We start from the raw sequence: 115,343 nt of genomic DNA on the forward strand, positions 1-115,343 counted from the left end.
TACTGTTCAGTTATATCATTCTGGGAATATCATTGTCCGCTCCGATCGGTCCGATTAACGCCGCTCAACTCGACCGTGGAGCCCGACATGGATTCATGCATGCCTGGATTTTGGGGCTCGGCGCCATGTTTGCGGATTTGGTCTATATGCTGCTGATTTATTTTGGGGTTGCCCATTTTCTGGACACGCCGTTCATGCGCTCTTTTCTGTGGTCATTTGGCAGTTTTATTCTGATTTATACGGGAGTGGAAACGCTATCGAAGTTGAAACAGGGAATTCAAGGCACATCTAGTGCGGAAGCAAGTGTTCGAAAATCATTTATATCCGGCTTTTTGATGGCCCTGTCCAATCCACTGAATATTCTGTTTTGGCTTGGAATCTATGGCTCCATTCTTGCGACGACAGTGAAACATACGGACACGGCACATTTACTGCTATACAGTTCAGGCATATTCATTGGCATCCTGGTGTGGGATGTCATCATGGCTGGAATGGCCAGTCGATTCCATAAACATAGCAACGAAAACGTCTTACGTTGGATCTCGGTTATTTCGGGAATCTGTCTAATTGGATTTGGTTTGTATTTCGGGTACGAAGCTGTGCGTTCCATTTTTTTCTAACAATAAAATCAGTCGGGACAGTCACCCAACTCCCCCCATATTAATACTGTAACGGTATCATGTGGAATGGAGTTGGGAATCCATGGCGGAGCTGTATAGTGCCGATGAAATTAATAGTATATATGAGCGTCTTCCATTTTGGCAGCAGGACGCTTATTCGCAATTTGCCAAAATGATCGCAGATGAACATAATACGTATCCATGTGTACCTGGACGAATGGGATTTCTGTCAGGACATTTGAGGTACGGCTTTACGTGTGACCCCCGTTCAGAACAGTCTGCTGTCGAGATGGCCGATCTGCTCAGACAATATGGTCCTGTCTCCAGGGACACCGGTCAGTACGCTTCGATGGTGGTCATCTGTGAGACACCAAGCGATCTTAAAGATCACACGACGGTGGAGCAATATCAGACCTTATTCTGGGAAATGCTTAATCGGGTAAGTACACATGATACCGAGTCTTGGCCAGAACATATTTCAACCGATCCTCATGATTCATCATGGGAGTTTTGCTTTGGTGGAGAGCCATATTTTTGTTTCTGTGCGACTCCAGCACATGAACTCCGAGCCAGCCGACATTTTCCTTATCTCATGTTTGCTTTTCAACCACGATGGGTATTTGAATCCATTAACGACAACACCCCTCTTGGCCGTAAAATGAAAACCTTGATTCGTAAACGTCTCGCCGCGTATGATGCTGTACCTGCTCACCCTTCGCTGATGTGGTATGGTCAACAGGATAATCTGGAATGGAAACAATATTTCCTGCCTGATGATGAGCAGACCCCTTCCAAATGTCCCTTCATGCGTATGAAGCAAGCTTTAGGCAAGTTGACGAAATAAATTTAAGCACTTATTACGTACTCTTAATAGGTTGGGTAACCTCCGCGAAACTTGCCTATCATCTGGTTGGTGCAGACTGCGACGGTTTGGAACCACGTGCTTTGTGAACGATATACGTGATGATCCCAAGGAACACCAGAAGTGCCACACTTGCCAGCAGACCCGTTCTGCTGGCTTTTTCCATCGCTGTTCCGGCCACAGCAGCCACAATGAATACGATGGCAATCCATACTTTGATGCGATTCCACTTCACAGGCTTCATTTTCTTCATGTATGTAATGCAGATAAGCAGCCACGTATACATCAATACCAGGCTACCTGCTGTCGTCACATATTCAAAAAGGCTCTTGGGCATCCATAAAGCCATCAATGTAGAGAGGAGTAATCCGGCCGCTGTACAACATAACGCCTGAAGCGGAATGTCTTTTTTTCCCCACGTTTTCGTAAATAGCTTCGGCGCATCTCCATCTTCTGCGAGTTTTACCAACATGGAGGTAATCGCATATAGTGAAGCCACCATCGTTGAGAATCCGGCAATGATCAGAATTCCGTTGAGAATGTGGACCACTATGGTTAATCCGATGGTTGACATGGCTTTGACAAGCGGACTTTCATCTGGAGTCAACTGAGTTGATGGCACGAGAAACAAGATCAATGCTATCGCAATGACATAGAGTGTACTCACCGATAATAACATTACGCGACCTGATTTCACGGCATCTTTCGGTTCTTTCAGGTTAGCTGCCATCAAACCCATAACCTCAATCCCGGCAAAGGCAAAGAATGCATAGATGAAACCGCTCCATACCCCCTTGCCTCCATGCGGGAACCATTCATTCTTCAATTGTTCTGGTGTCACTTTTACTGGTAACCAACCCAGACAGGCTGCTGCCGCTATCGCTATAAAGGCAACCGTTGCAGCAAGTTTGATAACAGCAAGGATATTCTCGGTTTTGGTTAATCCCTTCGCTCCCAGTGCAGCAATGAACAGACCGATAGCCGCATAGACCGCAACAAATGCCCATAGCGGAAACTTAGGAAACCAGAATTGAGAAAAGAGCCCCAGTGCTGTCAAAGAGCTACCCATGATGAGCATTTCAGAAAACCAGTACATCCACCCGCTACCGAAACCCGCCCAAGAGCCAAATGCTTCGCCTGCATAAGTTCGAAAAGCGCCTTCCTTCGGATCATCTGCCGTCATCTGCGCCAGCGCACCAAATACAAAGTAAGTACCCGCCGCAGCGAGCACCAACAATATGAGTACGGAGATGCCAGCCCAATGAATCGCAAGACTGGTTCCCAGGAAAAATCCCGTTCCGAGCGTACAACCCGCGCCAAATAAAGACAGACTGACCCAACTTAGTTTTTCGTCATCCTTCTTAGTGTGTACCTGACTCTTCATGAAGCTCCTCCTTCTGCCTTATCTCCTTACGGTTTACAGGTCATGGAGGTTTTATGTCTGTGTTTCCAAAAAGAATTTATTTTAGTTTACATAATATATAATATGTATTCACCTTTTTTCTGTTTGTTATGCGGAAACTTTATCAGCTCAAAAAAAAAAGAAAACCTGCCACAATGAACATTGTGAGAGGTTTTTCCATTGGATATATCTAATCAAAATTCGATCAATACTTATTTTTGTGTTGCTTCGTACAGGCGATGTAAAATTGGTTGCTGCTTCAGCACGTGTCACAAAATCTTTTGGACGAAGGTACCCATTATTTGCAGTAATAATACCCATATTAGTCAGAGTATATAACGCTTCTGCCTTAAAATCTTGAGAATCACCATCATAATAGTATTCTCCTCCATCCTGATCAATGTAAATCACCGGATAATTAACGGAGAAATTATCGTAGTAACTTGCAGGACGAACCTTAATATCCTTATAGTTTGTAGTTGCAGAGAGTACATCTTCAATTTCAGGGTGCAGGGTCTGATCAGTGAAATTAGTTCTAATAGAAGAAATCATCATAATATCCCAGCGAGTTAAAGGTTTATCAGGTTTAATAGAAAATTTATAATCTGGGTACTGCCCATCTAAACTTTCAAAAAAACTCCACACGTAATTTCCATTAAATATAGCTGCAAAATCTTTGTTTGCCCAATGTTTACGTGCATCTACAAACTTTGAAGATTTTCCATCTGAATAATTAATCTCTGGGAAAAGCTTATGAAACATATGTACAAACTCTGCTTTGGTTATGGTCTTTCCTGGCTTGAAACTTCCATCCTTATAACCGCTAATAACGCCTTTTTTGACCATCAATTCAATAGATTCAGCAGCCCATTCATATTTTTTGCCCTGCACATCAGAAAATGTATTTGCTGCATATGAGGATTGGGCAAAAAACAATGACACAACGATCAGTGGCATTATCAGCCACTTCTTTTTAAACATTAATCTTCACTCCTCTGTCTTATCTAGATCACTCTACTCATATTAATATCGGCCTTTTAAGAGGACGTTATTAGAGTACAATAAGATTATTCCTGTCATCCATTGCACCCTTGTATATTTCCTTAAAAATAGTTATTGACTTCCATTCTTAAGAATGGTTCTCCTTTTAAACACGGTGGTGCGTCAAAGTGGATATATGTAAAATGGTAACTAAGGTGAAAAAATGTCTTTCTATTGTGAATTTTTCATATGTTGAAATAGTATAAAAGAATTTCTTTCATATTGAACGCAGAATTCCTATTTATTCATATGATCTTAGTAGCTTCTTCGTTTTTTTTGGTCACCTGTGTAAAAGGAAGGCTACATTCTGGTTGGGTTCCTCTTTCATCCCTTTTTCCCGATTTCGGCCTAAGCTGACGTATAAACATAATTCTCTAAAAGTTTCCGCAACTCTATTCTAACTTCTATTCTGAATTTTTCATATGTTGTATTTTTTTAATATTGTTCATAAAAAAGCCGCCATCATGGCGGCTTCATTCAAATTCCTATTTCTAAATAATTTAAGTCCGGCCCCTCCAATCTGCTCCGGCAATTTCCTTCCATCGTGCTCGAATCTCATCATATAGCTTCTGTGGCAGTGGCCCTTTGGCAACAAGGTCAGCATTTTGCTGCCAGCGATTGGGCTTGGCTGTTCCAACAATAGCCGTATCTACGCCTTCGGTACTCAGTGTAAAACGCAAAGCCGTTTCAACCGTTGCCTGGGCATCTTCGCTCAGAAAGCCATATTCAAGTTCACTTAAACGCTTCCAATATACATATGGGTATGCATCTTCGGAGAGCGTTTCAAACGTCCAGGCCACATTAGCTATGGGCCTTTTGGCGATCACTCCCATATTTCTCTTTCTCGCCTCAGGCAAAGTCAGCTCAATCGCTTCCTGATCTGCTATATTTAATGAAGTCTCCAGGCTATCAAATACTCCGGTCTGAATCGCATATAGCGCATCTGTTGTATCCCCACTATATCCGAGGAACCTGGTCTTTCCTGCTTCCTTGGCACGTTGCAGTACATCGATTACTGCTCCTTGTCGAAGCACTTCTTCAGAACAGCTATGCAAATGGATAACATCCACATAGTCCGTTTTCAACCGCTTCAGACTACGATCAATCGTCTGCTCCAGTACTTTGGCATCCCAATCCGGACCATCCATCCCGGCTGCATGTCCACATTTGGTAAACAAATAGTAGTCATCGCGCCGATGTGACAACACCTCGCCAATTAACTCCTCGCTGTCACCATAACATTCAGCCGTATCAATCACGTTTAATCCCGCATCCAAGGCACTATTCAGCAATTTTTCAACATCGCCTCTGGAAGAATCCCGGATCTCCGATCCACCGAATCCGAGTGTGCTTACTTTCATACCCGTGTTTCCGTAATTACGCGTTTCCATAGTTATCTTCCTCCAAGTTCAGTGAATTGGGTACAGATACATAGAAATACAGATAACTTCCCTTAAGTTATTACCCATGTGTTGGTTGTGCCACCCACTTTTTCAGACTGCTACCAACTTATCTCATTTAGAATCCGTAAATGGACATGCCACCGTCAACCAATAACGTCTGACCTGTGATGTATCCCGCTGCATCTGATGCCAGGAATACAACCGGTCCTACCACTTCTTCCAGTTCTCCCACACGCTGTAGCGGTGTACGACTTACAATTTCCTGCAAATACTGGGGATCATCCAACAGCTTTTCGGTCAGAGGTGTTCGGAAATACCATGGTCCTACTGAATTGACACGGATACCATATTTCCCCCATTCCAGTGCGAGAACCTTGGTCATATGAATTAGTGCAGCTTTGGTCGCGCCATATACGACCCCAGTTCGAAGAGCCGTGTGGCCGCCTACCGAAGAGATGTTGATAATTTTCCCACCCTTTCGCTCTTTCATATGCTGACCAGCCAATTGCGAAGCGAAGAAAGCCGATTTTAAGTTTGTCTGCATGATCGTCTCCCACTGCTCGTCCGTTACTTCTAGTGCCGGTGTCCGTATGTTCATACCTGCATTATTCACCAGAATGTCCAGACGACCCATCTCCGAGATCGCCTCTTGAAACGTCTCCTCCATTTGTTCTTTTGATGTCACATCCGCGGTTAGAGCGAGCGCTTTACGCCCTGTCTGTTCATATATGTATCCCGCTGTCTCCTCAATTTCTTTCATTGTTCGGGATACAAGTACAACGTCACTCCCTGACTGGGCAAGTCCGATCGCAATTGCTTTTCCGATCCCTCTCCCTGCACCTGTCACCAATGCTGTCTGTCCATCGAGATGGAATGTGGGTACGTTCATGTCACTCACTCCTTCATTAGATTCTTAATTTCAGCATTCAAGCAGAATGCTTCATATGTAGGTAATCCCGAATCGAATCAGGTTACAAAATACTGGCTTGGATTGCCCAGTTCCGGATGGAACTTCTCTCGAAAACGCCCACCCGTATAATCTCCTATAATTTTTCGCCAGAACGCCTGCGCAATGACATTGTTACGAACCTGAGTTACTTTCCATCTTCCTGGGAAACGTTTGAATAGCTCATATGCCGCCCGAGTGCCTACGCCACTGCGCCGATATTTTTGCATCACAAAAAACTCAGTCAAATAATAGTCGTTATCCTTACTTCCAGGCTCCAATTTCTCCACCAGGGCAAATCCAGCAGGTGCCCCATCACTTGTAATCAAAAAAGGAAACTTTCGGTCTTCTTCTGTCCAGAATGCCTCCAGACCGGGATATTCCGGAAAAATACCGTTGCTGTCCACATCAATATTCAGATATTTGGTAAAATCATATAAGTAAAATTGCATTAAATGTCGGATCACCTGACTGCGTTCCCGGGGAACCAGCTCAATTTTCATATTCATCCGGTTCACCTCCTCTGTTCTGCGTATACTGAATACTTTAAAGGTTTACGCGCCGAAGGGCAAGGAAGCATCCCTACATACTAACTACTTTGGTGAACAAGCTGTGAGCATGTAAATTATGGTACACTAGAGCATAGAATAATATTAACTTGAATATTAATTTTATATGTTTTTTCACATGGAGGTGTCGAACTTGACCAACGTGCAAAAAGAGATTGATCGACGCAAGCTGGATGACAAACTACCTTCCATGCCTTGGTTCGTTCAGCAATTCATGGACTACAAGCTGCCAGACCTATCCCCCTCTACCCTGCTCGAATATCTGAGAGATTACGAAGCTTTCTTCGGTTGGTTGCGTGCAGAAGGGCTGTCCGAGGCAAGCTCTAATAAAGAGGTAACGTTGAATGAACTGGAAGTCCTTCGCATGGATTCGGTTACCGCCTATCGGTTATTTCTCACAACCAAGCGGGAAGGAAGCAATTCCAGAATTACCGTCTCTCGCAAACTCTCTTCCCTTCGCTCCCTTTTTCATTACCTGAGCCAGATTGCGGAAGATGAAGACTTTTATCCTTTGCTGAAACGGAACATTATGGCCAAAATCGAGATCAAACGTACCCATAAACCCAAGGACACCGCTGCCAAACTCAAAGGTAAAATTCTCGAGGAAGAGGAACTGCTTGAATTTATCGGATATATTCTTGAAGGTTACGCTGTCGATATGGAGAAGAACAAGCAGGCACTGTATTCCCATGAACTCAACAAAGAACGGGATGCCTGCATCGCCAGCCTGATACTCAATTCAGGTTTACGGGTGTCGGAAGTGGTGAACCTGAACGTTGATGACCTCGATCTTAATAACAAACTCCTGTATGTCTATCGCAAAGGTAATAATGATGAGACGTACAAAACACCCGTTTATTTCAGAGAACAGGCCAAGGACGAACTCGCAACCTATATGAACTTGCGGCAATCACGTTACCGTACGCCCAAGCGGGAGAAGGGTCTGTTCATTGCTTTGCGCAACGGAGATTCGGAAGGAAGCCGAATGACCAAAAGAGCGATTCAGGCCATGATTATGAAATACGCCAAACGTTTTGGCAAACCATACTTGACCGTGCATAAATTACGACATTCATTCGCTACCGACTATTATCTGCAAAATGACATTTACAAAACGAAAGAGCAGCTTGGACACGCTTCTACGGAAACGACTGAGATCTATGCTCACCTTACTGATAAAACGATGTCCGAAGCCATCGAGCGCCGTACTGACGATGGGATGTAACATCCTTAACGAAAAAAGCAGCAAACCGTATCAAGGATTTCAATCCGAGAAAGGTCTACTGCTTTTTTTCGTTTGTTTCGGATCATTCGAAGGCAAAAACATAAACAGAATGATTTTAGTTTACATAATAATTATTACGTTATTCATCACTCACACTTATCGTACTTCAATTAATCATATGCAGCGGACCATCATGTCACACTTCTTAATGTTTTACCAATTCGACTTCATTCATCAGCCTTGCTTCCGACCATTTCTAACATCGCTATGGCTATCTCCTTCGTTTCATGAACTGAGTACCAAGTTATATCCCTGCTTACAATGCTCGGCTCCATGCACTGCTCTGAAGATAACCATGAAATCATACCCACTACCCCTTCAAGCTTGTTAACCATGGTCAGGTCTTTCTTTTCTCGAACCATTACCAATTTGGGATAAGAAGCATTCTTGAATCCTTCAATAACAATCCAATCATAACCGGACAGATGACTTATCATATCCTCCAACCTGGTTGCTTTTCGTTCCATAATCGCAGTACGCTTCTCCGACATGACTACTACCGCCGATGCCCCTGCCTCCCCAAATTGAAACGAATCCGTTCCTTCTCGATCCATCTCGAAATGGTCATGTCCATCATGCTTAATCGCCGCTACCTTAAGTCCCATGGAAGAAAAGTGCTCAATCAACGCAGCTGTCAACGTTGTCTTGCCCGTGTTTTTGTATCCAACAATTTGTATAATATGTGGTTTTGTATTACTCATTGTAGTCATCTATCAACTACCTCATATGACCTGTGGGCAGTTTGAGAATACGGACCTGTTCACCCGCAGGAATACCTTTCTTCTCAGGTGGAATCACAATCAGGCAATCACTGTCCTTAATGGTGATCATCACACTGGATTCATCTACACGGGCAGCAGCCGGGATCGCGTACACCATTCCGTTGCGGATCTCTGTGCGTCCACGTACGAATCGTGTGAAATTGTTCACTTTTGTGTATTCTTCCTCCAAGATTGCAGTCCATTCTTCCAAATAAGGATGAGCATCCGCCTGCATGGAACGAATGGTTGGACGAACAAACAGACCAAAACCTACAAAACAAGCCCCCGGGTTACCCGAAAGTGCAAAAAGTAATTTATCTTTATATACAGCAGCTGTGGTTACACTGCCTGGTCGCATCGTCACCTTGTTAAATAACATCTCCACATGTTCTTCCAGCACAAGTTCGCCCATAATATCATAATCCCCGACAGATACGCCACCTGTAGTCACTACAATATCATTATCTTGAATAGCTTCTTCCAGTTTGGCCCTTGCCGTATTCACATCGTCTGCAATAGAACCATACATCACAGGCTCTCCGCCTGCTTCAACGACCAGAGAACGCAGCATGTAGCTGTTGCTGTTTCTAATCCGACCTGGTTGTAATGGCTCGTCCACATCAAGCAATTCCGTGCCTGTTGCGAATATCGCCACCTTGGGACGTTGAAATACGGGAACTTCTGCTATGCCAAAAGTAGCTAACACGGACTGCTCTCCTGCTCTGATGATCGTTCCTGCTTCGAGAAGTTGCTGTCCCTCATGGACTTCCAGTCCGATTGGTGTGATGTTAGCACCCGACAATATGCGTCGTTTCAATGCAATCCACTGTTCTCCGTTCTCTATCTTGCTCTCTGTCATCTCCATCATGACTACCGCATCTGCACCTTCCGGAACCTGAGCACCCGTCATAATACGAGCCGTCGTACCTGACACGATGGTGTGGTTCGGTGTGTAGCCGCAAGGAACTTCATCAATTACACGAAACCAAACTTGATGATCACTCGATGCATCTATGGTATCTGTACTTATTATCGCGAATCCATCCATACCCGATCTCCTGAAGAATGGATACGGATGAGGTGCCTGAATCGTCTCTGCAAGTGTACGGCCATGGGCGGACTCAAGGTGAACTTTCTCTATGTAGCCTAAAGTAACTCTTGCAGCTATTTGGGCTTGGGCATCCGGTACCTGTACAGCTGTACGATTGAATTTGGCGGTTGTCATATCATGTGAATGTGAGTTTAGTTTCAAAAGTGTTCATACCTCCTAGAGACTATCATCTTTTAAGAAAGTGTAGCCCGAATACTGTAAGATAACAAGTACATCACGTATTGAATCCTGTGACAACATCTTATTTCATACAGGTGTAACATTCCTTGATCTATATTCAACATGAAAGGCTCCTTGTCTGCCCATAATATAATGGACTAAAGGAGGCGATGATCATGAGTGAACAATGCGAATTATGTGGAAGAGAGCCTGTAACCACGACCGTTCATCATCTGACTCCCAAAGAAATGGGAGGAACATTTCTGCCAACGGCCAACCTGTGCATCCCCTGTCACAAACAGATTCATTCTCTATTCACCAATCAAGACATCATAACGCTTGGTCTTACGGACCTGCAGTCCTTGAGACAAGCTGAACGAATGGTTCCCTTTATCCGATGGATTCGCAAACAGCCTGCTTCAACCATTCCCCGTGTACGCAAATCCAATCATGTTCGCAAATCTTAGACCAAAAAGAACAGCTCCAAGGTACATGTGACGGCAGAGATGAATCCGCCTTACCTTTTCACTGTTCTTATTCATTGGACTATTGGATGGTTGGCGAACACGCTTAGAATTAGAACATTATCTACGCCTCATAATGCGGCCGCCGCCCACTCTGGTTTTCGGTTTTTTGTAGGATTTTTTAGGTGAATCAAACAATCCGCCCAGACCACCACTGCTTTTGTTACGATCAATGGTTCCCTTGCTCTGATCCTTGTTGCGGTTGAATAATCCTCCGCCCGATCCCACGCTTGTATCTTTATCGCTTCCGCGCCTTGTAATCGTACCTTTCCGATCAACAGTAATGGGTGGAGCAAGCTTCTTGTCATAACTTGTTGGTGCTCGATAAGATCCTGCACTCGGTTTATACGTATCTTTATTGGTATATCCTCGATAGTTGCCATAACCTCGCCCGCCAAAAGAATCGAACAGATTACCAATTAATGTAGCGGTGAGGTAACCTTGTAAAAAAGATGAATCGTAATTCTGCCGAACATATTCCTTCGAGTCCACCTCAACCAAGGTATCCTCCGGCTTGTTCGGGTCTTGTTGCAGGTGATAATACTCGTCCTGATACACGAGGAACATACGCTCTGTGTTCTCTGCCGAGATCTGATCCGGTTGCCTTTGGTCAGACAATTCCCGAGCCACTTCCGGAACGGTGCGGTCCGAAGCCCGGTATATATAGGACGTTGAGTTACCACTGCCGTTAACCGATTCAAGCGGATATGTGTCCTGAACAGAAGGTGCTCCGCACGCGGACAACAGAGACATCACAAGGCTGAGGACCAGCATTAATTTTAATCCATGTGCCAAGCGTTTTTTCATTGGGAACCTCTCCTAGCTCGAACGAATCACTTTGATATCCGCAGAAAGAATGGACTCACCCTCATACAGTGTAAATCTTCTGTCTTGCCACTCCACGCGAAGAAGCATATTATCATCCGACTGATACTGCCATACCAATTGTTCTCCAGCCTGACCATACGGAGTTCTGCCAGCCGTTGATACCATGCCTCCATACTCTTCCTCCAGATGATATGCGCGTCCATCGAGGTCCAGCAAGGTGGGCACCTCATCAGGTGCATCAAGCCTGCCATCAATGGGTGTATATAGGGCGTAACGTGTGAGTTCCCGTTCTTCGATATGCAAATATCGAAATGCGGTACCATCCTGCAGCGTGAGCACAACTGCATTTCGAGCGCGATTTTGTACCCGACCAACGACTTCATAAGTGACCAGAGAAACCTCACAGATATCACCAGGTGCAAGCTGAAGCATGGTTTTCTCTGCCTGCGGTGGTTCGGGTTTCGTTAGTATTCCTTTAATTCGCTTCCATACACTCATGAGAATTACTCCTGTTCCTTATCTTATAAACAAGCTGCAATAATCAGTGCGCCCACGATATGTAAAGCGCCAGAGAATAACCCGTATCCGGTCTTCCCTTGCTGTATTCCGGTATCCAGATCCAGATTGGCCCATCTGCGAATCATAAAGTGTACAACACTCTCCAGAATCAACAAAATGATAAAGGATACAACGGAGACCAATAATGCTTCACCAAGGTGACCAGCCGTAGAAATGGACGTAGCCAGTACATACCCTTGTGCAAATAATTTCATCACCATACGTGTAGTAACGGCCATATTGCCAGCCTTAACTTCAGCAAAATCCTTATATTTCGTGAACAGTGAGTCGACATACATCAAAACAAACAGCAAAACCGAACCAGATACTGTCCAGACCAGCATCGCCAAAATATTTAAATCCATTTACACAGCCCCCACATATCAACATGAACCGCATTTAAAAGCGAAGGAGAAATGCTCTTCTCCTCCGCTGGTCAACCCTGCTGACTTACAAGGTATTAATTCTTATTATCGTACTGTTTCATCAATGCTGCGAGTTCATCTTCAACAGCCTGATCTTTACCCAACTTCTCGAACTCTTCATCCAAAGACTTGCCTTTGGATGACATTTCATTGCTTGCTTCCGCCTGTGCTTCCATCTGCATCATTTTCTCTTCCATACGCTTCATTCCAGCACTTGCAGTATCAGAGCCAAACCCATTTAACGCTTTGTTGATTTCCGTTTGAGCTTTTGCTGCATTGTAGCGGGCTACCAGTGTTTCGCGTTTGTTCTTCATTTGAGTCAATTGCTTACGCATCTCGTCGAGCTTGCCGCGCAGGTTATCTGCTGAAGCCTTGTTTTGATCATAGCTGGTTTTGTACTCAGCCATCTTCTCTTCAGCTGTTTTTTTCTCTTCCAAAGCCCTGCGGGCCAAATCCAGATTCTGAGCTCGTGCCGCTGTATGCGCCTGTTCTTCACGTTTCTTCACAAGAGCTTCCTGCTCTTCGAATAGCTGCTTAAATTTCTTCTCAATCGCGATCTGTTGAGCTACTGCTTTCTCCGCATCTTCCAGATCCTCTTGCATGTCACGGATATATTGGTCCGTCATCTTGATTGGATCTTCCGCCTTGTCAATAATGGCGTTGATGTTAGACATGGTTAAATCACGCAAACGTTTAAAAATGGACATTATGTTATTCCTCCTAGTCAATATTACATCGTATATAAACATACATACGTAACAATCTGCAACTCGTTTCAATTTTAGCAAATAAAATCAAAACTTGCGATTGCTCTTTATATTAAGAAGATCATTTCCCCTTGCTCAGATGATCCTCCATCAGCCTCTCTGCAGTCTGCACGATTTCATCAATCTGCATCCGCGTGATCGAATCAAAATGGATACCCATGATTACCGTGACTGTTACTTTCAGCTGTAAAGCCGCCTTTCGGGCTAGCCGCTCACACAACTCCTGTTCCTTATGACCCGGAATATGTACCGTCGTTCCGCTTACGCGCTCATGATCTACATAGAACGTGGCCACAGCACCAATATGCGCCTTCCCTCCGGTAACAAGAAAAACCTTATCCTCGCCTGCTTCAATCACCTGTAAACGTATGGACTTCAAATCATATGTACTCATATCCTATCCACCTACCCTTTTCTATATGATATATATGGAGGAATTATGGCCTTCATGGGATGAATCAACAATGAAACTTCTCACACTACGCATATTTATTGGAGACCTCGGGCATACCAAGGAGAACGTTATTTTGGAAAAGGAGGCTGATATTATGCGCATACGCCTCATCATGCTGATGGTTATCGTTATTTTCTTCGGAGGATATCATGCACCGGTTTCATCTCGGGATTCTTCAAGCCCTCCAGGTGAATCGGTATCCGGTTCAGATTCCGGGGAAGAAGAACAACTGACATTGGGACAATTACGTCAAAAATATGCCGATACGTTCAAAACCAATGGTCCTTCAACAAAGAAAGTTGCACTGACTTTTGATGATGTACCTGATCCACGGTTTACTCCACAGGTACTTGATGTATTGAAGAAATACAATGTCAGAGCTACATTCTTTATCGTAGGTAGTCGTGCTGAGAAGCATCCCGATCTGGTGAAACGCATCGTTAAGGAAGGGCATATGGTCGGCAATCACAGCTACAATCATCCGGAATTCAGTAAGCTGTCGATGAATGCCTTTCGCAAACAAATTTTACATACCGGGGATATAATTCGACGTCTGGCGGGATATACTCCCAAGATGATTCGTCCGCCTTATGGAGACATTAATGAGGAACAGCTGCGTTGGGCTGCCAGACAACACTATAGCATTGTGAACTGGAACGTAGACTCACTGGACTGGAAAGGCCTTTCTAAGACAGAGGTGAAAGATAACATCCTGTCTGCCGTCAAACCTGGCTCCATCGTTCTGCAACATGCAGGAGGCGGTGTAGGATCTAATCTAAACGGCACGATTGAGGCTTTGCCAGAGATTATTGAGGAATTGCGTAATCGGGGGTATGAACTGGTCACCTTGGACGAAATGCTGGGATTGCCAAAGGCCAAAGATTAGGCTGACCGTATTATAAATAAGAATATAAAAGGGTGCTGTTCAATCGCAAGTTAGCGACTGGCAGACACCCTGTTTGAATTCTTTTAATTATAATTTACTTTCTATTTCAGAATGTACAGCTCAATATCCTGAAAACCGAATGTGCTTACAGATTGCTTGCTACCCGGGATGAAGATATCAATCCGGTGCCCCTTGATTGCACCGCCCACATCACGTGCCGTGGCTACAAAAGCCTGTTTTGGCAATCCTGGATGGCTGTGACCAGTTACCAGTACTTTGGTTCCAAGTGGAATCACACTTGGATCAACTGCAATCGTACCCAGTTCAAGGTCATTCCCGAAATAATCGACAGCACCCCATCCTCCATTTTCAGACGGATCTGCAGAGTATGCCGTTGCTTTCACGTTCACAGCTTTGCTGTAATCAAATGTTTTACCCCAGGCTTGAACCACTTTGTTATCTGTGTTCACGTCCAAGCTTGCTGTCGTAACCGTTTTGGCTTGGGCCTTGCTTTCCGCCGCCGCGGCAGCTACATGGTTTGCCTTACCGGGAATTGTAATTTTCAAACCACCATAAATATTGTAAGGCGAGATGTCATTGTTTGCTTTAACTAACGTGTTGATTGCTACTCCGTATTGTTTCGATAAGGTGTAGAAGGTATCCCCCTCTTTGGCCACATGAACTGAATCGGCGTGAGCCGGAACGGCTTGAATGAGCATTGCTGTTGTCATTAATGCTACTGCTGTTTTGGCTATACGTTTCTTGTTAATCATGGTCTTCCTCCCTCATTGTGCCTGCGAAGTTAGTTGTCGGATTCGGATGAGGAGCCCACCCTATAGGTTCATCATTACAGTTGAAACGATATGTACCCCTAATTCACCCCAAGCAGTGTGCTGTAGATCTTCCCCCTGCACATTCTGCATCGTTACATCCCCCGCACTCCCTGTCCGGAAGTTTCGGCAGTGTTCAATATATCACAATTTTGTAACCTGAACTTGTAGTAATTCTTACCAAATGGTTCTAGCATGTAAGCTTATGTAAGAATACAGCAACCTTTAGAAAAGTTGGGCATTATGATTCCTTTATAATTGGTAACAGAATAGTTACTTTTTCGAATCCTGTATGTTATTATTTCATAAAAAAATAGCGCCACCGACTCGAAGTCAGTAACGCTATCGATCATTTCATTTAGAGTACTTTTGCAAGAAAATCACGTGTACGTGAATTTTTCGGTGCTCCAAACACCTCATCAGGTGTTCCCTCTTCCACAATAACCCCGCCATCCATGAACAGGATACGGTCTCCCACTTCACGTGCAAAGCCCATCTCATGTGTTACGATGACCATGGTCATCCCGCCTTCTGCAAGACGCTTCATGACATCCAGTACTTCGCCGACCATCTCAGGGTCCAGCGCCGAGGTAGGCTCGTCAAACAGCATCACATGCGGTTGCATGGCCAATGCTCTGGCAATGGCGATCCGTTGCTTCTGTCCGCCGGACAGCTGATTCGGGAATGCATCTTTTTTATCGTACAAGCCCACAGTGTTAAGCAGATCAGCAGCAATTTTCTCCGCTTCCTGAGTGGATTGTTTCTTCACTTTAATTGGAGCAATTGTAATGTTTTGCTCTACCGTTTTGTGTGGGAACAGGTTGAAATGCTGAAACACCATGCCCATTTTCTCACGAGTTGCGTTGATGTTGTGCTTCGGATCGGTGATTGACACGCCTTCAAAATCAATCTCACCCGAGGTAGGCTGTTCCAACAGGTTCAGACAACGCAAGAATGTACTTTTTCCCGAACCGGAAGGACCAATAACTACGACAACCTCACCTTTGCCAATCGTCACGTTAATGCCCTTAAGCACATTGTTATTTCCATAAGATTTGTGTAATTGTCTAACGTCTATCACTTGCACTCAACTTCCTTTCCAGTCGTCCCAGCAGCTTGGACAAAATGAATGTCATTACAAAATAAATGGCCGCTGCAATCAAAAATGGACTCAAGCCTTGGTACGTAATGTTTTTGACAACACTGGCCTGATACATAATGTCCACCATACCGATTACGGAGATAATGGAGGATTCTTTGATGATGGTTATGAATTCATTACCGATCGCTGGTAAGACAGCTTTGAAGGCTTGTGGCAAGATGATATAACGCATCGCCGCGCCTCTTCCCATACCCAATGAACGTGCTGCCTCCAACTGACCACGATCCACACCTTGAATACCTGCACGGAAAATCTCTGCCAGATAGGCACCACTATTGATTGAGAGTGTAATGATACCTGCCTGAAGAGCAGTGAAGTTAATACCAAAGCTCAGGGAAAAACCGTAGTAAATAATCATCAGTTGCACCAACATCGGTGTGCCACGGATGACTTCAACATAAGCTGTACCGATCCAACGCAGAATCGCAACATCATGCAGTCGGAACAAACAGATGATCAACCCGATAATAACCCCGAAGATAACCCCAAGTGCAGACAATAAAAGGGTGTAGCCTACACCTGTTGCATAGAAACTTTTGTACTCCCAGAATACTTGGAAAATATTTTGTGATTTGTTCGCTTTATCCGCCATCAGGAGACTGGCATCCGTCACCATCTGGTTGATTTTATCTTCACTTTTCAAGCGCTCAAGCGTTCCATTTACTGCAGCTAGCAGCTCGGTATTACCTTTACGAATCCCGATTGCAGCTTCTGCTTGCTCTTCGTCCGGGACAGCAGCAGCAAGTCCAATGATATCATCCAAATAACCGGCTGCTACGGTATCCTCAACGATTGCCGCGTCAATACGTTTCGTTTGCAGTTGAAGCACGATATCCGAGATTTTATCAAGCGCAGTAAGTTTCGCTCCCGGAATCTTCTGGCCGATCGTTTCCTGAATTGAACCTTTCTGCACGCCAATCTTTGCATTTTCGAGTTCTGCCATGGTTGGATACTTGTCTTTATCCACATTGCGAACCATAATGACTTGTTTTGATTTATAATAGGTGTCAGAAAAGTCGATACTTTTCTTCCGATCATCCGTCGGCGTCATGCCTGAAACGACCAGATCGACACGCCCGCTCTGCAATGCAGGCAGCAGGCCGTCGAAGCCCATATCCTCAATTACAAGCTCAGCGCCAAGATCTTTGGCAATCTCTTTGGCAATCTCAATATCAAAACCAACGATTTCATCTTTGCCATTAATTACTTTATGGAATTCATAGGGTGCAAAATCGGCACTTGTACCGAGCACCAGCTTTTTACTGCTTGAATTATCTGTAGATCCACTTGCAAGTGCCACAGGAACGGCAGTCGTCAGCAGAACGACAAAGGTCAACAGCATCATGGTGTAACGACTTATCAATTTCAACCTTGTTCTCTCCCCTTACAATACGTTGTATGCTTCTCATGTTGATGACTGAGTCATTATAAAGTACAATGCATGATTATGCAATGCATTTTGACATTACAAATGTTGACTTGTTTCTGAAAAAATAAAGCAAACATGATATAATTAATGAATTATTTTCATTTTTGCATAAGGAGTTCACTAATGACATCTAACAAATCACAAATTCTGACGGTTATTGATCAATATGCTTCCCGTTTTAAAGCCATTTCATCATATATCGGTGCCAACCCCGAACTGGGAAATGAAGAGTATCTCGCTTCTGCCCGTTTGAAAGAAGAACTGGTCTACCACGGTTTCACTGTAGAGGCTCCAATCCTTGGACTGGAGACAGCCTTTATCGGCACGTATTCCGCTGCCAAACCCGGCCCTACTGTTGCATTATTGTGCGAATATGATGCCTTGCTGGAGATCGGTCACGCTTGTGGTCACCATCTGATCTGCATGATGAGTCTCGGAGCTGCTGTTGGGCTGAAATCCATTCTGGATGAAGTAGGTGGAACGATTAAAGTATTTGGTACACCCGCAGAAGAGACACGTGGTGCCAAAGTACCAATGGCAGAAGCAGGCCTGTTCGATGACTGTGATATTGCCCTTATGGCACATCCGTATTATGCCTACGAAAAGTCAGGCAGCTCGCTGGCTATCGATGCTGTGCAATTTGAATTCCATGGCCGCTCTTCACATGCTGCTGCAAGCCCGCATGAAGGCATCAACGCACTTGATGCAGTCATTCAAACCTTCAACGGAATTAATGCTTTCCGGCAACAAGTGAAAAGCACCGTTCGGATCCATGGGGTAATCAACAACGGCGGTCAGGCAGCAAACATCATTCCTGACTATGCTTCTGCTCAATTTTATGTACGTGCAGCAACCCGCAAAGAACTAAATATCCTCACAGAACGTGTGATTCAAATCGCTGAGGGCTCTGCTCTGCAGACAGGTTGCAAGCTTGTGACATCCAATTATGAAACGTCGTATGACGAGATGGTTACCAATGAAGCATTCTCAGCCGCATTCAGTCAAAATCTCATGGAACTCGGCATCCCGCAGGAAGAGATTGTAAGTGGTAACGATCATGGCTCCATGGACATCGGTAACGTTTCCCTGAAATGCCCTGCAATTCACCCTTATATTCGTGTTGTGGATGAGGTTCATACCCTGCACTCCATAGGTTTCCGTGATCTTGCGCTTCAGGAACGCGCGCTGGATGGCATGATTTTGGGAGCAAAAGCACTTGCTGCAACAGCTTATGACGTCCTGAGTCGGCCAGAGTTGCAACAAACCATCCGTACCGAGTTTGAGCAAGCGATTCGCTAAGATCCACTTCAACTTGTTATATAGCGGTACCCTGACAGACTTCGATTTCAAGCTGTTCAGGGTACCTTTTTCTTTATTGACATGTGCGTATATTCAGCAAGAAGCTGGAGATGCTGTGAAAGAAACCTTGTGAAAACAATGAAAATTATTCATTTTCATTACAGGAATGTGGTTCATTTGCTGGCTAACTTGGTAAATATAACTATAAGTTCGACCAGTTTTCAGTAAAAGTGGGCTTATGAACAACCTCTATAACTTATCCTATATTCAGGAGGTGCTGTCATGCTACTCGAAGCCATGTATCATGTTCCTCGTGACAAGTGGGCTTATGCCTATAATTCGTCTACCATACATCTGCGCGTACGAACCAAACGTAATGATGTGCAATACGTGACTGCACTGACCGGAGATAAGTATAATTGGAACGGAACGTACAAGGAAATTCAACTCGAGAAGGCTGCTTCGGATAACATGTTTGATTACTGGGAGGCCGCCGTCAAGCCACGGTTCAAACGTCTCACCTACATATTTCGGATAACTGCCGGTTCGGAAGATGTTTTTCTTGCGGATAACGGAATTCATTATGAGACCCCCTATCCAACCGGAGGATATTATGAGTTCTCGTATATTCATGAAATCGATGTCTTTAAGGTACCCGAGTGGGCCAAAGAGGCTGTCTTTTATCAGATCATGACAGAACGATTTGCGAATGGAGATCCCCAGCTGAATCCACAAGCAACCCATGACTGGGGTGGCACACCGGAGTTGGACAATTATTTTGGCGGAGATCTGCAAGGTGTGCTGGATCATTTGCATGACTTGACTGAACTTGGCGTGAACGCCATCTACTTTACCCCGTTATTCCAGGCCAATTCCTACCACAAATACGACACCATTGACTATAAAAAAGTCGACCCTCATTTCGGTACGAATGCCCTGCTCAAACAACTGACAGAAGAATGCCATCGCTTGGGTATTCGTGTCATGCTTGACGCTGTGTTTAACCATTGCAGTGAAGACTTCCCTCCTTTTCAAGACGTTCTCCAGAATGGAAAAAACTCAATGTATGCCGATTGGTTCCACATCAATGAATATCCGGTTCAGATCAAGGACGGTATTCCTACGTACGATACGTTTGGTTTCTATGGCAACATGCCCAAGTTCAACACAGCCAACCCTGAGGTTAAGGCCTATCTACTGGATGTAGCAGAATACTGGATTAAGGAAATCAAGCTGGATGGCTGGCGTCTGGATGTTGCGAATGAAGTAGACAACTATTTCTGGCGTGATTTTCGCAAGGTTGTGAAGGCAGCGAATCCTGAAGCCTATATTGTTGGTGAAGTATGGAGCGACTCGTTAACCTGGCTTATGGGAGATCAATTCGATTCCGTCATGAATTATCCTTTTGCCGACAAAGTGCTTCAGTTCTTCTGTGGTTCAATGGATGGTTATCACTTTGCCAACGAGATGGGTTCACTGATTATGCGATATCCGCAACAAACCAATGAAGTGATCTTTAATATGCTGTGCAGCCATGATACCCCTCGACTGCTCACCCGGTTGGGGGAAGACAAACGCCGATTAAAATTGTCGGTTGTATTTCTTTTCACCTATATCGGTACACCTTGTATTTTCTACGGCGATGAGGTGGGAATTAGTGGTCATGCTGACCCGGATTGTCGAAAATGTATGGAATGGGACCCTGCCAAGCAAGACAGAGAACTGTATGATTTCTATCGTCTGATGATCGATTTACGCAAAAGCAATGAAGCCCTGCGCAAAGGACGCTTCCGATTCCTTAAGGCTGATCACAATGATCCCTGTATCGTGTACGAGCGTGTTGATGATAACCTTCATTTCACCGTATGGATGAACAATACTCCTCAAGGTCGAACGCTTTCTCATCCAATGGAAACGAAAGACTGGAAGGATGCATTAACGGAAGAGCCTGTGTCTCCAACCGATGGAATGATGAATATTAAGCTTGACCCCTATGGGTACCGTATTTTGTATAGACAGCTTGATTCGGTTACCATCCAACAAGCCTAAAGTATACATTCAGACAGTCATATAAAAAAAGAAAACACTTCCACCGTCTCAGCTGATGACTTTCTTGCTGAACTTTGGAAGTGTTTTTGTATAATGGATTAAAAAAGCCACAGCATGATATGCTGCGACTCATTCAGGATTGCATCAGTTTACAGGCTCAAGTGTGATTCTGCGATAAATGTCCATATATTCTTCAGCCGAGACGTTCCAGCTGTATTCCCCGCTCATTGCATTTTTCACAATCTTCTTCCAGTGTTCTGGCTGTTTGTAGATCTCCTCAGCACGCCGAATAGTATTCATCATGTCATGTGCATTAAAGCTTGTGAAGGAGAAGCCATTCCCTTCCCCGGTAAACTCATTGTATGCCTGCACAGTATCGTTCAGACCGCCAGTTTCCCTTACGAGAGGCACACTACCGTATCGAAGAGCTAGTAGCTGACTAATACCACATGGTTCAAACCTCGAAGGCATCAGGAAGATATCACTGCCTGCATAGAACCGGCGGGATAACCCATCGTTAAACGTAATCTGGGCAGACATTTTGAGTGGATAACGATTAGCGGCTTCACGGAACCAGTGTTCATACATCGGCTCTCCTGTTCCCAGTACCGCGAATTGAATGTCATCATAATACAGCAATTCATCGAGGATACGGCAGACCAGATCGAGCCCCTTAGAGTCCACGAGCCTTGTCACCATCACCATGAGAGGTGCATCGGGACGAACAGGAAGTCCAAGTTCCTTTTGCAGCTCAATTTTGTTCTCCGTTTTCTTGGACAGACTTGTTCTATATTTCACTGGGATTTTGTTGTCGGTTGCCGGGTTGTAACTCTTGGTATCAATCCCGTTCACAATCCCGCTGAAACGATCCCCAAGTGAACTTAACAATCCGTCCAAGCCGTATCCATAATAGGATGTCTTCACTTCTTCTGCATACGTTGGACTCACGGTTGTCACATGGTCAGCATATACGATTCCTGCTTTCAGGAAATTGACATTACCGTAATATTCGGCTCCATCCACGGTGAAATATCGATCGTCCAGTTCAAGGATTTCACTGAATAACTCATGCGGGAATACCCCTTGGTACAACAAGTTATGTATGGTGAATACCGTTCGCATCTCACTATAGAATGAATCGTGTCTGTAGTGGGCTTCAAGCAGCAAAGGAATCATCCCTGCATGCCAGTCATGACTGTGCAGCACGTCAGGCTTGAACTTAATCTGTGGTAACACTTCGAGCACTGCACGGTTGAAGTAGGCGAAACGCTCGCCGTCGTCCATATATCCGTATACCCCGTCACGTCCAAAATAATACTCGTTATCTACAAAATATACCGGGATCCCATCATGAACCAGCATCTCAATTCCACAATAGGGTCTGCGCCACCCAAGAGGTACATCCGTTGTAATTACGGGCTGTAACGCATCTTTATATTCGTCGGGAATTCCCTTGTATTTAGGCATAATCACCCGCACATCTGCCCCGCTCTTCTTCAATGCAAACGGAAGAGCACCGATTACGTCAGCAAGACCTCCTGTTTTGATAAATGGATGTACTTCAGCAGCAGCAAATAAAATATTCATGCCTTTGTCCTCCTCTTCGGTTTCAGCGTGTCGTTGTCATTTTGTTTCTTCGTTTTTGAACTGACGGAAGTTATACTCACAGGTGATTCATCCGTTTTCCGACGCGTGTTCTTTTTTAGGATCACGATGCTCAGCGGAGGCAAAACTAATTCGAGACTATGCGGATGCCCATGAAAAGGAATCTTTTCGGTAGGCAGTTGCATATCATTAGTAATGCCTGAACCGCCGTAAACGGAATGGTCACTGTTCAGAACTTCGGTATACATACCGGGACGCATGACACCAATCCGGTAACGCTCCCGCTTGACCGGCTGAAAGTTAATGAGCACAAGGAGTGTATCCGCAGGTTTTTTTCCTTTGCGTACATATGAAATGACACTCTGGTCCTGATCATCCGGAGTGATCCATTCATAACCGTCCAAGGAATGATCAAGCTCCCACAAAGCTTTTTCGCTCAAGTACAGGTTAGACAGTTCACGCTCAAACTTATGCAAGTTGCGGTGACTGTCATAATCCAGCAAGAACCAGTCCAGTTGATCCTCATCTTTCCATTCGATGAACTGGCCAAAGTCTCCACCCATAAACAACAGCTTTTTCCCTGGGAAAGTCATAAAATAGCCCAGAAAAGCACGCATGCCGGCAAATTTCTGTTCATAAGTTCCTGGCATCTTGTCGAGGAGCGACTTTTTGCCATGAACAACCTCGTCATGAGACAGAGGTAGCACATAATTTTCAGCAAAGGAGTATACGACCGGGAATGTCAGCAAATGATGTTTGGAAGGACGCTCATGAAAATCAGCTTCCATGTAATCAAGCGTATCATTCATCCAGCCCATGTTCCATTTGTAGTTGAAACCCAGACCACCTTCATGTACTGGTAAAGTCACCATTGGCCATGCACTTGATTCTTCAGCCATCATCAATGCATAAGGGAAATACTTGAACACCGTCTCATTTAGCTGCTGCAAAAAAGCTACAGCTTCCTTGTTCTCAAGACCACCTTCATCATTGGTGCGATATTGACCTGGCTGCTTCTCAAAATCAAGCCGAAGCATACTCGTAACCGCATCAACACGGAGTCCGTCAAAATGATACATCTCCATCCAATATAATGCATTGGAGATCAGGAATGAACGAATCTCAGGTTTCGAGTAGTCAAAACTGAGTGTGCCCCAACCCGGCTTCTCTGCTAACATCGGATCTGCATACTCATACAAAGGCGTACCATCAAACATACGCAACCCGTGAGCGTCTTTGGCAAAATGTGCAGGAACCCAATCCAGCAATACACCAATCCCAGCCTGATGTAATGTATCCACCAGGTACATCAGATCTTTTGGATGTCCGTAACGACTGGTAGGTGCGTAAAAACCTGTGTTTTGGTATCCCCACGAAAGGTCATATGGATGCTCACTGAGGGGCATCATTTCGACATGTGTATATTTCATTTCTAATAAGTAAGGAACAAGCAAGTCAGCCATTTCGCGATAACTATAGAGGCTTCCGTCTTCTTTGCGCTTCCAGGTTCCCATGTGCATTTCGTAAATATGTAGAGGTTTGTTATACATGGCGCGTTGTTTGCGTCTCCAGGCACCATCTTTCCATTTATACCCTTCGATTGAACTGGTGACAGAAGCTGTCTGAGGTCGAACCTCTGCTTGAAACGCATATGGGTCCGCTTTGAGCAATTCTGTGCCATCTTCCGTTAGTATACGGAACTTGTATAAAGTTCCTTCGCTGATTTCCGGAAAAAAACGACTCCAAAATCCTGATTCGGGTATCTTATATAAAGGTTCCTTTTCACCTTTCCATTCATTGCGGTCCAGGGCCAGTCCTACTTCTGCGGCATTTGGTGCCCATACGGTAAAGCGATACCCTTGACGGCCATCGCAAGTCTCAGGCTGCGCGCCCAACATTCGATAACTGTGATGAAGGTTACCTTCATGAAATAAATAAATATGCTCCGGCAACATATCCGAGTGTGCTAACGGTTGAATGGCCAAGAGATCACCTTCTTCTCAAAAAAATAGATATAACAGTTACCATTACCCCATTCTAGCCAAGTTGAAAAGAAAAATGCGGTGGTTTAGAAAATGTTGTCTTTTTTCTGAATTTTTACAGCAACAATAGTTTCATCTGCTCTACTTTGCGTTAATGATGTACTACAATGCACAATATTTTGGGAGGGAAACGATTATGTTTAATAAAGATTGCATCGCTATGCTGTTGGCGGGAGGAGAAGGGAAACGATTAGCCCCTTTAACCTCGAGTATCGCAAAACCCGCTGTACCGTTTGGCGGGCACTACCGGATCATCGATTTTCCTCTCAGTAACTGCGTAAACTCAGGGATCGATACTGTAGGAGTATTGACGCAGTACCAAGCGGAATCGTTACACGATCACATTGGTGGAGGAGAACCATGGGGACATGGCGACTCAATTGAGGCAGGAATTTCCTTGCTTCCATCTTATCATACAGGAAATGACGAATACTTGGGAACGGCGGACGCTATTTATAAAAATATTGACTATATTGATCAACAAAACCCCGAAAATGTTCTAATTTTGTCGGGTGACCATATTTATCATATGAATTATCGTGATATGTTGGAGGCTCATCAGGCCAATAATGCCGCAGCAACGATTTCAGTTATGGAAGTTCCATGGGACGAAGCACATCGCTTTGGGATTATGGCTGCCGATGCTGATCTTCGAGTAACGGAGTTTGCCGAGAAACCGGCTGAACCGAAAAGTAATCTGGCTTCAATGGGCATTTACATGTTCAAATGGGAGTACCTGAAGCGCCATCTCTTGGAAGATGCTGCTAATCCTGAGTCCAGCCATGACTTCGGTAAAGATGTTATTCCTCAAATGTTGAATGAAAACAATCCCCTCTTTGTCTATAACTTTAATGGTTATTGGAAAGATGTAGGTACAGTTAAAAGCCTTTGGGATGCTCATATGGATCTGTTGCATAATGATGAAGACTGGAGTCTGCAAAAAGAGAACTGGCCGATGTTTACCCGCGAATGGCGCTCCAAGCCAAGTGCCTATAAGGTTAGACAAACGAAGATTGAACATGTAGCTTCCATGATTCACGACTCTTGTGCCATCGAAGGGCACGCAGAACGTTCCGTTATCTTCTGCGGTGCTGAAGTAGGTAAAGGTTCAGAGGTAAAAGACAGTGTTGTTATGCCTAATGCCCGTATCGGCCGTGGAGTTCACATTGAACGTGCCATCATCGGTGAAGGTGCGATTATCAAAGACGGAGCAATTGTGAAGGGTACAGCGGATGAAATTGTTGTTGTTGGACCTAACGAGATCGTCTCTGCCAAACCGGCTGTACGTACGCAACCTGTTCGCATGTTGAAAGAAGTATATGAGAAAAGTGGGCGCTTGCGCGCTGGTGAACTTTCTTCGTAATAAAAATAGACATTATAGCAAAAAGGCGAGCCTTAGATGGCTCGCCTTTTTACGTGTTGATATTTTTTGTAATGAAGCGTATCATTCGATCGATATCGCAGACATGGTTATGCAACCTTAAGATTTTTCATGATCCAATTTCACATCACTTGCTGTTCGTTCATCAGGAGCTGCTGCAACGCCAGACTGCGTTATCGCTTGTTCTGTACCTGGCTCCTCTGCCACAGCTGGTAACGTAACCGTAACGGTTGTACCCGATCCAAGTTCGCTCTGCATCGTAATCGTTCCCTCATGCAGTTCTACCAGTTCTTGTGTAATCGCAAGTCCCAGTCCGGTTCCCCCATTTTGATGGTTTACCTGGAAGAAGCGGTCCCGCACTTTGATGAGGTGTTCTTCACTAATTCCGATGCCAGTATCCTGAACAGCTGCGATAATCTGACCATTCTCCTCTTTGACCGACAAGAAGATCCAGGAATTCTCATGTGAAAATTTGATCGCATTATCCACAATATTTAAGAAGACTTGTTTCAGTCGATTGCCGTCTCCATGGACATTATAAGCACGAGTCTCGTCCGTTTCCAACTTGAGATGAACCTGTTTTTGTTCCGCTTTGGCCCAGACGTTCAACATGGTTTCCTGCACAATTTCACGAATGTTGACCGTTCCTTTAACCAACTTCATCTGATTCTGCTGCAATTTGGAGAAATCCAGCATCTCTTCGACAAGTCCAATTAATCGTTCGGTTTCCTTGGAAATGATGCCCATGCCAATACGGGTTTCTTCCGGATCATAACCGCCTGAGTCCAGTGTCTCGCTCCAGCCCTTGATACTGGTCAGAGGTGTTCTTAATTCATGTGAGATTGAAGAGATAAAATCATCCTTGATCTGATTACTGCGCACAATCTCATGTGCCATGAAGTTAAGCGTAGATGCCAATTCGCCCAGTTCGTGCTTATAATTTCCTTTTACCCTGACATCCAGCCGTCCTCTGGCCATTTGAGCAGATACTGCGGTGATATTGTTGATTGGACGTACAATGGAATTCGCCATACCAATACTAATGATTAAGACTATGGCAAGCACGCCAACACCGACCGCAATGGCAAGCATTCCCATATTCAGTAATTTGGAATTCACATTTTCAAGTGATGTGAGGTATCGGATAACATACGTATTTTCGCCGCCAAGATCAAACTTGTGTGAAACGGCCATGACGGATTCGCCAGTACCTGGTTGTCTTCCAATCCAGCGTCCCATATCCCCGTTCAAGGCCTGCATAATATCACTGGTTTGCAGCACAGCACGGTCAGATTCAAAAGCAGTTGAACTTGCCAATACGCGCCCGTTCAAATCCAAAATTTCCAATTCCGTATTGGACAATGCCAAATTCACAATCAATCTGGACAGATTATTTCCATCTTCCGTGTTGTTCTCACGAGCAATCGGCTCAAAAAAGTCTTTTGAATTGGAAATGTGCGTACTAATCGTATTGTAGATACTTTCATAATAATACCTTTGTACTGCCAACATAAATACGAATTCGACCAACAGCAGAGCAAGAAAAACTACAAAGAAATAATGTAGTACGATCTGCCGTGTAATGCCTTTTTTAATCATTGCTCCCGGCCCTTCCATTTGTACCCGTGACCCCATACAGTCTGCAGGTATTCGGGCTCGGAAGGATTGTTCTCAATTTTTTGACGCAGACGACGAATGTTAACATCCACAATTTTTGGATCGCCCATGTACTCTTTTCCCCATACGTGATCTAACAATACGTCGCGGCTGAGCGGTGTATTTTCTTTTTCCAGGAAAAACTGAATCAAGGAAAACTCCGTTGGAGTCAATTCAATAGCTTCATTCTGTTTCTTAAATTGCTTCGAGATCAGGTCCAGCGAAAATGGTCCGGACTGGAACGTAACCTTTGCCGCAGTTTCCCGATGCACGTTCACACGGCGTAACAATGACTGAATACGTGCAATCAACTCTGTTGGGCTGAAAGGCTTGCTTACGTGATCATCTGCACCTACGGAAAGTGCATATACTTTATCCTGTTCCTGAACTTTCGCGGTCAAAAAGATGATGCCCAGACGTTCATTGGTTTCACGGATCCGTCGACACACCTCAAATCCATCAATACCTGGTACCATGACATCCAGCAGAGCCAGATCAATATCCGGCACCGTCTGGAGTATACGAAGCGCTTCATGACCGTCACCCGCTTCAAGCACTTCGAATCCGTTTCTCTTTAAATTAATTACTATAAAACTGCGGATGGATTCTTCATCCTCAAGAATAAGTACTTTACTCATTAAGTTCTCCCTTTCTGTTCAGCTGAGAAATATTGCTCAGTGCATCTTTACCCGCCTCTGATTGTGCTACTCGTGAAGCAATAACCCGATCTTTGGTACGCGTAATTTCCTTCCAGCTTTTACCCTTCTCCTGCTCCCACTTGGAAAGGGTAAAATATTTGATCTCTGCCACGGTTTCGTCCGTATCAATCATTTTAAATCGAATATATTTTTCCTTTTCCGATTTGGTGTCAATAGTAATCTTACCGTACCACTCTGGCTTGAGATTTAGATGAAATAAATCAGCGTCATCCCGGAATTGGAACGAGACAAATTTCTTGCCTTCTTTGCCATCCCATTGATAATAGGAATAGAACCACAACCTGGAGTCAAAAACGTAATGCTCCCAACCTTTTGGAGTCTCTTTAAGTCCAAACTCAATAATACCATCATTATCGACATCACCGCTTAAAATTTTGTCATCTCTATACGTTTGATCCGGTGATTTAAAAGCATTGACCAACTTGTTATCCTTAACATACATAATTTGTGAGAAGGAACTCCGATCATCCAGCTCAGCATCCAGTACAATGCCCGTTTGTCCTTTGGAGATCTCTCCACCCAGAGCATTATAAACTTCTTTAACCGTATAGTCGGTTTGCACCCGATCAACTTCCTTGAAACTGCCGTCTTCGTACTGATATAACGCAATGGTTGCGAAACCGCTGTTGTTCAGCGAAATGATAACAAAATCACTTTTGCCATCCCCACTCAAATCCAGCGTATTTCCCTGCGCATCATCAATGATATACTGGTTATATGGCACTCCACCCAGAACCTGTTCCAGTGCCCCGCCTTTGTAAGAATAGGCTGTCAGGGCCTTCTGTTCCTGTAAACTTACTCCAAGAATAATATCCGGATTTCCGTCATTTGTGATATCTAATACTTTAAACGATTGCAGCTCATTTCCCGGTACATCAAATGTAAGCTTTTTAACCCATGTGCCACCCTGCTCTTCCAAAATCATGCCATGGATTCGCACATTCTCATTCGGTGTCTCATAAAAAACAATCGCTTCACGAGTTCCATCCCCATTCAGGTCTTCCACTCGAATCATACTGGTATTATTCATGTCCTTGGGACGAATCAACGTGCTCTCTGGCGGCAGTTTAACCTGAACCACGTTGTACAGTTTTTCCTTATCTGTGGACATCATTGGTTTTCTCATCAAACCCTTGGGGTCACTTATGACTGTACATCCGCTTAGAACAGAACCAAGCATAATGGCCATAGTTCCTGCTGCAATGAGGCGTCCCCACCGTGAATTAAACAATCTCATCACTCTTTTCAATAGTTAAATCTGGTTTTTTTCTTGCTGTGTCAATCTTCGTCCACGAATATCAAAAGCGATCTTGCCGTCTGCCAGTCCCCAGATTCGCGTGGCATGTTTCTCAGCAAGTTCAATTGGCAATACTGCAATAACCGTTGCACGTTCTTCTTCACATAATTTACGCAGCGTTTCCAGCACCGAATCTGCTGTATGTGGATCAAGACCAATTACAGGTTCGTCAGCCAAAACCACTTTGGCACCATGAGCAAGTGCTCTTGCAATAGCAACACGCTGCTTCTCGCCACCACTGAGTTTCTCTGCGATTTGATGTGCTTTATCGAGTAATCCCAATCCTTCGAGATAATCCATAGCACCCATATAATCATCGGAACGCACCATACCGGTTACCATTCTCCACACGGGAGTTTGACCTGATCGTCCGATTAATACATTTTTAAGAGCCGTACGTCTGGGAAATAATTCTGGGTTTTGTTCCAAGTATGCCCATTCCCGTTTGATTTTCCGTTTTCCAGACCAGCCTTCTTTCAAAATCTCGGCACCATCCACCGTAAACCGGCCGGAATCCCATTTTTCCATCATGGCCAGACATTTGAGCAGCATGCTTTTACCGCTACCGCTTGAGCCAACTACAGCTATCATCTCACCTTGTTGCATATCAAATCGAATATCCCTTAGAACGGGAACGCGGTCCACGCCAACGGATTTACTCAAATTCTCTACTCTGATCATCGCGATGTCTCCTCTTGTCCATGTTTTTCCCTACCACTAGTGTACTCGGAAATGGACATCAATTTCCATGCGAACACCAGCTTCTATTTTAACACAGATTCGAACTCAGGTTTACGACGAAATAATATACCTGCCACGCCAAAAAGAAGGTACATGATTCCGAGCAAGGTGAACATGCTTCCGGGTGAAATCCAGTTGATCATCTGACCACCCAGATTTGGACCAATAGTGCTTCCAATCGTGAAATGAAAGGATGCCACCACATTGGCAGCAGGCAGCAACACTTTAGGTAAAATGTCCGCGGCATACGCCAATCCCAGTGAGAAAAAGGAACCGACCAGACCACCTGCGATTGTTAACAATACAAGTGTCCACCAGAAATTCTCACCTGCAACGGGTACCAACATAAAGATAATTCCCCCGCTGATGCCCGCAAACATCAATATCTTCTTACGCCCGTATCGGTCACTCAACATTCCGAGGGGTAATTGAAGGAACAAACCTCCAATTCCGATAAAAGGAAGTAACGACGAAATCTGATTGGTGTCGAATCCGATACGCAGGCCATACACAGGGAAGTTACTATTCATACCAGCCTCCATGTATCCGTAGAGAAGTGCAGGTAACAGTGCATACCAAGCCCATGCCAGACTCCGACGGAACCGCCGTTCCGGCAACTGGCCATGCTCTGCTTTTTCCGGTTTCGTATCCGGGAGCTTCGTTAATACCAGAATAAGAACTGCTGCGATACATACGAACAATACCCAAAAAGGTACTGCATCACCGAAGCCGAGCAACTTGATTCCCAGTGGACCAATGCTAAAGCCCAAGCCGTAGGACATGCCGTATAATGATATGTACCGTCCACGCTTTTCAGGTGCAGTAACAAGCAGCACCCAGAGCTGGGCCGCATAATGTAGTGCGCTGTCTCCTATTCCAACGATCAAACGCAAAATAAACCATATTTTAATGTCCGGTAAATAAGGAAACAGGATTAAAGGAACCATGACCAATAACAGGCCGCCTACAATCAACTTTTTGAACCCGAATGCACCCAGTAGTCGCTCCGCAACTAGCGTCATCGCAAATGAGCCAATGTACAACGCTGCGGCATTTAATCCGTTTAAACCTGGTGAGACCCCTTTTTGCTCCAAAAAAATCGAAAGCACAGGAAGCAAAAGCCCCTGACTTATGCCCGCCACCACAATAACCGTAATCAGAATAAGATAGTTGGCTGTCGAGTGTGATAGTCTGGGACGAGTAATCAATGACACGAATTCATTCCTCCTGCGAGCACACAAAGAAAAATCGCCATCGCTGACGACTTTTGTATGTTATACATATTGTTTTGAACTGCTATTGATAGATCGGGGCTTGCCCCGGACTTGAACATTATAGTGGACAACGCCCTGCAAAACAAGCCATAATAGTAGTTAAGTCGCTGCGTACATTTAGATGTGACGGGAGGATTCTGCAACATTATGGCTTATCATGTGAAAATTGATGTTTCACCGATATATGAAATGCTTAACAGCTTTCTGGTTTATGTCACGAAAAAATGGATTCAGCATCTGGATATTGGTCCTGAATGGATTCAGGAAGTGGAAGGCAAACTAAGTTCCAATGTACGAGCTGCGCTCGCACCTGCGGCCACTTGGCCTTTTGATGATTTTGATGTTTTGTTTGCATGGGCAGCATATCAAAATGATACATCGGAGAATCGTGATTTCCTGGACATGCTTGCCGGAATGTCAGCGGAAGACCTATATGCACGTGTGTCTCCTCTTCTGCCCGCTCTTACAATAGAAGAATCTACGCGCATTCGGAACAGTTATGTCCCATTATTGCGACTATGGGATGAACACTACTGTCAGAACATGAGTGAAGATCAGCGTGTATGGCTGGAAGAAGATGCCGATGAAAAACGCATATTGCTTGATAAAATGGGATCTGAATTACTTATTGAATATGCTACAGCAGGCGTTCTCGTTGAACCAATGCCTGGACTGAACGAAGTCATTCTGTTTCCAACGGTACACAATCGTCCTATCAATATGTACTGCTTCTATGAGGGTATGATGATTATGCAGTATCCCGTAGATGCACCTGAGGAGAACGAAGACCAGCCGCCAACATGCCTTTTACGTTTCACCCATGCACTGGCTGATCCCGAAAGACTTCGTCTGCTTCGTTACGTATCGGATGAACCCAAGTCTCTCGCTGAGATGTGTGAAGAATTGGATAAAGACGAAGATACCGTCAAAGATCAGGTAATGGCACTACGCATCGCAGGTCTGCTGAGAACCCATCTGCTCGGAAGTAACCGTAAAGAGAAATACAGCATTCGTCCAGATGGCGTATCTGAATTGAATATGTTTCTGGAATCCTACATTCGCATATAATTTGGTTGCACCATTGCAGAGTTGCTGGCTACAAGGAGTGAGTTAGATCATGAAATTAATGAAACAACATATTTTGTTTGACCTTGATGATACACTCGTATATTGCAACAAGTATTTCAACCTGATTTTGGGAGAATTCTTTGAGAATATGCAGGAGTGGTTTGATGGACATGCTCTGACAACGCAAGAGATTCGCGAAAAACAACTCGAGATTGACGTAACCGGAGTGAACAAGCTTGGCTTTGCGAGTCATCATTTTCCGCAATCCCTGATTGATACCTATCGTTACTTTTCCAAAAAATTCGCCAGATCAACTTCTTCGAGAGAAGAGTCCTATCTGAGCAAGTTGGGCATGAGTGTCTACGATCAGGAGGTTGAACCATATCCCCATATGGTTGAAACACTTGAGAACCTCAAAGGTGCTGGACACTCCCTGTATTTATATACCGGCGGCGAAACCGTGATCCAGCAGCGGAAGATTGATCAGATGAAGCTCTCGGCTTATTTTGATGATCGGATCTATATTCGGCAACACAAAAACATTGAGGCACTGGAAGGCATTCTGTCTAATGGTCCTTTTGATCGTCGTGCAACCTGGATGATCGGCAACTCACTGCGGACAGATATTATGCCCGCGGTAAAAGCCGGAATACACAGTATATACATCAAACAGCCGAATGAATGGCAATACAACATCGTAGAACTTCAACCTAATCCGGAAACATCGATGTATACCATCACTGCACTGGAAGAGGTACCCAAAGTCATACACGAAAACATACAACAGCAGCAACAGAAAAGGACCCTTGGATAAGGGTCCTTTTCCTTTATGATGCCCACAATCAAGCATCCTGTTTCTCGCCAGATAACTTGCCAGTTACGACGTCTTGTAAAATAATACGTGCTTTCACCGTACTCCCGTCTTTTCGTTTGAAAGACAGTACTTGAGTACTCCCCTTCTCAATCAGCGACTTTAACATCGTACTGGTGATTTTTTTGCCCGCATACTCTTTCCAGACCACAAACGAACAGCCTTCCTTGAAACGTGAGCAGCCATAGCCCTTCTTGCCCTCTATAATTTGACCTGTACAGCCGGGAGAAGGACAAGGTGCCAGTAACTCTCTCACTCCCGTTGGGCTCCCACTTGACGATGGTGCCTTGATGGTCGTACTTTTCCCACTACCAGCTCTGGATGAAGATGCCGTATTCTGACGAATCGATTTTACAGTTGAACCACCACTAGCTGTCTTGGCAGATGTCCTCGTATTGCCGACTTGAGTTCTGGCTCCCTTGCCTTTCCCTCTGCCTGCACGAGAATCTTCTCCAAAAGCATCTGCCGGCGCAGGAGCTTGCACACGCACTTTCTCAATGATGGACAACGTAAATTTCTTGACGTTCTCCATGAACTTGTCCTGCCCCGCCTCACCTTTGGAAATCTGATATAACCTTCTTTCCCACTGCCCGGTCATCTCAGGTGACGTTAACAGATCCACGCCAGCCCGGCGAATCAATTCGATAGCCGTTCTGCCTTTGAGCGTTAACTGCATTTTTTTCCCTTGGAGCGTAATGTAACCTACATTTTTGAGGCGCTCAATTGTAGCTGCACGTGTAGCTGGAGTACCCAAACCACTGTCTTTCATCGCATCTCGCAGTTCTTCATTCTCGATCTGCTTGCCTGCACTTTCCATCGCCTTCAACAATGTTCCCTCGGTATAACTTTTGGGAGGCTGGGTTGCCTTTTCCTTGAACTCACTCTTCGTACATTGAACAGGCAGTTCAGGTTGTACACTAAAAGCCTTGTCCGTCCACTCTTCGGCTTCCTCTTCTTCATTGCCGTTTTTCTTGGTCTTCTTCTTGCCTGCACCACCCTGTTCCTGATCTCCGGAACCAAGTACCACTTTCCATCCAAGGGACAGCAGTTCTTTGACAGATGTCTTAAACTGATGTTTCTCCACTTCGGTGAGCACGGTATGTTGTTTATACTCCGCTGGAGGATAAAAGTGAGACAAGAAACGCCTAACAATCAAATCATAGATGTTCTGTTCATCCTTGGATAAGGTACCTGGTCGCTTTAAAGTAGGTAAAATTGCATGGTGATCTTCAACTCTGCTCGGATTACATACCCCTTTATTATTTTTATGAACAAGCTCTGGCTTAGCCCCTTGCGCAAGCTCACTATAGGTACCATTTTTAAGCAGGTTTAACGTTTTGTGCATTCCTTCGATATTCTGTTCTGTAACATAGTTGGAGTTCGTCCGCGGATACGAAATCACCTTGTGTTTTTCATACAAGGCCTGCGCGATATCCAGTGTTTTTTTTGCACCATACCCGAACTTGGCATTGGCTTCACGCTGTAAAAGGGTTAGATCATACAAACGATAAGGATACTCCTTCGTCTGCTTCGCTTCGTATTTGGTAATCTGTCCTGTCTTGCCCTTCACACTGGCTGCAATAGCCTCTGCCGCTTCCGCATCGGTCAACTTATCTCCCTGACGCAGTCCCCGGTACTCGACACCCTCCTGCCGAAACCAGGCGGCCACTTCGTAAAAGGTCTGTGACTGGAACGCTTCAATCTCTATTTCCCGATCATAGATTAGCGCGAGTACCGGTGTTTGCACACGGCCTACAGACAACAATGCATTATGGCGGGTTGTAAATGCCCGTGAGGCGTTCATGCCGATCAGCCAATCGGCTTCACTTCTGGCGCGGGCAGCATGGGTCAAATTTTCAAATTCAGAGGCATCCTTCAGACCATCAAAACCGCGTCTAATGCTCTCTGCCGTCAAATCCGATATCCACAAACGTTTTACAGGCTGCCGCAACTTCAATTGCTGTTGTATAAGGGCGAAGATGTACTGCCCCTCTCTCCCTGCATCGCAGGCATTAACGATCGCTGAAGCTCGTTTCGCCAGTTCTCCAATCATTTTGAGCTGATCTTTCGTCCTCGGATTGGGTACAATCTTGAACTGATCGGGTATGATCGGCAGGTCCGCTATGTTCCAGCGCTTGTACTTTGTATCATAGGCATCCGGTTCAGCCAGTCCAAGCAAATGCCCTATCGCCCAGGTGATAATGTAATGCTCACCTTCCAGATACGTGCGATTGTTCTTGGCCTTTGGTTCTATGACGGCGGCAATGGTTCGTCCCATATCGGGTTTTTCCGCTATAACCAGTGTCTTCATCCGTCCATCTCTCCTCCTTCACCGTCCGCATGACGGCAAAAAGGGGCATTCCGCCGACGGAAGCCCCTTGCTTCTGAAACTCATTATATCAGATTTTGGATTCGGGAGCACCTTCCCGAAATGAATTATCCTGCAGCCTGTTCTTTTAGTACATGCTTTTGTCTGCACTCTTTGCATACCCCTTGGAAATCCAAGCGATGATCCGTAACAGCAAAGCCATACTGGCGCTCGATCTGCTGTTCCAAACGAAGCAGTCCATCTTCCATAATCTCTTCCACTTTACCACATTCTGTACAGATCAAATGATGGTGATGATGAGAACCATCTGTACTTCGCAGATCAAAGCGCGCAGCACCATCGCCAAAGTTAATCTTTTCAACGACTTGAAGATCACTCAGCAATTCCAGAGTTCGGTATACGGTAGCCAATCCAATCTCAGGGAACTGCTCCTTCACAAGGAGAAAAACTTCCTCTGCGCTAAAATGATCCTTTTCATGTTCAAGCAATACACGTACAGTAACTTCCCGTTGTTGTGTTAACTTATATCCTTTATCAACCAATTGATTTTTAATGTGAAAGATCTGTTCTGAAATGGACTTGTCCCGGTTACTTGCCATAGCAGGTCGCACCTCCGGTTTATATTCATTGAATTTTACATCTATCGTACGGATTCATGGCTTCAGTTAATCCTTATTTATAATCATTATAATATAATAATAAATCTTTATCACTTAAAAAGCAATGCTATTGCTCACACTTGCATGAAATATGTAGTCATATTGGTTAAAATAACAGCAAACAACCCTCGCTAGTCGCGAGGGTTGTCATTTATATCTTGCTCTATAATTTACACCAGAACCGAAGCACCCATCAAGTATTTGTCCACTTCACGAGCAGCCTCACGGCCTTCATTAATCGCCCATACAACCAAGCTTTGACCACGACGCATGTCACCTGCAGCAAATACTTTATCCACATTGGTATTGTATTTGCCGTAACGTGCCTTAACGTTGGTACGACGATCTGTTGCGAGACCCAGTTGCTCTACCAACGTTTGTTCCGGTCCATCAAAACCAATCGCAATCATGGCCATCTGAGCCGGGAATACACGTTCTGTACCTGGAATCGGCTGATAAATCTTGCGGCCCGTCTCATCCACAATACGTTCGATCTGCACTGTATGCAGTTCTTTGAGGTTACCCTCATCGTCTCCGACAAATTTCGTTGTCATGATGGAGAATTCACGCGGATCTTGACCAAACAACGCTTTGGCTTCCTCTTGTGCATAATCAAGTGTATATACGTTCGGGAATTGTGGCCAAGGGTTGTTAATGCGATCACGTTCCATAGGTGCTTGTGTATGCGTACCGAATTGAGTGATCGTACGACATCCATGACGCAGCGATGTAGCTACACAGTCAGATCCGGTATCACCGCCGCCAATGACGATAATATCTTTATCCTTAGCGGACAGGTATTGACCATCTTCCAGATTGGAGTCCAGATAGCTCTTAATACTGCCATTCAGGAAATCCATGGCGTAATGAACACCTTTTAAGTCACTGCCTTCAATATTGAATTCACGCGGCTTCGTAGCACCACCGCACAATACAACAGCATCATACTCATCTACGAGTTGTTGTGCTGCGATATCTTTACCGATTTCGGTGTTTGTGATGAATTGGATACCTTCTGCTTCAAGCAGATCGACACGACGTTGAACGACCTTTTTATCCAATTTCATTGTCGGGATACCGTACATCAGCAATCCGCCAACACGGTCCGAACGCTCATACACGGTTACCGAATGTCCTGCTTTATTCAACTGAGCCGCAGTAGCTAATCCAGCTGGACCAGAGCCTACCACAGCTACACGTTTACCCGTACGTTTTTCAGGAGGCTCCGGAACGACCCATCCTTCTTCGAAACCTTTTTCAATAATGGCTTCTTCAATCGTTTTGATGGTTACAGGCTGACCGATTAAGCCAACTGTACATGATCCTTCGCAAGGAGCTGGACAGACGCGACCTGTAAATTCCGGGAAATTATTTGTTTTGTGAAGACGCTCAAGTGCTTCTCTCCACAGTCCACGATATACAAGATTATTCCATTCCGGAATCAAGTTATGCACGGGGCAACCTGACGTGCCGCCAATCATATCTATACCTGTATGGCAATATGGGGTACCACAATCCATGCATCGTGCACCTTGTGTTCTGAGTTCTTCTTCTGCCATATGTTTATGAAACTCTTCCCAATCCTTGATCCGTTCCGCTGGCTCACGATCTGCTGGCAGTTGACGTTTGTATTCCATAAATCCAGTAGGTGTAGACATCTTACGTTTTCCCCCATCCGTTCTTGTCTTAATCCCTTCATGTGCATGGTTCTATATGAAATGGATTACTCGTTTCTTGAGTTTTTGTCTATTGTATCACAAAATCTTCTCGAAGATATTTCAATTATAGTAGCATTTACTGTGGTGAATATTAAATGGATTATCCGCATAATTATTTGTATTTTATACATCATATCTTTCAAGTCTACCGACGGTCAATACCCTTATTTTGGCGTTAAATGTGTTTATGGGCTGCAAAATCCGCTGTGTGTTTAAAGAGATATAGATCGAAACGTTATATAAATGTCAGATAATTTGTCATTAAATTCAACGTATTCTGTTACAAAACGTTCAAATTTCTGAATATTAGACTTGTTTTAGGGCTTCACAACGTTAAAACCACAAGTTATTTACACTTTTTTACTATTTAATGAAAGGTTTATATGTATATTATACATAAACGTCGTTTTTTTATGTTACATTTATGTGATATGCATTCCGATCTAAACCAGTGACTCTTTTTTATAAAAGAAAGAAAAGACGCTGTTCACGAATACTCGCAATCAGCGCCTCTCATCACCCATATACTACCGAAGTCAGGATTTTCGCATACCATTTTTAACGTTTACGTTCATAAAATTCAAATGTATATGCGTAGACATTTTTTTCATCCTGTTCGCCTTCAATCTGTTCAATCAGTTCCCATTCGGACCAATTCACTTCAGGGAAAAATGTATCTCCCTCAAAATTCTCATGAATCTTGGTCACCACAAGACGATCTGCAATTGGCAAGAACTCGCGATACACTTGTGAACCCCCAATTACGCACAGTTCCTCACCTTTGGTTGCGCTCAGCCCTTCTTCAATCGTATGTACGATTTCAGCCTGTTCCACCTTGTAGTTCAGATCTCTTGTCACTACGATATTACGCCGCTGAGGAAGTGGCTTACCACCAAAAGATTCCCATGTGTTACGCCCCATAATAATCGTTTTGTTTATCGTGCGTTGTTTGAAAAAGGCCATATCCTTGGGTAAACGCCATGGAATCGAATTATTCAACCCGATCACACCGTTCTCCCCCATTGCCCATACCAGTTCAATACTCAAGGGTAATACACTCCTTCAATCCAAATCTCTTATCGAGATTGAACACATAATTAGACTGCAATTGGAGCTTTAATGCCCGGATGATGCTGATAGTTCTCGAATTCGAAATCTTCAAACTTATAATCAAAAATAGAATCCGGCTTACGCTTGATTACCAGCTTAGGTAAAGCATAAGGTTCACGTTCCAGCTGAGTTTTAACCTGATCAACATGGTTGGAGTAGATATGAACATCCCCTCCAGACCAGATGAAATCACCCACCTCGAGATCACATTGCTGGGCGATCATATGAGTCAAGAGCGCATAACTCGCGATGTTGAACGGCAACCCGAGGAACGTATCCACGGAACGCATTGTAAGCATACAAGATAATTTACCCTCTGCAACGTAAAACTGAAACGCAAAATGACAAGGTGGAAGCTTCATATTGTTGATCTCAGCCACATTCCATGCGCTGACAAGGTGACGTCGTGAATCCGGATTATTTTTGATTGAATCAATGACTGCAGCGATCTGATCAATTTTTTCTCCGTTTGGTGCTTCCCATGTACGCCACTGCGAGCCATACACCGGTCCCAGATCTCCATTTTCGTCCGCCCAGTCGTCCCAGATCTTCACACCGTTTTCTTTCAAATAAGATATATTGGTATCGCCACTCAAAAACCATAACAGTTCATGAATAACCGATTTGAGATGAATTCGTTTGGTTGTTACCAACGGGAATCCTTCGGAGAGATCATAGCGGAGCTGTCTGCCGAATACAGATTGTGTTCCTGTTCCGGTACGGTCTCCTTTATGCAAGCCGTTGTCCAGAACATCCTGTAATAAATCGAGATAGTTTTTCATGTTGTTATCTCCTCGCACTCTTATTCATAAGTATAAATTTTAATTTTAATACTAAATATCTAGACCATGATTAGCCTGGAGCCACATCATGACTGATCATTACTACAGTGTACCACAATTAAGTTAGTGGATGAAATCAATTCACTGAAACTTTTGAATGTTTAACTTTCCACCATAATCATATACACTGTATCTTAAATTTCTAGGCGTTTGCTCAAAAAAAGAGACGAATAACGCGTTAGCGTCATTCGTCTCTTCTGATATACGTATAATGCCGGACGGATCCGAAGCTTAGATGATCTTAACGGGAGATGATGTGGATCGGGTGACCCATAACCAATTCCGCAGCTTCCATCACGATTTCGCCCAAAGTTGGGTGAGCGTGAATTGTGAGAGCCAGATCTTCCAAAGTAGCGCCCATTTCAATTGCCAAACCAAGCTCAGCAATCAAGTTGGAAGCTTCCAGACCTACGATTTGGCAACCCAATACAAGGCCGCTTTCTTCGTCAGCTACGATTTTCACGAAGCCTTCAGCGTGGTTCAAAGATACAGCACGGCCGTTACCCGCATAAGGGAATTTGCCTGCTTTTACTTTGTAACCTTTTTCTTTAGCTTCTTTTTCAGTGTAACCTACGCTGGAACACTCTGGATCTGTGAACACAACAGCTGGCATACATTTGTAGTCAACTACAGATGGTTGTCCTGCGATTGCTTCGGCAGCCACTTTACCTTCATATGAAGCTTTGTGTGCCAGAGCCAAACCAGATACGATATCACCAATTGCAAAGATGTGTGGAATGCTAGTACGGCCTTGGTGGTCAACTTTAACGAATCCACGCTCGTCAACGTCTACACCGATCAGATCCAGACCAAGCTCACCATCTGTGTTTGGACGACGTCCAACCGTTACCAGCAGGTAATCTGCAGTAACTTCTTTGGATTCACCATTTACAGAATATTTAACAGTTACATCTTTGTCCGTTTGCTCAGCACTTTCTGCTTTTGCACCCGTTACGATTTCGATGCCTGTTTTCTTCATGTTTTTAGCTACGAGACTAGTCATGTCTTTATCGAAACCTGGCAGTACTGTATCCAAACCTTCGATGATAGTTACTTTCGCACCGAATTTGGAGTACATTTGACCAAGCTCGGCACCGATATATCCGCCACCGATAACGATCATGCTTTTTGGTACTTCAGGCAAGTTCAGAGCTTCTGTCGAAGACAGAATGCGTCCGCCAAACGGGAAAGGCTTCAGTTCGATTGGACGGGAACCTGTTGCAATAATTGCATTTTTAAATTTGTAACGTGGAGACTCGTGGTCATTGAATACACGAGCTTCGTTTTCGTTGATGAACATGCACTCACCGTTGAAAACTTCAACTTTGTTGCCTTTGAGCAAACCAGCTACGCCGCCAGTCATTTTCTTAACAACGCCGTTTTTGAATTCTTGAGTTTTGCTGAAGTCCACTTTTACGTTCTCAGCAGAGATACCAAAAGCTTCACCGTGAAGTGCAGACTCATATTGGTGTGCAGCAGAGATCAAGGCTTTGGATGGAATACATCCACGGTTCAAACAAACTCCGCCCAGTTCGGATTTGTCAACGATCAATACGCTTTGGCCCAGTTGAGCAGCGCGGATGGCAGCTACATAGCCGCCAGGACCCGCACCAATTACCAATGTGTCGATATTTAGAGAAGCGTCGCCTACTACCATATCTTACACCTCCATAACAAGCAGCTCAGGGTTAGCGAGCAGCTGTTTAATGTAATTCATAAAGTTTTGTGCTGTTGCGCCATCGATGATACGGTGGTCAAAGCTCAAGGAAAGAGCCATTACAGGTGCTGCAACTACTTCACCGTTTTTGATTACTGCTTTTTCGCTGATGCGTCCTGTTCCGAGAATAGCAACTTCAGGGAAGTTGATGATTGGAGTGAAGAACATACCGCCAGCAGAACCGATGTTACTGATGGAAATTGTGCTTCCTCTCATTTCGTTTGCGCTCAATTTGCCGTCGCGGCCACGAGCTGCCAGATCACGAATGGAATCAGCGATCATCCAGATGGATTTACGATCAGCATCTTTGATAACAGGAACGATCAAGCCGTTGTCTGTATCTGTTGCGATACCGATGTTGTAGTATTTTTTGTAAACAATTTCGTTAGCTTCTTCATCAATCATAGCGTTCAGAGCCGGGAATTGGCGGGAAGCCGCAACCAGTGCTTTAACGATGAATGGCAGATACGTAACTTTTGTTCCTTTTTTCTCAGCGATTGGTTTCATGCGAGTACGGAAAGCAACCAATTCAGTTACGTCCACTTCGTCCATGATTGTAACGTGAGGTGCTGTGTAAGCCGATTTAACCATTGCATTAGAGATCGCTTTACGGATACCTTTGAATGGTACGCGCTCTTCTTCAAGGTATTGATCAGCTGCAGCCGCTGCTGGTGCTGCGGATTTTTTCTCTTCTTGAGCCGGAGCTTCGGAAGATGCCGATGCGGAAGAACCGCCACCGTTTTTGAAAGATTCAACATCTTCTTTGGTTACTTTACCGTTGTTGCCAGTACCGTTAACCTGAGCGATGTCTACTCCTTGTTCGCGAGCAAATTTGCGCACGCTTGGTGTTGCCAAAACGTCTTTGGCAGGTACTGCTGGAACGCTGTTGTTGCCGCCTTCTTTAGCTGCGTCCGAGCTGGAAGCTGCTGCAGAAGAACCGCTAGTATCAGCTCCACCTTGAGCTGCATCTTTCTCTTGCTCGCCTTGATCACCAGCAGGAGCGTCGTCTTGCTCAGGAATTTCACCTTCTGCATCAATTATCGCTACAACTTCACCAACGTGGCAGATTTGACCATCTTTAGCGAATACTTCTGTAACTGTTCCGTTAACCGGACAAGGTACTTCAACTACCGCTTTGTCGTTTTGTACTTCCATGATGATGTCATCGTCAGTTACTTTGTCACCGACTTTGATGTGCATCTTGATGATTTCACCTTCGTGTAGACCTTCGCCTAGTTCAGGGAATTTATATTCAAATTTAGCCAACTGAAAAACCTCCTTGATTATGTGCTCAATCCTGAAAACAACCCTTAACTCCAAGAACCAACTGTTACTGCTAATGCAAATAACTGTTACTCAAGGGGCTAATGGCTGTTTACAGTGCAGCCTGCGCTGCGGTGTGAATCACCATACTGCGCCTTGCGGCATGTCAGATGATTAAATTAGAAATTTACGACTTTATTAACCGCAGCAACGATACGTGCCGGGTTAGGCAGCCATGTATCTTCGATTTGTGCAAAAGGATATACAGTATCCGGACCAGCTACACGCAGAACCGGTGCTTCCAAGTGCAGGATTGCTTTTTCATTGATTTGGGCAATGACTTCAGCTGCAACACCTGCGCTCTTTTGAGCTTCCTGTACAACAATTGCACGGTTTGTTTTCTTGATGGAAGCAACGATGGTATCGATGTCGATCGGGCTAACCGTACGAAGGTCGATAACTTCAACTTTGATTCCTTGTTTTTCGAGTTCCTCTGCTGCTTTCACAGAAGTGTGAACCATCATACCGTAAGTAATGATTGTTACATCGGAACCTTCACGAACAACGTTCGCTTTACCCAATTCAACAACGTAATCTTCTTCAGGCACTTCTGCACGGAAAGCATGATACAGATTCAAGTGCTCCATGAAGAATACAGGATCGTTATCGCGAATGGAAGCGATCATCAGACCTTTTGCATCGTATGGGTTAGAAGGAACAACTACTTTGATACCCGGAGTTTGCGTGAGCAGACCTTCCAGGGAATCTGTATGCAATTCTGCCGCTTTTACGCCGCCACCGAATGGTGTACGGAATACGATCGGAGAATTGTATTTTCCACCGGAGCGGAAACGCATACGAGCAGCTTGAACTACCATTTGGTCAAGGGCTTCGAAGATAAAACCAACGAATTGGATCTCAGCAACCGGACGGAAGCCTTGTACACCCAGACCTACAGCCAGACCACCAATAGCGGACTCAGCCAGTGGTGTATCAAATACACGCTCTTCGCCAAACTCTTTTTGCAGACCTTCCGTTACACGGAAAACGCCGCCTACATTACCTACGTCTTCACCGAAAAGCAGAACGTTAGGATCACGTTTCAACTCCACGCGAAGCGCATCACGGATTGCTTCTTTCATGTTCATTTGTGCCATTTGCTTCATTTCCTCCTTAAACATTGACAGTTCACATTTGAGTTCGTACATGTATACCGGGACATTAAAGTCGCGGATGTTTATGCTTTATCGGAAAAAACTTATTGGAAATCAGCTTTTTGCTCTTCCAAGTGCTTAGGCGTTTGTTCGAACATGCTGTCGATCAAGCCTGAAATCGTCATTTTCTCGGTTTTTTCCGCTTTTTTGATCTCTTCGTTCACTTTAGCTTTTGCTTCTTCTTTCACACGTGCTGTATCTTCTTCAGTCCAAAGACCTTTTTTCTCCAGATATTTAGCAAAACGTGCGATAGGATCTTTAGCAGACCATTCTGCCTCTTCTTCTTTTGTACGATACTTGGAAGCATCATCCGAAAGGGAGTGAGGACGGAAACGGTATGTTACTGCTTCGATCAATGTTGCGCCTTCTCCGTTACGTCCACGCTCAGCAGCTTCCTGAACAGCTTTGATAACAGCGAAGATGTCCATACCGTCAACTTTAACACCTTTGATACCTGCCGCTACCGCTTTGTGAGCGATGGACAGAGCTGCTGTTTGTTTAGCAAAAGGAGTTGTGATGGCATAACCATTGTTTTGTACGAAGAAGATAACAGGCAGTTTGTATACACCAGCGTAGTTCAGACCTTCATAGAAGTCACCTTCGGAAGAACCGCCATCACCTGTGTACGTGATAACAACTTGTTTTTGTTTCTTCAGTTTGTAACCCATAGCGATACCCATTGCATGCAGAATTTGTGCACCAATGATGATTTGTGGCATCAATACATTAACGCCATCTGGAATTTGTCCACCATGTTGGTGTCCACGGGAGTACAAGAATGCTTGATAAAGAGGAAGTCCATGCCATACGAGTTGCGGAATGTCACGATAGCCAGGACATACAAAGTCTTCTTTTTCAATTGCAAATTCACTACCAACCATTGTAGCTTCTTGACCAGATACTGGAGCATAGAAACCAAGACGACCTTGACGGCCCAGGTTTACTGCACGGTCATCCCAAGTACGGGTAAATACCATGCGGTACATAATTTCTTTTAATTGATCATCGGAAAGTGTAGGCATCATGTCTTTGTTAACAATTTCGCCGTCAGGAGACAGCACGGACAGAGCTTCTACATCCTCTGTATACACTTCATAAGGAACCTTGCTCATTTTTTTCTTCACCTCAACAAAAAATTTGAATATCAAGTTCCGCTGTTATAATATTATTATACACCTGTTTCACTCCATACGTCAAAGAAATCCGTAATTTTTTTATGTTTCCTGTCGGATTGTATGTATAACAGGGGCTTAATATTGGTATAACAGCATAATACATGATTGCGTGTTTGACCTAACCCCGCACAAGGGTAATCTTACCGTATTGCGCGGTCGAATGCAAAAAATTAACCGAGAAAGGTGACGTTTTATGACGGATTCCCGCTATTTGAAACGCACGATTGTGAAGGAAGAGATTGAAAGTCGCTATCTCGGAGAGAAACGAACACTCCGTATTTACCTTCCTCCGGGCTATAACGAATTACTTAGCTACCCTGTCGTATACTGTCAGGATGGCGAAGAGTTTTTCAATTTCGGGCGAATAGCCACAACAGCTAACCGAATTATCTTGGACGAAGGAGCCGAACCTTTCATTATTGTAGGTGTTCAGGTCGATGTGTCTGTGAGAACACAGGAATATGCTCCATTCGGAGATCGGTTCAAGGCATATACCGCTTGCTTCGCTGAAGAGATTATTCCCTATATAGAAGAGAAATATCCTGTACGTCGTTCTCCGCAGGAACGTGTTCTTGCCGGAGACTCGCTCGGTGGCAGTGTTTCGCTTCATCTTGCTCTGTTATATCCGGATCTATTCACACGTGTCATCAGCATGTCCGGGGCCTTCTACTCCGCTTCGCAGGAAATCTATGCAGCAGCCGAAGATTTGTCCTGGCTCTCGATTTGGATGATCGTTGGTTTACAGGAGACTGCCTTCCAAGCAGACACTGGAACGTATGATTTTGTACAATTGAACCGGGATACCCGTGATTTGCTGGAAAAACGAGGCGCTATCGTCTCCTATCAGGAGAAAGACGGGAACCACCAGTGGGGTTTTTGGCAAAATGAATTGCCAGAAGCATTGCTTTATTTTCTCCAAGAAGGATAAATAGACCCCATCAACAGGCGGCTGAAATGCCGCTTTTGTTTCACCCCATAATGATAACGCTTACAATTATAACCTGAAAAAGAAGCAGGATACCTGCCAAATTGATTGCTCACTCCTGCTTCTTTGTCCGATTACAAGTTAAATATCATATCAGGCTTATTTACTAGGTTATGGAATGTTCCTCTTCAATCTTCCTCAACAGAACATCACAACCTGCGTTAACCAATTCGTATACCTCTTCAAAGTTGCCTGTGTAATACGGGTCAGGTACTTCCCTGAGTTTTTCCTCCGGAAGCATGTCCATAAACTTGATGATATCTGCCTCAGCTCCGCCTGAAACATTGCGTACATTATCTGCATTCGAATTATCCATACACACAATGTAATCAAAATGAGTAAAGTCTTCGCTGGCAAATTGTCTCGCTGCCATGTCCGCATAAGATATTTGGTACGAATCCAGCAATCTTCGAGTCCCTTCATGCGGAGGTTTACCAACATGCCAGTCACCTGTACCCGCAGAGTCCACTCTAATCTGGTGTTCAAGCCCCTTCTCTAGGACTTTGTGACGCAGAACGGCTTCAGCCATTGGTGATCTACATATATTGCCCAGACATACAAACAAAACGTTAATCATATTAATCCCCCTTGCTTAACGTACCTTGAAGTACCGACGATTTGGGCTGTGTTGCAATACTCTCCGGTTGAGGACTGACGCTCCCCGTCTCGGATGGCACCAACGAACGACGTGGCAGTTTCCATTTATAATGTACAGAACACATCCGGAAGAACACAACGGCCGCGAAACATAGTAATAATCCAACATTGGTTGTTAACCAGCCCATACCTATAACAAACCCGGCTGTCATCGCCCATACAGCATAGATTTCGTCACGCAATACAAGCGGTTTGCGTCCAGCAAGCACATCACGAATAACGCCTCCACCAATACCGGTCATTACTGCTGCTACGATAACTGCGCTAATAGGATGTCCCATGTTCGCCGCATACAGAGCCCCTTGGATTGCAAATGCTGCAAGTCCGATTGCATCAAATAACGCCTCTGTTCGCTTCCAGTGACTAATCCACTTGAGAGGCAATATAAAGGCGACGGCTACAGATACTAAGGCTAACATAATAAGTGATCCCTGGCTCCATAGTGTCGTTACAGGTATACCTATAAGTACATTCCGGATAATCCCGCCTCCGAATGCCGTGACAAGTCCTAGCACCAGTACACCCAAAATGTCATACTCCTCTTCCATTGCCACGAAGGCGCCGGACATCGCAAATGCGATGGTTCCTATAATACTGAATACTTCAAAAATGTGTAAGTCCAACCTGTTCAAACCTCACTTTTCAAGTCATCTCCATGTCGCTCTACCCATTGTATCCGCGAGCACTGAAATTGTGCAACCACATTTTGTGGATTATACTGGTTTAATGAATATATTTGCACAGGTTTCAACACCATATTTGAACAATGAACTATTTTTCTCTGAATTAGGAAGGATGTAATCAAATGACGGTGAAACGGATTGTTATATTTACAGGCGGAAATCTATCTCCGGAATTACTTCAGGAAATGCGGGAAGATGACATGATCATCGCGGCCGATCGCGGCGCATTATTTTTGATTGAACACGGCATTCAGCCTCATGTTGCAGTTGGAGATTTCGATTCTATCTCCGAAGAGGAACGTATAATTGTTAGTAACAACAGCACAACATTCATTACATGCGACCCTGTTCATAAGGATCTTACTGATACGGAAATGGCTTTTGAAACAGCGTTGGATCACGAACCTACTCATATTCTCATGTTAGGTGCCACAGGTACTCGGATGGATCATACACTCGCTAATGTACATATTATGGTTCGCGCAATGCAGCATCATATCTCCTGTGCCATTCAGGACAAGCATAACTACATGACACTCACAACAACCAAAGCTGTGGTTGAGCACCGTGACTATAAATATGTTTCTTTACTCCCCTTGACCCATGAAGTTACAGGAATAACGCTGGAGGGTTTTATGTATCCGCTGGATCAAGCCACCATTCGCATGGGACAATCCTTGGGTGTAAGCAACCAACTCCTAGGCACTTCCGGCACAGTCACGATTGATAGTGGCTTACTACTAATCATTCAAAGCAAAGACTAAAGGTATCCACATGTCATCTTAATTATTACGTTTTTGTAACCAGTGATTTCGATCAGAAAACAGGTTCATACACAACAAAGACCCTTGAGATTCAAGGGCCTTTTCTATTTCATCTTTATATATCATTCGTCAATGATTAATTTTTTGACATTTTTAATTGTATTTTAATAAACATACCCAAACCACTGTGGCACAAGGGATTACACATTCCTATCCAATTTCTAGGCTGTTACAAAGCTGTTATACTCGCTCTAGCAACTTAACGAAAACGAATTTTGGAGGTACTAACTAACATGAAAACAAACATCTTTGTCCAAAAGGCCGTAACCGTCGGGTTGTGCGCTACACTAGGTTTTGGAGCTGTATTAATGACTAACGCCCCTGTTGCACAGGCAGCAACTGCTTCTGTGTCCACAGGTCAACAGATTGTTAACTATGGTAAACAATTTACTGGAACTCCATATAAATTTGGTGCTTCAACATCAACAACCAAAGTTTTTGACTGCTCTTCTTTTATGAAATATATTTTCAAAAAGTATGGTGTAGACTTGCCGCGCACTTCCGTAAAACAATCCAAAGAAGGTAAAGCTGTGTCTAAAGCTAATCTGCGTGTCGGAGACCTGGTGTTCTTCTCCAGTGGTAGCCGTTCTACCGGTTCCAATGTCACTCACGTAGGCGTGTACGCTGGAAATGGTAAGATTCTGCATACGTACGGATCTCCAGGCGTTACCCTCTCGGATCTGGACTCTGGTACTTGGAAGAGAACTTATGTTAAAGCTCGTCGTGTACTTTAGAAATATATATCACTAAGATGAAAGGCCGGAGAAACTGTTCCGGTCTTTTTAATTACCCTTTTTTCGCCACATGCTAAACTGGAGTTTCATGGAATTGGATGATTATTTAATTTTTATCATGAAGCATGTAGCCGATCCCACGCACAGTATGAATCAGTTTCACACTTCTTCCCTTATCCACCTTAACCCTCAGATGTTTGATATACACGTCCACAACATTGGTATCCATGGCATACTCATATCCCCATACTTCCCGCAAAATATCACTCCGTGTACATGCTTCATTCACATGCAAGGCCAGAAATTCCAGCAATTCATACTCTTTTGGCGTTAATGTTAAGTACTCACCCGCACGATTCACCCGCCTTGAACGCAAATTCACTTTAAGATCATGAACTACAATTACTTCTTCACCCTCTTGTGTTGCATTCGTAAAAACACGCAATAAATTTCGTATTCTGGCGAGCAGCACTGTCAAGTGGAAGGGCTCCTCCATCACGTCATTAGCTCCGTAATCCAGCCATTCCACGATGAACTGAGGAGATGCATTTGAAGTGATAACCAGTAGAGGGATAACTTGACCTTTATCTATCCATCTTTTCAACTCTACTATCTGGTCCGGATCACGATGCGTACTCCCCTCTTCCCGGTCTACCAGGATGATCAGGTTAATATGCAGCAACGAAGGCTCGACGGATTGTTTTAGTTCAGACCAATCTACTCGTTGTACCTCATATCCTTCAGCACATAAAACGTCGTGAATAATACTGATCTGCTCTCCTGCTCCAATCAGCAAAATGACTGTTTTCACTGTTTCTCACCCGGCCTGTCTCTATCCCCGTTGCTCATAGCAATGGTTGGTACAGTTAGCATGCCGTAAAATGAAAAAGTCCATTCCCTCGAGGGAACAGACTTGGCTTCTTTCTTGCTTTAGCCAAAGTAGCGATGAACGAGCGTACGCGCTTCAGCTGTATCTTTTGTTCCGTGTACGAGGACACGTCCATCCTGGAAAACGACCATTCTATGGACTCCCGTTGTAAACGAAACCAGAAACGGATTGGATTCCACCTTTCCTTCCTGAAGTCTGTTCAAGCGATCAGCGGTATGTTGGAGATTCAGATTCATGCGCCGAGCAGGTCGGATCTGCACGGTATCCCTTCCACACAACACATCGGTTTTCTCCAGATTGGACGCAGAAAGATATGGATACGTTGCGGAAGTGCCGCAGGAAGGACAGTCTTGCTTTTTCGCACCATCCACATTGATGGATATGTATTCATTCCTCCACACGTCAAATGACAATAACTTGCGTCTCAATGCATTGGCATTGCCACTAAGTAACTTCATCGCTTCTGCAGTCTGATTAGCTGTTACCATCTGTACCGCTTGTGGTATGATACCAGACGTATCACAGGTATCTCCGCCCAGCGGGACTTCACCCAGCAAACAATTTAAACATGGCGTATCTCCTGGCATAAACGTATAGGTGATGCCGTAACTACCCACGCATCCACCATAAATCCAGGGAATACGGTGCTTCTGTGCCATATCATTAATAAGTAGTCGGGTATCAAAATTATCTGTTGCATCCATGATCAAGTCTGTACGCTGAACGAGTTCTTCCAATTCATCTACTCTGACATCCAATACCTTTCCTTCCACATGAACCGTGGAATTAATGGCAGATAGACGTTTTTCCGCCGCCATTGCCTTCGGTATACGTTCAATGGCATCCTGCTCTACATATAATTGCTGTCGTTGCAGGTTACTCCACTCCACATAATCACGATCCACAATCGTTAAGTGTCCTACCCCTGAACGTACTAACGTCTCTGCGATCCCTGTTCCGAGTGCGCCAGCGCCTACAATTAAAACTCTGCTGCCCTTTAATCTGGCCTGGCCTTCCTTGCCAAGTGGCGCGTAGCGTTCCTGTCTGGAATAACGATCGGCCTGTTCTGAGGATGTTAAATGATCTGTCATGTATGAACCATTCCTTCCACCGGACTACTGGCTGCTGCATAACGCTTCACGGGAATCATGCCTGCCTCATAAGCCATTCTACCTGCCTCTACCCCCAATCGCATCGCTTTAGCCATGCTCACTGGATCTCCTGATCCGGATACAGCTGTATTCAATAATACACCATCTGCACCAAGTTCCATTGCATACGCAACATCCTTTGGGGATCTCAATCCTGCATCCACAATCACAGGCACAACGGCCTGCTCAATGATGATCTCAAGATTATAGGGATTAATAATACCTCTGCCAGCTCCAATCGGGGAGGCACCAGGCATTACAGCATGTACGCCAAGCAATTGCAACCTTTTGGCAAGAATGACATCATCCGAAATATAAGGCAACACAGTAAAACCCTTTTCAAGCAAAATTTCGCAAGCCTTGTACGTTTCAATCGGATCTGGAAGCAATGTTATTCCATCTCCGATGACTTCCACTTTTATCATATCACAAAGTCCTGAAGCTCGCGCAAGCTCGGCAATCCTCACCGCCTCTGCCGCAGTGGAGGCTCCAGCCGTATTTGGAAGAAGTGTGTATTGGTCCAGATCCAATGTATCCAGGAAATGCTTCTGGTTACGTTCCTCCAGATTCAGACGACGAACAGCAAAGGTTAAAACTTCCGTTTCAGATGCTTTCACAGCCTGACTTTGCACTTCCAGATCCGAAAATTTGCCAGTTCCGAGTAACAATCTGGACTCAAATGTATACTTTCCAATGTTCAACATCATCAACCGCCTCCTACAAAATGTACAATCTCGATTCGATCGCCTTCTCTTAACGCCGTTGTCTCATGATACTCACGCGTTAAGATATGCCTGTTTAACTCTACAACTATAGTCTTAACTTGCAGGTCAAATGATCGGAGCAATTTATCCACTCGATTCAAGCTGTCTTCAATCTCCATCCGTTGACCGTTAACGATGATATTCACTGCACCACTCCCTCTCTGTTCAATCGCTCAGGGCTCAGCGCCTCAATTCCGAGTTCTTCTGAGCTTTTGCCAGCGATTAACTCCGCGATAAGCCTGCCTGTTATCGCACTAAGCAAGATACCGTTGCGATAATGCCCACAGGCGGCGAACAACCCGGGTATACTCTTGCATGTACCAATATAGGGCAAACCATCTGGAGTTGCCGGTCTAACACCTGCCCACGCTCGCATGAATCGCGCTTCTTTCATCCCGGGTACCCAGTGGGTTGCCGCTGTTAGCAACTTCTGAACACTCTGTACAGAAACGTTCAGGTCCGTTCTGCCTGGCAGACTAGTTGCTCCGAGCCAAACTTCGCCATTGGCTTTGGGAACAATATAGATATCCTCTGCATACACCGTTCTGTCAGGTCTGTACGCTGCATGTTCATCCGAGAACTGAACGGCGGCTATTTCACCTTTTACCGACCACACAGGCAAGCTCAGATTCACCTGTCTCATCAATGCTTCACTCTGTAATCCAGCCGCTATAATGACATGATTGCATTTCATCTCGCCGATTGATGTAGTGATCCCCTGCACGCCGTGTTCGTTTGCTTGCACACGTATATCCTGTATCTCCTCCATAATCCGCGCTCCCATTGATTGAGCGGATTCGGCGTAGGCCTTCGTTAAATGGATTGGAAGAATCTCACTCTCGTAAGGTCTGTAGTAGGCTCCATACGTATCTCTGTTAAGCCATGATGCCTCCTGTTGCACGACGGACCGATCCCACCACACCTCATCAGCAGACACACCAGAATTCCGATTGTTCTTATAGCGGCTTAATTCGCTGTAAGATCGAAAAGGAGTGAGAAATCCATGGCGTTGCAGTCCAACCTCTACCTCGCTGAGGGTAGCCATAAGCACTTGTTGCTCCATAAGTAACTGCCTACTTTGCCTGGCAAGCTTAGCCATCAAGGGATGAACAAAATCCTCACTATCTGCCGCCAGCATTCCAGCCGCTGCACAAGAAGTGCCTCCTGCAATCGCCGAACGCTCCAGCAACAGTACGTCCTGTCCACGGGAAGCAAGCTCGTATGCAATGGCACACCCAACAACGCCTCCGCCTACAATAATTGTTTCTGCACGAATCTTATCCGGTCTATCAGCAACACTTTTGCTTCTTAATTCCGGTTCAGGTTTCAGTCGATGACTGAATTGATTCCTATTCTGACACGTTACGATATCTTTCACCCTCTCATCTCCTTTCAGCGCTTCAGACTTCCTGTGGCATTGATAGCCTGCCTTAGTGATGCCGCAGCCCGATCCGGTAAATCGCTCGACCATACATTCGAGATCACAGCGACTCCCTGTGCACCTGTAGCGCGGATCGCATGAATATTTCCCGGCTCTATGCCCCCGATAGCCATGACTGGAATGGAGACACTTCTGCATACTTCATCAAGAGCATATATCCCTCTTGGTTCCAGATCAGGCTTACTGTTGGTTAAGTAGACATGCCCGAAGAAAAGATAATCGGCTCCTCGTTCTTCAGCGATTTTTGCCTCCTCGATGGAATGAACAGATACACCCATTCGAATTCGCCGCACATTGCTTATGACATTATTGTAGGAGTTGTACTTGCGCAAAGCCTCTTGCCCCCAATGTACACCTCCATAGATGGCATTTTGTGACGGCAATTCTGAACCATTGATAACGATGCGACAAGATGGAACGCCAACGCTACACAGACTTTCAGCCCAACCGATCTTGTCTTGCCATGGGAGTTGTTTCTCTCGTATGTGAATATAATCTACCCATGGCCAAACGTCCTTTGCAGCATTTACAAAAGATGCTTGATCCCCTGCACCCGTAGATACAACATGCAATTCAAAAGAGTCGTGAACATGTTCATGAGAAAATGCCGTTATCATCCCTCTCCTTCCAGGTGTGAGTTCTAATAAAACACAAAAAAAGCCACTCCCGTAGGGGAGTGGCTGCGTATTAATGATAGGATCAGATGACTGACTGATGCATACAGTTCAATTCGTGTAAAAAAGCTACAGAACTTATAGCCATACTGTTAAACACGGAACTGCATGTTTCAATTCGCTAAGCAGACGGTTGAAATCCTCTCGAGTTGCCGTTTGCTCACGTCATTCACTGAAACGCGCTTGCCACTTCCCTACGCTGGTATGATCCAGATCAGGTGCAAAGGGTCCGGAATCGCTTTCTTCCATCTCAGCCGCATCGTGCGGCCCCCCTAGTGTTCATATGAAGTTGTAGCCTATGTTACCATAGACGGATTTTTTTGTCACCGTCATTTCTGCTAAACATGGTCTTGTATCGTCTAGTTTTTCTCAGACCACTCTTCAACATTCCATGTTTTCGTGACCCAACCCTCGTAAAAATCAGGTTCGTGAGAAACCAGCAGTACCGTTCCCTTGAATTCTTTCAAGGCCCGTTGCAGCTCGGCTTTGGCTGTAACATCCAGATGGTTGGTTGGCTCATCAAATAGAATCCAGTTGCTCTCACGCATCAAGAGCTTGCATAAACGAACCTTGGCTTGCTCTCCACCACTCAGCATGTTGAGCGGACGGGTAATGTGTTCATTTTTCAACCCGCAGCGCGCGAGATGACCCCGAACCTCATTCTGAGTCAAATGTGAAAACTCATTCCACACATCCTCAATCGGCGTAATGTTGCCAGCGCGAACTTCCTGTTCAAAATAGGCCGTTTCGAGATAATCTCCCAAAAAGGTCTTTCCACTCAGTGGAGAAATCTTCCCCAGGATGGTCTTCAGCAGTGTCGATTTACCTACACCATTACAGCCTACGATGGCAATTTTCTCACCACGTTCAATCGTCATCGTCATTTTGGGCAGCAAAGGATACGTATATCCAATTTCAAAATCAATACCCTCAAAGACCGTTTTACTGCTCGCGCGAGCATCCTTGAATTTGAACGTTGGTTTAGCCGCTTCATCTGGACGATCAATACGTTCAATCTTGTCCAGCTGTTTCTCCCGGCTCTTCGCTCGACCTGAAGTTGAAGCACGCGCCTTGTTCCGCTGAATGAAATCTTCCTGCTTCTTGATGTACTCTTGCTGCTTCTCGTACGCATCAATATGCTGGGCTTTGTTCATATCAGCCATCTCCAGGAACTTGTTATAGTTCGCTGCATATCTGGTTAATTTGGCAAATTCCAAATGATAAATAACATTCACCACTTCATTCATGAATTCCGTGTCATGGGAGATCAAGAGGAACGCATGCGGGTAGTCCTTCAGGTAACGTGACAGCCACTCAATGTGCTCTACATCCAAATAGTTGGTCGGCTCATCCAGTAGCAGAGCTGTAGGTTTCTCAAGCAGAAGCTTGGCAAGCAACACCTTGGTACGTTGTCCACCACTTAGAGCTGCAACATCTCGATCAAGACCAATTGCAGACAAACCAAGACCATTGGCCATCTCTTCGACTTTGACGTCAATCAGATAAAAGTCGCCCTGCTCCAGTTGTTCCTGAATATCGCCCATCTCTTCAAGCAACTGCTCCAGCTTATCTGGATCTGCATCTGCCATCTGGTCTGTAATATTCATCATTTCTTTTTCCAATTCGAGCAACGGAAGGAAAGCATCCTTAAGCACATCACGAATCGTTTTGCCTGGTGTAAGCTTCGTGTGCTGATCCAGGTATCCATAACGGACCTTAGGTGTCCATTCCACTTTTCCACTGTCTTTAAGCAATTTACCGGTAAGGATGTTCATTAATGTGGATTTACCAACACCATTGGCACCAACAAGTCCTACGCGCTCTCCGGCGAGTAAACGAAACGATACATTTTTAAATAACGTACGATCTCCAAAATTGTGACTCACGTTCTCTACTGACAATAAACTCATAAGATGAGGTTGCTCCTATCTATTAGACATTACTTTTATTATGGTTCCGAAACCCTATTCTAGCACAGGTCTCGTCTTTTCTGAAAGTAATGTAAAGAGTTCAGGAACCTCTTCCATGATATGTCATGCAGGCTACTCTAACGATTAGAGCAGTTATATTCGAAATAACCTTGTGAAGCCGCTTGTCTTGCATCTGTGAACACCTCTTCGGCGCGGTAACCATTACCACATGTGGGGCGAGAGTAGTACTTGATACCCGTTAAAGGATCTACCCCACCAACGATTGCTGCTTTCTTTACAAGTCTGCCTCCACCGATTGCGTAGTTGTTGATCTTCTGGTCACCCACACCTATCCCCTGGATAAAGGCCATAATCCCTGTATCGTTTATGGAATTGTACCAATCTTCTTGCGCAATCAGAGGCATCGTGAATGTATAGGAAATACCATTCTTTCTGGCAAACTCATTATGACGGTTAATCACATCAGCCAGATCATCCTGCACACTAGTCACTATTCGGCTTCGTCTAATTTGCTCAAATACGTCGGCATTTTGAAGTAAAGGAATCTGAGAACTAGCAGCGAGTTCTTTTTGGAACCCCTCAATCCATTTTCCTGCGTTTGCGTCGTAAGCATATACGTAGTCATCCAGTGTAAAGTTAATACTGCTACCATTTGAATCTGAATATGTATAAGGTCTCTTGGGGCTCCACACTTGCCTGAAAGAATCATCACGGTTACCCGTCAACTCTGTTTCTGTGGACAGCATATAATAACCATCGTAATCCAGAATAACCACGGCAGGAATATAATTAAACATGTTTCTAATAGCTGCGGGATCATCCTGAATCCCCATATTCAAAGCCATTGTCTGAGTAAATGTCAACAAGGCAAGCTCCTTGTCTGCTTTAACAAATTTGGTTGAATCATAACCTGCTTCATCAAGTTGTTTCTCATTCTGATGCATGACTGCGCCTGCATCCATGACTGCGGTTTGAAGTGCAGATCTGTAACGATGCGCAAGAGAATTAGCCTCTTCAGCATCTTGGGTATGAAGTGAGATAATCCAGAAGAGCGGAAAGAAGATCAGCACAAATACAATGGATAGCTCAGTAATCTTCATTAAGAACCATTCCTCCGTATGTGACAAATACCGCTGAAGCCTGAGCCGTACCACTGAGCCATTCACGAATGAGCATGGACGGCGTACGGTTTGTATTTTGGAGAGTCACGGTGAAAAAATCCCCAGTCGTCAACGTATATCTTCGACCAGGATTATCAGACGAGATCACACCTGAGGGCGGGAATAGTCTCTCTCGAATCTGAGCTGCATAATATCCATCCTGTACTACCTCGTAGGTCCCGGTAAAACTGTTAATGTCCATCGGGTCCGTATAATGAGGTACATATTTCTTATGTAAATGTTCCATCGACAGCTCATACACATTGCCCGACTGGGCCAGTTGCTCCTCAAACTCAGCCAACATACGAGGGGAAATATAGCCTTTCGTTCGAACAGCATCGACAAAACGTGTTACATTCTGAACAGCCGTCATACGTGCTATATCATCCTGCCGATCGGCTGTTTCCGCAGCCGGATACACATATAGCAGAAGGACTGCGAGCAGTACGGCGAGTAACTTGGATGCGACATTAATCATCAATTCACACTGGCCTCCTTCCAAAAAACAATCTTGAGCAGTTCTCCAGTTTCATTTCGTATAAAATCAGGCATGTAGATGGCATCGAGCTGAACAGGAATCGTCGCAGTTTGGCTGACAAGTGGATCGATGACATAGGAAGTCCCATCTACTTCCACTGGTATGCCTGTGCCTGTCATCTGCCTCACGGTATGCAATACTTCCGCACCCTTGTACTGATTAGGCTTAGTGGTATGCAGTGTTGTTGTCAGCCGACCTTCCATACCTGCTGTTGTCTGTACTCTGTCGTTCAAGGCTGCCGATAAGATCTTAAGATTATGTTGCCCGTACAGGCAGGCTGTCACAAACAGGACAACCGCCGTACAAAACAACATAAGATGCTGGGTATTCTGGGACATGCTAAACCAACTCCTGTCAGGATTGCTGGAAGATCAGCCCTCTTACCACGTTGGAACGGTCTTTTACAATAATGGCTTTGAATTTACCACTTGGATTGACATATTGATTGTCTTTTTCACTCATCGTCTGGTTAATAATTCCCACTTTATCGTCAGGAGCAATAACCGAGCCGTAGTCGGCATTATTGAGATCCTGTGAAATGTTTAATTGGTTGCCATACCATTGACCTGCTTTATTCTTACCAGTAATAACCTGAATACCGAACTGATCCTTGTCCGCGTATTTACGAAGCGCATTGGTTACCTGTGATCCACTGATGGTTGTTCCGTCATACACCGTAAATGCAGCCTGAGACAGCTCGGTCTGGATATCAGCAAAATTGTTCTGTGCGGTCTTGGTAGCCTCTTGAGCCGAAATAAATAACAGAACTACAATTGTGATCAGAGCGATCGTCAGGAATATCCCTGCTGCCACCTTTAAAGCGCTTGATGCATTGTTCATGATAAATCCTCCCAATTATAAATTATTAATCTATTTCAGACTTTCACACAGACGAACTGTGCTACAGTTTCTGAATTTGCTCATAATAAATGTTCATCTGCAAGAAGCTCATGCCGACCAATGGAATGACCAGATACAAAAAGATAAGTGCATACATGGGTGTAAATCCAATCGTCCTTCCCCATGATGCTTTGACATCTATCATTTTGCTGTACTCTTGCTTGCGTTGTTCAAAATAAAATGCCATCATGCTCTCAAGATCATCGAAGGCTTCTCGTATTGAGATTTTTCCGAGAGCGAGCTGCAATTTATCAACCAGTCGTTGGAACTCGGGTAATCCCGCCTCTTCCTTTAATTGTTCAAGTGCATGCTCTGGCCCATGTTCAAAATGCAACAAACATTTTTGCAGCGGACGCTTGAAGATGACGGCAAATCGATTAAGCCATTCCAATATCTCTTCGACTGACATCCGGTCCATCTCACGCAGAATGGAGATCACCGTCTGAAATTGATAAATTTCATGTCGCATATCCAACTTTCGCATTTTCCGCTGAAATAACATGAGCCATATGGGCATGTAATACCCTGCTACACCCAAGACAATCGCTATAATCATTTCCCACCAGCGTACATATTGCTTGTTATAAGCCTCAAGTTTTTGCATAATGCGTGTGATCGTCTCAGCCTGGGTGTCATGGTCCAGCTGAACGGGAGATAGCTGCTGTAACGCGCCCGCGATGTCTTCGTATGTAGCTCCTCGGTTCATTTCTACACTTTCCAGCACCGATTGATCCAATGCTGTTTTTTCCTCGGCCTTTCTGAGGTCTGCTTCAGCCATTGCACCAAACATTCGGTCATCCCGGATTGGATCATGCAAGATGTGATTACGTTCAACCTGATGCAACAGCAAGATGCAACCCATTGTAAAGACCAAACAACTTGCGAATAACATTACTCGACGAATGGCAAGCCATTCATATTTCAACTCAGAGCTGCTCTCCCTCATCAGCCGTATCGTTTGACTGTACTGTGTACTGCCAGGTTTCGCTGCAAACAACATCGCCAATTTCCGTATAAACATTTGTTTGTACAGAAATTGATCCAACCATGAATGCTTATGCCCTGACCGGTAACGGGTCTCATCGTATTGTTGGAGTCTTTGCAGCAGCAAATAGGCAAGGATGATGATCACATAGATCGATATTTTGGTTACAAAACCGATTTTGCTACGGTAAAATTCATCCATCGTTGGAAAACTGACTCTAGCCCAGCGTTCGATTGGAGCGGTGAACAATACAGGTGCGAGCGCGATGATATTAAGTCCTTTGAGCAAATAATCCAATTTATCACGCCGTAATATTTCCAAATGAATCTCCTGAGTCAGGTTACCCAGTCCTTTAAGATAAATAGAACCTTGAGCTCTGTCCTTATCCCCAAACTCCATGACCATATAGGAAACGCCTGCGAATCCTTTCAGAAAACGGTTGGGAGCCACTTCATAATAACGTTCAAGTGCTTCATTCGGATCTGGGGAAGTTAGAGCTTCGTAGATTAGTCTTACCTGTTCTGCTGCTTCTCCTGTACCTGCTTCAGCGGCTTCATATAGCGCTTCCTCGACCATGCCATGCTGATGGTACCGATGCCTTACATCTGCAAAGAGATCCAGCATCTGTACCAGCAACCTCTTCTCCATTCGACTGAGGCACATATCCAATACCAGGCTGTTTAGCACCACGGCACAGAGCACGGACAATATTACAAAAGCGAAACCAGGCTGTAGAAGAAACAGAATGACACTTATGCCTCCATAACCTCCCAGGATAATGAAAACCACAGTCATCGTCAGTCTGCGAAGTGAAGGTTCATCCCCTACATGTCGAAAGGAAATACGCTTTTGCACTTGTAGAATATAGGCAGATAGCAATGGAACTTTCATTCCGAGGCGGTAGGACTGCAACAAGAATGATCCCAGTCCCTTGAACCCCTTCCCGCCTGGAGTCAGAATCACGCCGGATGGATTTGTTGAATGACCTCCCTTGCGACGTAACACACTTAAAACCAGAAGTGTGATCAGCAACCCTCCTGCACAAATACTTAATACGAGGAGCAGAACCCATTTAATTGTCATGCAGATCACCATAGTGTTGCTTCATAAACTGTTCAAATTTCGCGGCATCCTGTAATGTCATCTGTTCTTGCATATCCAACATGCATCCCGAAGAGATTGGAGCTGTTGCAACATACTCTCCATCTCTGTACTCCACAACATTACGAAATGTAAAACCTGCCCTCTCTTCCACGCTGTCACCTTGATTCGCACGAGGCAGACATTCCGTAATACGTTCGATATATCTTCGTCCCTCAGCATCTTTCTTCATATGAACATCGAAATTGATGACACTTACCACCTGCTCCTCAGCAATATGCTCATGCTGGAACATGCCTGTCTTGAGCAAGGAATTACGAAGGGAGAAGACCAGATCACGAAACGTTTTGGCATGGTGGGTAAACAGAGTGAACAGACTTGCTACCTGAGACATTTGAATCATCCATGCAGCCACCTCATCACTTGCAACCTCACCAAGAATATTGACGGTACCATCCGTTTTTTTCTGCAAATCAAGCCCTTGTTGACCTGAAATATGTTCAGTCTCTCGGAAACTCAAAATATTACGTCGGCTATAGATTCGTCTTAATTGAAGTTCGAACGCCATCTCCTGCACCCGAAGGGTGTACGATGCATAGATGTGTTTGACCATAGCCATAAGCAACGTCGTTTTACCAGAACCTTGTGCTCCAGTTACAGCCGTAATCCGACTTCCTTTCATCAGATATTGAAGCAATGTAATCGGCAGATTTGCGTTGTTACCTGTAATCAATTGTTCAAGTGAAGCATTCGGAATATCGAACTTCCGGACAAAGAACGCCCATGATTCTGCAAAAGGAGGACGGACAACTACGACCCGTGAGCCGTCCTTCATCTCATTGACTTTGTATCCACTTGCTTCCGACAACTGTCCGGGATAATTGTATTTGTATATATTCTGGCATACCCTTTTCAGTTCACGGATGCTGCCGAATGACAGAAAGGACAGATGAATGGACTTACCTTTATAAAAAATCCAGACACTTTCCATACCGCTAAGCGGTTCTTCATGTACATCATCCTCCAGCCCTTGATCCAGCAAATCATTCCATGAAGCCGGTTTTCGAAGTCCCAGATTTTGAACAGCATCAAGCATACCGCTGACACCACCACTAACGCCGTCAATACGCTGGTCCCTTATCTCATCAACTACCGAGAAGCCCTTATAGTGCTGGTAGATGCGCTGCACGATGATATCTATCTTTTCTCTGAATCCAAGCTCTCGATATTCGCACTCAAAAACATAGTGAATGTCTTCCTCGGATATATAATAACTCCCTCCGTCGTCCGTACCATCCTCCATTCTCAGCCTTCCCAGATCGTAGGTATCGATCAATCGGGAGAGTGCATCCACACCGAATTGTTGTCGGTACAGATAAAACACAATCTCAAATCGGTCCTGGATCATCAACAAATCTGGTTCCGCAAACAAAATAACTTCATCTACATTGGATTTGTTCAGACCTATGCTTCGGGTCAGCAGATCCCCTATCAGATTTTTGACATACGTTTTGTCACTGATACTGCCTGAGACACAGCCCTTCAGCGCTTTTCTCATCTCGGCACGTTGATTGATTCTTCGACGATATTCTTCTTCGTGCAGACCCGCATCCGCGAGTTGACTATGACTAAGCTCATGAAGTGAGTTCTTCACCTTCTCAATCAGCGTGTCAATCGTGAATGATTCCTGTTCAGGAATACGAGCATTCTTTTCACGAAGATACGTTCTATACTTGAACCAGATAAACGTCAGGCACAGAATCAAAATTAAACTTATCCATATGGTATTCCAGAGCATCGGAGGTTCAGGCTCCCCTTTCCAGCCTCTTCAGAACTGTGCGCATACCTGCACCGTCCATAATCAGGCGAGCGAGTTCGCTCATGCTTGCAGCAAAGCTCCCTTTACGAATATCCTTATCCTCAGACAAGCTTTCCAACTGCAAGTACCTGGCGACATCTCGCCGATTCATTGCATCCAGGTATCCGGTTGTGTATGGGATCGCAGAGATCGTGCCTTTGTATCTGAACTGGCGCCGAATATTGGAAAGCGTTGCACGGGAATGCGAATCGTATTTGTTGATTACAACATGCATATTCTGTTTGTTCAGTCGTTCTGGCAGGATCTCTTCAAAGAACAACTCCAGATTTCGCATATTTTGATCGAGATTAATGACAACATAGTCCGCTTGTTGCAGCTTGAGCTGTGAATCAGCACCAGCATGATCCGCATCCAGGAGAACGAGATCATAATACTCGTTGGCTACGTTCAGCAGCTTTTTCACAGTCTCATCATGTTCATGCGGAGAACGTTCCATCTCATCAATTCTTCCGGTTAGAAAATCAAGTCTTTCCTTCATTAGTGGCTTGGTATAATCCCTGAGATTGTGCTTATTCAGACTTCCGCTCGAATGCAGTCGTTCAATCGCATCCCAGCCACCCTCTTCAAAGGAGAACATAAAATCTGCTGAGTCCGCATCTTTGGATGGTAGAGCGGCTTCTGTGCCAGTTCCGGCAAGGCCTGCATTAACAAGTAACACCCTTGTTCTGTAGTGAAGTGCCATCGCATAAGCACTAATTAATGTGCTTGAAGTGCAACCCGTTCCTGCAAAAGGACTCCAAAAGGTAATGGTGCTCATGCTCTCATCCTCTCCGCTTCTTTCACCGCACGGCGACTACGAACACTTTCCCAACCTGTTAACTGCTCAACCACGCGACACAACGATTTTTTGTAATTGCGCGACAAGGGTCCCAGATGAACTCGGCGATGATGCTCATTCTCAAGCTTAACCGCTGCTGTTAACTCATCCCACGGGAGCACTAAGGATTCTCCTGTCCATACAAACGGACTGCCTTCCAGATATGCCCACAGATACCGAGCTTCAAGCTTGCAGTCAACCCCATTAATTAAGAGCCGCTGAAATGAAAGCTCACCAGGCAATGACTGTTCTTCAAGCAACCGCTTCAACCAGCCCTTGCCACGTTCCAGATTGTAACGCTCATAATCACTCACCCACACTCTTACATCAGCGGTTAGCCAAAGGTTACGTGAAGCAAAATGCGAGGTCTCCATGTCATATAACACATAGTCATAAATGTCCAATCGCTCGCCATTTACTTCAAGATGATTCTCCACAGCTGTTGAAGTGACAAAATGACAAGCGATATCAAATCCCTCAAATTCCGTAATTCGCAAAGACTGCTGACTGTCACCTACACCGTACCCATACTTCTTCTGTAAGGTTCCATCTACGAGCAAGACCTTGTTGCCTGTCGAAGCCAATATCTTGCAAAGATATAGCATCAGATCATTCTTCTCACATAAACCCGCAAAGATCCATGTATGCATAGATGTTATAACTCCTTTCTTTATCTAAAATCTCTTGTTATCCGAACTTATTTCAAGTGTACACTCGTATTACTCTCTATTCTCCGCCCGTTAACAGACCCTGCTGTTCGTCTGATTGTGAAGCATGCGCAGAATGATCTGCGCTTCCAGCATTAACTCCTGTTCCGTTTCCTGAACCATCATTCCACATGACTCCATCCGACGTTGCCGAATTATTTGCTGATGGACGACTGTTATAGGTAACTGAAGATTGTGCCACATCCTGCTCAACGCCTTTTGATGGTGCTGTCACGGAGGCGGCCAGTGAACTTTCAAGTGAACTGCGCACCTGTCTGGATAACTCCTGTTCGGCTCGTCGAACAATATTCGGATCACTCTCCAGCAGTTTTAACACTTCTGAATTGGCAGGATACGTCGCAATTGCAGGTGTCTGAAACTGTGGTTCTACATAGGTTAAGGCATAGATTGAAGCTTTATGTAAATAGGCATCTACAATTGCACTTGAGAGTGACAGAATCTCTTCCTCCGTCATCGTAATCCATAAGGTAGCTGCATTGAGCCGTTCCACTTTTTTCTTCGATAAGAGAACATAATCCTGCCCTGTCGGGAACTGGATACGAACATCAATAATATCTCCCTTAGCGAGTGAGGATGGCAGTAATACAACTTGCAGCTCTCGATTTCTTAAATCAGGCGGAGCCGGAGTATCCTCATAAACCATCTCTGTGGTAATCGCTGTTCCTTTTTTCAACTCTATTTTGGCCACTTGGCCTTCCATCTGCTTGGTACTGGACCAGAGATTTCGCGGTGCTTGTGCATCCGGAACAGCAATGAGCTTCAAATCTTCAGGTAATATCGGTTCACCTGCTTCAATATCTCGAATCGTTACCCATCCTTGTGCACCAGAATCCCATTGTTGCTTTAATTCAGCTTCCTTTTCCTCATATGCAGATAAATAACGCGCTTCTACGGCTGACCTGACATCCCCCATCGTTTTGACATTATAAATAACATATCCTCCGAACACCAACCCTACAGCTCCTGCTCCGATAAGCCCGGCATAGATCAGTTGACGGCTTTGTTTTCTTAATTTGGACAAAAGAGGCTCTCCTTTCGTAATCTCGTCTAATCATGCACTTTCCTTCGTGAAAAGAACGAACGTTTCTTGGGCTGCTGTGCCATCATATGCGTTAAAATATGTGAAAACACCTTATCCATCTGTGCGTCCTTGTCAAAAGGGTCAATATGCAACGGCAGACCATATACACTCGATGTATCCAGCGATTTACGAATGCGCTGAACTGCTTCAGCTGCTGCCAGTGGCAGACAAAATATCCATTTCTCTTGTGGATAACGATGATGTGATCGAACAAAAGAGCCTATCTCCGCCTGTCTCCATTCGGCACCTGAGCCTACAACAATAGGCAGATCTGCACGCAGGAATTCTTCCAGCCGGTTCTGGTCCTGACCACTACCTAGATCCATCACGATGAATTGATAACTCCCTCCAAGCAATGACAGTATATCCGCTCGCCCGGATTGTTTCCAATAATGCACACCATCCACAGCAAACTGCCTGCCTGTGGGCACCGGCTTACCCGCTTGAGCGATTTGTTGAATTCTTGCAAAGGATTGAGAGCGAGGTGACATTTCAATCACAGCTACTCTAAAGTTTTGCCTTTCTAGATAATGACTGATAGCTATAGCTGTATGGGTAACCCCTACACCAGATGAAGCACCCGTCAAGGCAATAACTCTTGTTCCGCCATTTAAGGTCATGGTTGCATCTCCACCAGGCGATATTCCACCGGGTATTCGGAGCAATTCCTTCCGCACCTCATTCGCAGATTGGAATCGTTCTTCGGCATTGTATCTTAACAGTCTTCTTGCCACAGGGATGTACGTCCGTGGAACATCACTCCGGATAGAGCTTTCAACACCCTGTATCCATTCCGTATAAGCCCCACTAGTCATAAGATACAGCAGCAATGCTCCGAGTCCATATAGATCTGAACGGGCATCCGTTTGACCGGAACCATATTGTTCTGGAGCGGCGAAACCAGCTGTTCCCAACTTGACGGTATCTTCGGCACTTTGCGTTTTGTAACTTCTTGCGATACCAAAATCGATTAACCTCACTTCATGTTCCGGGGTGATCATGATATTGGATGGTTTCAGATCCCTATAGATAACAGGTGGATTCAGATTATGCAGATAACTCAACACATCCAGCAATTGAAGTACCAGCTCCGTTAACTGCGCCATTGGAATCTTCCCGCGGCACTGCTTGAAATACTCACTGAGCGTTAACCCTTCAATGTATTCCATCACCAAGTACGTGTACCCATCTTCATCCGGGACAAAAAAATCAATGATTTGCGGTAATCTTGGATGGCGAAGTGATGTCAGGAGAGCAGCCTCTGTCTCCATGCTGTCTTCATATGGCATAGTCGTCACGCTTTCTTTAATTGCCCATATCTTGCCCGGCAGCTTCAAATCCTCCGCCTCGTATACATGGCTCATTCCGCCTGTTCCCAGAATGGATACGATACGATATCTACCTCCCAGCAGGCTTCCTCGTTCCAGCCTGGCCGGATATCTCATATCTATTCCTCCTTCAATACACAACAAAAAAGGGAAAGCTTCACCGAAGAAGAACAGACCGGATATCCGGTTTCGTTCGCTTCGGGATGCTTTCCCTCAGATTTGTTATGGTTAATATTGGTATCATTATAGTACAGGCAGGAATAGCTTGTAAAGCACAAAATGTAATGAGCTTAATCGGATCAATATCATAATACCTTAATCCATTTTTAGTGAGCTATGAGATTCATTTAATCTCTTAATATTTGACCATATAGAGTGTAATCTCTTCACGGTTATGGAACAACTGCTTGGAACGTTGAATCTGCATCCGCGAACGCTCAAACGTATCGATAACATCCTTAATGAGTGCGAGCGGTTTTTTATGCAATAACTTCACCGTAACAATCGCTGTTCCCCCGGGTTGCAGACTATATAGAAGGTCTGATACAAGTCGGCTCATCAGCTTCGGACTCCAACTCATATCACATACGAGCAGATCGAATTCTCCTTCGCGGAAACGAACATCCCCTGCATTTTTTTTCAAAAATGTCAGTTTTGGCGATGACAGTAGCGTCGCATCCATCTTCGCCGGATCTACAGCCGTTACTTCAAGCCCGCGTTCAAGGAGGAACGAGGTCCACCCACCTGGTGCTGCACCGATATCAAGTGCTTTATGAAATGAAGTAAAGTCAATGCCAAACGTTTGCTCGGCTTCAAGCAGTTTGAACTTGGCACGTGAGATCTGTCCATCTTCTTTTTGAAAACGTACGGCTCCCCCGCTCCAGTCTGACAGGTTCTGTTCAGGTCTGGATACGCCAGCATACAACATATCATTCGCAGCAAATACGGAAATGACATATTCAGCATCACGTACAACCCATTCACATCCTAGCTCATCCAGCTTTTCTGTCAGTAATTGCTTCAAAGAGGCTGCATTTTCTTGCCAAAAGGCTCCTTCTGTCTTCCGCACCTGCAGCACGACAGGGGTACCGGTCAGTTCCTTATGATTCAACACAAATGCAATCAATTTCTCAATAGACTGCTCCGAATCTTCTGTATTCTCCTGAAACTGAACAGGTTGAATATGACGTAAAAACGTTGGATACTCTGCCCACAGCTTACCTGCAACTTCTTCCTCCGCTACAGGCAAACCCGCAAGCAATATTTCTCCTGGTACGAGTACCGTGCTCTTGACCGCTCCAAACGTACGGCGCAACTCTTCCTGAGCATAAGGGGCAAAACCATGATTGGCTGTGCAGATAAAACGGGAGAAGTTGCCTTCTTCCCAAGACGATTGTGTACTCAAATTGTGTTACCCTCCAGAACGTACGCGTATCCACGGACGACCGTCATCCCATTGGATATCGACCGGGACATCGTACGTATGCTTAATTGTATCTTGTGTCAAAACTTCATGCTTGGGGCCTGCCGCAGCAATACGTCCATCGCGGATCAAGGCCACATGGGTAAATAAAGGTACGATCTCTTCAACATGATGTGTTACATATACTACTGTAATGTTACGCTGGCGTAGACGATCAATCTCAACCAGCATCTTCTCACGTTCGTATAAGTCTAGACCCGCACAAGGCTCGTCCATAATAAGTAATTTGGGCTCAGCCATTAATGACCGAGCAAGCATGACTTTTTTGCGTTCCCCTTGGGATAACGTTCCAAGCGGGTTGTTGGCCAAGTTAGCAAAGCCCATGTCATCCAACAAGCTCATTGCCTTGGCTTTCACTTCATCAGGAATCGTCTGATAAAAACGCAAAAAAGCATAAGCTCCTGTAGCGACAACTTCCCACACCGGATCCCTTGGTGTTAGTTTCTCAATCAACGTTTGACTGATATAACCAATTTCCTTACGGACTTCCCTGACATCACATTGTCCATACAGATTACCGAGTACTTCAATGCGTCCCTGGCTTGGAAACATATATCCGTTCATCATTTCAAGTAACGTCGTTTTGCCAGAACCATTCCGACCCAGAATAACCCAATGTTCACCTTGTTCGATGCGCAAATGCACGTTGTCCAAAATCTGATTCTCTTCTCGTCTAAGTGAGACATGTTCCATTGAGATTATGCTCAATTCAGCACCGCCTTTCGGATCTCCGAGAGCAGATGCTCCACAGAGCTCATCCGATAAACCATTTTTGGAACATCTTGCTGGCCGTCAAACAGCATCACGGCTGGTACACTTGAAATTTGGAATTGTTGTACAAGTTCGGGAATGTCATGAATGTTCATTTCGGATAAAATACCTTCTGGCAGCATGTGCTCAACGACCTCCAACATACGCCGGGCTGCCGCACATGTCCCACATAAAGGGGTATATATAAATACAGCCTGCGGCATACCTTCCCATACGCCGCACATTAACATTTTCGATGTAATTGGCTTCATTAACTTTCTTCTCCCGCAGCAACACGCAGCATGACCTCACCCGTCATTGGACCATTATGAATGGTTACCGAATCCGGTTTATTGCTGTATAACATCTCGTACATCTGGCGTTTTCCAAACATACTGGACGTATGCAAATAGATTTCACGCGGAAATAACCCTTCTCGTACAATGGATGCCGCAACCTCACCGCCATTCGGCGAATCCGGACCAAGCTCATAATCCAGAGACAAAATGTCCACGTCACCTTCTCTTAGCAGCATCAGGCACTCTTCAGCATTCGTTGCCAGAACAAATCCTTTCGGACACGCCCGATAGTCATCCAAAAAAACATGCATACAATCGCTCCTCTCCCCACTATAGCCAGGAACGCATGAGCGCTATATCATCACGGTGCGTTCCATCTTCACCCGTTTCTGTCTCGAGCACAACAACCGCTTTTTGGAACTCAGGCGCAGTTAACAATACTTTCATTGATTCTCTTCCGATATAACCCTGTCCAATCCTCGCATGTCTATCCTTACACGAACCAGACGCATATTTGGAATCATTAAAATGTACAGCAGCAACATCATCCCAGTATCCGAGCACCCTGCCCTTGTCGAGCATCGCCGCTTCGTTGCCTGACGACCACAAACCTGAAGCAAAAGCATGGCATGTGTCAAAACAAAAAGCAATATGCTCCGGATATCGGCTCAATTTGCGAATCTGTATCATTTCTTCCATAGTCGTGCCCATGGGGCCATGATCACCTGCCTGATTCTCAAGCAGCACCTTCGAATGACCACTCCAATTCTCCAGGGCGGTATCCAGGCATTGAATAAGGTTCTGATACCCCTCCAGCGGATCGTTTGTTTTAATATGTCCAAAATGGACCACCGTCCCAACAGAACCGCAAGCATTCGTAATTTCAAGATCATTGCGAATAGAAGCTACTGTAGCATGAAACCCCGCCTCTCCACGGGTCATGCCCAACGCCGGATTCGTAGGATAGGGTGAATGGGCAATCGAAGCCATTCCATGCTGTTCACACCAATCCCTGCACTGCTCAGCATCCTTGAGATCCAGACTTTTCAGACCAAGACTGCGCGGGTTCTTCGGAAAATACTGAAACGCCGTTGCCCCCATCGCATGTGCTCTCTTGGCTGCCTGTAAAAATCCACCTCTCGTGCTGACATGTGCCCCGATTCCGTTGTTAAGCTTCATGCTGGCATTTCGGACAGAAGAAAGCCTTCTTGCCCGTAATTTCCACTCGTTCAATCGTTCCCCCGCAACGCGGACACGTCTCACCTTCCCGATCGTACACCCGACATTGCTCGTCAAAGCTTCCTGTCTTCGTATCCCCTTGCATGAGTGGCATTTCCATATAGCCCCCCTCAGAAGCGGCTTCGCGCAACACGGACTGCATCGAATGGAACAAGCGCTCCGTCAGCTCAGGGGAAGACGCGATGTTCTGCGTTTTGGAGCTTGGTCTCAGACCAGCAGCAAAGGCAATCTCATCCGAATAACAGTTGCCAATCCCTGCAATGATATGCTGGTTTACCAATGTTGTCTTAAGTGTACCCCGACGACCTTTCAACAGAGAAGCAAAACGTTCCACGTTCATCCGTCGATCCAATGGTTCAGGCCCAAGATCAGACATCGCCTCTTCGGTTTCTTTCGAAGTAAGCAGATGTAAATAACCCAAGCGTAGTCCAATAAAGAATAAAATGTGATCGCCAAACTGGATTTCCACTTGCGTGGAACGATCAGGGCGTTCCTCTTCCGTGCCCCAGAAAATCATACCGCCCAACATGAGGTGCAGCACCAAACGTTTGCCATTGGCCAAATGGAAAATCAGATGCTTCGCTCGGCGCTCAACAAATATGATGCGATTACCTGTAAGTTCATTGATGAACAGATCAGGCTCCGTATTTATCGTTTTATCACGATTAATTACAACACCTGTAATCGGTAGATCAAGTATTTTCTCGGACAGCAAGGTCCGGTAATTTTCCATTTCCGGCAGTTCCGGCATCGTACATTACCCCTTTTTGGAAGCCTGGTCTGTCTCTTGCGACAGCCACTCCATCAATTTATGCAAATCTTCAAACACATGATCAGGTCGAGCCTTGGCCGCTTGAATATGTCCATCCATATTATCCCGTGTTGTCACACCGGTAAGTACGAGCAATGTCTCACATCCTGCAGCAACTCCAGCTGCAATATCGGTTCGCATATTATCTCCGATGACTGCCACTTCATTAGCGGCCAGGTTCAGTCGGCTGATGGCTGACTTCATTATAACACTGGATGGCTTGCCTATAACTGTAGGACGAACTCCGGTTGCAGCTTCAATTGCTGCTCCAATCGTTCCCGCCCCAGGCGTAAGTCCATCATCGGAAGGAAGCTTCAGATCCGGGTTGGTCATGATGAATTTTGATCCTGCATTAATCCACCGGAGTGCCTTCGTCAATTTGTGATAGCTAAATTCACGATCAATCCCCTGTATCACGTAATCCGGTGCATCTTCTGTCAACTGTAATCCTGCTTCCTCTATGGCTTGCAGCAGCCCTGCTTCACCAATACATGCCACTTTTGCACCCGGCGACTCTTCAGCAACGTATTCAGCAGCTGCCACAGCAGAAGTACATACTTGAGACGCGTCGGCAGGTATACCCATCCCGTTCAGGTGATCTGCCACACCTTGTGGTGTGCGTGAAGAATTATTTGTTACGAATAAATACGGCTTTCCTAGCTCTTGCAGTGTTCGAATAAGCTGATCGGCTCCTTCGATACGATGTCTGCCATGATAGAGCGTACCATCCAAGTCAATCAGATAGGCCTTAATCACACACAGCACTTCCTTTCTTCATTCCATTAACGTTTCATGTCCTTAATCATTTACCTCGAACTTGAACGCGAACCTATGTATTCAGGAAAAAATAATGGCCTGCTGACATATGCACGCAACAAGTCGAACCGGATCGAACACCGACGGTTTAACTCGCGCGTCTTCTGTACAAGCTTGTCATTTCCTGCGCTTTCCCGGAAAATAATTTGAATCATTTCCCTCTTCATATTGCCCATCCTACACGCTTTCTGACCAGATTGCAAAAGGGACCGCGGGAGTTCCTCTCCCTCAGTCCCGTGCAATTACCCGGTTCTTTATATGACGTGTGCAGCGGTGCACTGAATCGCATTCCTGGTTAAGATTACTGCTTGCGATGCACGACAGGAATAAGCTGGTGTTCATTTGCAAGTCTGGTATTCGGGAATACGGACTGGGCCTCTTCCAAAAGTGGCTGCAGTTGATCCTCATCCTTGTAACGTGAGCTAAAGTGAGTCATGATTAATTGCCCAACATTGGCTGCTCTAGCCGCTTCTGCCGCTTGTTTGGAAGTACTATGATAATACTCATGCGCAGTGTCGGCCAGATCATGCATGAATGTGGCTTCATGCACAAGTACATCTGCATTAATGGAAAGAGGCTGTACACTATCACATGGACGGGTATCACCCAATATGGTGATCACCATGCCTCGTTTTGGCGCTCCCAATACATCTTCTGGACGAAGCGAATGACCGTTATCCAGCGTAATGGTTTCTCCACGTTTCAGCCGGCCAAATAATGGGCCTGGTTTCAAACCATATTCCGCCAGTTTGGCTGGGTCCAGGCTGCCTGGACGATCCTTTTCCGTGATCCGGTAACCATAACTGTCAATCCGATGCTCAAGCAAAGCAGCTTCCACGACAAAACTGTCATCCTCAAACAGGACGCCGCCCGTATGTTCCACAATATTCAAATCATAGTTAACCCGTGATTGGCTTAACTCCATTGTTGTACTAATCATTCGTTCCGTACCCGGCGGACCATATACCGTTAAAGGTGTAGTGCCACCTTGATAGGCTCTGCTCGAAAGCAGTCCTGGAAGTCCAAATACATGATCCCCGTGCAGATGAGTAATAAATATTTTCTCCAATTTGCTTAGTTTAAGCGGAGAACTTAAAATCTGGTGCTGTGTTCCTTCCCCGCAGTCAAACAACCACAAAGCTCTGCGCTCATCCAACATGCGTAGCCCAATGGAAGTTACATTCCGTTGCAGCGTAGGTACACCAGCGTTAGTTCCCAGGAAATATAGTTCCATTCTGGATCGCACCTCTTTCTGTTGCCAGCAAAAAACCTCCGACATTGCGGAGGGCTTTGCCTGACACTCAACTGATTTATGCCTTTTCTACGTTAAAATACTTCGCTTGCGGATGGCTGAATACCATCGCTGATACGGATGCTTCAGGTTCCATCATGAAACCTTCCGTCAATTCCACACCGATATCCTCAGGCTGTAACAACTTGAACAGCGGGCCTTGATCTTCCAAATCCGGACAAGCCGGATATCCAAAGGATACCCTGATCCCCTGATAACGTGCACCGTGTCGTTGCTTCATCGTCATCTGCGCAGAATCCGGGAATCCCCAGATATCTCTCATCATATGATGCACACGCTCAGCTAATCCCTCTGCTACCTCGAGCGCTACGGATTGCAGAGCATGCGAGCGAAGGTAATCCCCTTGATCTTTCCACGCCGTGGAGAGTTCACGCACACCATGTCCGGCAGTCACAACCATGAAACCAACATAATCCATTTGACCGGATTCAACAGGCTTCAGGAAGTCGGACAGGCACAGGAACGGCTCAACTTTTTGACGTGGGAACGTAAACGTATGCAAGATATTGCTGGTGTCCTTAGGATCATAAATAATGATGCTGTTACCGCTGGACTGAGCCGGGAAGAATCGATACATGGCATGTGCCTGAATAATCCCGTCACGAACAGCCTCTTGCATAATATCATCCACAACTGCTTTCAGATCGGTAGCCTTCTTATCACCTGAAGCAAGCAGTTGTTCTACTGAACCGCGTAACCCCAGATGGTGTCCTAGCAACATCTGCATGTTCACGTAGGGCAGGATATGTGATAACGGATAGTTACGCATCGTATGCCGCTCCAGATCAGGCGGAACAAGAACCGGATGATCTACAGCAATATCCGAACGTTCCACTCGTGTAAGCTCTGGAAGAGCCTGAACAGTTACAGCACCTGAAGCATCGGCTTCTTTCTCGGCTTCCATCTCCAGTTGCATCGCCTCACGCGTAACGGGATTCATCAATTTGTTTGCCAGATCCAGACCATCCATTGCATCTTTGGCATATACAACCATTCCATTATATTCAGGACGGATACGATTTTTGGTGAATTTACGTGTTAGTGCCGCTCCGCCAACCATAATAGGCACATCAATTCCTGCTGTTCTCAAATCCTGAGCAGTAAGAATCATCTGCTGCGCTGATTTTACCAATAGTCCCGAGAGCCCGATCGCATCAACTTTTTCTTCGCGGTACGCCTCAATGATACGTTCTGGTGGTACTTTTATACCCAAATTAATGATTCGGTAACCGTTATTGGACAGGATGATCTCGACCAGATTCTTCCCGATGTCGTGCACATCGCCCTTAACCGTGGCCAGAATGATCTTGCCTTTGACAGAAGTCTCGTTCTTCTCCATGAATTGCTCCAAATATGCTACAGAAGCCTTCATAACCTCTGCACTCTGCAATACCTCAGCTACAATCAACTCATTGTTGTTAAAGAGACGACCCACTTCCTCCATCCCTCGCATCAGAGGACCGTTAATCACTTGAAGCGCTGTGTATTTGGCAAGCGCCTGTTCGAGATCGGGCAGCAATCCTTCTTTGCTTCCTTCCACAACATATGACGCTAGACGCTCTTCTAATGAAAGGTTTGAGATTTTTTCCTTCTTCTCCACCTTCTTATTACGGAAAGCCGCTACGAACGCTGCCAGAGTGTCATCATTGGTGTTATATAAAAGTTCTTCCGAAAGCCTGCGTTCTTCTTCAGGAATGGACGCATAACGCTCCAGTTTCTCTGTGTTCACGATGGCATAGTCGAGACCTGCTTTGGTACATTCATACAAAAATACAGAGTTCAGCACTTCCCGTCCCGCTTCAGGCAGTCCGAATGAAATGTTACTAATCCCGAGAATCGTATGACATTCAGGCATCGCTTCCTTGATTACTCTTATACCTTCAATGGTTTCTTTGGCCGAACCGATGTACTGTTCATCTCCGGTACCAACCGGGAACACCAACGTATCGAAAATGAGGTCTTCTGGTTTGAGTCCATATTTGTTCACCAGCAGATCATAAGAACGCTTGGCTACGTCGAGCTTGTCTTCCCGACTAATCGCCTGACCCCGCTCATCAATCGTTCCGACAACAACCGCACCACCATATTTATGAAGCAACGGCGTGATCAGCTCAAATTTCTCTTCGCCATCCTCAAGGTTAATGGAGTTAATTATCGCTTTACCTTGCGAGTACTGAAGAGCCAAATCAATGACTGAAGCATCTGTTGTATCGATCATGAGAGGAACCTTTACTTTTTTCACAACCAATTCAAGGAACTTCACCATGTCTTCTGACTCTTCACGGTCTGGATCTTGTACACACACATCGACAATGTGCGCTCCATTTTTCACTTGAGCACGAGCAATTTCCGAAGCTTCTTCATATTTGCCTTCGACAATGAGTCGTTTGAATTTCCGTGATCCCAGCACATTTGTACGTTCACCGACCATGTAGGGACGATTGTCCTGTTCGATATAGATTGGTTCTATACCAGACAATGCTGGTGGATGTGTTCCGTTCATTTCTCTTGGGGGGTACTGGGCAAGTGTATCGCGCATAGCCCGAATATGTGCAGGGGTTGTCCCGCAACATCCACCAGCAATATTCAACCAGCCCTGTTCGGCAAAAGCACCAATCTTCTGAGCAAGCGAGTCTGGTGACTCATGGTAGTTACCGTTTTCATCAGGAAGACCCGCGTTCGGGTAACAACTAACGGCAACCGATGCCATTCCAGAAAGCGAACGAATATGATCTCGCATGAACTCCGGACCCGTAGCGCAGTTTAGTCCTACCGAAATTGGGTTAAGGTGTTCTAAGGATATATAAAAGGATTCGATGTTCTGACCGGCTAAGGTCGTTCCCATCGGTTCTATTGTTCCTGATATCATCAGGGGCAGAGTAATGCCACTCTGTTCGAAGGCCTTTTGAATTCCAATACTGCCTGCTTTTACATTAAGGGTATCCTGTGAGGTTTCAAGCAGTAGCGCATCAACGCCTCCCTCTATTAAAGCAAGCGCTTGCTCCAAATAACTGTCGATAAGTTCCTGGAACGTTACTCCCCCAGTTACGGACAGTGTTTTGGTTGTTGGTCCCATCGCACCCACCACATAACGTGGAGATTCCGGTGTAGAGAAACGATCAACCGCAGCTTTCGCAATTCTGGCCGCTTCCAGGTTGATCTCGCGTGCCCGATCCTGAATATCATATTCAGCAAGCACGACGGATGTGGCACCAAATGTATTGGTTTCAATTAAATCGGCGCCAGCCTCCAGATATTCTTCATGAATGCGCTGGATCAGCTCTGGACGAGTAAGCACTAACATTTCATTACATCCATCCAAATCTTCACCGCCAAAATCTTCGCCAGTCAGATCAACTTGTTGAATCATGGTCCCCATTGCACCGTCGAGGATTAATATTCGTTGTTTTAATGCATCGTGTAGACTAATCTTATCCAATATCTTCACCCCCGCAAAACGTTAAATCTTAGTTTAACAGAAACTAACTTAATGTGAAAGATCGGGTTTGCTCCCGAAAGATGGCGGGTTTGCACGAATATGAACGGAATTTGAGAATCGACAAAAACATATCAATCCGATATAATTCAATTAAACCAAGTGGAAAAGAGGGAAAGAACATGGCTGAAATTGTTATCCGAAATACGAACGAACGCATCACTGGTGACGAAAATGTTCGAAATTTCTTAAACAAATACGAAGTATTATATGAGAAGTGGGACGCATCCAAACTGAACACTGATCTGCAAAATAACTTTGGCTTAACGGATGAACAGAAAACCGAGGTTTTGGAAACGTATGATTATGAAATCAGAGATTTGGCTGCACGTCGCGGATACCAAATCTGGGATGTCATCACGTTGTCCGAACAAACACCAGATATTGAAGAGAAGCTGGCCAAGTTCGAAGAGATCCACACCCACGCTGAAGATGAGATCCGTGCCATTGTCGCTGGTAAAGGAATCTTTGTTATCAAAGCTACAGATGATGTGGGCTACTTTAATGTAGAACTGTCTCCTGGAGACGTCATCTCCGTACCGGAGAATACACCGCACTTCTTCACCTTAATGGAGAACAAACAAATTATCGCTGTGCGTCTGTTCATTGAAAAAGATGGCTGGATTGCAGATCCATACCCTGATCCCACATTTATCAAACAAGCCTAACACTCCCGTGTTCGGACTTGCTTAACCAAAACCCCTGTTCAATTGAACAGGGGTTTTCGCATATGCGCATGGGCAGTATTATACAACAACGGTGCACTATATAAAATAATGCGGGTACTTCGCTTTTATCGATTCCTGTTCAATTACAACCAGCCTGAGATGAGCTTCCATTACTTGAACCGCCTGATCCGTTTTCCGCTCTGTAATAAGTCGATAAATCTCTTTGTGTTGCGAGATAATGACCTCCAGATTGGAATCCTCCGCCAGACGCAATAAACGTAATCGATTGAACGGAATATTCAATTGTTGCAACATTTTCCACGTTCTCAGTTTACCTGTACCCTGAAACAAAATCTGATGAAACTCCTCATCCAGCTCAAAAAGACGATAGAAATTGTTTTTTCCTATACAGACTTCCTGCATAGCAATGTTGGTTTCAAGTCGAAATCTGTACTCTTCGGGAAAAGAAGCACAAGCCAACGTCACGATTTCCTTCTCCATCTTCTCCCGCATAAACCTGCCTTCTTCCACATGCTCCAGATTAATATGAGAGACAATCGTTCCACTCTGTGGAATAATGTCCAGCAGTTCTTCTTCAGCAAGCTTCATGAATGCTTCTCGTACGGGAGTTCTGCTCACCTGCAGTTCATCTGCAATCTCTTTCTCCGAAATTTTGGTGCCTGGCTTAAGTTCCAGATGAAGAATTCGTTCTTTTAACAGATTATATGAATATGCCCGGGTCGAGCCTCTAATTTTTTGATTAAGTGACATGCGTAGACCTCTTTCTATCAGCCGTATTCATTCATTTTAGCACAAATTACCGTTCCACTTATATATCGGTGTGAAACGGTAATCTGGCCAACCCTAACTATGTTATTGCTTGTTTTCTTTGTATGCTTTGTACGTGTCATTTGCCAGCTTCAGATAATTGGATAGACCTTGACTGTCAAGCTCTTTGGCGAACGTATCGAATTCCGACAAGTCCCGCTCACCCAAAATAAATTTAAGTGTATTCTGGTCTGAATAATCTTTCAGTGGTGTACTCAGAAGTGTCACCCGTTCACGGTCCTCAGAAGAGTACGGAATCGGTGGTTCTGCCGGGATCACTTCTTTGGTATCTTTCATGTCTTGCTGGAATTTCAACTCTTCTTCACTAAACATCGATTGCAGCAAATCTGTTGTACCACCGTAGGCAAATACACCGCCAGAGAAACCGAAGTCAATACGCAGATCCTTCGTTCCTTTTGGATTCAAACCATTATAGTTAACGTCTTCTGCCAATTTACGTGTTCCGCCCTCTTTGGTAAATGTTTCGCCTTCAACGCCCCATTTGGCAAACTCTTGACCCTCATCACTATAGTACAACCAATCAACAAATTGCATGATGGCTTTAAAGTTTTCGCTTTTTTGAATTTTCCCGGAGATCATGACACCGTTCTCAAGTCTGGAACCAGACATTAATTGACCTTTTGGCCCTCCAGGAACTGTAATCTTCGCAACAGAGTATTTACCCTCTCCCAGCGTTTTGTTCATATCATTTCGGTGCAGCACCACCGTTTGGGAATTGCCGTTAATCATAAAAGATTTGCCTGATACAAATTTCTGTACCGCCTGATCATCATCCTGTGTAAAACTTTCTTTATCCAGCAATCCTTCAGATACCAACTTGTTAAAGTACGTCAGTAGCTCTTTGTATTCTGGTGTTGTAGCCGTGTATACAAATTCATCCTGATCTTCCTTATACGTCAATCCGTTACCAAAGCCCCATCCAGCCTTGGTACCAAAGCCGGTAGCAGCGATGTTCAGTGTACTATTGAATTGGAAGCGGTCCGAAAATGGAATGGAATCCGGGTAGATTTCTTTCAGCTTCTTGGCTGCATCATACAATTCGTCCCATGTGGTCGGAATGGCTATGTTATTTTCTTCAAAGACATCCGTTCTTACGAGTAATGTGTAATCTGGCCATACTTCTTCATGCAGACCCGGGAGTACATAGTACTTTCCATCTTCCTGCCGGAGTCCTTCAATTTCATCTTCCAGACCCCATTTTTCCACTTTATCCTTGAAGTTTGGCATCAAATCAATATAATCGCTAATCGGCAAGATCGCACCGGAGGACACAAACGCAGATTCTTCACCAGGGTACGTTTTTGGAATAACCAGTGGTGCATCACCGGAGCTAATCAACAGAGATCTCTTCTGGGAGTAATCGCTCATGGGTACAATCGTTGGCTCAAGCGTAACACCCGTCAGTTCGGTAATTTTATTGAAAAGTAACCAGTCTTTTTTATAGGGATAAGTCGGTTGATCACTGTATAGTATGGATAGATTAAATGGCTCTGTCGCCTTGAATGTATCCCCTACATTGTACGTCTCCATCGCTGCCTTGGTTTGAACTTCTGTGACGTCACCTCCAGCTCCGGTACCGCTGCTACATGCTGCCAGAACAACGCTCATCATTGTTGCCAACACCATTTTACCAACAAACTTACGTGGCTTTTGATTCATTTAGGTTATCCCCCTGAGTTTGGTTTAGGTTGACCTTGCCTGAAACTTTAAACACCTAAAAGTTAATCATGTGAATTACTTCATCTGCTGCGTATTACTGTTTAACAGAGCCTAACATGATACCGGTTACAAAATACCTTTGAACAAATGGATAGATGGTGAGTATCGGCAAGATGGTGAGTACCATCGTTACTGACTTAATATTGGCAGCAATCTGTGTCAGGTTATCAGCTGAGGTTGCACCAGCAGTCGCCCCGCTTGTCGCTCCTGCAATCATATTGCGCAAATAAATGGTGACCGGGAACAGTTCTTTTTTGTCCAAATACAGAAAGGCTGGGAACCAGGAATTCCAATGGCCTACTGCGTAGAACAGCACCATTGTTGCCATAACAGCTTTACTCAGCGGCAAAATAATGCGTAACAAGATTCCGTAGGTGTTTAACCCATCAATGGAGGCAGCTTCCTCCAGTTCTTCAGGCATATTTTCAAAAAATGACTTCATGATCAGCATGTTGTATATGCTAATTGCACCCGGAACAACAAGAGCCCACATGGTGTTGTTGAATCCAAGGGAATTAATCAACACATAGTTAGGAATCAATCCGCCACTGAAGAACATCGTGAACACGGCGAACATGGTCAAAAACTTGCGACCCATCAACCTCTTTTTGGACAAGGCATATGCGAAAATAGTCGTCATGAACATGGAGATTAATGTACCTACCACGGTGTAGATAATCGTATTTTTATAATTCGTCCAGAACATGCTGTCACGTGAGATCGTCTTGTATGTCTCCACATTGAACCCTCTTGGGAATAGACTAACTTTTCCCGAATTAATATACGATTCACTACTGAAGGATTGTGCCACGACATTCAAAAATGGATAGAGCGTTATAAAAACCACGAACAGCAGAAAGATAACGTTGAATACTTTAAATACCTTGTAAGATCTGGATTCCTGCATGATGCTCCTCCTTTACCATAAGCTTCTTTGTGTCAGTCTGCGTGAGATGGCATTTACGGAGAACACCAGAATCAGACCGATCAGCGATTCGAACAAGCCAATTGCGGTAGCATAACTGAAGTTACTGGATTCCAGTCCGACCCGATACAGGTAAGTGGAGATCACATCAGATGTCTCGTAGATCAGCGGATTGTACAAGAGCAAGATCTTCTCAAATCCAACAGCCAGGAAATTACCCATGTTCAAAATCAATAATGTCACAATCGTTGGCAAGATCCCTGGTATCGTTACATGAATCGTTTGCTTCCAGCGATTGGCGCCATCAATACGCGCAGCCTCATACAAAGAATCATCAATCGTAGTGAGTGCAGCCAGATACAGTATCGCTCCCCAACCCATACCCTGCCATACCTCAGAAGTGATATAGATTGTTCTGAACCATTCAGCCCGCTGCATAAAAGGAATATTGTCTCCGGTGAAGAAAGCCACCAGTCCATTTATGGAACCATTCACTGCTGTCAGTTGCAGGATCATACCTGCAACAATAACGATGGACAGGAAATGAGGCAAATAAGACGCGGTTTGTACAAACTTTTTGAATCGTTTACTCTTCACTTCGTTAAGCATCAGTGCAAAAATAATGGGAACCGGGAATGTAAAGAGCAATGCAAGTCCGCCCAACATCAGCGTATTACCGAATACTCTCCAGAAGGTAGGGTCCTCAATGAACATTTTGAAGTACCTTAATCCCACCCACGTTTCTCCAAATATACTTCCCCCAGGAACAAAACGTCTGAACGCAATCACATTACCGATCATCGGACCATATTTAAAAATAAGGAGATAGATGATGGGAAGAATTAATAGTGAATACAGCTGCCAGTCTTTGCGAAACAAGGTTGCTGCCGTTCGTAATCTGCTTTCTTTGCGTAATGATGTCATGGTTAACGTTGTTTTAGCGGTTTCCGACTCCATGTGTTTTCACTCCGATCCAGGACTTGATAAGTAAGAGTAATACATGTAGAATTCCCCATTATTTCTCCTCTTGTAAAAGACAACAGCGCCTTCAACTTCACCCCCACTGCGAAATAGATCGTAGCTAAATGTAAGCGATATCATTTTAATGTGTTATGTAGAATCACACAATTCAAGATGCTTCATATCATTAATTAGCACTCGATAGGTAGTGTGATCTCCAAATTGAAAGGAGGTATCCAAAGCATGTGAAGCGCTTACAATAGATCCAAAATAGTTAGCAACCACTTTTGCTTCCATTCAACCGAATCAAGTCAAAAGAAATTGCTTAGGTCAATCTAAATACTAGTCATACTAGTATGTTAGTTATATTCTAATCCAGCTTCCCCCCAATTTCAATAACTTTTAGCAAAAAAAATGAGAATCTCATTTAACAAGGCAAATTAGTCACTAAAATTCAAAAAAACATTGGTAACTTCAAGAACGATATCATCGTTCATTGAAGCTTCCAATGTTTCAGGGTGCTGAGGAAAGATGTTATAGCTGATCTGCTCAGAACTTAGCAATAAGCTGATCTAATTCCGATAAATGCGTTATTTCATGGTCAGGCGCATAGGTTTCATTGTTGGTCTTATGCTCACGATTAATCCATACCGATTGGATGCCAGATGATAAAGCACCGCGAATATCAGTCGTCAACTTGTCCCCCACCATCATGCTCTCTTCGGGTTTAACACCCAGTTTACTCAAAGCATGTTCAAATATGGACGGATCTGGTTTTCCTTTTCCGAAGTTACCCGAGATAATAATTTCATCAAAGAAAGGAGTCAATTCAGGTACACCATCCAGCTTCTCTTGTTGCAAAGCAGGACAACCGTTCGTTAACAGCAACAGTTTGTACTTTCCGTGTAATTGACGCAAGGTATCCATTGTTTCTTCGTATACATGAGGTCTGGATCTCCGTTCTACCCCAAACTGCGCGGCAAGTTGTTCAGCAAGATCTTCCCGATCTATACCCAACTTCAACAAGCCACGACGCCAGGATTCTTTACGGTACACTGGAGCAAGTTGTTCCAACTGACGGAACTCAGGTTGATCTCCACCAGTAAAGTTAGCCCATAGACCTTCAAATGGATTAATTCCAATCATTTTGGTAAACGGAAAGGTTTCATAAGATTCATACAGCCCACGTGCCTCATTACGAACAGCTTCTTCAAGTTCTTCTGGTTTAACACCAGTCTCTTTAGCTGCAATTAGACAAGTCTCATGAAAAGCTTCTCGAACACTACGCTCATCCCACAATAAAGTATCATCCAGGTCGAACAAAATCGCTTTTAACGCCATTCCGATCATCTACCCCTTTATGCAATAATTACTTTTCTACGGTTTCCACGGTGATCTGGTGCGCTTTTGCAAACTTCAGCAAACGTTCTGCAATCGCATCTGTATCGTAACGGTTCAATAACTTGGTGAACACCCATCTTTTCCCGCGACTGTTATGTTCGATTACAACTGTGCCAGGTTCAATTCTGAATTTGACAATGTCGTCAACTCCAATTGAACGTTCACGATTCCCTTTTGTCGTTATAATCCGATTACTGCTAATCTTGATGTATGGACGACGAAGCATGAAGATCACTGCCAAAAATACGTAGAGCAGCATCGTCACCCAATCCCAGGTTGTCATCGGAGCTTGTACAAGGAACGTGCTCATAAACAGATACAAAAAGGCGAGGCCAATCAAAAAAATAGGGAACAAAAGGCTGCGTCCCTTAAAGACTTCTTCACCTGGTGTACCTGTGATTGGTTGACCACTTTTTTTACGTTGCTGATTTAACTGCTTGGAATTTTTCTTAACCGTTCTCTCGAACGAACGCGACATGTGAATCCCCCTTATGTGTCTTTGTATCGGCTTACATAACTGTAAACCAACATTCCCGCCTATAAATTGCACACTCAGAATAACAGGAAGAAACCTAAATATCATAATGATATCATTAGGTTTCGTTAGTGTTTGAGTTTGCCTTGGTGGCCTTTGTCATTCTCATCATCAACAATCTCAATGGTATCCAGTTGTTGTCTGAAATTACTGCGAATATTACTTAAATAAATCTCTCTTAGCTCGGCACGTTCAGCAAGTTCTTCCTCTGACAATCCAGTGGACTTCTGCTTACGAGCCAATTCGTTAATGCGTGCTACCAGACTATCTATATCCAAGCTTGTCCCCTCCAAAAATACAAAGTCATATTAACTTTGCCATGATAAAGGCAGCTTGTCAAGCTGATACGCGCTAACACTCATTAATGTGCATTTTATTCTGTAAATTGCGGTAGCGCTAGTACTTGACCCACTTGGATGGAAGTCGTATGAAGTTGATTCACTTTCTTAATTGCTTCTATATAAATACGTGTATCCATATTCGTCGGTTTATGTTCCAAAGAAATACTCCATAATGTTTCCCCTTGTGAAACGGCTATCTTCCCTCCAGGCAGAACATCATTCTCATTGCCAGCAAATACAGTTAAAACAGTACTGCATCCAATAAATATAATCAAAGAGGTAATGGCTACCTTTAACATCCATGAAGATATCTTGAAACGCGCTAAAACCTTCTTATAGTTCCCTATGTTAGACTTCACCAGTTCCGAATTCATTGGTTTATAAATGCTTTGATAAGTAGAATATCTCATTAAATCCCCGCCTCCAAACGTTTGTTCCTATCTATTGAAATCAATATAACACGAACATTTGTTTTGTTCAATAGATTTTTAGAACAATTGTTCGCTTTTTTTTCAAAGGAGAAATATCTTATTTGAATTTCTTTTGCAACATTTGCACTTTTGCAGTATCACGCTCTGGCTTTTAGACAGATTCTGTTCTAAAAGTTAAAAAACCTTGATTATATGCCATTTTATTTAGAACTTATGTTTGTACGAACGGAGGTTCTATGTTATAATTTTCCCAAACGTTACTAAAATGGGGTTGATACGGTATGTCGAAGATATCCAGCAGGCAGCAGGCAATTCTGGAATTTATACGAAATGAAGTCCGGTTGAAGGGGTATCCTCCTTCCGTACGGGAGATTGGTGAAGCTGTTGGACTGGCTTCCAGCTCAACAGTACATGGACATTTGGATCGTTTGGAGAAAAAAGGTTTGATCCGACGCGACCCTACCAAGCCAAGAGCCATTGAGCTTTTGAGCCAGGAAGAATCGGAGCATTCACATCAGTTTGCTCACAGCGTTGCACGTATTCCTGTCGTTGGTAAGGTTACAGCCGGGGTTCCAATCACTGCAACCGAGAACATTGAAGACTACTTCCCTCTTCCTACACATTATGTAGGTGAACAGAAAGTGTTTATGCTTTCTGTAGTCGGAGATAGTATGGTGGAAGCAGGAATCGTTAACGGAGATTACGTCATTGTCCGTCAACAGCAAACTGCTGATAACGGTGATATTGTCGTTGCAATGACTGAAGACGATGAAGCTACAGTGAAAACGTTCTATAAAGAGAAAGATCATATTCGCCTTCAACCGGAGAATGCGACCTTCGAGCCTTTACGTTTGAAACACGTTAGTATTCTGGGTAAAGTCATTGGCCTTTTCCGAGATATTCATTAATATTTCACACGAGTAACCAAACCAGATGCAATGAAATACGAAAGAGGTTGTCCTGACGAGCAGGACAACCTCTTTTTTCATGCTTATATTTTTAACAGCTAATTATTCACTGCGTTTCAGAACACTTTTGTGGTGGGAGAACACATCAAAGCTCTGTTGTCCGTGATATGAACCCATTCCACTCTCTCCTACCCCACCAAACGGGAGATAATGCGATGTCATATGAGAGAGTGTGTCATTAATACATCCTCCACCGAAGGATACTTGATTTAGAACCTGATCCTGGAGTTGCTCATCTCTTGTGAAAAGATATAGTGCCAATGGTTTTGGCCGGCGAACAATCTCATCCAGCATGGGATTCAGATCACTGTACGTAAATACTGGAAGAATCGGACCGAAGATCTCTTCTTGCATAACAGGTGATTCCCAGTTTACATCTCCAAGTAAAGTCGGCTCAATCAGCAACTGCTCCCGCACAGAATGTCCACCTATCAGTGTTTGGCCGTCTGTGAGGAATTTCGACAATCGATCAAAGTTACGCGTGTTGACGATATGCGGAAAATCAGCATTCTGTAACACATCATCCCCAAATTTATCTTTGATCTCTGCGCCAATCAGATCAATCAATTTATCATGTACTTGTTCATGCACAAGCAAGTAATCCGGAGCAACGCAAGTTTGCCCTGCATTCAGGAACTTACCACGAACAATACGCTGGGCCACCAGCTTTAGATCTGCATCACTATGGACAATAGCAGGACTCTTACCACCCAACTCAAGAGTTACAGGAGTGAGATGCTCCGCAGCAGCTTTCATCACAATGCGACCAACACCTGTGCTGCCTGTGAAGAAAATATAATCAAACTTCTCTTTCAACAATGCTGTGCTGGCTTCGACTTCCCCTTCCATAACCGCGATATACTCCTGAGGGAAGATCTCCTGAATCAGATCATACGTCAGACGAGACACCGCTGGTGTTAATTCAGAAGGTTTGATCACTGCACAGTTACCGGCTGCAATTGCTCCAATCAGTGGACCAAAGGCCAGTTGGAAAGGATAGTTCCAAGGTGCAATAATAAGCGCCACTCCGTAAGGTTCCGGGTAAATCGTACTCACCCCATCCGGCATAGCCGAATTGGTTGGGACTTGTTTGGGTGAAGCCCATTCCTGCAGATGTTCCAATGCAAAATCCAGTTCACCAAGAACAATGCGAATCTCGGAACCGTAAGCTTCCGCCTCAGATTTGTTCAGATCAGCACGAAGTGCATCTTGTATCCGTTGCTGATACTTTTCAATTCCCTTTCTAAGCTGTTGAAGCGCGTTAATTCGATACTCTATATTTTTAGTATGTCCTGTATAAAAAAATGTACGTTGTTCCGTCACCAGTTGTTTTGCTTGATCCATATTAACATCTCCAATTAATTATTTAAAATTAAATTGCTCGAAATTTAATTAAAGTATACCTCTTCTATATGAAACTTTCAACATACAATTGAAACATTTATCAATATTGATTTGTATGTATTTGTATGATAGTTGGATATTTTTAGGAGTGAGATTTAGTATTCTCCTCTGTTACTTGGCTATCAAAATTTCTAAGGATGTAATTTAAACCTTTTGCTTCCGACAGGTTGATGAAATGTAGAATGAACATATATTTCAATTCCGCTTTTTTAAGTTAATGGGTAAATGACAATGATTTTGAGTTATAACAAGCATGATTTTATACAATTCTTCAAATAGAAGGGTTTAGTTAGCAGCTATATAAAGCTCCTCTTTTATTGATGAGATTAGGGTTTATGATTATCTAAATCTGCGATTGATACATTTATGTGTTTTTGTAACTAAGGCATAGAATAATATAACAAAAAATTTGCTATGTATACACGTGTTTGATCAATCTATTGTATGAGAAAATGCAAAAAGGCTCCGCAACTCAATGCGGAGCCTTTTTTATTGAAAGCTTAATATTCACTCACTTCAAACGTAAGAACTCGATCAAACAGGATGTAGTCTTTGCGACTCTTGAACGGGCCTTTGTTATTATCATGCTTGTCAATTGCATAAGAAGCTTTACCACTTCCTGCTTGTTTTGTTTCATACCAATCAATAAAACTATTTACTTCTTGCATACTCAGATCGAATTCTTTCTCAAGGCCGCTAGTCATAGTTACTAATAGTATGGCTCGGTTACCAGATGGCTGTTCTGGTTCCACTGAATCTTCACTTTTTAATGAAAGCTTCTCGACTGTATTCAGAATGGTACTTCCATTATTTCCACCAATTATAAATATTTCTCCATTAACACTTACTGCTGTACTTTGATTTCTTACAGATGTTAAATCCGTGAAAGACCTGACCTCATTAGTTACAGGATTATAAACTTCTACTCTTGATAAAGTAGTAGCATTTTGACGCCCCCCCAACAAATATATTTCACCATTATATTCAGTTGTAGCTGAGGCATTGGCAGCTATTTTAAAATTGTTCTTTTGTATCCAGTTGTCGCTAGCTGGGCTGTATTCATAGATAGCACTTGACATTCCGTTTGTAATACCAGTAGCTCCATCATATGCATAAATTTTTCCATTTACTGTAGTCGCACTCATTGCATTTAGTGCTAAAGGGAAATTTTTCAAAGTAGTCCACTTATCATTCTTAATATCGTAACGTTCAACTGTAGATAAAATTTTACTATTGTCTGCTCCGCCTATAACATAAATCATGCCATCTAAAATCGCTACACCAGACCAGGATCTAGCTATTGTTAAGCCTGAAACTGTCTCCCAGCTATCCGTAAGTGTATCGTAAACTTCGACCTTGTTTGTTCTATAAGTAGCATTGTTACTATCATAATATCCACCAATTACATATATTTTTTTCTCATATGCAACAGCGCTCACAGCTGCGCGACTTGTAGGCATATTAGCTTTTTGAGCCCACTTATTTGTTCCAGGATCATATACAAAGGATGTGTTCATCTTCACACCAGTAGAAGCTTGATCATTTGATGCTGCGCCACCAAATACATATATTTTTCCATCTACTACTGCAGTCGCCGCTCCAGTTCTTGCAGCAGGCAAATCTGCTACACTAACCCACTCATTTGTTTCTGCAGCCTTCGCGTGACCTGGAAATAAAATAATTAGGAAAATAGATAATGCTAAGACAATTTGTAAAGCTCTTTTCATTTTGAACTCTCTCCCCTAGTATGTAATATCAGAAGCTTATACTTTGGAATAGTTTATGTCTAAACATAAACTTGCTGATCTATAAAAATCATCTAATTTATTGCATTTTTATTTTATATTGGATGCGTATCTCCACAAATTACCCGTTTCTATTCTTAAATATTTGAGTAAAATTACATAGTATAGAGTCTCAAAGGAGGCATTAATATGTGCGGTAGATTCACAATCACTGATCCCATAGAAGCTATAATGGACAGGTACTATGCATCTATAGCTGATGGCTTTGAGTACAAACCTAATTACAATGCAGCACCCATGCAGTACATCCCAACGATAATAGGCAGCAAAAACGGTAATCGATTAGGCTCGCTCCGGTGGGGACTCGTTCCTTCATGGGCTAAAGATGACAAGATCGGTAATAAGATGATTAATGCCCGGGCCGAGACATTGACTGAAAAGGCTTCCTTTAAACGGTTGATCAGCTCCAAACGTTGTATCATTCCGACAAATGGATTTTACGAGTGGAAGAAAGAAGGATCTACAAAACGGCCGATGCGCATCTTGATGAAGGATGACCGTTTATTCTCGCTTGCTGGCCTGTATGATACCTGGACAAATCCGGACGGAAACAAATTAAGTACGTGCACCATTATTACAACGGAACCAAATAGCCTTATGGAGGATATCCATAACCGCATGCCAGTGATCCTGCGCCCGGAAGATGAGGCTGAGTGGCTTGGAAGAGATAAAGATAATGCTCAGTCTCTACTCGGTCTGCTTAAGCCATATCAAGCTTCTGAGATGAGAGCATATGAGGTGTCGAAAGAAGTTGGTAATGTGCGGAATAACAATGAAGGATTGTTAAAAGAAATGAGATAAAAATTAACAGCTTTATCGACCTAAGAAAAGTCGGTAAAGCTTTTTTATTACATCTAACACTTACTTGAATATATAGGTTTAATTGTTTAGACATGTAACTAATAATACTTTATTCTTATGTAATTAAAAAAACAATATAAGGAGATCACAATGCAAAAGTTAAAAATGATTATTACTACATTATTTACCTTAGTTCTTCTATTAAGCTTCTCGACAAGTACATATGCGGCAACTGTAGATAGTATCCTTAAGGCACCTGAAGAGGGTTGGACTCGTTTTGATGATAGAGCGCCTGAGTTAGTTTATTCAAAGGATGATTGGGAATTGCTTAAATATGATGTTACAGCTGCTGATTACAATCAAACAGTACTCGGTGCTAAACATAAAAAAAAGAGTGAAATTAAATTTAAATTTGAAGGATCAAAAATTAGATTACTAATAAACAAATCTCACAGCTATTCAAAAAAAGTCGCCATAAGTATTGATGGAAAAGTTGAATACTTTTCTGCAAATAATGAGACTTGGATTCATCAAATAGTTGGGTACGAGAAATTAGATCTTAAATATGGAATCCATGAAGTAATTATATGGACTGAGACCCCTTCAGAAAATGTTGTAACATACGATTATAGATTTGATGCTATTGATATTAATGGATCTTTAGTAGACTTTAATTATGTAGAACCTGAAGTACCGACCACTCCCGATCCCGAGCAACCGTCTGTAGGTAGAGCGATACTCGTAGTTACCATGACAACTGGTTTGGAGAAGGAATTTGATCTTCCAATGAGTGATGTAAATGCATTCCTCAACTGGTACGACGCTCGCGATGTAGGAACCGGACCAGCTAAATTCGCCATCAATAAGTATGGCAACAACAAAGGTCCATTTAGCAAGCGTACTGATTACGTTATCTTCGATAAGATATTGACATTTGAAGTAAGTGAATATAATACCAATTAATAGAAGACTCTGTGCTTTTGCACGGAGTTTTTTCTGTTAAAATGCGTGGATATAACCACACAGGTCTCTAGGTTAAAAAAAGTCGGAGGTAGGTTCTGTTTGATAATACAGTGAGACCTATGGTGTGTTATTCTTTGCGGTCTTCACTTTGGTAATGTTTGTTGAAGGTATTATGCTCATAGGCAGGATGTTTATTAATATCTATAGGAAATTAAGTCGTATAAGAATCAGAAAAATGGAGTCACGTAGATCATGTGGACAAATGATTTCTAGCTCAGCAATCATATGTCCTAATTGCGGCGAGAATTATGGCAAAATTAACGGGTATACAGATTCAATATTTTTTTGCTTTTTACTGGGATTTGGTTTAATTGGTCTGGCATTCAATAGCTTGTCAGAATTCCTTGATATATTTAATGATTATAGATTTTTAAGATACCTGTACATAGTAAAAAAAGGAGCCACTGATGATGGCTCCTTTTTAGTACCCTAAAACTCAAACCACTCACGAAAGTACCTCTTAGCTGCTATCATAATGGATCTTGTGTTATATGCTTCTATTGGCCCCATTCAACGAAGGTGCTCTCGACCTAAACATGCCAAACGGATAACTTAACCTATAATAGGTCTGCCGTGTTTGTATTTTCGTTAAGCACATCCGTTCTCTCCCGCAAAAAGAAAAACCCCTCAGCGCTAGAGCGCCAAGGGATTCAGCTATTAGTACAACGTAATATATTGATCGCGTTCCCATTGGTGGACTTGTGTACGGTACATATCCCACTCAATTTCTTTCAGCTCATAGAAGTGAGCCAAAGCGTGGTCGCCGAGAGCGTCACAAATGACTTCGCTGCGGATCAATTCGTTCAATGCTTCTTTCAGGTCAGCTGGCAAGCTTGGAATGCCTTCTTCCACACGCTCTTCTTCTGACATGATGTAGATGTTACGGTCAATCGGAGCTGGTAAGGAAAGCTCACGTTTGATTCCGTCCAGACCTGCCTTCAACAAAACAGCCAAAGCCAAGTAAGGGTTAGCAGCTGGATCCGGGTTACGAACTTCAACACGTGTGCTCAAACCACGGGAAGCTGGAATACGGATCATTGGGCTACGGTTACTAGCAGACCATGCTACATAGCAAGGCGCTTCATAACCTGGTACAAGACGTTTGTATGAGTTCACAGTCGGGTTAGTAATTGCTGCAAAAGCACGCGCGTGCTTCAAAGTTCCAGCCATGAAGTGACGTGCAGTTTTGCTCAGACCCAACTCGTCCGACTCGTCAACGAATGCGTTCTCATTGCCTTTGAACAAGGATTGGTTACAGTGCATACCGGATCCGTTCATACCAAACAGCGGTTTCGGCATGAATGTAGCATGTAAACCATGCTGACGTGCAATCGTTTTAACAACGAGTTTGAACGTTTGGATTTGGTCAGCTGCTTTCAGAGCATCAGCATATTTGAAGTCGATCTCATGCTGACCCGGAGCTACCTCATGGTGGGAAGCTTCGATCTCAAAGCCCATTTCTTCAAGGGTGATAACGATGTCACGACGACAATTTTCACCAAGATCCGTAGGCGCAAGGTCGAAATAACCACCTTGGTCATTCAGTTCGTTAGTCGGGTTTCCTTTTTCGTCTGTTTTGAACAAGAAGAACTCAGGTTCAGGACCGACGTTGAAAGAAGTGAATCCCATATCTTGAGCTTCCTTCAGGTTTCGTTTCAAGATGCCACGTGGATCTCCTGGGAATGGATTACCGTCCGGAAGATATACATCACAGATCAGACGTGCAACACGGTTCTCTGCTACCCATGGGAAAATAAGCCAAGAATCTAGATCTGGATAGAGGTACATGTCGGACTCTTCAATACGTACATAACCTTCAATGGAAGATCCATCGAACATCATTTTGTTATCCAGAGCCTTAGTCAACTGGCTCACAGGAATCTCAACGTTTTTGATAGCTCCAAGCAAATCAGTAAATTGCAATCGAATGAATCGTACGTTTTCTTCTTTCGAGATGCGGAGAATGTCTTCTTTTGTATAGCTCACTATAACCTCTCCCTTTCTTATCTGCGTATTTGGCTTGCCTGTTATATTTGTACATTAGAATGTTCCACGGGTCAAGGAGTCTCACACCAAAAGTGCATGTTTTCCCCTTACTCGCCAAGTTATGCGAATTTACTTTTTATTAAAGAATCGGGAAAGCTCTCCCTGAATGAGAGATACTTGTCCAGGTCTCTTACCTGATACAAGCTGCTGCTTCAGCAAGCGGTGCAACTGCGTATCGGATAGCTCTCTGCGCTTAACTTCTGTATCTGGCGTGATAACTGTAGCTTCCTCGGATTCTTTGGAAACAGGATTCATCACTTGTTTGATCCCCGCGATGTTAACTCCTTTTTCAATCAAAGCCTTGATCTCTAGTAATCTCTCTACATCATTGAAAGAGAATAACCGTTGATTGCCTGACGTTCTCGCAGGAACGATCAAGCTATGCTGCTCATAATAACGAATCTGACGTGCGGATAGATCCGTAAGTTTCATTACAATACCAATCGGGAATAAGGCCATATTTCTGCGAATTTCATCACCCATGTTCATCAACCTTCCAGTCATCTATTCTTCACCCTATTGTACATTTAGTTGTTACCAAGTGTCAATGACGTGTTAGATAAACTCACAATAATTTACGTTCCTTCATCGTCTGTAACGCCATCAAAACGCCATATTTGACATGAGAGTACGTTAATCCGCCTTGCATATACCCGATATACGGCTCCCGAATCGGCGCATCGGCTGATAATTCCAGACTTCCGCCCTGAATGAACGTACCTGCCGCCATAATGACAGGATGTTCATAACCAGGCATATCCCACGGTTCAGGAACCACATGACTATCCACGGCTGCTGCGCGCTGAATTCCCTGCACGAAGGCAATTAAATGCTCAGCAGAGCTGAATTGAACAGCCTGGATCAGATCTGTACGAGCTTCATTCCAAGCAGGTTTGGTTACAAATCCGGATTCAGCAAACATCGCAGCAGCAAAGGTACTACCTTTAATAGCTTGTCCTACAATTGTCGGTGCCATGTAAAGTCCTTGGTAGATGCCGCGAGTTGTTCCGAGCATTGCTCCAACCTCTCCCCCAATTCCCGGAGCGGTCAGACGATAAGCTGCCAGCTGTACGTACTGTTCCTTCCCACATATGTATCCACCGGTTTCCGCAATGCCTCCACCAGGATTCTTGATCAGTGATCCGGCCATCAGATCAACTCCGACTTCAGTCGGTTCACGTTCCTCCGTGAATTCACCGTAACAATTATCTACGAATACGATGACATCTTCCTTCAGCGCTTTAACACGCGTGACCATCTCAGCAATCTCAGCAACACAGAAGGAAGAGCGCCAGTCATAACCACGTGAACGTTGAATCCCAATGACTTTTGTAGCCGGTGTTATGCTTTTCTCGACTGCTGCCCAGTCCACTCCACCCTCAGCAGTTAAGGCCGTCTCACGGTAGCCGATGCCAAAATCGCGTAGCGAACCTGTACCATCACCGGGTGTGCCAATAACTTTATGCAATGTGTCATAAGGCTTACCGGTGATGTACAATAATTCGTCACCTGGGCGCAACACTCCAAAGAGAGCTGTGCTAATCGTATGTGTACCTGAAGCGAAATGAGGACGTACCAATGCGGCTTCCGCACCGAACACATCAGCATATACTTCATCAAGCACTTCACGCCCACGATCGTTGTACGCATAACCTGTTGAACCTGCAAAGTGAAAATCACTTACTTTTCGCTGTTGGAAGGCATTAATCACCTTCCATTGATTGTGATCTGTAATCCGATCAATCTGTTGAAGTTGTCCTTCAATCTGACGCTCCACTTGACGTTGAAGTTCAGATATTTCTGAATCAAAGCTTACCATCTTACTTCATTCCCCTTCATAGCACGAATCTGACGTTAAATATCTATTATCGTGTCAACTTATCACACCAATATGTCATGAGTATTACGATTCAATAAAATTTTCAAGCATATAACCAAATTTCTCATATTCACCTTTTTGCAATTCCACTTCATAAATAACATCATTCTCTTCAAAGCTGGTATCCACTACATCACCAATTTTGTAGAGTACCGACGTAAGGTCACCCCGTTCTGCCGGAATACGGAAACGTTTCGTGTCACCTGTCAGTTCTGTCTGAATCAATTCACGGATTTTAAGCAGATCCTCAGGATCTAATGCGCTTACTTTGATGTGATCCTTATCCAATGGAAGCATCTCAAGTTGCTCTGGTGTGCACGCATCTTTCTTGTTATACAGGACTAACTGCGGCTTGTCCCCTGAACCGAGTTCTTGCAAAATCGTGTTAACCGTTCTCATCTGATCTTCGCGCATAGCTGATGAGGCATCCACAACATGCAGGATGAGATCTGCTTCATTCACTTCTTCCAGCGTTGCACGGAATGCTGCAATCAGGTCATGCGGGAGATTTTGAATAAATCCAACGGTGTCGGTAAGTACAATCTCTTTACCACTTGGAAGTTCCATTGTGCGTGATGTTGGATCCAGAGTCGCAAATAGCTGATCTTGGATATATACATCTGCAGCCGTCAACTGCTTGAGCAAGGTTGATTTGCCGGCATTGGTATAACCAACCAGAGCCACCTGAACAATACCTGTCTTTTTGCGGCGTTCACGGTGCAACTTGCGATGACGAGTCAATTCTTCCAGGTGACGCTTCAGATCATCGATGCGACCACGGATGTGACGACGGTCTGTCTCCAGCTTGCTTTCACCGGGACCTCTTGTTCCGATTCCGCCCCCGAGTCTGGACAGGTTCTTGCCATGACCCGACAAACGTGGCAGCAAGTAGCTATGTTGAGCTAATTCCACTTGAATAATACCTTCTCTGGTGTTGGCACGTTGTGCAAAAATGTCCAAAATCAATTGGGTACGATCAATAATTTTAAGATCGAGGCTTTCTTCCAGATTCCGAACCTGAGCGCCTGACAATTCCTGATCAAAAATAGCTGTAGTTGCTCCGAGTTCCTCTGCAATTGCACGAAGCTCTTCCACTTTACCTTTACCAATGAACCATTTGGTATCCCGTTTTTCCCTGTTCTGAGAAAGCACACTTAGTACTTCCACTCCAGCTGTCTCCGCAAGTTTTACCAGTTCTTCTAAAGAATACTCAGGATTGATACCTGTACGTTTTACATCATCTGTAACAAGACTCACCAAGACGGCGCGATCTTTTTTAACCATATCTGTATCATGTGTGCCATTTGTCATGTATATATTCACTCCCTCTAATTACTGTTCCGTTGATATACACTGCCACGAATATGCCATGGCATGCCTTAAGCCGAACCGGTTGGCCCGGCCGGCTGGTGTAAAAACTATATTATCGCTTACTTTCGTTCAAAGTTCAAATCCTCTGTACGGATTGTCATCAGCTCCAGTTTCCCTGGACTGCCTTCTGAATATTGTTCCAACAGACGAACCGCCTGATGCCTGATCGAACGTTCTATGGCATTACGAACGTATCTGGCATTACTGAAGGCATGAAGTGAATCATTTTTTTCCTGAAGCAAATGCTGCTTTAGCTTGAGTATGGTCTGAGGCATTAGAATATAATCACGTTCTTTGGCCATAATTTCAGAAATTTGAATCAACTGATCAATACTATAGTCTGGAAACTCCACTTGAATGGGAAAGCGAGAAGGTAGTCCGGGATTCGTCTGGAGAAAAAAATCAATTTCTTCCGAGTACCCGGCAAGAATCAGGATAAACTGATTTTTGTTATCTTCCATGGACTTAACAAGCGTATCAATGGCTTCCTTGCCAAAATCTTTCTCTCCACCGCGGGCCAAACTGTAAGCTTCATCAATGAACAAAATTCCACCGAGTGCTTTCTTGACCAAATCTCTTGTTTTCTGTGCCGTGTGACCAATATATTCTCCAACTAAATCCGCACGCTCTACTTCAATAAGATGACCTTTACTCAACACACCCATCTTCTGAAAGAGTTTGGCAACGATCCTTGCTACGGTTGTCTTGCCGGTCCCCGGATTGCCTTTGAAGATCATATGATACACGTGCGCACCACTCAGTAAACCTGCTTCAGTACGCATCTGAGCAATCTGTAGAAATGCATAGATCTCAAATACCAAGTCTTTGATATTTTCAAGTCCAACCAGTTGCTCCAATTCGCCCTGTATCTCCTGGAAATGCGCATGTTTGGTTATACTCTTGGCTGCCTGTACTGCTGCCGCTTCATCTTTGACCAACATCTGAGGTTCCTGGTTACGCAACACAATATTAATTTGTCTGGATGGTCTGCCTCCTGGTTGCTCTCCTGCAGCCATGACCCGTCCGTTCATTCGCCATCACCTCTATTTTATCGGGCTGTACTCTCCTGATTATTAATGTATTCTATCAGGTGCTCCAATATTAGAAGGATCATGAAGAATTCTACGGCTAGGTACATGTCTTAGATCTGAATGTTTTTTCGAAACTCTCCATTCTCAAACAAACTTTGCCTGTGCTTCAGCGATAACTGAAAGTATGGGAATACATGTGCATCAATGGCATGCAGCAGTTCCTTTGCCGTCTTGTTAGCCAAGTCATAATCACCTGTCGTAATATGCTTCCGTGACAAGGCATCCTCAAGTTCATCTTCATCCAGCAAAAATACTTCTCCATCTTTCAGTACAACGACATCCAGATACAGGTCATCAAACCAAGGAACACCCTGATCCGTTATGCCCTGGCTACGGCATGTATCAATATACCATTCCACAATCCGTTCCTGATCATCAAACATCGCTGTAACTACAAAGTGCTCTCCCTTCGGGTAGTATTGCAGCCAGGAATAACCTTTATCTGCGATACAGAAGGTACTGCCTCCATAGGTTTTCCACAAAGGTTCTTTCAAATCCTGTATGGTATACAACGTAATATAACCTGTGAAAATTTTGGATTGAACGAACCGGCATGTGAATTGTCGGTTCGTAATCCGGCGCCAGTTCGCGCGGTCCCCGAATTTCCGTTTCATACGAACCCCTCTTTGCCGACTACAGGTCCGCGACCTGCTCTGATGTTATTGGTGAACAATGTATTAACGTCCGCATAATGGATTCCAGCGATCTGGACCCATCTTGCACAACGTATTACGAATAGTTACAGCTTACCATATTTAAGGTATACACTCAAAATCAAGCTTTGTCCCACCTTTTCATTAAATGTTCTTCTATATATAGAAAGTAACGTATAACAAAAATACCTGCTTCACCGAGTTTCCGGGAAGCAGGTATTTTCAATTTAGCTATGGTGCAGCCATTTGGTCATTCATTGACTTAACCGCCGGTTCCAGTTTGAGAATCTGAAGGTGCGTCTGTTCCTCCAGTATCACCACTCGTTCCGCTGTCTGGAGTTACAATCTCGCCCGGTGTTGTTACGGCACCATCATCAGTGCCTTCACCTGTACCGCCTGGCTCTGTTGTTCCCTGACCAGGTGGGGTCGTGTTTCCTCCACCAGATTGACCGTTACCTTGGCCGGCTCCACCGTTATTACCGTTATTGCCATTGTTTCCGTTATTCCCATTTCCATTTCCGTTGTTGCCATTTTCATTCCCGTTACCGTTATTCCCGTTCGAGTTGCCGTTATCCGGTGAACCATTGTCCGGATTATCCATGCCTGGCTGCTCGGGATCTGTTTCTGTTCCAGGATCTATACCAGGATCAGGTTCCTCCGGCGGCATTTCCTGCGCTTCAATCATCAGGGAGATCGTGTTCGAAGGATCCGTCTCCTGTCCTGAAGCCAAGTCGTAGGCTGTCACATAGTACTCATAGGTCAGGCCAGGCAATGCACTTAAATCTTGTGCACTGGTCGATCCCACTGAATCAATGAGATGTGTGAACTGACCTTCGGAGGTTTCTTTACGATACACCCGATATTGCGTGCTCGCGTCTCCCGTTCCAGTCCAACTCAGTGAGACGGTTTGAGCATTTGGATCGTATGATCCACTCAAACCACTAACGGACAGAGCTGGTTGTTCCGGTTCTTCTACTGGCGGAGGTGCCTGCCCTCCAGCCGGTGCTTTAAATTGCTTCACGGGAACGCCTTTCAAAGCATCTCCCATGACTTTGGCAAAGAAAGCTGCGGACAGCTTACTGCTGTTCTTAAGCATATGATTGGCATCCGGATTGTCATAGCCCATCCAGACAGCGGCAGTCCATTCCGGTGTATATCCAACGAACCATACATCACGGTTGGCACTGTTGCCAGAGATACCACTTTGAACCGTTCCTGTTTTGCCCGCTACCGGACGATCCAGACGTGCTGAACGTCCCGTACCGTCATTAACAACATTCTGCAGCATCTGTGTAAGCTGATACGCATTTTTCTCGCTCATGACACGCGTTGTGTCCGAGTTATCGTGTTTATATGTGGTTTTGCCTGCGCTATCCTTTATTTCCTTAATCGAATAGGCTTGTCGGTACTCTCCGAGGTTGGCAAATGCACTATAGGCTTGCGCCATTTCCAGTGTATTTGTACCTTTACTCAGACCACCGAGGGCAATCGCCAAGTTTTTGTCTTCATCTGTCAGCTGTATACCTACACTCTTGGCAAAATTAATACCTGTGTTAACACCTATTTTATCAAGCAACCAAACCGCAGGAATATTTTCAGACTTCGTAATGGCATCTGTCATACTGATCGTTGAAGAATATCCATGCAAGTTACCCGGGCAGTAGTTACCAAAACATTGCTTCGCATTGCTCAGCGAGGAGTTGGCACTGTAATTTCCTGATTCAAGAGCCGGTGCATAAGATACAATCGGTTTAAAAGCTGAACCCGGTTGTCTTCGACTCTGCGTTACACGGCTATAACCCTTGGTCTGATAATCCCGTCCACCCAGAAGGGCAACCAGACTGCCATTCTCGTGGTTCATGATCACCATGGAGCCTTGAACCTGTTGATCGTCTTTACTTGCCTCGAACAGACTATCATCTGTAAAGGCAGTTTCCATGGCTGTTTGAGCCTGAGCATCCATGGTTGTATAGATTTTGTATCCGCCGATATTCAGATCATCTTCCGTTTTACCTGTTACGCGTTCAGCTTCACGGAGTACATAATCAATAAAGGCTTGATATTTCATGTCTTTCTCTGGTCGCTTGTAGTTATAATTAACCTCTTTTGCTTCGTCCATCTCCGCCTTGGTAATGTATCCTTGCTCATACATCAGCTGCAATACCACACCACGGCGTGCTTTGGAATCGTTTGGATTGCTTACAGGATTATAGGCAGAAGGCCCTTTTGGCATAGCTGCCAATGTAGCAATTTGCCACAACTTCAACCTCTTGAGATCGGTAACTCCAAAATAAAATTCAGATGCCGCTTTAATCCCGTAACGCTGATGACCGAAGAAAATCCGGTTCAGATACATTGTCAGAATCTCGTCTTTTGTGTACTTGCGCTCTAATGCCATAGCAATCGATACTTCCGTTGCTTTACGGAAGAATGTTTTGTCACGGGACAAGAACATGTTCTTGGCAAGCTGCTGGGTAAGCGTACTACCGCCTTCCACCATGGAACGGGCCATGACGTCTCTAACTGCTGCACGTCCAATGGACCAGATATCCACGCCCTGATGCTCATAGAATCGCTTATCCTCCGTTGCAACAAAGGCTTGCTTCACCAGTTCAGGAATATCGTCTTCTTTGACGGGTTCCAGCTTCTGAATGGACAGCTCTCCCATTAATTGGCCATTGCGATCATATACTTTAGAAGTTTCATTAATTGTGGTTTTGTCCTTGTTGGCTTTGAGCAGATTCTCACCGCTCACCATAATAAATAAATATCCGCCTAGTGCACAGAATATGGCGATCGCCATTGTGAAAAACAGTGTCCATCCAACGCGTTTACCCGTAATTTTTTTCTTTTTAGAGGTCTTTGGTTTCGCTTTTTTGGATGACTTGTTATTGTTGTTGCGATTGTTAGACCTCGACAACGGATCGTTTGGCATGTTACCTCCTGACTCCCTTTCAGTTGCATAAATTCTATTCGTCTGTTGGCTCAAGCATATATTAAACATATTTTGCCCGGAATGAAAAGAACAACCCTTTATTCAGGTTGCTCTGTTTCAATACCTATACTTGTAGACGAAATGGTTGGTGAAAAGGTTTCGTAATTTTTTTAAGCTTCCCCGCTGTTATCTTGCTGCATCAGCGATACGCTGCGTTGCGGCGTGAACGTGGAGATGGCATGCTTGTAGACCATTTGCTGGCGTCCGTCGCTGTCAATGACGATCGTAAAATTGTCAAATGCCTTGATCGTCCCGCGGATTTGGAAGCCGTTGGTCAGATAGACCGTAGCAGGAATATTTTCTTTCCGCAGTTGGTTCAAGAACGTATCTTGGATGTTGATGGACTTGTTCATTAGCCGTACCCCCATTGGTTCATTTGAATTCGTGTTCAAGTAATATTCAATATCGCTGAGTAGCTTTCGTGCTATTATATCATGAACAGTTTCATATAATCCACAAAAACCCCTTGTCTGCTATTTTATACCCAATCTTTGCGAGATGAATAAATAGTAGACTTATCCATTATACACCGCTTGTCAGTTTTGCAAAAGAGGGACAAAATTTTCATTTTCAATCACTCTTATTCGTTGTTTGGAGAATACAATATCTCTTTCATTTGTTCAAATGAAAAGTAAAAACCTCTATCCTTTTAATAACTAAAAGGTAGAGGTTTACATATCTTGATCTAATCCAGGCCAGTCAGATGAATACTAATCTTCGCACAAATCAATCAAATTTCTGTGCAATCAATTCACTAATCTGCTTGTATTTCCCTTCAAAATCCTCGGTATCCGTCATGTCCACCCATTCAATATCCTTCATATGGCGGAACCAGGAAAGCTGTCTTTTGGCAAACCGGCGCGTATCCCTCTTCAGCCACTCAACCGCAGCTTCCCAACTCACTTCCCCTTGCAAGAACGCTGCAATTTCCTTATATCCAAGACCTTGCATAGAAATATGACCTCTAGCCACTCCGCGTTCCAACAGGGACTTCACCTCATCTACCAGACCTTGTTCGATCATGAGATCAATCCGCTCTTCTACCCGTGCATATAACTTCTGCCGATCCATGGTCAAACCAACAATAAGCAGGTCATAAGGTGACTCTTTCTTCTGTACGGCCAACTGATCAGACCACTTCTCACCTGTAAGGTGATGGATCTCAAGCGCACGTACAATTCGCCTTTGGTCATTCGGATGCAGACGATCCGCACTAACTGGATCCACTTCCCTCAATCGATCATGAAGAGCCTGTGCTCCGTGTTGCTCCGCATAGCTGAATTGTTCCTCTCTGAACGCTTCATCTGAACCACTATCCGAAAATTGAAAACCGTAACATACAGATTCCACATATAGCCCAGTGCCGCCTACAATAAAGGGCAATTTACCTCGTTCATGAATTTCACTAATCAATCGGGTACAACTTTCCTGAAACTCGGCCACAGAATACGGGTACTCAGGTTCATGAATATCAATAAGATGATGAGGTACACCCTTCATTTCTTCAGAGGTAATCTTGGCTGTTCCGATATCCATTTCACGATATACCTGCATCGAATCACCCGAGATAATCTCACAATTAAAAGCTTGCGCAAGCTCGATGCTCATTCTTGTTTTGCCTACTGCTGTTGGTCCAACCAGCACAAGCAGTTTAGGTTTTGGTTTAACTTCCACTTTCAACATTAATCACTCCGTACAGGGTTTTTGCATTCGCCCGATCAAGTATTTCGAATCCGAGCCTGTCAAACTCCGCGCTGCCGCGCTTCTCTTTCATCACTACCCGTTTACGGGCAACCCGTTTCGCTTCCACAATGCTCTGTTCATCCAGCGCATGGGCATTCGCATAATTCCGCAATGGCTGTATCGCACTTGAATCCATCATTGGTTCACGGAACATGGGGTCAAAATATACAGTATCACAGCTTCGATCCGGCATGGAGCGCAGTAACTCAAGATGGTCCACGTGCCGCAGATCTATGCGCCGGAAAGCCTCATCCACCAAGGGTTGATTGCTCTTATAATAGGACATTCCTTCCAGAAGCAGGGTATAGAGCGGTTGCGAACTTTCACAGGCGATGACCCGTCCACGCTTACCAGCTGCAACCGAAAATACCAGCGCATCTGAACCGAGTCCAGCGGTACAATCAACAATCGTGTCTCCCTCAAGCACAGAACCAGCTTCCAGCATGGGATCGGCTTCCCCTCTTAGAACACGTTTCGCGCGAACAAATCCCATACTGGGGTGAAACTCAAGCTCCGTCGCATCCTTACGAAACAAGCGCGCTCTGCCATTGAGCACGACCAGGATTTCGTTGATACCATAATGTTCAATCAATTTGGGTAAAGACGTTCTATTGCGCGGTACGTAGGTACCTCCTGTCGTTTCGGCGAGCTTGCGTGCACGCTCTACCTGAGAGGCAATCTCCTTGTCACCGGTTGTAATGTACATAATGTCCCCCTAAATAGCTACATCACTCGTTTAAATAATTTTTCCAGATCATATGTTGAAAATGAAATCACAATCGGCCGCCCATGCGGACAAGTGTACGGCTGCCGACAAGCACCCAGACGCTGAATCAGCACTTCTGCTTCCTGATCCGTCAGCTTCTGGTTGGCTTTGATGGATGCCTTGCAGGAGCACATAATCGATGCTGCTTCCCGCATCTTGGCGACGTCTATGCTGCGTTCACTAAGAACCCATTCGGACATTTCTTCGATAATGTCTTTCTCGTCTCCTTTGGGGAACCAGAACGGATGGGAGCGCACACGGAACGTCTGTCCACCAAAGTGCTCCAAATACACGCCTGCCTGCTCGAACCAGGCCAGTCTTGTTTTCAGTTTTTCAGTCTCTGAAGGTGTAAACTCCAGCGTAATCGGCAGCAACAACTCTTGTGAGGCTTGAGCAGGATTGCCAAACTTCTCGTAATAATACTCATAATTCACGCGTTCATGAGCCGCATGCTGATCAATCAAATATAAACCCTGGTCATTCTGCGCGATCAAATACGTACCATGATGCTGTCCAATCAGACTCAGCTCCGGAAATGCAGGCATGGACGCATCCGATTGAATGGCAGCAGCAAGTTTCGTGGCATCAGGCATACCCGAATTTTTCCACGTCCGTTCATTTCTCGCAATCGAAGACGGATTATACGATGAACGTGCTTCCCTAACAGGTGAAGATACGGATTCGGAGCGATACATTGCCGGTTTGCCTTCAGCCAGCGGGTTCTCTGTTGCTACACGATCTTGAGGAGAAGGGTCCGTCTTTGGAGAAGTTTCGGAAGAACTTGTACTTCCTTCCTTAGTCCCTTCCTGCGCGTTAGCAGTTGTCTGCCCCACCTCATGGCCAGTCCCCTTCTGCAAAATATCCCCGCTCCACACTTCTATCTGCTCAGGAGGATATGTAACCTCAGGTGGAGCTTCGGGCAACGGCACGTTCTGCCCTTGTTCAGATACCGGCTGTGCTGAAGACACATCCGCCGGAGCATCCAAATCCAGATCATCATCTTCTGCAGTCAACTTTAACAATGGATTGGCAGGTTTCCCGAGTGGGCCTTGTTGCCCATAGCCTTCTGCATCAGACTGGTCTTTCAGCGGACCACGTGGAAAGAGAAATTGTTCCTGAATAAAGGAACTATCGTCTCCACGTCGGATTTGCTGTTTTTTGACCTGTGGAATCAACACCTCCTGCCGGAGTATCCCTCGCAAAGTCGTCTCCACGAATTCATATAGTTCCGGTTCCTTGCTGAAGCGAACCTCCAGCTTGGCCGGATGTACGTTTACATCCACAAGGGACGGATGCATCTCCAATTGCACCACGACAAGCGGGAAGCGATTGATGGGCAGCAAGGTATGGTAGGCTTTGAGGATCGCCTGATTAAGACCGTAATTGCGAACAAATCGCCCATTAACAATCGTTGACATCCCCCCACGATTCGCTCGTGTCCATTCTGGCAGGCTGATCAGCCCGCTTACCCGGTAATCCAGACTTTCCCCCTGGAAGGGAAGCATCGCTTTGGCAGCGCTTGTCCCATAGATCGCGGCAACCACTTGCAGCAGATCGCCGTTACCCAACGTCTGAAGCAACACATTCTCATTATGACGTAATCTGAACGAAATGTTTGGATGAGACATCGCCATCCGGTAAAGAACATCAGATATATGTCCCAGTTCCGTCTGGATCGTTTTCATATATTTCAGTCTGGCCGGTGTATTGTAAAATAGTTCTTTCACTGCAAAATCTGTACCTTGGGGTGAGGTTGCATCTTCATGAGAGACTAAGTTCCCGCCTTCAATTACAATGCGGCGCCCACGCCCGTCATTGTTACTTGCCGATAGCACCTCTACTTTGGACACTGCGGCAATACTCGCCAGGGCTTCCCCTCGGAATCCAAGGCTTGTAATCTGGAACAGATCTCGGCCATGAGCTATTTTGCTGGTCGCATGACGATAAAAGGCAGTTTCCATATCCTCTGGCTCGATACCCGAACCATTGTCTTTGACACGAATACTGAGGAGTCCGCCCTCTTCTACCGTGACTTCAATCTTGGTGGCGCCTGCATCCACCGAGTTTTCAAGCAACTCTTTGACAACCGACGCAGGCCGTTCGACCACTTCACCCGCCGCAATCTGGTTGGCAATATGTTCATCTAGCACATGTATTTTCGCCACAGTTTTTCCCCTCCCCTATATTCAGGATAATTGCTGTGCCTTCAATTTGAGATCATTTAATATCTGCATCGCCTGAAGAGGCGTCATATTCATGACATCGATATCTTTCATTGTACGGATGAATTCTCGTGCTGGCTTATCTTCCACCACAACAACATCCGTTTTCGTTGCCACATTCGGCTCATCATCCCCAAAGATGGACAGTTGAACCACATCCGAATGGCTTGCGCCGGACTGTCCTTTGCTGTTTGATTTCTTGGCATGCGACATTCCAGCCCCGGCTGAATCTTCTATAGAAGGTGCGTAATCTGCATTTTCCGCAGTATCATGCTCCCGGAGCATAGAAACCGAATCCGTGTGCTGGAATTCTACACCTTTTACATTCAGGCCTGCTTCCTGCTTCTCATTCCCGATGTATTCACTGCCCACAGCTACTTGCGCAGCCGCATGTTCAAACCCATGTAACAGTCCATTTGCCCGCTCAATGATGCTATCAGGCAGACCTGCAAGGCGTGCACAATAGATACCATAACTGCTGCTGGCTGCTCCGGCAATCAATTTGCGCAGGAAATTAACCTTGTCCCCGCTCTCCTGTACCGCCATGGAGTAGTTGGCCAGCTTGTCCAGACTCTCCTCTAGATGAGCAAGCTCATGGAAATGCGTGGATACAAGGGCTTTACAACCGATAATATCATGTACATATTCTATAACAGACTGAGCAATCGCCATACCTTCGCTGGTGGACGTTCCCCGTCCCAATTCATCGATAATAATCAGACTTCGTGGTGTCGCTTTGTCCGTCATGACCTGAATGTCGGCCATTTCAACCATGAAAGTACTTTGTCCGCCAATGAGATCATCCGCGGCACCAATCCGTGTGAAAATTCGATCCATGATCGGCACTTCAGCCTGTCCCGCAGGCACAAAACAACCAACTTGCGCCAAAATGGAGATTAGAGCCACTTGTCGCATATACGTACTCTTACCAGCCATATTTGGGCCAGTAATCAGGAGAATACGCGCCTCTTCCTTGGTCATTGCGGTGTGATTGGCAATAAATGCGCCATCCCGCATGACCGCCTCGACAACGGGATGACGTCCTTCCTCCACAACCATATCATAACCGTCGGTCAGCGTAGGCCGTACAAAGTTTCGCTCAGCACTGATCACCGCAAAAGATTGATACACATCAATTTCGGCTACCTGTTCGGCCAGCTTCTGCAGTCTTGCAATCTCTTTGTTCAGCCGCTCGCGCAGTTCTGCAAACAATCCATACTCAATATCAACCATTTTGTCCTGAGCTTCGAGAATTAGCGTCTCTTTTTCTTTCAACTCCGGCGTAATGTAACGTTCCGCGTTGGCAAGTGTCTGTTTACGTTCATAACGTCCCTCTGGCAACGCGGACAGATTGGACTTGGTGATCTCAATATAATAACCAAACACTTTGTTATATCCAATCTTCAGCGATCGAATGCCTGTCGCCTCACGCTCTCGGGCTTCCAGCTCCGCAATCCACTGTTTTCCGTTGACTGAAGCCTCACGCAATTCATCCAGACGTTCATGGTACCCTTCACGAATCAGGCCTCCGTCCCTTACCGATACAGGCGGCTCATCGACTATGGCTTGCCCGATCGCTTCACGCAGATCATTGCAATCATCTATCGTATCAGCAATATGCTGCAATGTTGCGGAAGATGATCCTGCGCAATGCTGGCGGAGTCCTGGAATTTTTTCCAGCGATGATTTGAGCGCATTCAGGTCACGACCATTGGCATTACCAAACGCAATCCGGCCTACCAAGCGCTCCAGATCATAGATATCTTTAAGCTCTGTCCGCAGGTCTTCACGCAATATAAACTGGTTGTACAGCGTATCCACTGCTTCAAGCCGCTCATTAATCTTCCCTTTTTGCAATAATGGCTTATCGACCCAGCGACGCAGCATTCTTGCACCCATGGATGTCTCAGTCCGATCAAGCAACCAGAGTAAAGAACCTTTTTTGGAACGTTCACGCACGGTTTCCACCAATTCGAGGTTCCGGCGTGTAAAGGGGTCCAAGATCATGTAATGATCCGGCTCATACGTTGAAATTTGAGTTAACTGCCCAAGCGAACGTTTCTGTGTCTCACTCAGATAGGAGAAAAGTCGTGCAATGCACGCTTGACGTTCCGGCTCTAACCTTGCCCATACGGCCTCGCCAAACTGCTGACGGACCAAATCTTCCTTATTCTTAGTCCATGATGTGTAGACCACAGGACGACCGATTGGTGACGCTTCGGCTTCAACTGTTTCAAGAAGCGCAGCATCCCCTACCAGCTCCGATGGTTCATAGATGCCGATTTCATCCTTCAGCCATTCCTTGGAGTAGGGTACGGAGGTCACATACAACTCACCTGTTGACAGATCACAGGCTGCCAGCGCCAGCGTATTTTGATTACCTGTAAGGCAAACCATGTAGTTGTTGGACTTGTCCCCCAGTGTCTTGCCTTCCATTACCGTTCCGGGTGTAACCACACGTACAATTTCACGTCGAACCATGCCTTTGGTTACACTTGCGTCTTCCATCTGTTCACATATCGCAACTTTATATCCTTTTTCAATCAGACGCTGTATGTAATTGTCAGCCGAATGATAAGGCACACCGCACATCGGAATTTTGTCATCTGCGCCTCCGTTGCGTGCGGTCAGCGTGATCTCAAGTTCACGAGCGGCATTAATCGCATCCTCAAAGAACATTTCATAGAAATCACCCAGTCTAAAAAACAAAAAAGCATCTTGTGCTTCGGCCTTCACTTGCAAATATTGTTGAATCATTGGCGTATACTGAGCCATGATGAATATCCTCCATCCCGTTCCTATAATGTCAGGAAGAAACGCGTCCTGGAAGGACAATAAGACGGTCAGGCACTGTGTTCGCGCCTCCGCCTTATGTGTTGGCTATTCGCCATTTCCTTCAAAGGTTGCTGCTCCATATCTTCCGTAGCTTATGACTTATAAAGGTTGTTCGATAAGTCCGCGGCTTTTAAACACACACTTCAAAAGACTTGTTTCTTATTATATCAAAAAAACATGCATTCTTCATGAACCTGCCCGAATATTCCAGAGTTTACGGATATCACGGCTCTCATCCCAGGTTCTTCCCAGTTTAAATTGAAGGAGTAACGGAGAGGCATACCTTTCATAACGTGCATATCCATCCAACCTCTTCAGATCATCTATCAGAGCTGGAATGTGTTCCTGGATTACTTCGCGCTTTCCTTCATAAAAAGCGGTATGAACCTTCGCTTTCGCCAACGGACGCTGCCGTAATTGAGTATACCCGCTCGCGATTAGAGCTGCCAAGGCCACAACGCCCTTCGCAACAAGGGGCGACACGAGAAAGCTGGGTAACGTACGGTACTCAAACCCACCGTAGGATTTCAGGCGAAAATCACCTAATGCTCCATAACGTGGCCGCCTTCCCGACCCACGAGGATCTTGAAGTAATGCCAGTGGCAAAGCCAGATAATTGTCCAGTGCGCGGAGAAGTTCTCCGGTAAGATTCACACCGCTAAAATGGATATGACCGCCCAGAGGCAAGCCCCGCTGCGGCATACCTCCTGCCTGCCAGATGAGCGAGTGATCACTGATGCTGCGGGAAGCGGCTGCGAATGCCCTCATCAGATGAGCCAATAGCTCTCGTGGTTCAGCGCTGGGAGCGGGTCTCAATTCAGCAACTGGATATATGCGCCGGCCACCTATCGTCACGGAATCGCAGCCTGCCATGCCTGTGCGTTCAAGAAATTTGGAGGCGGGTACGATTTTGGATTCCGGCATCTGCACCAGAAGAAACTCGGGGTCCATGCCGAGGATGGGCACGGTTTTGTGACTACGCTCCTCGTCCAGCAGTTCCTGATGCTGCTTCCAGCTTTCCCTGTAGGTAGCCGCAAGGTTGGTTACCCCTTTCCACGAACTCGGATCGATCGAAATAACTGCACAACCGCCGTTCCCTGAGGATTCCATTCGAACGGCTCCATGATCCAGTCCCAGCGTGTACAGCGTTTTGATCGCAAGTCGTTCTATACGCTTGAACAAGGTTGAACTCACTTCACGCTCCAACAACGTTTCCTGTGCCCCTCCCATGCCACTCGTATCCTTGCGCTTAATCCGAATCGCCTGCAAACAGCTTATCTCTACATCATAGCGTACACGCAAGCCTGGTTCGCGTTTGCGCCGATCCTGCTGTGACAACACTTCAATGCCTGCCTGTTTCAACCGTTCTGTGCGTTCTCCAGATTTCATCTTTTCATATCGGAGTAATGCCTCCTCCGCTTGTTCCATCACATTCATGACGTCCCCCCTCCCGGATCATGCAACTAAAATAAAAATAACCCCGCAATGCGGAGCCTTCCCGTGAAAGGTATTCCAGTCATATTGCGAGGCTCGTTAACACCCATTTTTTAATATTGAAGAAGAAAGAGGGCTTACGCCCTCTTCACCGCGCCTTCTGGCGCATATGATACCTTAGGTTATGAAATACATGATAAATCAAACTCACAGCTCATCGTCGAGCAGATCGGGATCGAGATCGTCATAATCTCCATCGCCACTGCCAAAGTCATAGTCCTTGTCTTCGTAATCACCGCAACCATCTGTGCAGACCTTCACACAAACTTTGGTTTCGGCAACGAGTTCTACAGCAAATTCCCGTTCAACCCGAATAATTACACTGCTTCCCCCCGCCGATACTGTGGCTTCCACACAGCTAGGTTCCTGCGTTGCATCCGCAGATACCTCCACTGTGGAAGTCCGATGTTTCGGGTCCAGATAGGACAAAGGTACATGTTCTACATACGACACCGTTTCTTTGGCTACATCCGTCTGCGAATTCTTGTCATAGGAATACCAAATGTTGATATCGTAAGTACCAATAACTTCAATTCCGTCACCCGCTGATACGGCTTCATATTGGTGGTTGATAATCCAAGCCCCCAAAATACTTGTCGGCCCATTTGGCGGAGTCACGGTATGTGTTACGGTAGAGAACTTACGACCTTTGCCGCAGATCGCCTTCGTGATAATCTCTCTACATTGATGTTTATGACTCAATGACATCTTTAAACCTCCTCCATACAATCATTCACTACAAGTGTATGCAGGGCATTCGTCTAGGGTGACAACTATTTTCTATTATTCGTTTGTAGATTGGGACCGGTCCGAGATTGGGGACGGTGCTTTGTCCTTCTTCGCGACTTTCAGATACAGCGCGAGTTCACGGCACAACTGGAGAATTGCGGAACGAATCTCGAATTCTTCCCTTGTATCCGGCAGCTCCATACGTTTGAATTCTTCTTGCACATCCGCAAGAAGTTTTTCAGTTCGTCCGGTGTAGGATTCAGTAAGCACATCCTGACTGAGCTGGTCGAACAGCTCTGATACCATTTCCGCATGTGGCATCTTCTGATAGATCTGGGACACCAGATGCATCATGTGCTGGATGGAGTCGAGCTGCGTTTTGCGCATATAGAAATAGACACTCCATTCCTCATTCGGATGAATCACCTGATTCTCCAGAGAGCGCTTCGCTGCATCAATACCGCCCAGAATCGCTTTATCTGCTTCAATCAGTTCTCTACCTGCCCATGCTTCATTGGGATTACGCAGCGTGGCCGCGAATTCTTTGAAAATCTTCGAGAAGAGTTCATCGATCCGTTTGCGAATGCGCAGCATCTGTGGATCCGCTGCCGGCATATAGGCCAGGTTAACCGCCATTGCGGAACCAAGACCAATCAGTAACAAAGCAATTTGTACGAGGACAACATTCACGTCCATCTCTCCGCCGCTGAACACCCGAAACACCACGACTGAACCTGTTACAATACCTTCCTTGAAGCCAACCCGGACAATAACCGGGAATGCAATCAATATGTATACGGCCAGTACCCAGTAATGGAATCCTAGAAAGTGAAAAAGTACACTTGCAAATAAAAGTCCAACGACTGAAGCAAAGAACCTCGCCGATATGGTGCGAATACTTCGTTTTCTCGTTACATCGACCCCAAGAATGGCAAGCAATCCTGCTGATGTTGGTCCTGGCAAGCCGCACCAGTCCGCAATCAGCACGGCCATTAATGCGGCGATTGCGGTTTTAATTACCCTAAAACCCATTTAACATTCCATCTCCTCTAAGCTGTAAAAAAATTGTTAGCCCGCTCGTCGCCTCATTCATTCATTCATCATGACTAGTATGTCTCGTCCAAATATAAACTAGACGACACCAACCGACATGCGCATGCATGCCGGTCACAGCAATACGCCCCGAATGAGGGACGCTGGCAAGTTAGATCGTTGCGACAGAACCTCAAGGCCCTCTTCTCCAATCATCGCATTCATTCCGGATCTGCTCGGAATATTCATACTGAATATGGTACTTGATTTTATGGTATCGGGCAACGTGACACCCCTTGTGAAATTGTACACATATAATAAACGTTCATCATAGGAACAAATCATAACCACATTACCTGCGGCCAGCCAGCAATTTGCGCTCTGCATAGACAACAAGTTGATACATGGCTGTTGCAACGGCAGCAATAATTAACAAACTCGATAATACGAGCGTGAAGTTGAATACCTGGAATCCGTAGATAATGAGATAACCAAGCCCTTGTTTGGCAACCAGAAACTCACCTACAATTACACCCACCCAAGCCATACCCACGTTCACTTTCAAGGTGGAAACAATCGCCGGAAAAGAAGCTGGCAATACAACTTTCGTAAAAATTTCGGAACGATCTCCACCAAACGTACGAATGACTTTAACATAGTTGGGATCCACTTCATTGAAGCTGTTATACACGACCAATGTTGTGATAATGACCGTAATGGACAACGTAGTCATGACAATGGCTGTAAAACCTGCGCCGAACATAACGATAAAGATTGGGCCGAGTGCTACTTTTGGCATACTATTAAACACAACCATATAAGGGTCCAGCACCTTGGACAAAAAAGGAGACCACCAAATCAGAACAGCAAGCAAGGTTCCAACAAGTGTTCCCAGCAAAAATCCAACGGCCGTTTCCCCTACGGTCACCCCAACATGCGCCCATAATTCGCCACTAGCGATGTCCTTGCCAATCTGAGCAAAAATCTTGCTGGGATAACTGAATAACAGTACATCAATCCAACGAAGTCTGCCAGCCACTTCCCATAACAAGAACATACATACAAGCATAGATAACTGTACGGCAAGCACTTGATGTCTCCATCTGGCCACCTGCTGAATATGATTCCGATGCAGCTGTCCCATCCATTCGTCACGCTTTTCCTGCTTCGGATTCGTTTGATTCACGCGTCTTTCTCACCTCCCCCGGGCTGATCCAGTTCACTCCATAATGCCTGAAACAGCTCATTGAACCCTTCTTGCTCCCTGGCATGAAATGGCTGAGCCTTCCGAATTCCATCGGGAATGATAAACTCACGACGAATGCGCCCAGGATTGCGATCAAGTACGATGACGCGATCACTGACCGCAATGGCTTCAGATAAATCATGGGTGACGAGTACAGAGGTTTTACCAAACTGTTTTAACGTGTCCGAGACCAGATCCTCCAATTGCAGCTTGGTTTGATAATCAAGCGCAGAGAATGGTTCATCCAACAATAAAATCCCCGGGTCTGTCGCCAGCGTGCGCACCAGTGCTACTCGCTGTCTCATGCCACCTGAAAGCTCTGAAGGGTATTGATTCTCCGTTCCGGCCAATCCCATACTTACCAACAGTCCCCGTACACGCTCACGGCTCCGTTCATCCTGTCTGCCTGTCAGTTCAAGACCGATTAATGCATTATCCAGAATGGTCCGCCATGGAAACAGATAATCCTGTTGAAGCATATAACCAATCTGTGCTGAGGGGCCACCAACGAGCTTCCCTTTGACCTTAACCTCTCCTCTAGTGGGGGTGAGCAGCCCGGCGATGATCGACAACAATGTCGTTTTTCCACATCCGCTCGGTCCAACCAGACTGACGAACTCTCCTTTTTGGATCTCCAGACTCAAGTCTTCAATCACCAATGAAGCTTCCCGCTCGCTGACGTATACTTGAGAGATCCCCTCCAGTCGGATCACACTTTCGGATTCAGGCATTCTGCTCACTTCCTTTCCTGAATACCCATTACTTTGATTTCGCAGCTTCTTCCGCATGGGCATTATTCACAATTGCATTCAAATCTACGCGTTCTTTCAGCTCGCCGGCGGCACTCATGACATCAAGCAAATTGTTCCACTCTTCCTCATCAATGATTGGGTCTGTTGCATAACTGCCCTGTTCCTTATAACGGTTTACACTACTGATCAAAATGGCTGGGTCGATGTCTTTGAAAAAAGGAGTGATGACCCCCGCAATCTCTTCAGCGCTGTGGGAATCTACCCATGCCTGCGCTTTGTGCAGACCATTCGTAAACTTCTCCACGATATCCTTATTGTCGTTAAGATAGCTCTGTTTCGTCATGAAAACCGTGTAGGGCAATCGACCACTTTCTGTTCCAAACGATGCAACAACCTTGCCTCGGCCTTCTTGTTCAAAGATCGATGCCTGAGGTTCAAACAGTTGCACATAATCTCCCGTGCCTGAGGCGAAAGCAGATGCAATGTTGGCAAAGTCCACATTCTGTATCAACTCCAGATCACTTTGCGGATCAATGCCATGTTTGCTCAGTGCAAACTCCCCTGCCATTTGCGGCATACCGCCTTTGCGCTGACCGAGAAATGTCGAATCCCTCAAGTTCTCCCAATCAAAGCTGCCTTCCGTGTTACGAGCGAACAGAAAAGTACCATCCGTCTGGGTGAGCTGGGCAAAGTTAATGACCGGATCTTCCGCTCCCTGCTGATAGACGTATATGGACGTCTCCGCTCCTACAAGTGCGATATCCACCGAACCAGCGAGTAATGCTGCCATCGTTTTGTCACCGCCAGCTGTCGTCTGAATCTCCACCTCAAGTCCCTGCTCCTCAAAAAAGCCTTGAGCCACGGCCACATACTCCGGTGCATAAAATACCGAACGAGTCACTTCGCCAATCGTGATTTTGGCTTCATTTTCTTCCTTGTTACAGCTGGTAAGCGCCACAATGATAATCAGCAGAATAACGATGCCCCGGACGAACCATGGCGTGTATTTCATGTTGTTTCCCTCCTTCACTGGTTTCCAGCAGTTTCTCTCTATTATGGATATGCCGATGCCCAGCAAAAGGTTAAGAACTTGAATGCAAAAAAGAGCCGGGCAATCATGCCCGACTCTTCAGCTCTTCTAAGTGTTGTTTC

104 protein-coding genes and 2 riboswitches (1 of these 106 running past the window's edge) are annotated in these 115,343 nt (G+C 44.8%); of the genes, 17 read left to right on the forward strand and 87 right to left on the reverse strand.

Features of this window, described 5'->3' with window-relative positions; translation table 11 throughout:
- A protein-coding gene (locus ACTHPG_RS11760; protein WP_440389514.1) for a LysE family translocator crosses the window boundary here: on the forward strand, positions 1–620 show its 3' portion. The gene continues 7 nt to the left of window position 1, outside the view; the window shows 620 of its 627 coding nt (coding positions 8–627); its start codon lies off the left edge, out of view; its stop codon occupies positions 618–620.
- 82 nt (positions 621–702) lie between these two features.
- On the forward strand, positions 703–1,464 hold the full coding sequence (locus ACTHPG_RS11765) for a YqcI/YcgG family protein (RefSeq protein ID WP_440389515.1): 762 nt from the start codon (positions 703–705) through the stop codon (positions 1,462–1,464).
- A gap of 58 nt (positions 1,465–1,522) precedes the next feature.
- Here the strand turns inward: ACTHPG_RS11765 and ACTHPG_RS11770 are convergent, their stop codons facing one another.
- The 5 genes from ACTHPG_RS11770 to ACTHPG_RS11790 all read right to left on the reverse strand — a co-directional run bounded on the left by ACTHPG_RS11770 (position 1,523) and on the right by ACTHPG_RS11790 (position 6,783).
- A complete protein-coding gene (locus ACTHPG_RS11770; RefSeq protein ID WP_440389516.1) occupies positions 1,523–2,866 on the reverse strand; it encodes an amino acid permease in 1,344 nt (447 codons plus the stop codon).
- Between the two features lie 147 nt (positions 2,867–3,013).
- The gene (locus ACTHPG_RS11775; protein ID WP_440389517.1) at positions 3,014–3,865 is read right to left on the reverse strand and encodes an S-layer homology domain-containing protein; all 852 of its coding nucleotides are present in this window, start codon (positions 3,863–3,865) and stop codon (positions 3,014–3,016) included.
- Positions 3,866–4,425: 560 nt separating this feature from the next.
- A complete protein-coding gene (locus ACTHPG_RS11780; RefSeq protein ID WP_440389518.1) occupies positions 4,426–5,316 on the reverse strand; it encodes an aldo/keto reductase in 891 nt (296 codons plus the stop codon).
- Between the two features lie 127 nt (positions 5,317–5,443).
- Entirely contained in the window at positions 5,444–6,217 is a 774-nt protein-coding gene (locus ACTHPG_RS11785) for an SDR family NAD(P)-dependent oxidoreductase (protein ID WP_440389519.1), read from the reverse strand.
- Between the two features lie 77 nt (positions 6,218–6,294).
- The gene (locus ACTHPG_RS11790; RefSeq protein ID WP_017688107.1) at positions 6,295–6,783 is read right to left on the reverse strand and encodes a GNAT family N-acetyltransferase; all 489 of its coding nucleotides are present in this window, start codon (positions 6,781–6,783) and stop codon (positions 6,295–6,297) included.
- 178 nt (positions 6,784–6,961) lie between these two features.
- Here ACTHPG_RS11790 and xerS point away from each other — a divergent pair, with 178 nt between their 5' ends.
- Positions 6,962–8,068, forward strand: coding sequence for a tyrosine recombinase XerS (gene xerS / locus ACTHPG_RS11795; protein WP_440389520.1), 1,107 nt, complete (start codon positions 6,962–6,964; stop codon positions 8,066–8,068).
- Between the two features lie 227 nt (positions 8,069–8,295).
- On the opposite strand, the gene mobB is transcribed toward xerS, so the two are convergent.
- Positions 8,296–8,838, reverse strand: coding sequence for a molybdopterin-guanine dinucleotide biosynthesis protein B (gene mobB, locus ACTHPG_RS11800; protein WP_440389521.1), 543 nt, complete (start codon positions 8,836–8,838; stop codon positions 8,296–8,298).
- A 7-nt stretch (positions 8,839–8,845) separates the two neighbouring features.
- On the reverse strand, positions 8,846–10,114 hold the full coding sequence (locus ACTHPG_RS11805; RefSeq protein WP_440390230.1) for a molybdopterin molybdotransferase MoeA: 1,269 nt from the start codon (positions 10,112–10,114) through the stop codon (positions 8,846–8,848).
- A gap of 221 nt (positions 10,115–10,335) precedes the next feature.
- Here ACTHPG_RS11805 and ACTHPG_RS11810 point away from each other — a divergent pair, with 221 nt between their 5' ends.
- Positions 10,336–10,626 (forward strand): HNH endonuclease, encoded by a 291-nt coding sequence (locus ACTHPG_RS11810; protein WP_440389522.1) that lies wholly within the window; start codon positions 10,336–10,338, stop codon positions 10,624–10,626.
- Between the two features lie 117 nt (positions 10,627–10,743).
- On the opposite strand, the gene ACTHPG_RS11815 is transcribed toward ACTHPG_RS11810, so the two are convergent.
- The 5 genes from ACTHPG_RS11815 to ACTHPG_RS11835 form a co-directional block, all read right to left on the reverse strand.
- Complete coding sequence (locus ACTHPG_RS11815) at positions 10,744–11,490, reverse strand: DUF4247 domain-containing protein (protein ID WP_440389523.1); 747 nt, start codon at positions 11,488–11,490, stop codon at positions 10,744–10,746.
- Positions 11,491–11,502: 12 nt separating this feature from the next.
- Positions 11,503–12,009 (reverse strand): DUF4178 domain-containing protein, encoded by a 507-nt coding sequence (locus ACTHPG_RS11820; RefSeq protein ID WP_278294660.1) that lies wholly within the window; start codon positions 12,007–12,009, stop codon positions 11,503–11,505.
- 23 nt (positions 12,010–12,032) lie between these two features.
- A complete protein-coding gene (locus tag ACTHPG_RS11825; protein WP_017688100.1) occupies positions 12,033–12,434 on the reverse strand; it encodes a DUF350 domain-containing protein in 402 nt (133 codons plus the stop codon).
- 95 nt (positions 12,435–12,529) lie between these two features.
- A complete protein-coding gene (locus ACTHPG_RS11830; protein WP_440389524.1) occupies positions 12,530–13,201 on the reverse strand; it encodes a PspA/IM30 family protein in 672 nt (223 codons plus the stop codon).
- Between the two features lie 121 nt (positions 13,202–13,322).
- The gene (locus ACTHPG_RS11835) at positions 13,323–13,655 is read right to left on the reverse strand and encodes a hypothetical protein (protein ID WP_440389525.1); all 333 of its coding nucleotides are present in this window, start codon (positions 13,653–13,655) and stop codon (positions 13,323–13,325) included.
- Positions 13,656–13,809: 154 nt separating this feature from the next.
- On the opposite strand from ACTHPG_RS11835, the gene ACTHPG_RS11840 reads away from it, so the two are divergent.
- On the forward strand, positions 13,810–14,601 hold the full coding sequence (locus ACTHPG_RS11840; RefSeq protein ID WP_440389526.1) for a polysaccharide deacetylase family protein: 792 nt from the start codon (positions 13,810–13,812) through the stop codon (positions 14,599–14,601).
- Positions 14,602–14,702: 101 nt separating this feature from the next.
- Here ACTHPG_RS11840 and ACTHPG_RS11845 read toward each other — a convergent pair whose 3' ends face one another.
- The 3 genes from ACTHPG_RS11845 to ACTHPG_RS11855 all read right to left on the reverse strand — a co-directional run bounded on the left by ACTHPG_RS11845 (position 14,703) and on the right by ACTHPG_RS11855 (position 17,962).
- Positions 14,703–15,374 (reverse strand): 3D domain-containing protein, encoded by a 672-nt coding sequence (locus tag ACTHPG_RS11845; protein ID WP_440389527.1) that lies wholly within the window; start codon positions 15,372–15,374, stop codon positions 14,703–14,705.
- A gap of 2 nt (positions 15,375–15,376) precedes the next feature.
- Positions 15,377–15,573: riboswitch (cyclic di-AMP (ydaO/yuaA leader) on the reverse strand.
- Positions 15,574–15,789: 216 nt separating this feature from the next.
- Positions 15,790–16,512 (reverse strand): amino acid ABC transporter ATP-binding protein, encoded by a 723-nt coding sequence (locus tag ACTHPG_RS11850; protein WP_440389528.1) that lies wholly within the window; start codon positions 16,510–16,512, stop codon positions 15,790–15,792.
- Positions 16,499–17,962: an ABC transporter substrate-binding protein/permease gene (locus ACTHPG_RS11855; protein ID WP_440389529.1), complete on the reverse strand. Its 1,464-nt coding sequence runs from the start codon at positions 17,960–17,962 to the stop codon at positions 16,499–16,501. Before ACTHPG_RS11855 ends, ACTHPG_RS11850 begins: the two co-directional genes overlap by 14 nt.
- 183 nt (positions 17,963–18,145) lie before the next feature.
- Between ACTHPG_RS11855 and ACTHPG_RS11860 the strand changes: the two genes are divergently transcribed.
- Together ACTHPG_RS11860 and ACTHPG_RS11865 are read left to right on the forward strand one after the other, a co-directional pair.
- Positions 18,146–19,321, forward strand: coding sequence for a M20 family metallopeptidase (locus ACTHPG_RS11860; RefSeq protein WP_440389530.1), 1,176 nt, complete (start codon positions 18,146–18,148; stop codon positions 19,319–19,321).
- A gap of 282 nt (positions 19,322–19,603) precedes the next feature.
- Positions 19,604–21,370 (forward strand): alpha-glycosidase, encoded by a 1,767-nt coding sequence (locus ACTHPG_RS11865; protein WP_440389531.1) that lies wholly within the window; start codon positions 19,604–19,606, stop codon positions 21,368–21,370.
- 144 nt (positions 21,371–21,514) lie between these two features.
- Here the strand turns inward: ACTHPG_RS11865 and glgA are convergent, their stop codons facing one another.
- Both glgA and glgB read right to left on the reverse strand, forming a co-directional pair.
- A complete protein-coding gene (gene glgA / locus ACTHPG_RS11870) occupies positions 21,515–22,957 on the reverse strand; it encodes a glycogen synthase GlgA (protein WP_440389532.1) in 1,443 nt (480 codons plus the stop codon).
- Complete coding sequence (gene glgB, locus ACTHPG_RS11875; protein WP_440390231.1) at positions 22,954–24,930, reverse strand: 1,4-alpha-glucan branching protein GlgB; 1,977 nt, start codon at positions 24,928–24,930, stop codon at positions 22,954–22,956. Before glgB ends, glgA begins: the two co-directional genes overlap by 4 nt.
- 223 nt (positions 24,931–25,153) lie before the next feature.
- Here glgB and ACTHPG_RS11880 point away from each other — a divergent pair, with 223 nt between their 5' ends.
- A complete protein-coding gene (locus ACTHPG_RS11880; protein WP_440389533.1) occupies positions 25,154–26,380 on the forward strand; it encodes a glucose-1-phosphate adenylyltransferase in 1,227 nt (408 codons plus the stop codon).
- A 117-nt stretch (positions 26,381–26,497) separates the two neighbouring features.
- Here the strand turns inward: ACTHPG_RS11880 and ACTHPG_RS11885 are convergent, their stop codons facing one another.
- The 5 genes from ACTHPG_RS11885 to ACTHPG_RS11905 form a co-directional block, all read right to left on the reverse strand.
- A complete protein-coding gene (locus tag ACTHPG_RS11885) occupies positions 26,498–27,997 on the reverse strand; it encodes an ATP-binding protein (RefSeq protein WP_440389534.1) in 1,500 nt (499 codons plus the stop codon).
- Complete coding sequence (locus ACTHPG_RS11890) at positions 27,994–28,692, reverse strand: response regulator transcription factor (protein ID WP_017688086.1); 699 nt, start codon at positions 28,690–28,692, stop codon at positions 27,994–27,996. Before ACTHPG_RS11890 ends, ACTHPG_RS11885 begins: the two co-directional genes overlap by 4 nt.
- Positions 28,685–30,004: a hypothetical protein gene (locus ACTHPG_RS11895; protein ID WP_440389535.1), complete on the reverse strand. Its 1,320-nt coding sequence runs from the start codon at positions 30,002–30,004 to the stop codon at positions 28,685–28,687. The genes ACTHPG_RS11890 and ACTHPG_RS11895 overlap by 8 nt, the downstream gene beginning before the upstream one ends.
- 21 nt (positions 30,005–30,025) lie before the next feature.
- The gene (locus tag ACTHPG_RS11900; protein WP_091020744.1) at positions 30,026–30,751 is read right to left on the reverse strand and encodes a phosphonate ABC transporter ATP-binding protein; all 726 of its coding nucleotides are present in this window, start codon (positions 30,749–30,751) and stop codon (positions 30,026–30,028) included.
- Between the two features lie 83 nt (positions 30,752–30,834).
- Positions 30,835–32,025: an MFS transporter gene (locus ACTHPG_RS11905; protein ID WP_440389536.1), complete on the reverse strand. Its 1,191-nt coding sequence runs from the start codon at positions 32,023–32,025 to the stop codon at positions 30,835–30,837.
- A 207-nt stretch (positions 32,026–32,232) separates the two neighbouring features.
- Between ACTHPG_RS11905 and ACTHPG_RS11910 the strand changes: the two genes are divergently transcribed.
- Positions 32,233–33,153 (forward strand): ArsR/SmtB family transcription factor, encoded by a 921-nt coding sequence (locus ACTHPG_RS11910; protein ID WP_440389537.1) that lies wholly within the window; start codon positions 32,233–32,235, stop codon positions 33,151–33,153.
- Positions 33,154–33,202: 49 nt separating this feature from the next.
- Entirely contained in the window at positions 33,203–33,967 is a 765-nt protein-coding gene (locus tag ACTHPG_RS11915; protein WP_440389538.1) for an HAD family hydrolase, read from the forward strand.
- A gap of 28 nt (positions 33,968–33,995) precedes the next feature.
- Here the strand turns inward: ACTHPG_RS11915 and ACTHPG_RS11920 are convergent, their stop codons facing one another.
- From ACTHPG_RS11920 to pdhA, 9 genes are all read right to left on the reverse strand, one after another.
- The gene (locus ACTHPG_RS11920) at positions 33,996–36,335 is read right to left on the reverse strand and encodes a DNA topoisomerase 3 (RefSeq protein WP_440389539.1); all 2,340 of its coding nucleotides are present in this window, start codon (positions 36,333–36,335) and stop codon (positions 33,996–33,998) included.
- A gap of 125 nt (positions 36,336–36,460) precedes the next feature.
- The gene (gene fur, locus ACTHPG_RS11925; RefSeq protein ID WP_421890497.1) at positions 36,461–36,952 is read right to left on the reverse strand and encodes a ferric iron uptake transcriptional regulator; all 492 of its coding nucleotides are present in this window, start codon (positions 36,950–36,952) and stop codon (positions 36,461–36,463) included.
- 230 nt (positions 36,953–37,182) lie between these two features.
- Positions 37,183–38,670, reverse strand: a complete 1,488-nt coding sequence (locus tag ACTHPG_RS11930) for a glutamate synthase subunit beta (protein ID WP_150366716.1) — start codon at positions 38,668–38,670, stop codon at positions 37,183–37,185.
- 618 nt (positions 38,671–39,288) lie between these two features.
- On the reverse strand, positions 39,289–39,777 hold the full coding sequence (locus ACTHPG_RS11935) for a dihydrofolate reductase (RefSeq protein ID WP_440389540.1): 489 nt from the start codon (positions 39,775–39,777) through the stop codon (positions 39,289–39,291).
- Between the two features lie 50 nt (positions 39,778–39,827).
- Positions 39,828–40,622, reverse strand: coding sequence for a thymidylate synthase (gene thyA / locus ACTHPG_RS11940; protein ID WP_440389541.1), 795 nt, complete (start codon positions 40,620–40,622; stop codon positions 39,828–39,830).
- Between the two features lie 301 nt (positions 40,623–40,923).
- Entirely contained in the window at positions 40,924–42,339 is a 1,416-nt protein-coding gene (lpdA, locus tag ACTHPG_RS11945) for a dihydrolipoyl dehydrogenase (protein ID WP_024630356.1), read from the reverse strand.
- Positions 42,340–42,342: 3 nt separating this feature from the next.
- Positions 42,343–43,665, reverse strand: a complete 1,323-nt coding sequence (locus ACTHPG_RS11950) for a dihydrolipoamide acetyltransferase family protein (RefSeq protein WP_440389544.1) — start codon at positions 43,663–43,665, stop codon at positions 42,343–42,345.
- 176 nt (positions 43,666–43,841) lie between these two features.
- Positions 43,842–44,819: an alpha-ketoacid dehydrogenase subunit beta gene (locus tag ACTHPG_RS11955; protein ID WP_278294639.1), complete on the reverse strand. Its 978-nt coding sequence runs from the start codon at positions 44,817–44,819 to the stop codon at positions 43,842–43,844.
- A 101-nt stretch (positions 44,820–44,920) separates the two neighbouring features.
- Entirely contained in the window at positions 44,921–45,988 is a 1,068-nt protein-coding gene (gene pdhA, locus ACTHPG_RS11960; protein ID WP_017688072.1) for a pyruvate dehydrogenase (acetyl-transferring) E1 component subunit alpha, read from the reverse strand.
- A gap of 256 nt (positions 45,989–46,244) precedes the next feature.
- Between pdhA and ACTHPG_RS11965 the strand changes: the two genes are divergently transcribed.
- On the forward strand, positions 46,245–46,979 hold the full coding sequence (locus ACTHPG_RS11965; protein ID WP_440389546.1) for an alpha/beta hydrolase: 735 nt from the start codon (positions 46,245–46,247) through the stop codon (positions 46,977–46,979).
- Positions 46,980–47,142: 163 nt separating this feature from the next.
- Here ACTHPG_RS11965 and ACTHPG_RS11970 read toward each other — a convergent pair whose 3' ends face one another.
- Positions 47,143–47,613: a low molecular weight protein-tyrosine-phosphatase gene (locus ACTHPG_RS11970; protein ID WP_440389548.1), complete on the reverse strand. Its 471-nt coding sequence runs from the start codon at positions 47,611–47,613 to the stop codon at positions 47,143–47,145.
- Between the two features lies 1 nt (position 47,614).
- The gene (locus tag ACTHPG_RS11975) at positions 47,615–48,316 is read right to left on the reverse strand and encodes a trimeric intracellular cation channel family protein (protein ID WP_440389550.1); all 702 of its coding nucleotides are present in this window, start codon (positions 48,314–48,316) and stop codon (positions 47,615–47,617) included.
- A 182-nt stretch (positions 48,317–48,498) separates the two neighbouring features.
- Between ACTHPG_RS11975 and ACTHPG_RS11980 the strand changes: the two genes are divergently transcribed.
- Together ACTHPG_RS11980 and ACTHPG_RS11985 are read left to right on the forward strand one after the other, a co-directional pair.
- Positions 48,499–49,140: a thiamine diphosphokinase gene (locus ACTHPG_RS11980; protein WP_440389551.1), complete on the forward strand. Its 642-nt coding sequence runs from the start codon at positions 48,499–48,501 to the stop codon at positions 49,138–49,140.
- A 293-nt stretch (positions 49,141–49,433) separates the two neighbouring features.
- The gene (locus ACTHPG_RS11985) at positions 49,434–49,934 is read left to right on the forward strand and encodes a C40 family peptidase (RefSeq protein WP_091029367.1); all 501 of its coding nucleotides are present in this window, start codon (positions 49,434–49,436) and stop codon (positions 49,932–49,934) included.
- Between the two features lie 106 nt (positions 49,935–50,040).
- Here the strand turns inward: ACTHPG_RS11985 and ACTHPG_RS11990 are convergent, their stop codons facing one another.
- From ACTHPG_RS11990 to metH, 26 genes are all read right to left on the reverse strand, one after another.
- A complete protein-coding gene (locus ACTHPG_RS11990) occupies positions 50,041–50,745 on the reverse strand; it encodes a winged helix-turn-helix domain-containing protein (RefSeq protein WP_440389553.1) in 705 nt (234 codons plus the stop codon).
- Positions 50,746–50,864: 119 nt separating this feature from the next.
- A complete protein-coding gene (locus tag ACTHPG_RS11995; RefSeq protein WP_440389555.1) occupies positions 50,865–51,914 on the reverse strand; it encodes a ThiF family adenylyltransferase in 1,050 nt (349 codons plus the stop codon).
- A complete protein-coding gene (locus ACTHPG_RS12000; RefSeq protein WP_440390232.1) occupies positions 51,911–52,678 on the reverse strand; it encodes a thiazole synthase in 768 nt (255 codons plus the stop codon). Before ACTHPG_RS12000 ends, ACTHPG_RS11995 begins: the two co-directional genes overlap by 4 nt.
- Before the next feature lie 2 nt (positions 52,679–52,680).
- On the reverse strand, positions 52,681–52,884 hold the full coding sequence (gene thiS, locus ACTHPG_RS12005) for a sulfur carrier protein ThiS (RefSeq protein WP_440389556.1): 204 nt from the start codon (positions 52,882–52,884) through the stop codon (positions 52,681–52,683).
- Positions 52,881–54,116: a glycine oxidase ThiO gene (gene thiO / locus ACTHPG_RS12010; RefSeq protein ID WP_440389558.1), complete on the reverse strand. Its 1,236-nt coding sequence runs from the start codon at positions 54,114–54,116 to the stop codon at positions 52,881–52,883. The genes thiS and thiO overlap by 4 nt, the downstream gene beginning before the upstream one ends.
- A gap of 14 nt (positions 54,117–54,130) precedes the next feature.
- A complete protein-coding gene (locus ACTHPG_RS12015; protein WP_440389560.1) occupies positions 54,131–54,796 on the reverse strand; it encodes a thiamine phosphate synthase in 666 nt (221 codons plus the stop codon).
- 231 nt (positions 54,797–55,027) lie between these two features.
- Positions 55,028–55,137: riboswitch (TPP riboswitch) on the reverse strand.
- Positions 55,138–55,212: 75 nt separating this feature from the next.
- Positions 55,213–56,763, reverse strand: coding sequence for an ABC-F family ATP-binding cassette domain-containing protein (locus ACTHPG_RS12020; protein ID WP_339234495.1), 1,551 nt, complete (start codon positions 56,761–56,763; stop codon positions 55,213–55,215).
- Positions 56,764–56,900: 137 nt separating this feature from the next.
- Entirely contained in the window at positions 56,901–57,884 is a 984-nt protein-coding gene (locus tag ACTHPG_RS12025) for a hypothetical protein (protein WP_440389562.1), read from the reverse strand.
- Positions 57,871–58,422, reverse strand: a complete 552-nt coding sequence (locus ACTHPG_RS12030; protein WP_440390233.1) for a hypothetical protein — start codon at positions 58,420–58,422, stop codon at positions 57,871–57,873. The genes ACTHPG_RS12025 and ACTHPG_RS12030 overlap by 14 nt, the downstream gene beginning before the upstream one ends.
- On the reverse strand, positions 58,422–58,820 hold the full coding sequence (locus ACTHPG_RS12035; protein WP_440389563.1) for a hypothetical protein: 399 nt from the start codon (positions 58,818–58,820) through the stop codon (positions 58,422–58,424). The genes ACTHPG_RS12030 and ACTHPG_RS12035 overlap by 1 nt, the downstream gene beginning before the upstream one ends.
- Before the next feature lie 16 nt (positions 58,821–58,836).
- On the reverse strand, positions 58,837–59,322 hold the full coding sequence (locus ACTHPG_RS12040) for a hypothetical protein (RefSeq protein ID WP_062834890.1): 486 nt from the start codon (positions 59,320–59,322) through the stop codon (positions 58,837–58,839).
- A gap of 61 nt (positions 59,323–59,383) precedes the next feature.
- Positions 59,384–61,450 (reverse strand): hypothetical protein, encoded by a 2,067-nt coding sequence (locus ACTHPG_RS12045; protein WP_440389565.1) that lies wholly within the window; start codon positions 61,448–61,450, stop codon positions 59,384–59,386.
- A complete protein-coding gene (locus ACTHPG_RS12050) occupies positions 61,440–63,266 on the reverse strand; it encodes a pilus assembly protein CpaF (RefSeq protein WP_440389567.1) in 1,827 nt (608 codons plus the stop codon). Before ACTHPG_RS12050 ends, ACTHPG_RS12045 begins: the two co-directional genes overlap by 11 nt.
- Positions 63,267–63,273: 7 nt before the next feature.
- Positions 63,274–64,104, reverse strand: a complete 831-nt coding sequence (locus ACTHPG_RS12055; RefSeq protein ID WP_440389568.1) for a hypothetical protein — start codon at positions 64,102–64,104, stop codon at positions 63,274–63,276.
- Entirely contained in the window at positions 64,101–64,814 is a 714-nt protein-coding gene (locus tag ACTHPG_RS12060) for a hypothetical protein (protein ID WP_440389569.1), read from the reverse strand. Before ACTHPG_RS12060 ends, ACTHPG_RS12055 begins: the two co-directional genes overlap by 4 nt.
- Positions 64,815–64,890: 76 nt before the next feature.
- Entirely contained in the window at positions 64,891–65,913 is a 1,023-nt protein-coding gene (locus ACTHPG_RS12065) for an SAF domain-containing protein (protein WP_440389571.1), read from the reverse strand.
- A 26-nt stretch (positions 65,914–65,939) separates the two neighbouring features.
- Positions 65,940–67,418 carry a serine/threonine protein kinase gene (locus tag ACTHPG_RS12070; RefSeq protein ID WP_440389573.1) on the reverse strand — a complete coding sequence of 493 codons (1,479 nt, stop codon included), beginning with the start codon at positions 67,416–67,418 and terminating at the stop codon, positions 65,940–65,942.
- 238 nt (positions 67,419–67,656) lie between these two features.
- Positions 67,657–68,706, reverse strand: coding sequence for an SAM-dependent methyltransferase (locus tag ACTHPG_RS12075; protein WP_440389575.1), 1,050 nt, complete (start codon positions 68,704–68,706; stop codon positions 67,657–67,659).
- A 6-nt stretch (positions 68,707–68,712) separates the two neighbouring features.
- Entirely contained in the window at positions 68,713–69,486 is a 774-nt protein-coding gene (locus tag ACTHPG_RS12080) for an ABC transporter ATP-binding protein (protein ID WP_440390234.1), read from the reverse strand.
- 2 nt (positions 69,487–69,488) lie between these two features.
- A complete protein-coding gene (locus ACTHPG_RS12085) occupies positions 69,489–69,806 on the reverse strand; it encodes a thioredoxin family protein (protein ID WP_440389576.1) in 318 nt (105 codons plus the stop codon).
- Positions 69,806–70,144 (reverse strand): cyclic-phosphate processing receiver domain-containing protein, encoded by a 339-nt coding sequence (locus ACTHPG_RS12090; RefSeq protein WP_017688046.1) that lies wholly within the window; start codon positions 70,142–70,144, stop codon positions 69,806–69,808. The genes ACTHPG_RS12085 and ACTHPG_RS12090 overlap by 1 nt, the downstream gene beginning before the upstream one ends.
- 19 nt (positions 70,145–70,163) lie before the next feature.
- The gene (locus ACTHPG_RS12095) at positions 70,164–71,012 is read right to left on the reverse strand and encodes a deoxyribonuclease IV (protein ID WP_440390235.1); all 849 of its coding nucleotides are present in this window, start codon (positions 71,010–71,012) and stop codon (positions 70,164–70,166) included.
- Entirely contained in the window at positions 71,002–71,823 is an 822-nt protein-coding gene (locus tag ACTHPG_RS12100) for an Fpg/Nei family DNA glycosylase (protein WP_440389577.1), read from the reverse strand. Before ACTHPG_RS12100 ends, ACTHPG_RS12095 begins: the two co-directional genes overlap by 11 nt.
- Positions 71,824–71,829: 6 nt before the next feature.
- On the reverse strand, positions 71,830–72,639 hold the full coding sequence (locus ACTHPG_RS12105; protein ID WP_440389579.1) for a TIGR01457 family HAD-type hydrolase: 810 nt from the start codon (positions 72,637–72,639) through the stop codon (positions 71,830–71,832).
- A gap of 361 nt (positions 72,640–73,000) precedes the next feature.
- Entirely contained in the window at positions 73,001–73,933 is a 933-nt protein-coding gene (rnz, locus tag ACTHPG_RS12110) for a ribonuclease Z (protein WP_440389581.1), read from the reverse strand.
- Positions 73,934–74,009: 76 nt separating this feature from the next.
- On the reverse strand, positions 74,010–77,450 hold the full coding sequence (gene metH / locus ACTHPG_RS12115; protein ID WP_440389583.1) for a methionine synthase: 3,441 nt from the start codon (positions 77,448–77,450) through the stop codon (positions 74,010–74,012).
- A 179-nt stretch (positions 77,451–77,629) separates the two neighbouring features.
- Between metH and ACTHPG_RS12120 the strand changes: the two genes are divergently transcribed.
- Positions 77,630–78,175 (forward strand): cupin domain-containing protein, encoded by a 546-nt coding sequence (locus ACTHPG_RS12120; RefSeq protein ID WP_047843398.1) that lies wholly within the window; start codon positions 77,630–77,632, stop codon positions 78,173–78,175.
- A gap of 96 nt (positions 78,176–78,271) precedes the next feature.
- On the opposite strand, the gene ACTHPG_RS12125 is transcribed toward ACTHPG_RS12120, so the two are convergent.
- The 8 genes from ACTHPG_RS12125 to ACTHPG_RS12160 form a co-directional block, all read right to left on the reverse strand.
- Positions 78,272–78,946, reverse strand: coding sequence for a GntR family transcriptional regulator (locus ACTHPG_RS12125; protein ID WP_421890581.1), 675 nt, complete (start codon positions 78,944–78,946; stop codon positions 78,272–78,274).
- Positions 78,947–79,048: 102 nt separating this feature from the next.
- Positions 79,049–80,683: an ABC transporter substrate-binding protein gene (locus tag ACTHPG_RS12130; protein WP_440389585.1), complete on the reverse strand. Its 1,635-nt coding sequence runs from the start codon at positions 80,681–80,683 to the stop codon at positions 79,049–79,051.
- 94 nt (positions 80,684–80,777) lie between these two features.
- Entirely contained in the window at positions 80,778–81,650 is an 873-nt protein-coding gene (locus ACTHPG_RS12135) for a carbohydrate ABC transporter permease (RefSeq protein ID WP_091020710.1), read from the reverse strand.
- Between the two features lie 12 nt (positions 81,651–81,662).
- The gene (locus ACTHPG_RS12140) at positions 81,663–82,592 is read right to left on the reverse strand and encodes an ABC transporter permease (protein WP_371129062.1); all 930 of its coding nucleotides are present in this window, start codon (positions 82,590–82,592) and stop codon (positions 81,663–81,665) included.
- A 585-nt stretch (positions 82,593–83,177) separates the two neighbouring features.
- Complete coding sequence (locus tag ACTHPG_RS12145) at positions 83,178–83,969, reverse strand: HAD family hydrolase (RefSeq protein ID WP_278294610.1); 792 nt, start codon at positions 83,967–83,969, stop codon at positions 83,178–83,180.
- A 28-nt stretch (positions 83,970–83,997) separates the two neighbouring features.
- Positions 83,998–84,507, reverse strand: a complete 510-nt coding sequence (locus ACTHPG_RS12150; protein ID WP_017688037.1) for a hypothetical protein — start codon at positions 84,505–84,507, stop codon at positions 83,998–84,000.
- Between the two features lie 125 nt (positions 84,508–84,632).
- A complete protein-coding gene (locus ACTHPG_RS12155; RefSeq protein WP_017688036.1) occupies positions 84,633–84,842 on the reverse strand; it encodes a DUF896 domain-containing protein in 210 nt (69 codons plus the stop codon).
- A 95-nt stretch (positions 84,843–84,937) separates the two neighbouring features.
- Positions 84,938–85,315, reverse strand: a complete 378-nt coding sequence (locus tag ACTHPG_RS12160; protein WP_440389587.1) for a LysM peptidoglycan-binding domain-containing protein — start codon at positions 85,313–85,315, stop codon at positions 84,938–84,940.
- Positions 85,316–85,617: 302 nt separating this feature from the next.
- On the opposite strand from ACTHPG_RS12160, the gene lexA reads away from it, so the two are divergent.
- On the forward strand, positions 85,618–86,244 hold the full coding sequence (gene lexA / locus ACTHPG_RS12165; RefSeq protein ID WP_017688034.1) for a transcriptional repressor LexA: 627 nt from the start codon (positions 85,618–85,620) through the stop codon (positions 86,242–86,244).
- A gap of 102 nt (positions 86,245–86,346) precedes the next feature.
- Here lexA and ACTHPG_RS12170 read toward each other — a convergent pair whose 3' ends face one another.
- Together ACTHPG_RS12170 and ACTHPG_RS12175 are read right to left on the reverse strand one after the other, a co-directional pair.
- Positions 86,347–87,648: an aldehyde dehydrogenase gene (locus ACTHPG_RS12170; RefSeq protein ID WP_440389588.1), complete on the reverse strand. Its 1,302-nt coding sequence runs from the start codon at positions 87,646–87,648 to the stop codon at positions 86,347–86,349.
- Positions 87,649–88,208: 560 nt separating this feature from the next.
- Entirely contained in the window at positions 88,209–89,435 is a 1,227-nt protein-coding gene (locus ACTHPG_RS12175) for a Kelch repeat-containing protein (RefSeq protein WP_440389589.1), read from the reverse strand.
- Between the two features lie 207 nt (positions 89,436–89,642).
- Here ACTHPG_RS12175 and ACTHPG_RS12180 point away from each other — a divergent pair, with 207 nt between their 5' ends.
- Positions 89,643–90,314, forward strand: a complete 672-nt coding sequence (locus ACTHPG_RS12180) for an SOS response-associated peptidase (protein WP_440389590.1) — start codon at positions 89,643–89,645, stop codon at positions 90,312–90,314.
- A gap of 150 nt (positions 90,315–90,464) precedes the next feature.
- Positions 90,465–91,277 carry a hypothetical protein gene (locus tag ACTHPG_RS12185; RefSeq protein WP_440389591.1) on the forward strand — a complete coding sequence of 271 codons (813 nt, stop codon included), beginning with the start codon at positions 90,465–90,467 and terminating at the stop codon, positions 91,275–91,277.
- Positions 91,278–91,994: 717 nt separating this feature from the next.
- Here the strand turns inward: ACTHPG_RS12185 and glnA are convergent.
- The 18 genes from glnA to ACTHPG_RS12275 form a co-directional block, all read right to left on the reverse strand.
- Complete coding sequence (gene glnA / locus ACTHPG_RS12190) at positions 91,995–93,323, reverse strand: type I glutamate--ammonia ligase (RefSeq protein WP_091029299.1); 1,329 nt, start codon at positions 93,321–93,323, stop codon at positions 91,995–91,997.
- Between the two features lie 129 nt (positions 93,324–93,452).
- Positions 93,453–93,866 (reverse strand): MerR family transcriptional regulator, encoded by a 414-nt coding sequence (locus ACTHPG_RS12195; protein WP_056689944.1) that lies wholly within the window; start codon positions 93,864–93,866, stop codon positions 93,453–93,455.
- 82 nt (positions 93,867–93,948) lie between these two features.
- A complete protein-coding gene (locus ACTHPG_RS12200) occupies positions 93,949–95,202 on the reverse strand; it encodes an aminotransferase class I/II-fold pyridoxal phosphate-dependent enzyme (protein ID WP_440389592.1) in 1,254 nt (417 codons plus the stop codon).
- A gap of 84 nt (positions 95,203–95,286) precedes the next feature.
- Positions 95,287–96,573, reverse strand: coding sequence for a GTPase HflX (gene hflX, locus ACTHPG_RS12205; protein ID WP_440389593.1), 1,287 nt, complete (start codon positions 96,571–96,573; stop codon positions 95,287–95,289).
- Positions 96,574–96,692: 119 nt separating this feature from the next.
- Complete coding sequence (locus ACTHPG_RS12210) at positions 96,693–97,664, reverse strand: AAA family ATPase (RefSeq protein WP_062834999.1); 972 nt, start codon at positions 97,662–97,664, stop codon at positions 96,693–96,695.
- Positions 97,665–97,774: 110 nt separating this feature from the next.
- Complete coding sequence (locus ACTHPG_RS12215) at positions 97,775–98,338, reverse strand: DUF402 domain-containing protein (RefSeq protein ID WP_062835000.1); 564 nt, start codon at positions 98,336–98,338, stop codon at positions 97,775–97,777.
- A gap of 301 nt (positions 98,339–98,639) precedes the next feature.
- Positions 98,640–101,312, reverse strand: coding sequence for a PBP1A family penicillin-binding protein (locus tag ACTHPG_RS12220; protein WP_440389594.1), 2,673 nt, complete (start codon positions 101,310–101,312; stop codon positions 98,640–98,642).
- 170 nt (positions 101,313–101,482) lie between these two features.
- Positions 101,483–101,725 carry an RNA chaperone Hfq gene (gene hfq / locus ACTHPG_RS12225; RefSeq protein WP_017687918.1) on the reverse strand — a complete coding sequence of 81 codons (243 nt, stop codon included), beginning with the start codon at positions 101,723–101,725 and terminating at the stop codon, positions 101,483–101,485.
- A 373-nt stretch (positions 101,726–102,098) separates the two neighbouring features.
- Positions 102,099–103,055 (reverse strand): tRNA (adenosine(37)-N6)-dimethylallyltransferase MiaA, encoded by a 957-nt coding sequence (gene miaA, locus ACTHPG_RS12230; RefSeq protein ID WP_440389595.1) that lies wholly within the window; start codon positions 103,053–103,055, stop codon positions 102,099–102,101.
- Positions 103,036–103,821 carry a class I SAM-dependent methyltransferase gene (locus tag ACTHPG_RS12235; RefSeq protein WP_440389596.1) on the reverse strand — a complete coding sequence of 262 codons (786 nt, stop codon included), beginning with the start codon at positions 103,819–103,821 and terminating at the stop codon, positions 103,036–103,038. Before ACTHPG_RS12235 ends, miaA begins: the two co-directional genes overlap by 20 nt.
- A 17-nt stretch (positions 103,822–103,838) precedes the next feature.
- Positions 103,839–106,046, reverse strand: coding sequence for a DNA mismatch repair endonuclease MutL (mutL, locus tag ACTHPG_RS12240; RefSeq protein WP_440389597.1), 2,208 nt, complete (start codon positions 106,044–106,046; stop codon positions 103,839–103,841).
- Between the two features lie 21 nt (positions 106,047–106,067).
- Positions 106,068–108,878, reverse strand: a complete 2,811-nt coding sequence (gene mutS / locus ACTHPG_RS12245; RefSeq protein WP_440389598.1) for a DNA mismatch repair protein MutS — start codon at positions 108,876–108,878, stop codon at positions 106,068–106,070.
- Between the two features lie 246 nt (positions 108,879–109,124).
- Positions 109,125–110,375, reverse strand: coding sequence for a putative amidoligase domain-containing protein (locus ACTHPG_RS12250; protein WP_440389599.1), 1,251 nt, complete (start codon positions 110,373–110,375; stop codon positions 109,125–109,127).
- A 204-nt stretch (positions 110,376–110,579) separates the two neighbouring features.
- A complete protein-coding gene (locus tag ACTHPG_RS12255) occupies positions 110,580–111,140 on the reverse strand; it encodes an outer spore coat protein CotE (RefSeq protein WP_062835006.1) in 561 nt (186 codons plus the stop codon).
- Positions 111,141–111,215: 75 nt separating this feature from the next.
- The gene (locus tag ACTHPG_RS12260; protein WP_253437983.1) at positions 111,216–112,193 is read right to left on the reverse strand and encodes an aromatic acid exporter family protein; all 978 of its coding nucleotides are present in this window, start codon (positions 112,191–112,193) and stop codon (positions 111,216–111,218) included.
- Between the two features lie 352 nt (positions 112,194–112,545).
- On the reverse strand, positions 112,546–113,337 hold the full coding sequence (locus ACTHPG_RS12265; RefSeq protein WP_440390236.1) for an ABC transporter permease: 792 nt from the start codon (positions 113,335–113,337) through the stop codon (positions 112,546–112,548).
- 38 nt (positions 113,338–113,375) lie between these two features.
- On the reverse strand, positions 113,376–114,170 hold the full coding sequence (locus ACTHPG_RS12270) for an ABC transporter ATP-binding protein (RefSeq protein WP_440389600.1): 795 nt from the start codon (positions 114,168–114,170) through the stop codon (positions 113,376–113,378).
- Between the two features lie 28 nt (positions 114,171–114,198).
- The gene (locus ACTHPG_RS12275) at positions 114,199–115,203 is read right to left on the reverse strand and encodes an ABC transporter substrate-binding protein (protein ID WP_440389601.1); all 1,005 of its coding nucleotides are present in this window, start codon (positions 115,201–115,203) and stop codon (positions 114,199–114,201) included.
- Between the last annotated feature and the right edge of the window lie 140 nt (positions 115,204–115,343).

It is taken from the genome of Paenibacillus sp. SAF-068, assembly GCF_051967555.1.
Taxonomy (GTDB): Bacteria; Bacillota; Bacilli; order Paenibacillales; family Paenibacillaceae; genus Paenibacillus.

Coding starts and splice junctions, on each gene's coding strand:
- ACTHPG_RS12070 (WP_440389573.1), bottom strand. CDS start 67,418: ATGAGATATCCGGCCAGGCTGGAACGAGGAAGCCTGCTGGGAGGTAGA.
- ACTHPG_RS12055 (WP_440389568.1), bottom strand. CDS start 64,104: ATGAGCACCATTACCTTTTGGAGTCCTTTTGCAGGAACGGGTTGCACT.
- rnz (WP_440389581.1), bottom strand. CDS start 73,933: ATGGAACTATATTTCCTGGGAACTAACGCTGGTGTACCTACGCTGCAA.
- ACTHPG_RS12140 (WP_371129062.1), bottom strand. CDS start 82,592: ATGACATCATTACGCAAAGAAAGCAGATTACGAACGGCAGCAACCTTG.
- ACTHPG_RS12100 (WP_440389577.1), bottom strand. CDS start 71,823: ATGCCGGAACTGCCGGAAATGGAAAATTACCGGACCTTGCTGTCCGAG.
- ACTHPG_RS11860 (WP_440389530.1), top strand. CDS start 18,146: ATGACATCTAACAAATCACAAATTCTGACGGTTATTGATCAATATGCT.
- ACTHPG_RS11765 (WP_440389515.1), top strand. CDS start 703: ATGGCGGAGCTGTATAGTGCCGATGAAATTAATAGTATATATGAGCGT.
- ACTHPG_RS12040 (WP_062834890.1), bottom strand. CDS start 59,322: ATGAACAATGCATCAAGCGCTTTAAAGGTGGCAGCAGGGATATTCCTG.
- ACTHPG_RS12045 (WP_440389565.1), bottom strand. CDS start 61,450: ATGACAATTAAATGGGTTCTGCTCCTCGTATTAAGTATTTGTGCAGGA.
- ACTHPG_RS12185 (WP_440389591.1), top strand. CDS start 90,465: ATGCAAAAGTTAAAAATGATTATTACTACATTATTTACCTTAGTTCTT.
- ACTHPG_RS12200 (WP_440389592.1), bottom strand. CDS start 95,202: ATGGTAAGCTTTGATTCAGAAATATCTGAACTTCAACGTCAAGTGGAG.
- ACTHPG_RS11805 (WP_440390230.1), bottom strand. CDS start 10,114: ATGACAACCGCCAAATTCAATCGTACAGCTGTACAGGTACCGGATGCC.
- glgB (WP_440390231.1), bottom strand. CDS start 24,930: ATGTTGCCGGAGCATATTTATTTATTTCATGAAGGTAACCTTCATCAC.
- ACTHPG_RS11920 (WP_440389539.1), bottom strand. CDS start 36,335: ATGAAGACACTGGTTATAGCGGAAAAACCCGATATGGGACGAACCATT.
- ACTHPG_RS11880 (WP_440389533.1), top strand. CDS start 25,154: ATGTTTAATAAAGATTGCATCGCTATGCTGTTGGCGGGAGGAGAAGGG.
- ACTHPG_RS12085 (WP_440389576.1), bottom strand. CDS start 69,806: ATGAAGCCAATTACATCGAAAATGTTAATGTGCGGCGTATGGGAAGGT.
- ACTHPG_RS11980 (WP_440389551.1), top strand. CDS start 48,499: ATGACGGTGAAACGGATTGTTATATTTACAGGCGGAAATCTATCTCCG.
- ACTHPG_RS11965 (WP_440389546.1), top strand. CDS start 46,245: ATGACGGATTCCCGCTATTTGAAACGCACGATTGTGAAGGAAGAGATT.
- xerS (WP_440389520.1), top strand. CDS start 6,962: ATGGAGGTGTCGAACTTGACCAACGTGCAAAAAGAGATTGATCGACGC.
- ACTHPG_RS11790 (WP_017688107.1), bottom strand. CDS start 6,783: ATGAATATGAAAATTGAGCTGGTTCCCCGGGAACGCAGTCAGGTGATC.
- ACTHPG_RS11815 (WP_440389523.1), bottom strand. CDS start 11,490: ATGAAAAAACGCTTGGCACATGGATTAAAATTAATGCTGGTCCTCAGC.
- ACTHPG_RS12025 (WP_440389562.1), bottom strand. CDS start 57,884: ATGAAGATTACTGAGCTATCCATTGTATTTGTGCTGATCTTCTTTCCG.
- ACTHPG_RS11825 (WP_017688100.1), bottom strand. CDS start 12,434: ATGGATTTAAATATTTTGGCGATGCTGGTCTGGACAGTATCTGGTTCG.
- ACTHPG_RS12170 (WP_440389588.1), bottom strand. CDS start 87,648: ATGGATCAAGCAAAACAACTGGTGACGGAACAACGTACATTTTTTTAT.
- ACTHPG_RS11770 (WP_440389516.1), bottom strand. CDS start 2,866: ATGAAGAGTCAGGTACACACTAAGAAGGATGACGAAAAACTAAGTTGG.
- ACTHPG_RS12270 (WP_440389600.1), bottom strand. CDS start 114,170: ATGCCTGAATCCGAAAGTGTGATCCGACTGGAGGGGATCTCTCAAGTA.
- lpdA (WP_024630356.1), bottom strand. CDS start 42,339: ATGGTAGTAGGCGACGCTTCTCTAAATATCGACACATTGGTAATTGGT.
- glgA (WP_440389532.1), bottom strand. CDS start 22,957: ATGAATATTTTATTTGCTGCTGCTGAAGTACATCCATTTATCAAAACA.
- ACTHPG_RS11930 (WP_150366716.1), bottom strand. CDS start 38,670: ATGTCTACACCTACTGGATTTATGGAATACAAACGTCAACTGCCAGCA.
- ACTHPG_RS11885 (WP_440389534.1), bottom strand. CDS start 27,997: ATGATTAAAAAAGGCATTACACGGCAGATCGTACTACATTATTTCTTT.
- ACTHPG_RS12000 (WP_440390232.1), bottom strand. CDS start 52,678: ATGTTGAACATTGGAAAGTATACATTTGAGTCCAGATTGTTACTCGGA.
- ACTHPG_RS12220 (WP_440389594.1), bottom strand. CDS start 101,312: ATGCCAAACGATCCGTTGTCGAGGTCTAACAATCGCAACAACAATAAC.
- ACTHPG_RS12130 (WP_440389585.1), bottom strand. CDS start 80,683: ATGAATCAAAAGCCACGTAAGTTTGTTGGTAAAATGGTGTTGGCAACA.
- ACTHPG_RS12135 (WP_091020710.1), bottom strand. CDS start 81,650: ATGCAGGAATCCAGATCTTACAAGGTATTTAAAGTATTCAACGTTATC.
- mobB (WP_440389521.1), bottom strand. CDS start 8,838: ATGACTACAATGAGTAATACAAAACCACATATTATACAAATTGTTGGA.
- ACTHPG_RS12215 (WP_062835000.1), bottom strand. CDS start 98,338: ATGAAACGGAAATTCGGGGACCGCGCGAACTGGCGCCGGATTACGAAC.
- thyA (WP_440389541.1), bottom strand. CDS start 40,622: ATGAAAAACTATCTCGATTTATTACAGGATGTTCTGGACAACGGCTTG.
- pdhA (WP_017688072.1), bottom strand. CDS start 45,988: ATGAGCAAGGTTCCTTATGAAGTGTATACAGAGGATGTAGAAGCTCTG.
- hfq (WP_017687918.1), bottom strand. CDS start 101,725: ATGAACAAGTCCATCAACATCCAAGATACGTTCTTGAACCAACTGCGG.
- ACTHPG_RS12250 (WP_440389599.1), bottom strand. CDS start 110,375: ATGAATGTGATGGAACAAGCGGAGGAGGCATTACTCCGATATGAAAAG.
- ACTHPG_RS12175 (WP_440389589.1), bottom strand. CDS start 89,435: ATGAAAAGAGCTTTACAAATTGTCTTAGCATTATCTATTTTCCTAATT.
- ACTHPG_RS11845 (WP_440389527.1), bottom strand. CDS start 15,374: ATGATTAACAAGAAACGTATAGCCAAAACAGCAGTAGCATTAATGACA.
- ACTHPG_RS11780 (WP_440389518.1), bottom strand. CDS start 5,316: ATGGAAACGCGTAATTACGGAAACACGGGTATGAAAGTAAGCACACTC.
- ACTHPG_RS12275 (WP_440389601.1), bottom strand. CDS start 115,203: ATGAAATACACGCCATGGTTCGTCCGGGGCATCGTTATTCTGCTGATT.
- ACTHPG_RS12015 (WP_440389560.1), bottom strand. CDS start 54,796: ATGATAACGGCATTTTCTCATGAACATGTTCACGACTCTTTTGAATTG.
- ACTHPG_RS11830 (WP_440389524.1), bottom strand. CDS start 13,201: ATGTCCATTTTTAAACGTTTGCGTGATTTAACCATGTCTAACATCAAC.
- ACTHPG_RS12090 (WP_017688046.1), bottom strand. CDS start 70,144: ATGCATGTTTTTTTGGATGACTATCGGGCGTGTCCGAAAGGATTTGTT.
- ACTHPG_RS11865 (WP_440389531.1), top strand. CDS start 19,604: ATGCTACTCGAAGCCATGTATCATGTTCCTCGTGACAAGTGGGCTTAT.
- ACTHPG_RS11890 (WP_017688086.1), bottom strand. CDS start 28,692: ATGAGTAAAGTACTTATTCTTGAGGATGAAGAATCCATCCGCAGTTTT.
- miaA (WP_440389595.1), bottom strand. CDS start 103,055: ATGTTGAAAGTGGAAGTTAAACCAAAACCTAAACTGCTTGTGCTGGTT.
- ACTHPG_RS11775 (WP_440389517.1), bottom strand. CDS start 3,865: ATGTTTAAAAAGAAGTGGCTGATAATGCCACTGATCGTTGTGTCATTG.
- ACTHPG_RS11915 (WP_440389538.1), top strand. CDS start 33,203: ATGAAATTAATGAAACAACATATTTTGTTTGACCTTGATGATACACTC.
- ACTHPG_RS12235 (WP_440389596.1), bottom strand. CDS start 103,821: ATGTACATTACAACCGGTGACAAGGAGATTGCCTCTCAGGTAGAGCGT.
- hflX (WP_440389593.1), bottom strand. CDS start 96,573: ATGACAAATGGCACACATGATACAGATATGGTTAAAAAAGATCGCGCC.
- ACTHPG_RS12265 (WP_440390236.1), bottom strand. CDS start 113,337: ATGGGACAGCTGCATCGGAATCATATTCAGCAGGTGGCCAGATGGAGA.
- ACTHPG_RS11955 (WP_278294639.1), bottom strand. CDS start 44,819: ATGGCACAAATGAACATGAAAGAAGCAATCCGTGATGCGCTTCGCGTG.
- ACTHPG_RS12255 (WP_062835006.1), bottom strand. CDS start 111,140: ATGTCATTGAGTCATAAACATCAATGTAGAGAGATTATCACGAAGGCG.
- ACTHPG_RS12020 (WP_339234495.1), bottom strand. CDS start 56,763: ATGAGTTTATTGTCAGTAGAGAACGTGAGTCACAATTTTGGAGATCGT.
- ACTHPG_RS11985 (WP_091029367.1), top strand. CDS start 49,434: ATGAAAACAAACATCTTTGTCCAAAAGGCCGTAACCGTCGGGTTGTGC.
- ACTHPG_RS11900 (WP_091020744.1), bottom strand. CDS start 30,751: ATGATCAGAGTAGAGAATTTGAGTAAATCCGTTGGCGTGGACCGCGTT.
- ACTHPG_RS11970 (WP_440389548.1), bottom strand. CDS start 47,613: ATGATTAACGTTTTGTTTGTATGTCTGGGCAATATATGTAGATCACCA.
- ACTHPG_RS12195 (WP_056689944.1), bottom strand. CDS start 93,866: ATGGGTGATGAAATTCGCAGAAATATGGCCTTATTCCCGATTGGTATT.
- mutS (WP_440389598.1), bottom strand. CDS start 108,878: ATGGCTCAGTATACGCCAATGATTCAACAATATTTGCAAGTGAAGGCC.
- ACTHPG_RS12035 (WP_440389563.1), bottom strand. CDS start 58,820: ATGTCCCAGAATACCCAGCATCTTATGTTGTTTTGTACGGCGGTTGTC.
- ACTHPG_RS12095 (WP_440390235.1), bottom strand. CDS start 71,012: ATGAAGCTTAACAACGGAATCGGGGCACATGTCAGCACGAGAGGTGGA.
- ACTHPG_RS12210 (WP_062834999.1), bottom strand. CDS start 97,664: ATGAACGGACGGGTCATGGCTGCAGGAGAGCAACCAGGAGGCAGACCA.
- ACTHPG_RS12260 (WP_253437983.1), bottom strand. CDS start 112,193: ATGGGTTTTAGGGTAATTAAAACCGCAATCGCCGCATTAATGGCCGTG.
- ACTHPG_RS12120 (WP_047843398.1), top strand. CDS start 77,630: ATGGCTGAAATTGTTATCCGAAATACGAACGAACGCATCACTGGTGAC.
- ACTHPG_RS11810 (WP_440389522.1), top strand. CDS start 10,336: ATGAGTGAACAATGCGAATTATGTGGAAGAGAGCCTGTAACCACGACC.
- ACTHPG_RS12050 (WP_440389567.1), bottom strand. CDS start 63,266: ATGCTCTGGAATACCATATGGATAAGTTTAATTTTGATTCTGTGCCTG.
- ACTHPG_RS12060 (WP_440389569.1), bottom strand. CDS start 64,814: ATGCATACATGGATCTTTGCGGGTTTATGTGAGAAGAATGATCTGATG.
- ACTHPG_RS12145 (WP_278294610.1), bottom strand. CDS start 83,969: ATGGCGTTAAAAGCGATTTTGTTCGACCTGGATGATACTTTATTGTGG.
- ACTHPG_RS12030 (WP_440390233.1), bottom strand. CDS start 58,422: ATGATTAATGTCGCATCCAAGTTACTCGCCGTACTGCTCGCAGTCCTT.
- ACTHPG_RS11910 (WP_440389537.1), top strand. CDS start 32,233: ATGGCTTATCATGTGAAAATTGATGTTTCACCGATATATGAAATGCTT.
- fur (WP_421890497.1), bottom strand. CDS start 36,952: ATGGCAAGTAACCGGGACAAGTCCATTTCAGAACAGATCTTTCACATT.
- ACTHPG_RS12180 (WP_440389590.1), top strand. CDS start 89,643: ATGTGCGGTAGATTCACAATCACTGATCCCATAGAAGCTATAATGGAC.
- lexA (WP_017688034.1), top strand. CDS start 85,618: ATGTCGAAGATATCCAGCAGGCAGCAGGCAATTCTGGAATTTATACGA.
- ACTHPG_RS12125 (WP_421890581.1), bottom strand. CDS start 78,946: ATGTCACTTAATCAAAAAATTAGAGGCTCGACCCGGGCATATTCATAT.
- ACTHPG_RS11835 (WP_440389525.1), bottom strand. CDS start 13,655: ATGAGTACATATGATTTGAAGTCCATACGTTTACAGGTGATTGAAGCA.
- ACTHPG_RS12160 (WP_440389587.1), bottom strand. CDS start 85,315: ATGAGATATTCTACTTATCAAAGCATTTATAAACCAATGAATTCGGAA.
- ACTHPG_RS11995 (WP_440389555.1), bottom strand. CDS start 51,914: ATGACAGATCATTTAACATCCTCAGAACAGGCCGATCGTTATTCCAGA.
- ACTHPG_RS11840 (WP_440389526.1), top strand. CDS start 13,810: ATGCGCATACGCCTCATCATGCTGATGGTTATCGTTATTTTCTTCGGA.
- ACTHPG_RS12150 (WP_017688037.1), bottom strand. CDS start 84,507: ATGTCGCGTTCGTTCGAGAGAACGGTTAAGAAAAATTCCAAGCAGTTA.
- ACTHPG_RS11785 (WP_440389519.1), bottom strand. CDS start 6,217: ATGAACGTACCCACATTCCATCTCGATGGACAGACAGCATTGGTGACA.
- ACTHPG_RS11820 (WP_278294660.1), bottom strand. CDS start 12,009: ATGAGTGTATGGAAGCGAATTAAAGGAATACTAACGAAACCCGAACCA.